At 65.5% G+C, this 112,943-nt stretch carries 106 protein-coding genes (2 of these 106 running past the window's edge); 64 read left to right on the forward strand and 42 right to left on the reverse strand.

Annotated features, from left to right (window positions below):
* The 8 genes from FCT00_RS09155 to FCT00_RS09190 form a co-directional block, all read right to left on the reverse strand.
* Positions 1–32, reverse strand: partial view of a CpaF family protein gene (locus FCT00_RS09155; RefSeq protein WP_138422759.1) — the beginning only. Its footprint begins 1,453 nt before the window's first position; 32 of the gene's 1,485 nt are visible here — the first part of the coding sequence; the start codon lies at positions 30–32; the stop codon falls past the left edge of the window.
* Between the two features lie 10 nt (positions 33–42).
* Positions 43–1,323, reverse strand: a complete 1,281-nt coding sequence (locus FCT00_RS09160) for an AAA family ATPase (RefSeq protein WP_050772005.1) — start codon at positions 1,321–1,323, stop codon at positions 43–45.
* 286 nt (positions 1,324–1,609) lie between these two features.
* Positions 1,610–2,278: an OmpA family protein gene (locus FCT00_RS09165; protein WP_008335335.1), complete on the reverse strand. Its 669-nt coding sequence runs from the start codon at positions 2,276–2,278 to the stop codon at positions 1,610–1,612.
* Between the two features lie 2 nt (positions 2,279–2,280).
* Positions 2,281–3,705 carry a type II and III secretion system protein family protein gene (locus FCT00_RS09170; protein WP_008335334.1) on the reverse strand — a complete coding sequence of 475 codons (1,425 nt, stop codon included), beginning with the start codon at positions 3,703–3,705 and terminating at the stop codon, positions 2,281–2,283.
* A 258-nt stretch (positions 3,706–3,963) separates the two neighbouring features.
* Positions 3,964–4,818: a Flp pilus assembly protein CpaB gene (gene cpaB, locus FCT00_RS09175; protein WP_040885347.1), complete on the reverse strand. Its 855-nt coding sequence runs from the start codon at positions 4,816–4,818 to the stop codon at positions 3,964–3,966.
* Positions 4,819–5,022: 204 nt separating this feature from the next.
* Entirely contained in the window at positions 5,023–5,214 is a 192-nt protein-coding gene (locus FCT00_RS09180) for a Flp family type IVb pilin (protein WP_008335330.1), read from the reverse strand.
* A gap of 33 nt (positions 5,215–5,247) precedes the next feature.
* On the reverse strand, positions 5,248–5,439 hold the full coding sequence (locus FCT00_RS09185) for a Flp family type IVb pilin (RefSeq protein WP_008335329.1): 192 nt from the start codon (positions 5,437–5,439) through the stop codon (positions 5,248–5,250).
* A 37-nt stretch (positions 5,440–5,476) separates the two neighbouring features.
* Positions 5,477–5,668: a hypothetical protein gene (locus tag FCT00_RS09190; protein ID WP_008335328.1), complete on the reverse strand. Its 192-nt coding sequence runs from the start codon at positions 5,666–5,668 to the stop codon at positions 5,477–5,479.
* Positions 5,669–6,011: 343 nt separating this feature from the next.
* On the opposite strand from FCT00_RS09190, the gene FCT00_RS09195 reads away from it, so the two are divergent.
* Both FCT00_RS09195 and FCT00_RS09200 read left to right on the forward strand, forming a co-directional pair.
* Entirely contained in the window at positions 6,012–6,863 is an 852-nt protein-coding gene (locus FCT00_RS09195) for a lytic transglycosylase domain-containing protein (RefSeq protein ID WP_138422760.1), read from the forward strand.
* Positions 6,864–6,867: 4 nt separating this feature from the next.
* Positions 6,868–8,334, forward strand: a complete 1,467-nt coding sequence (locus FCT00_RS09200; protein ID WP_138422761.1) for a UbiA family prenyltransferase — start codon at positions 6,868–6,870, stop codon at positions 8,332–8,334.
* A gap of 28 nt (positions 8,335–8,362) precedes the next feature.
* Here FCT00_RS09200 and FCT00_RS09205 read toward each other — a convergent pair whose 3' ends face one another.
* The 4 genes from FCT00_RS09205 to FCT00_RS09220 form a co-directional block, all read right to left on the reverse strand.
* The gene (locus tag FCT00_RS09205) at positions 8,363–9,100 is read right to left on the reverse strand and encodes an SDR family oxidoreductase (protein ID WP_138422762.1); all 738 of its coding nucleotides are present in this window, start codon (positions 9,098–9,100) and stop codon (positions 8,363–8,365) included.
* A complete protein-coding gene (locus FCT00_RS09210) occupies positions 9,097–10,407 on the reverse strand; it encodes an FAD-binding protein (RefSeq protein ID WP_138422763.1) in 1,311 nt (436 codons plus the stop codon). The genes FCT00_RS09205 and FCT00_RS09210 overlap by 4 nt, the downstream gene beginning before the upstream one ends.
* Entirely contained in the window at positions 10,388–11,383 is a 996-nt protein-coding gene (locus tag FCT00_RS09215) for a lysylphosphatidylglycerol synthase transmembrane domain-containing protein (protein WP_235888975.1), read from the reverse strand. Before FCT00_RS09215 ends, FCT00_RS09210 begins: the two co-directional genes overlap by 20 nt.
* A 234-nt stretch (positions 11,384–11,617) precedes the next feature.
* Positions 11,618–12,451, reverse strand: coding sequence for a bifunctional allantoicase/(S)-ureidoglycine aminohydrolase (locus tag FCT00_RS09220; RefSeq protein ID WP_008335314.1), 834 nt, complete (start codon positions 12,449–12,451; stop codon positions 11,618–11,620).
* Between the two features lie 97 nt (positions 12,452–12,548).
* On the opposite strand from FCT00_RS09220, the gene glpD reads away from it, so the two are divergent.
* Positions 12,549–14,024, forward strand: a complete 1,476-nt coding sequence (glpD, locus tag FCT00_RS09225) for a glycerol-3-phosphate dehydrogenase (RefSeq protein ID WP_138422765.1) — start codon at positions 12,549–12,551, stop codon at positions 14,022–14,024.
* A gap of 85 nt (positions 14,025–14,109) precedes the next feature.
* Positions 14,110–15,579, forward strand: a complete 1,470-nt coding sequence (glpK, locus tag FCT00_RS09230) for a glycerol kinase GlpK (RefSeq protein WP_138422766.1) — start codon at positions 14,110–14,112, stop codon at positions 15,577–15,579.
* On the opposite strand, the gene FCT00_RS09235 is transcribed toward glpK, so the two are convergent.
* Genes FCT00_RS09235 through FCT00_RS09245 form a run of 3 tightly spaced genes read right to left on the reverse strand, consistent with a single transcriptional unit; the run spans position 15,576 to position 20,322 of the window.
* Positions 15,576–18,392: a non-ribosomal peptide synthetase gene (locus FCT00_RS09235; RefSeq protein WP_138422767.1), complete on the reverse strand. Its 2,817-nt coding sequence runs from the start codon at positions 18,390–18,392 to the stop codon at positions 15,576–15,578. The genes glpK and FCT00_RS09235 overlap by 4 nt on opposite strands.
* Before the next feature lie 54 nt (positions 18,393–18,446).
* A complete protein-coding gene (locus FCT00_RS09240; RefSeq protein WP_008335309.1) occupies positions 18,447–19,667 on the reverse strand; it encodes a M20 family metallo-hydrolase in 1,221 nt (406 codons plus the stop codon).
* Complete coding sequence (locus FCT00_RS09245) at positions 19,660–20,322, reverse strand: DUF1028 domain-containing protein (RefSeq protein ID WP_138422768.1); 663 nt, start codon at positions 20,320–20,322, stop codon at positions 19,660–19,662. Before FCT00_RS09245 ends, FCT00_RS09240 begins: the two co-directional genes overlap by 8 nt.
* Positions 20,323–20,441: 119 nt before the next feature.
* On the opposite strand from FCT00_RS09245, the gene FCT00_RS09250 reads away from it, so the two are divergent.
* The 6 genes from FCT00_RS09250 to FCT00_RS09275 all read left to right on the forward strand — a co-directional run bounded on the left by FCT00_RS09250 (position 20,442) and on the right by FCT00_RS09275 (position 27,753).
* Entirely contained in the window at positions 20,442–22,028 is a 1,587-nt protein-coding gene (locus tag FCT00_RS09250) for an ABC transporter substrate-binding protein (protein WP_138422769.1), read from the forward strand.
* Positions 22,029–22,131: 103 nt separating this feature from the next.
* Positions 22,132–23,079: an ABC transporter permease gene (locus FCT00_RS09255; RefSeq protein ID WP_138422770.1), complete on the forward strand. Its 948-nt coding sequence runs from the start codon at positions 22,132–22,134 to the stop codon at positions 23,077–23,079.
* Entirely contained in the window at positions 23,076–24,941 is a 1,866-nt protein-coding gene (locus FCT00_RS09260) for a dipeptide/oligopeptide/nickel ABC transporter permease/ATP-binding protein (protein ID WP_138422771.1), read from the forward strand. The genes FCT00_RS09255 and FCT00_RS09260 overlap by 4 nt, the downstream gene beginning before the upstream one ends.
* Entirely contained in the window at positions 24,938–25,891 is a 954-nt protein-coding gene (locus tag FCT00_RS09265; RefSeq protein WP_138422772.1) for an ABC transporter ATP-binding protein, read from the forward strand. Before FCT00_RS09260 ends, FCT00_RS09265 begins: the two co-directional genes overlap by 4 nt.
* A 7-nt stretch (positions 25,892–25,898) precedes the next feature.
* Positions 25,899–26,630: a FadR/GntR family transcriptional regulator gene (locus FCT00_RS09270; protein ID WP_138422773.1), complete on the forward strand. Its 732-nt coding sequence runs from the start codon at positions 25,899–25,901 to the stop codon at positions 26,628–26,630.
* 55 nt (positions 26,631–26,685) lie between these two features.
* Positions 26,686–27,753, forward strand: a complete 1,068-nt coding sequence (locus FCT00_RS09275) for an AbrB family transcriptional regulator (RefSeq protein ID WP_138422774.1) — start codon at positions 26,686–26,688, stop codon at positions 27,751–27,753.
* On the opposite strand, the gene FCT00_RS09280 is transcribed toward FCT00_RS09275, so the two are convergent.
* Positions 27,754–28,038, reverse strand: a complete 285-nt coding sequence (locus FCT00_RS09280) for a hypothetical protein (protein ID WP_138422775.1) — start codon at positions 28,036–28,038, stop codon at positions 27,754–27,756. It abuts the gene before it with no gap.
* A gap of 174 nt (positions 28,039–28,212) precedes the next feature.
* Here FCT00_RS09280 and FCT00_RS09285 point away from each other — a divergent pair, with 174 nt between their 5' ends.
* Both FCT00_RS09285 and FCT00_RS09290 read left to right on the forward strand, forming a co-directional pair.
* Positions 28,213–29,268: an acyltransferase family protein gene (locus FCT00_RS09285; protein WP_171042954.1), complete on the forward strand. Its 1,056-nt coding sequence runs from the start codon at positions 28,213–28,215 to the stop codon at positions 29,266–29,268.
* Positions 29,269–29,270: 2 nt separating this feature from the next.
* Entirely contained in the window at positions 29,271–29,636 is a 366-nt protein-coding gene (locus FCT00_RS09290) for a thiol-disulfide oxidoreductase DCC family protein (protein ID WP_235888977.1), read from the forward strand.
* A gap of 6 nt (positions 29,637–29,642) precedes the next feature.
* On the opposite strand, the gene FCT00_RS09295 is transcribed toward FCT00_RS09290, so the two are convergent.
* From FCT00_RS09295 to FCT00_RS09315, 5 genes are all read right to left on the reverse strand, one after another.
* Complete coding sequence (locus FCT00_RS09295) at positions 29,643–31,058, reverse strand: hypothetical protein (protein WP_138422778.1); 1,416 nt, start codon at positions 31,056–31,058, stop codon at positions 29,643–29,645.
* A 114-nt stretch (positions 31,059–31,172) separates the two neighbouring features.
* Positions 31,173–31,916, reverse strand: a complete 744-nt coding sequence (locus tag FCT00_RS09300) for a maleate cis-trans isomerase family protein (protein WP_138422779.1) — start codon at positions 31,914–31,916, stop codon at positions 31,173–31,175.
* Positions 31,913–33,070 (reverse strand): M24 family metallopeptidase, encoded by a 1,158-nt coding sequence (locus FCT00_RS09305; protein ID WP_138422780.1) that lies wholly within the window; start codon positions 33,068–33,070, stop codon positions 31,913–31,915. The genes FCT00_RS09300 and FCT00_RS09305 overlap by 4 nt, the downstream gene beginning before the upstream one ends.
* Positions 33,067–34,101, reverse strand: a complete 1,035-nt coding sequence (locus tag FCT00_RS09310) for a pyridoxal-phosphate dependent enzyme (RefSeq protein WP_138422781.1) — start codon at positions 34,099–34,101, stop codon at positions 33,067–33,069. The genes FCT00_RS09305 and FCT00_RS09310 overlap by 4 nt, the downstream gene beginning before the upstream one ends.
* Positions 34,102–35,496 (reverse strand): aminotransferase family protein, encoded by a 1,395-nt coding sequence (locus FCT00_RS09315; protein WP_138422782.1) that lies wholly within the window; start codon positions 35,494–35,496, stop codon positions 34,102–34,104.
* 127 nt (positions 35,497–35,623) lie between these two features.
* Between FCT00_RS09315 and FCT00_RS09320 the strand changes: the two genes are divergently transcribed.
* The 4 genes from FCT00_RS09320 (at position 35,624) to FCT00_RS09335 (ending at position 41,053) form a co-directional block, all read left to right on the forward strand.
* Positions 35,624–36,007: an acyl-CoA thioesterase gene (locus tag FCT00_RS09320; protein ID WP_040885343.1), complete on the forward strand. Its 384-nt coding sequence runs from the start codon at positions 35,624–35,626 to the stop codon at positions 36,005–36,007.
* Positions 36,008–36,095: 88 nt separating this feature from the next.
* The gene (locus tag FCT00_RS09325; RefSeq protein WP_008335267.1) at positions 36,096–37,133 is read left to right on the forward strand and encodes a phosphatase PAP2 family protein; all 1,038 of its coding nucleotides are present in this window, start codon (positions 36,096–36,098) and stop codon (positions 37,131–37,133) included.
* Positions 37,134–37,202: 69 nt separating this feature from the next.
* On the forward strand, positions 37,203–39,737 hold the full coding sequence (locus FCT00_RS09330; RefSeq protein WP_138422783.1) for an ATP-dependent helicase: 2,535 nt from the start codon (positions 37,203–37,205) through the stop codon (positions 39,735–39,737).
* A gap of 413 nt (positions 39,738–40,150) precedes the next feature.
* A complete protein-coding gene (locus FCT00_RS09335; protein ID WP_171042955.1) occupies positions 40,151–41,053 on the forward strand; it encodes a Hint domain-containing protein in 903 nt (300 codons plus the stop codon).
* Positions 41,054–41,430: 377 nt separating this feature from the next.
* On the opposite strand, the gene FCT00_RS09340 is transcribed toward FCT00_RS09335, so the two are convergent.
* A complete protein-coding gene (locus tag FCT00_RS09340) occupies positions 41,431–41,649 on the reverse strand; it encodes a DUF1127 domain-containing protein (RefSeq protein WP_040885351.1) in 219 nt (72 codons plus the stop codon).
* A 275-nt stretch (positions 41,650–41,924) separates the two neighbouring features.
* On the opposite strand from FCT00_RS09340, the gene FCT00_RS09345 reads away from it, so the two are divergent.
* The 9 genes from FCT00_RS09345 to mraY all read left to right on the forward strand — a co-directional run bounded on the left by FCT00_RS09345 (position 41,925) and on the right by mraY (position 51,856).
* Entirely contained in the window at positions 41,925–43,004 is a 1,080-nt protein-coding gene (locus FCT00_RS09345) for an Mrp/NBP35 family ATP-binding protein (protein WP_138422785.1), read from the forward strand.
* A 42-nt stretch (positions 43,005–43,046) separates the two neighbouring features.
* Complete coding sequence (locus tag FCT00_RS09350) at positions 43,047–43,505, forward strand: VOC family protein (RefSeq protein WP_138422786.1); 459 nt, start codon at positions 43,047–43,049, stop codon at positions 43,503–43,505.
* A gap of 649 nt (positions 43,506–44,154) precedes the next feature.
* Positions 44,155–44,652 carry a division/cell wall cluster transcriptional repressor MraZ gene (gene mraZ, locus FCT00_RS09355; protein WP_008327718.1) on the forward strand — a complete coding sequence of 166 codons (498 nt, stop codon included), beginning with the start codon at positions 44,155–44,157 and terminating at the stop codon, positions 44,650–44,652.
* Positions 44,652–45,641, forward strand: a complete 990-nt coding sequence (gene rsmH / locus FCT00_RS09360) for a 16S rRNA (cytosine(1402)-N(4))-methyltransferase RsmH (protein WP_171042976.1) — start codon at positions 44,652–44,654, stop codon at positions 45,639–45,641. Before mraZ ends, rsmH begins: the two co-directional genes overlap by 1 nt.
* 6 nt (positions 45,642–45,647) lie before the next feature.
* A complete protein-coding gene (gene ftsL / locus FCT00_RS09365; protein ID WP_040885354.1) occupies positions 45,648–46,034 on the forward strand; it encodes a cell division protein FtsL in 387 nt (128 codons plus the stop codon).
* A complete protein-coding gene (locus FCT00_RS09370; protein WP_008327721.1) occupies positions 46,031–47,821 on the forward strand; it encodes a peptidoglycan D,D-transpeptidase FtsI family protein in 1,791 nt (596 codons plus the stop codon). The genes ftsL and FCT00_RS09370 overlap by 4 nt, the downstream gene beginning before the upstream one ends.
* Before the next feature lie 19 nt (positions 47,822–47,840).
* On the forward strand, positions 47,841–49,328 hold the full coding sequence (locus FCT00_RS09375; RefSeq protein ID WP_138422788.1) for a UDP-N-acetylmuramoyl-L-alanyl-D-glutamate--2,6-diaminopimelate ligase: 1,488 nt from the start codon (positions 47,841–47,843) through the stop codon (positions 49,326–49,328).
* Positions 49,325–50,749 carry a UDP-N-acetylmuramoyl-tripeptide--D-alanyl-D-alanine ligase gene (locus FCT00_RS09380; protein ID WP_138422789.1) on the forward strand — a complete coding sequence of 475 codons (1,425 nt, stop codon included), beginning with the start codon at positions 49,325–49,327 and terminating at the stop codon, positions 50,747–50,749. Before FCT00_RS09375 ends, FCT00_RS09380 begins: the two co-directional genes overlap by 4 nt.
* Positions 50,750–50,767: 18 nt before the next feature.
* A complete protein-coding gene (mraY, locus tag FCT00_RS09385) occupies positions 50,768–51,856 on the forward strand; it encodes a phospho-N-acetylmuramoyl-pentapeptide-transferase (protein WP_138422790.1) in 1,089 nt (362 codons plus the stop codon).
* Here mraY and FCT00_RS09390 read toward each other — a convergent pair.
* Positions 51,853–53,016, reverse strand: a complete 1,164-nt coding sequence (locus tag FCT00_RS09390) for a Hint domain-containing protein (protein ID WP_138422791.1) — start codon at positions 53,014–53,016, stop codon at positions 51,853–51,855. The two genes, mraY and FCT00_RS09390, sit on opposite strands and share 4 nt — an antisense overlap.
* A gap of 193 nt (positions 53,017–53,209) precedes the next feature.
* Between FCT00_RS09390 and murD the strand changes: the two genes are divergently transcribed.
* The 16 genes from murD (at position 53,210) to recN (ending at position 71,541) form a co-directional block, all read left to right on the forward strand.
* The gene (murD, locus tag FCT00_RS09395) at positions 53,210–54,610 is read left to right on the forward strand and encodes a UDP-N-acetylmuramoyl-L-alanine--D-glutamate ligase (RefSeq protein ID WP_138422792.1); all 1,401 of its coding nucleotides are present in this window, start codon (positions 53,210–53,212) and stop codon (positions 54,608–54,610) included.
* On the forward strand, positions 54,603–55,535 hold the full coding sequence (locus tag FCT00_RS09400; RefSeq protein WP_138422793.1) for a DMT family transporter: 933 nt from the start codon (positions 54,603–54,605) through the stop codon (positions 55,533–55,535). Before murD ends, FCT00_RS09400 begins: the two co-directional genes overlap by 8 nt.
* A gap of 104 nt (positions 55,536–55,639) precedes the next feature.
* Positions 55,640–56,809 (forward strand): putative lipid II flippase FtsW, encoded by a 1,170-nt coding sequence (gene ftsW / locus FCT00_RS09405; RefSeq protein ID WP_008327741.1) that lies wholly within the window; start codon positions 55,640–55,642, stop codon positions 56,807–56,809.
* Complete coding sequence (locus tag FCT00_RS09410) at positions 56,806–57,930, forward strand: UDP-N-acetylglucosamine--N-acetylmuramyl-(pentapeptide) pyrophosphoryl-undecaprenol N-acetylglucosamine transferase (protein ID WP_138422794.1); 1,125 nt, start codon at positions 56,806–56,808, stop codon at positions 57,928–57,930. The genes ftsW and FCT00_RS09410 overlap by 4 nt, the downstream gene beginning before the upstream one ends.
* Before the next feature lie 33 nt (positions 57,931–57,963).
* A complete protein-coding gene (murC, locus tag FCT00_RS09415; protein WP_008327744.1) occupies positions 57,964–59,367 on the forward strand; it encodes a UDP-N-acetylmuramate--L-alanine ligase in 1,404 nt (467 codons plus the stop codon).
* A gap of 76 nt (positions 59,368–59,443) precedes the next feature.
* Complete coding sequence (locus tag FCT00_RS09420) at positions 59,444–60,280, forward strand: aldo/keto reductase (protein WP_138422795.1); 837 nt, start codon at positions 59,444–59,446, stop codon at positions 60,278–60,280.
* Between the two features lie 63 nt (positions 60,281–60,343).
* Positions 60,344–60,796: a GNAT family N-acetyltransferase gene (locus tag FCT00_RS09425; RefSeq protein ID WP_138422796.1), complete on the forward strand. Its 453-nt coding sequence runs from the start codon at positions 60,344–60,346 to the stop codon at positions 60,794–60,796.
* Between the two features lie 39 nt (positions 60,797–60,835).
* Positions 60,836–62,035, forward strand: coding sequence for an APC family permease (locus FCT00_RS09430; RefSeq protein ID WP_138422797.1), 1,200 nt, complete (start codon positions 60,836–60,838; stop codon positions 62,033–62,035).
* A 94-nt stretch (positions 62,036–62,129) separates the two neighbouring features.
* Positions 62,130–62,390 carry a DUF2484 family protein gene (locus tag FCT00_RS09435; RefSeq protein WP_138422798.1) on the forward strand — a complete coding sequence of 87 codons (261 nt, stop codon included), beginning with the start codon at positions 62,130–62,132 and terminating at the stop codon, positions 62,388–62,390.
* Between the two features lie 171 nt (positions 62,391–62,561).
* Positions 62,562–63,491, forward strand: a complete 930-nt coding sequence (murB, locus tag FCT00_RS09440) for a UDP-N-acetylmuramate dehydrogenase (RefSeq protein ID WP_138422799.1) — start codon at positions 62,562–62,564, stop codon at positions 63,489–63,491.
* 45 nt (positions 63,492–63,536) lie between these two features.
* The gene (locus tag FCT00_RS09445) at positions 63,537–64,457 is read left to right on the forward strand and encodes a D-alanine--D-alanine ligase (protein ID WP_138422800.1); all 921 of its coding nucleotides are present in this window, start codon (positions 63,537–63,539) and stop codon (positions 64,455–64,457) included.
* Positions 64,445–65,344 carry a cell division protein FtsQ/DivIB gene (locus tag FCT00_RS09450; RefSeq protein ID WP_138422801.1) on the forward strand — a complete coding sequence of 300 codons (900 nt, stop codon included), beginning with the start codon at positions 64,445–64,447 and terminating at the stop codon, positions 65,342–65,344. Before FCT00_RS09445 ends, FCT00_RS09450 begins: the two co-directional genes overlap by 13 nt.
* Positions 65,345–66,679: a cell division protein FtsA gene (gene ftsA, locus FCT00_RS09455; protein ID WP_008327760.1), complete on the forward strand. Its 1,335-nt coding sequence runs from the start codon at positions 65,345–65,347 to the stop codon at positions 66,677–66,679. It begins immediately after the preceding gene.
* A gap of 381 nt (positions 66,680–67,060) precedes the next feature.
* A complete protein-coding gene (ftsZ, locus tag FCT00_RS09460; RefSeq protein ID WP_008327766.1) occupies positions 67,061–68,725 on the forward strand; it encodes a cell division protein FtsZ in 1,665 nt (554 codons plus the stop codon).
* A gap of 257 nt (positions 68,726–68,982) precedes the next feature.
* Entirely contained in the window at positions 68,983–69,876 is an 894-nt protein-coding gene (locus FCT00_RS09465; protein WP_138422802.1) for an outer membrane protein assembly factor BamD, read from the forward strand.
* A 12-nt stretch (positions 69,877–69,888) separates the two neighbouring features.
* Entirely contained in the window at positions 69,889–71,541 is a 1,653-nt protein-coding gene (gene recN, locus FCT00_RS09470) for a DNA repair protein RecN (RefSeq protein ID WP_138422803.1), read from the forward strand.
* A gap of 81 nt (positions 71,542–71,622) precedes the next feature.
* On the opposite strand, the gene FCT00_RS21440 is transcribed toward recN, so the two are convergent.
* Together FCT00_RS21440 and FCT00_RS09480 are read right to left on the reverse strand one after the other, a co-directional pair.
* A complete protein-coding gene (locus FCT00_RS21440) occupies positions 71,623–71,772 on the reverse strand; it encodes a hypothetical protein (RefSeq protein WP_171042932.1) in 150 nt (49 codons plus the stop codon).
* Positions 71,773–71,840: 68 nt separating this feature from the next.
* Entirely contained in the window at positions 71,841–73,211 is a 1,371-nt protein-coding gene (locus FCT00_RS09480) for an FAD-binding oxidoreductase (RefSeq protein ID WP_138422805.1), read from the reverse strand.
* An 80-nt stretch (positions 73,212–73,291) separates the two neighbouring features.
* Between FCT00_RS09480 and FCT00_RS09485 the strand changes: the two genes are divergently transcribed.
* Entirely contained in the window at positions 73,292–74,974 is a 1,683-nt protein-coding gene (locus tag FCT00_RS09485; RefSeq protein WP_008327773.1) for a chloride channel protein, read from the forward strand.
* An 88-nt stretch (positions 74,975–75,062) separates the two neighbouring features.
* On the opposite strand, the gene FCT00_RS09490 is transcribed toward FCT00_RS09485, so the two are convergent.
* Genes FCT00_RS09490 through cobT form a run of 3 tightly spaced genes read right to left on the reverse strand, consistent with a single transcriptional unit; the run spans position 75,063 to position 79,142 of the window.
* Positions 75,063–75,404, reverse strand: coding sequence for a DUF427 domain-containing protein (locus FCT00_RS09490; protein WP_008327774.1), 342 nt, complete (start codon positions 75,402–75,404; stop codon positions 75,063–75,065).
* Positions 75,405–75,462: 58 nt separating this feature from the next.
* The gene (locus FCT00_RS09495; protein WP_138422806.1) at positions 75,463–77,265 is read right to left on the reverse strand and encodes an aminopeptidase P family protein; all 1,803 of its coding nucleotides are present in this window, start codon (positions 77,263–77,265) and stop codon (positions 75,463–75,465) included.
* Complete coding sequence (gene cobT / locus FCT00_RS09500) at positions 77,265–79,142, reverse strand: cobaltochelatase subunit CobT (RefSeq protein ID WP_008327776.1); 1,878 nt, start codon at positions 79,140–79,142, stop codon at positions 77,265–77,267. The genes FCT00_RS09495 and cobT overlap by 1 nt, the downstream gene beginning before the upstream one ends.
* Before the next feature lie 172 nt (positions 79,143–79,314).
* On the opposite strand from cobT, the gene FCT00_RS09505 reads away from it, so the two are divergent.
* Positions 79,315–79,917, forward strand: a complete 603-nt coding sequence (locus FCT00_RS09505; protein ID WP_008327777.1) for an NADPH-dependent FMN reductase — start codon at positions 79,315–79,317, stop codon at positions 79,915–79,917.
* Between the two features lie 72 nt (positions 79,918–79,989).
* Here the strand turns inward: FCT00_RS09505 and FCT00_RS09510 are convergent, their stop codons facing one another.
* From FCT00_RS09510 to cobS, 3 genes are all read right to left on the reverse strand, one after another.
* Positions 79,990–80,364 (reverse strand): hypothetical protein, encoded by a 375-nt coding sequence (locus FCT00_RS09510; RefSeq protein ID WP_008327778.1) that lies wholly within the window; start codon positions 80,362–80,364, stop codon positions 79,990–79,992.
* A 265-nt stretch (positions 80,365–80,629) separates the two neighbouring features.
* Positions 80,630–81,628, reverse strand: coding sequence for an O-fucosyltransferase family protein (locus FCT00_RS09515; protein WP_138422807.1), 999 nt, complete (start codon positions 81,626–81,628; stop codon positions 80,630–80,632).
* Positions 81,629–81,681: 53 nt separating this feature from the next.
* Positions 81,682–82,668 (reverse strand): cobaltochelatase subunit CobS, encoded by a 987-nt coding sequence (cobS, locus tag FCT00_RS09520; protein WP_008327780.1) that lies wholly within the window; start codon positions 82,666–82,668, stop codon positions 81,682–81,684.
* Positions 82,669–82,806: 138 nt separating this feature from the next.
* Here cobS and FCT00_RS09525 point away from each other — a divergent pair, with 138 nt between their 5' ends.
* The 5 genes from FCT00_RS09525 (at position 82,807) to FCT00_RS09545 (ending at position 86,259) form a co-directional block, all read left to right on the forward strand.
* Positions 82,807–83,346 carry a sigma-70 family RNA polymerase sigma factor gene (locus tag FCT00_RS09525; RefSeq protein WP_138422808.1) on the forward strand — a complete coding sequence of 180 codons (540 nt, stop codon included), beginning with the start codon at positions 82,807–82,809 and terminating at the stop codon, positions 83,344–83,346.
* Positions 83,343–84,020, forward strand: coding sequence for an anti-sigma factor (locus FCT00_RS09530; RefSeq protein WP_171042956.1), 678 nt, complete (start codon positions 83,343–83,345; stop codon positions 84,018–84,020). The genes FCT00_RS09525 and FCT00_RS09530 overlap by 4 nt, the downstream gene beginning before the upstream one ends.
* A gap of 216 nt (positions 84,021–84,236) precedes the next feature.
* Positions 84,237–84,791, forward strand: a complete 555-nt coding sequence (locus FCT00_RS09535) for a fasciclin domain-containing protein (RefSeq protein ID WP_138422810.1) — start codon at positions 84,237–84,239, stop codon at positions 84,789–84,791.
* A gap of 90 nt (positions 84,792–84,881) precedes the next feature.
* Complete coding sequence (gene msrB / locus FCT00_RS09540) at positions 84,882–85,349, forward strand: peptide-methionine (R)-S-oxide reductase MsrB (RefSeq protein WP_138422811.1); 468 nt, start codon at positions 84,882–84,884, stop codon at positions 85,347–85,349.
* 148 nt (positions 85,350–85,497) lie between these two features.
* On the forward strand, positions 85,498–86,259 hold the full coding sequence (locus FCT00_RS09545; RefSeq protein ID WP_138422812.1) for an ion transporter: 762 nt from the start codon (positions 85,498–85,500) through the stop codon (positions 86,257–86,259).
* 19 nt (positions 86,260–86,278) lie between these two features.
* Here the strand turns inward: FCT00_RS09545 and FCT00_RS09550 are convergent, their stop codons facing one another.
* Complete coding sequence (locus FCT00_RS09550; RefSeq protein ID WP_008327806.1) at positions 86,279–86,908, reverse strand: J domain-containing protein; 630 nt, start codon at positions 86,906–86,908, stop codon at positions 86,279–86,281.
* 134 nt (positions 86,909–87,042) lie between these two features.
* Here FCT00_RS09550 and FCT00_RS09555 point away from each other — a divergent pair, with 134 nt between their 5' ends.
* Entirely contained in the window at positions 87,043–87,300 is a 258-nt protein-coding gene (locus FCT00_RS09555; protein ID WP_138422813.1) for a BolA family protein, read from the forward strand.
* On the opposite strand, the gene FCT00_RS09560 is transcribed toward FCT00_RS09555, so the two are convergent.
* Together FCT00_RS09560 and FCT00_RS09565 are read right to left on the reverse strand one after the other, a co-directional pair.
* Positions 87,301–87,735, reverse strand: a complete 435-nt coding sequence (locus tag FCT00_RS09560) for a DUF4177 domain-containing protein (protein WP_138422814.1) — start codon at positions 87,733–87,735, stop codon at positions 87,301–87,303. It lies immediately after the preceding gene.
* A gap of 92 nt (positions 87,736–87,827) precedes the next feature.
* The gene (locus tag FCT00_RS09565; protein WP_138422815.1) at positions 87,828–88,304 is read right to left on the reverse strand and encodes a thioesterase family protein; all 477 of its coding nucleotides are present in this window, start codon (positions 88,302–88,304) and stop codon (positions 87,828–87,830) included.
* A 281-nt stretch (positions 88,305–88,585) separates the two neighbouring features.
* Between FCT00_RS09565 and FCT00_RS09570 the strand changes: the two genes are divergently transcribed.
* Both FCT00_RS09570 and FCT00_RS09575 read left to right on the forward strand, forming a co-directional pair.
* On the forward strand, positions 88,586–90,097 hold the full coding sequence (locus tag FCT00_RS09570; RefSeq protein ID WP_138423294.1) for an acetyl-CoA hydrolase/transferase family protein: 1,512 nt from the start codon (positions 88,586–88,588) through the stop codon (positions 90,095–90,097).
* A 55-nt stretch (positions 90,098–90,152) separates the two neighbouring features.
* Positions 90,153–90,482: a zinc ribbon domain-containing protein YjdM gene (locus tag FCT00_RS09575; RefSeq protein WP_138422816.1), complete on the forward strand. Its 330-nt coding sequence runs from the start codon at positions 90,153–90,155 to the stop codon at positions 90,480–90,482.
* Positions 90,483–90,630: 148 nt separating this feature from the next.
* Here the strand turns inward: FCT00_RS09575 and FCT00_RS09580 are convergent, their stop codons facing one another.
* Positions 90,631–91,632 (reverse strand): AraC family transcriptional regulator, encoded by a 1,002-nt coding sequence (locus FCT00_RS09580; RefSeq protein ID WP_138422817.1) that lies wholly within the window; start codon positions 91,630–91,632, stop codon positions 90,631–90,633.
* 88 nt (positions 91,633–91,720) lie between these two features.
* Here FCT00_RS09580 and FCT00_RS09585 point away from each other — a divergent pair, with 88 nt between their 5' ends.
* From FCT00_RS09585 to FCT00_RS09600, 4 genes are all read left to right on the forward strand, one after another.
* Positions 91,721–92,446, forward strand: coding sequence for an alpha/beta hydrolase (locus FCT00_RS09585; protein ID WP_138422818.1), 726 nt, complete (start codon positions 91,721–91,723; stop codon positions 92,444–92,446).
* A 153-nt stretch (positions 92,447–92,599) separates the two neighbouring features.
* The gene (locus FCT00_RS09590; RefSeq protein WP_138422819.1) at positions 92,600–93,640 is read left to right on the forward strand and encodes an aldo/keto reductase; all 1,041 of its coding nucleotides are present in this window, start codon (positions 92,600–92,602) and stop codon (positions 93,638–93,640) included.
* Positions 93,641–93,754: 114 nt separating this feature from the next.
* Entirely contained in the window at positions 93,755–94,339 is a 585-nt protein-coding gene (locus tag FCT00_RS09595) for a cell wall hydrolase (RefSeq protein ID WP_008327815.1), read from the forward strand.
* Positions 94,299–95,363, forward strand: a complete 1,065-nt coding sequence (locus FCT00_RS09600; RefSeq protein WP_138422820.1) for a glutathione S-transferase C-terminal domain-containing protein — start codon at positions 94,299–94,301, stop codon at positions 95,361–95,363. The genes FCT00_RS09595 and FCT00_RS09600 overlap by 41 nt, the downstream gene beginning before the upstream one ends.
* On the opposite strand, the gene FCT00_RS09605 is transcribed toward FCT00_RS09600, so the two are convergent.
* On the reverse strand, positions 95,360–96,616 hold the full coding sequence (locus FCT00_RS09605; RefSeq protein WP_235888979.1) for an MFS transporter: 1,257 nt from the start codon (positions 96,614–96,616) through the stop codon (positions 95,360–95,362). The genes FCT00_RS09600 and FCT00_RS09605 overlap by 4 nt on opposite strands.
* Positions 96,617–96,760: 144 nt before the next feature.
* Between FCT00_RS09605 and FCT00_RS09610 the strand changes: the two genes are divergently transcribed.
* Together FCT00_RS09610 and FCT00_RS09615 are read left to right on the forward strand one after the other, a co-directional pair.
* Entirely contained in the window at positions 96,761–97,420 is a 660-nt protein-coding gene (locus FCT00_RS09610) for a SatD family protein (RefSeq protein WP_138422821.1), read from the forward strand.
* Positions 97,417–97,854, forward strand: coding sequence for a hypothetical protein (locus FCT00_RS09615; protein ID WP_138422822.1), 438 nt, complete (start codon positions 97,417–97,419; stop codon positions 97,852–97,854). Before FCT00_RS09610 ends, FCT00_RS09615 begins: the two co-directional genes overlap by 4 nt.
* A gap of 7 nt (positions 97,855–97,861) precedes the next feature.
* Here FCT00_RS09615 and gatB read toward each other — a convergent pair whose 3' ends face one another.
* A complete protein-coding gene (gatB, locus tag FCT00_RS09620; RefSeq protein ID WP_138422823.1) occupies positions 97,862–99,379 on the reverse strand; it encodes an Asp-tRNA(Asn)/Glu-tRNA(Gln) amidotransferase subunit GatB in 1,518 nt (505 codons plus the stop codon).
* A 340-nt stretch (positions 99,380–99,719) separates the two neighbouring features.
* Between gatB and FCT00_RS09625 the strand changes: the two genes are divergently transcribed.
* Positions 99,720–100,325 carry a transglycosylase SLT domain-containing protein gene (locus tag FCT00_RS09625; protein ID WP_138422824.1) on the forward strand — a complete coding sequence of 202 codons (606 nt, stop codon included), beginning with the start codon at positions 99,720–99,722 and terminating at the stop codon, positions 100,323–100,325.
* Positions 100,326–100,496: 171 nt separating this feature from the next.
* Positions 100,497–101,234 (forward strand): dienelactone hydrolase family protein, encoded by a 738-nt coding sequence (locus tag FCT00_RS09630; RefSeq protein WP_138422825.1) that lies wholly within the window; start codon positions 100,497–100,499, stop codon positions 101,232–101,234.
* 66 nt (positions 101,235–101,300) lie between these two features.
* Here FCT00_RS09630 and FCT00_RS09635 read toward each other — a convergent pair whose 3' ends face one another.
* Genes FCT00_RS09635 through pepN form a run of 3 tightly spaced genes read right to left on the reverse strand, consistent with a single transcriptional unit; the run spans position 101,301 to position 105,596 of the window.
* Positions 101,301–102,017 (reverse strand): gamma-glutamylcyclotransferase, encoded by a 717-nt coding sequence (locus FCT00_RS09635; protein ID WP_138422826.1) that lies wholly within the window; start codon positions 102,015–102,017, stop codon positions 101,301–101,303.
* A complete protein-coding gene (locus FCT00_RS09640; protein ID WP_138422827.1) occupies positions 102,014–103,033 on the reverse strand; it encodes a hypothetical protein in 1,020 nt (339 codons plus the stop codon). The genes FCT00_RS09635 and FCT00_RS09640 overlap by 4 nt, the downstream gene beginning before the upstream one ends.
* A 10-nt stretch (positions 103,034–103,043) precedes the next feature.
* Entirely contained in the window at positions 103,044–105,596 is a 2,553-nt protein-coding gene (gene pepN, locus FCT00_RS09645) for an aminopeptidase N (RefSeq protein ID WP_138422828.1), read from the reverse strand.
* A gap of 113 nt (positions 105,597–105,709) precedes the next feature.
* Here pepN and FCT00_RS21600 point away from each other — a divergent pair, with 113 nt between their 5' ends.
* From FCT00_RS21600 to FCT00_RS09660, 3 genes are all read left to right on the forward strand, one after another.
* Positions 105,710–105,907, forward strand: a complete 198-nt coding sequence (locus tag FCT00_RS21600) for a hypothetical protein (protein ID WP_008327836.1) — start codon at positions 105,710–105,712, stop codon at positions 105,905–105,907.
* Between the two features lie 103 nt (positions 105,908–106,010).
* Positions 106,011–106,202 carry a hypothetical protein gene (locus tag FCT00_RS09655; RefSeq protein ID WP_138422829.1) on the forward strand — a complete coding sequence of 64 codons (192 nt, stop codon included), beginning with the start codon at positions 106,011–106,013 and terminating at the stop codon, positions 106,200–106,202.
* 170 nt (positions 106,203–106,372) lie between these two features.
* A complete protein-coding gene (locus FCT00_RS09660; RefSeq protein ID WP_138422830.1) occupies positions 106,373–108,526 on the forward strand; it encodes a malate synthase G in 2,154 nt (717 codons plus the stop codon).
* A gap of 151 nt (positions 108,527–108,677) precedes the next feature.
* On the opposite strand, the gene FCT00_RS09665 is transcribed toward FCT00_RS09660, so the two are convergent.
* The gene (locus tag FCT00_RS09665) at positions 108,678–109,073 is read right to left on the reverse strand and encodes a (R)-mandelonitrile lyase (protein WP_138422831.1); all 396 of its coding nucleotides are present in this window, start codon (positions 109,071–109,073) and stop codon (positions 108,678–108,680) included.
* A 135-nt stretch (positions 109,074–109,208) separates the two neighbouring features.
* Here FCT00_RS09665 and FCT00_RS09670 point away from each other — a divergent pair, with 135 nt between their 5' ends.
* A complete protein-coding gene (locus FCT00_RS09670) occupies positions 109,209–110,264 on the forward strand; it encodes an alpha/beta hydrolase (protein WP_138422832.1) in 1,056 nt (351 codons plus the stop codon).
* A 102-nt stretch (positions 110,265–110,366) separates the two neighbouring features.
* A complete protein-coding gene (locus FCT00_RS09675) occupies positions 110,367–111,146 on the forward strand; it encodes a gamma-glutamyl-gamma-aminobutyrate hydrolase family protein (RefSeq protein WP_138422833.1) in 780 nt (259 codons plus the stop codon).
* 93 nt (positions 111,147–111,239) lie between these two features.
* On the opposite strand, the gene FCT00_RS09680 is transcribed toward FCT00_RS09675, so the two are convergent.
* Positions 111,240–112,943, reverse strand: partial view of a Hint domain-containing protein gene (locus tag FCT00_RS09680; RefSeq protein ID WP_138422834.1) — the 3' portion only. 723 nt of this gene lie beyond the right edge of the window; 1,704 of the gene's 2,427 nt are visible here — the last part of the coding sequence; the start codon falls outside the window, past its right edge; the stop codon is at positions 111,240–111,242.

A 112,943-nucleotide genomic window follows, 5' to 3' on the forward strand; every position in this document is an offset into this window, starting at 1 on the left:
GGACCACCGGGCTTTTTGTATTTCGAAAACACCTAACGGCTCCTATTTCCTGGCCCGCTTCTTCTTGCCCTTCTTGCCGGAGGCTTCCTCCTCCTCCTGGCTCAGGGCATGAAGCTGCTCTGCGAGTTTCTGGATTTCCTTGCGCAACGGGTTCTTGAGCGCGGCTTCGGCCAGCGGCACGCCGTGATCGCCCGCCTGAACGATGGGCTTGCCGCCGTCGGGCATCAGCAGATCGATCTGGATGTCGAGGCTTTCGGCCATGCGCTTGACCCGGCTTTTACCGTTCAAGTCCGTGAATTTGGGGGCGCGGTTCAGGATATAGCGCAGCTTGTCGACCGGCAGATCCTCGGATTTGAGCGCGCGGATCATCCGCAGGGTGTTCTGCGCCGAGCGCATGTCGAGTTCGACGGTCGCGAAGTAGATATGCGCGGCCTGCAACACGGTTTCGGTCCACTGGACGACGGCGGTCGGCATGTCGACGATCACGTAGTCGAAATTCGACCGGGCCTTGTCGATCAGCGCCTGGACGTCCGAGGACGAGATCAGGTCCAGCGGCAGCATTTCGGCGGGCGCGGTGAAAACGTGCAGATGTTCGTTGAACGTCAGCAGCGCGGCCATGAAGCTTTCGTCGTCGGCGGTTTCCATGTCCGACAGAAATTCGTAGATCACCTCGCGCCGGGGCAGGTCGAGATAGGTCGACACGCTGCCGAATTGCAGGTCGAGGTCGATCAGGCAGACGCGCGGGCTGTCGGCCTTGGCGATGGTCGCCAGTTCCCAGGCGAGGTTGACCGCGACGGTCGTGGCGCCGGTGCCCCCGGCCATGCCGTGCACCGCGATCAGCACGCCTTCGCGGTTGGTGCCGGACGGTTGCGGGGTGTTCGGGGCGGCCGCCTGAAGGACAGGCGCAGGATCCGGTGCGCGCAGACGCTCGATCGCATCCTTGAGCGCGCCGTCGGGCAGGGGGTAGGGAATGAATTCCTCGGCCCCGACCTTGAGAAGCTGGTGCAGCGCGATCGGGCTGACCTCTTCGGCCACGACGATCGCCTTGATGTTGCGGGCGGCGGCCTGACGGATCACCTCGGCGATCTGGGCGAGGTTCGCCTCGTCCTCGTCGTCCATCGCGATGGCGATGAATTCAAGGCTGTCGCTGTCGGGCTGTTCGAAGAAGGCCAGCGCATCCGAGATCGACAGGTCGCCCCAGGCTTCGCCCAGTTCGGTTTCCATGTCCTCGATAAGAAGATCGAACGCCTGCACGTCGCGCGAGATCGTGCAGGCGACGATCGGTGCCGGCTCCTGATCTAGCACTGCTGCGCTCCCACTCATGCCTCGTTCCTTTCCGATCCGGCCGCCCTCGCAACAGGTGCGCGGTTCATCCGCGCGACCCCGGGCGACCGCCACACGACTCGGTCGTGCGGACTACTCGCAAGTCCTGAATTTCACTTCCAAGTTGGGCGAGATTTTGTCGGAACTCGCGAAATTATGCGGTGTTTTGAGACGATGCCGCGGCAGATGCGGCGGCTGTTTCGCAGGCGGTAACGGCGAAACAATAAGGGCCGGAACGTATCCGGCCCTGTAACAGCTTGGTTGGATTGCCTTTTTTAGGCCGCGTTCAGCCGCCGCTGGCCGCGGCGTTGAGTTCGCCCAGCCCGCCACGCTCTGGCGGAAGCTCGGTCGCCGACTCGACATACTCGCGGAACACCACTTCCGCGTATTTACCGTTCAGGATCAGGGGGTTGTCCTGTACGAAGCCGGACACCTCGGTCACCGTGCGCCGGTTGCGGCGTTCGCGGTTCTCGGTCGCGACCAGAGGCTGCGTTTCGCCATAGGTGACGACCGCCTCGACCCGCGACCGGCTGATGCCCTGGCTCGCGAAGTAATTCACGACCGCTTGGGCCCGGCGCAGACCGAGCTGGCGGTTGTAGGCGTTGGAGCCGACCTTGTCGGTATGCCCGTAGACCCGGAAGTGCACTTCGGGGAACTGTCTGATGAAGCTCGCTTGCCGGGCGAGGATCTGGCGCGCCTGACCGTCGAGCACGGCCGAGTTGAACTCGAAGTTGACCGTATCGGGCACCTCGCGGTTGAACCGTTCGGCCAGATCGACGACGTAGCTCTTCTGTCCGGTCTGGATCAGGTAGTTGTTCTCGGTCGCGCTGCCGAATTCGGCGCGGGCGGGGATCGCTCCGGCTTCGCCGAGATAGGTCTTGTCCGTGGCGCAGCCCGCCATGAGGGCGAGGGCTGATGTCGTCGCGACGATCTTTGCACCTGTGCGGATAGCCATGCTCAATCCTCCATCACGTAGCCGTAGGAGCCGGTGAAATCCTGCCGCGCCACTTCGCCCGCCGCGCCCGTCGTCGGGCGGTTCGGGGCGGCGGTGTTGCCACGCAGGAACAGGTCGGCCTCGGACGGGGGTCTGACACGGTCGGTGGGCAGGGCCAGCGCCTCGCCCCGGGTCGGGGTCACGAGGTGCGGGGTCACGATGATGACCAGCTCCGACTGGCTGCGTTCGTAATCCGCCGAGCGGAAGAGGGCGCCGAGGATCGGCACGTCGCCCAGCCATGGCACCTGACCGTTCAGGTCGCGGAAATCGTCCTGCAACAGGCCCGCGATGGCAAAGCTCTGACCGTCGCGCATCTCGACCGTGGTCGAGGTTTCGCGCCGCTTGAAGGCGTTCACGCTGATCGCGCCGTCGCCGTAGGTGACCGAGTTGTCGAGACCCGAGACCGAGGCGGTCATCTGGAGGTTGATGATGTCCTGATCCACCACACGCGGGGTGAAAGTCAGCTCGACACCGAACGGTTTGTAGTCGATGACCACCGCGCCGTTTTCCTGAACCGAGGGGATCGGGTATTCGCCACCGGCGAGAAAGCTCGCCTCCTGCCCGGACAGGGCGGTGAGGTTCGGTTCGGCCAGCGTGCGGACCATGCCTTTGTTTTCAAGGGCTTCGAGCATCACCGCGAATTGCAGGGCGCCCGCGTTGAACCCGAAGGTGAACGCCCCGGTGCGGTCGTTCCCGGTCGAGATCAGATCGCCCGCCGAAGCGGCGTCCAGATTGGCCTGGTTGCCCAGGGCTCCGGTGCCGATCGAGCCGCCAAGGCCGTTGATGTTGGTGCCGAAGCCCAGCGACGAGGACAGCGATTTGGTGACGGAGCGCTGCATCTCGGCGAAGCGCACCTTGAGCATAACCTGCTGGGTGCCGCCGACCGACAGAAGGTTCGACACCTTGTCGGGCGCATAGCGTTCGGCCAGATCGAGCGCGCGGTCGAGCGCGGCGATCGAGGTCACGGTGCCCGACAGCACGATCCCGTCGTTGGCGGTGCGCACTTCGATGGGTTCGCCCGGCAGGATCTGGCGCAGACGCTCCTTGAATTCGGAAAGGTCGGGCGTGACCTGCACTTCGACGTTGGAAATGAGCGTGCCGTCGGGGGCGAGCAGGGTCAGCGTGGTGCGCCCCTGCGATTTGCCCAGCACATAGATCGTGCGATCCGACAGGGTCGAAATGTCGGCGATCCCCGGGTTCGCGATCGAAATTTCGGCGAAGGGTTGGTCGCTTTCGACGACCACGGCGCGGTTCATGGGGACGTTCAGCGTTTCGGCCACACCCCCGTCCATCACGCGCAACGTCTGGGCCATGCCGGGAAGCGGCACGGTGATCCATGACAGCGCCAGACCCGTGAGGGCGGCCTTCACATATCTATCAAGTCCCATGTGATCCTGCCTCTCCGATCACGTCTCTGCTGCTCTTCCCCGGTCGCAAGCGGGCGCCGGTTGTCTTTGTATTGGCCCAATTTTCGGGTCCGCCTGTATCGGGCACGCGTCCGGTTTGTCCGGCTCTTTCGGCCCATATTGCCGCCACCATGCGACAGTTTTCAGTTTATTGCAAGAATCAAGGGGTTGGCGCCTGTCCTTGCTGTGGGCGGCCCGCAACATGGCGGATCGCCCGACTGCCGTGCGCCGTGGGGCCGATCAGTTCGTCGGGCAGGGCACCGGCACTTCCACCGTCTCGGCGCCCTTGCGGGTGCGGATGGTGCAGACCTTTTCGCGCACCGGCGCTTCGACCTCGGCGGTTTCGATGCCCAGAAGCGTGTTCTGGTCGATCTCGACCGCCTCGGCCACGGTATCGTCCTGTGCGCCGACCAGCGACAGGGCCATGCGGCCCGTGGCCTGCGCCTGGGCGAGGGCGGCCACCTGTTCCGGTGTCGCCTCGATCGTGACGGTGCGCGCCACTGTGGGCGCGGTGCGGTCGGTGTCGGCCATCTGGTCGATCGCGATGATCCGGATGTTGGTCTGGATCAGCTTGGTGACCTCCTGGCTCGTGACGCTGTCCGACGAGCCGCGCCCGGTCCAGTAGATGTCGACCTTGTCACCGGGGCGCAGAAAACCCGACACGCCCGAAGCGACGTCGACCCGGATCGCGAAGGCCCGCATACCCGAGGCGAGGCGCGCGGCCACCCCGGCGTCGGCCCCGGCCTCGGTCACCTTGACCGCCAGCAGGGCCTCGTCCTTCTCCATCGCGCGCAACACGGTGCGATAGCGTTTCTCGCCCTGCGGGAAGAGCTCCTCTTCCGTCTTGAACGCACCTTCCGGGATCGCATCGACCGGGAAGCGCGTCAGGCGGATGTTCTCGTCGGTGATCCGGTCGCCATAGGCCACGGATTCCTTGACCACGTAGATTTCGGCGGTCTGGACCATCTGGGCACGGGCCGCACGTTCCTGTTCGAGCGCGGCCTGATAGTTCCCGATATAGTCGCGTGCCATGTAGACGGCGAAGCCCGCAAGCCCCACGCCCACGATCAGAACCAGTCCAAATACTGCTCGCATATCGTTACCTTTCCCTCGTGCGCCGGCAGGCCGGCAGTCAGGTTTCCATTACCCTTGTGCCGCCAGAATGCGGCGAAAATCTGGACAAACCGTGAAGTGCCGAAGATTTCTTTCAATTCGTCGACAATCAAACGTCCCCCCAGAACGGGGAAAGGGCCGCATCGAGGATGCGGCCCAATTCCGGAGGTCTTCGGATCGTGACGCTTAGTGCGTCATGATGGTCATCGCGGACAGCGACGACGAAACCTTGTCGGCCAGCGAGGTGGTGCCGCCGGAGACCGAGGTCAGAACGGCGATGCCGAGGCCCACGATGGCGGCGGTGAGGACAACCCAGTCCACGGTCACGGCGCCATCTTCGTCTTTCTTGAAGCGGTTGAAGAAGTTCACGAGTTTCATGTTTCTGCTCTCCAGTAGAGTTCGTTGCGACGCTTAGTGCGTCATGATGGTCATCGCGGACAGCGACGACGAAACTTTGTCGGCCAGCGACGTGGTGCCGCCCGAGACCGAGGTGAGAACGGCGATGCCCAGGCCAACGATGGCGGCGGTCAGCACGACCCAGTCCACGGTGACGGCGCCGTCTTCGTCTTTCTTGAAGCGGTTGAAGAAGTTGATGAGTTTCATTGCGGTATCTCCTGATTGAGTTAGGTCGGTGTGACGCTTAGTGCGTCATGATGGTCATGGCCGAGAGGCTCGAGGACACTTTGTCGGCGAGCGAGGTCGTGCCGCCGGAAACCGACGTCAGAACCGCGATGCCGAGGCCCACGATGGCGGCCGTGAGAACGACCCAGTCAACAGTCACCGCACCGTCTTCTTCAGCGCGGAATTTCTTGGCAAGCTTGAACAGTTTCATCTTTTGTCCCTCCGAAAAGTTTTCAGCTCAGTTTCACTCACACCTTGCAGAAACCTTCGAACCGCCTGTGAACCGATCCTCTGCCCTGCTTGGCATGGTTGGAATTTGACCCTTGATTTGGGCATGATTTTGGCAGGGTTGGTACGATTTTGGACGGGTTGGGAAATTTCGTTAATTTCCGATTAACACTTTGAAATGTAGCGATAAAAAATCCGAATTATTTTCCGATCACCAGGTTTTCCGGGCCGTTTCATTGCGAAAGGTAAGAAAAACTGGCCCTTCGAGTCCGAATTTGCGAAGATACCTCAAAAGAAAAGAACGAGGCAGTGCAGGTTTTCGCGACATGCGGACCGTAACGATCAAGACGATCGGTGTTCTGGGGCTTCTGTTGACCCCATTCTCGGCGTTCGGGCAGGATGCCGATTTCACCTTCAAACGCGTGCCTGTGCCACAGGCGGGGACCACCCGGCGCATCACGGTGCAGATCGATCCCGCCGAACAGGCCCGCGCGCGGGCGGCTTTGGAACAGCGGGCCGCGGAACGCGCGGCCGAGGAAGCGGCGAAGGCCGAGGCCGACGCGCAGACCGCCGAAGCGGACGACACGCCCAAAAGCGGGTACGAGTGGTTCTGGGCCAGCGTGTCCCCCGCTCTGGACGAGGCGGGGCCCGCCAACGTCATGAAGGCGCTCGAAACCCTGACGGCTCGGGCCGATCTTCAGGCCCCGCGCCTTCAGACGCTTCAGGACATCGCCAAGGCCTATGGCCCCGACATCCTGCTGGCCACCATCGGCACCGACATTTCGCCCGCGCTGGTGGTCGCCCTGATCTCGGTCGAAAGTTCCGGCAGCACGACGGCGGAAAGCGAGAAGGGGGCGATGGGCCTCATGCAACTCATCCCGGCGACCGCCGAGCGGTTCGGCGTGACCGATGCCACCGATCCTTCGCAGAACATTAAGGGTGGCGTGAAATACCTGGGCTGGCTGATGAAGCATTTCGGGCGCGACCCGATCCTCACGCTGGCCGGATACAACGCTGGCGAGAACGCGGTGACGAAACACGGCGGCGTGCCGCCCTATGCCGAAACGCGGGCCTACGTGCCAAAGGTGCTGGCGGCCTGGCAGGTGGCGCGCGGCCTGTGCCTGACCCCGCCCGAATTGATGACCGACGGCTGCGTATTCGCCGTGAACGGAGTTTGACCGAATGGATGATACCGGGACCTTCATGAAAACCGAGACCAAACCGCTCGTGCTCGACGTCGACGGCACGTTTCTGAAGACCGATCTTCTGTTCGAAACCTTCTGGGCCGGTCTGGGGCAGGCCCCGATCGCGACGATCCACGCGGTGTTCGCGCATCTGACCGACCCGGCGTGGCTCAAGGCCCGCCTCGTGGACCTGACCGAGATCCGCACCGACCTCATGCCGGTGAACGAAGGCGTCGCCGACGCGGTTGCGGCGGCCAAGGCCGAGGGGCGGGAGGTCGTGCTAGCCTCGGCTTCGAACGAGGCGCTGGTGAAACGCCTCGCCGCCGACCATGGCCTGTCGCCGCGCGTCTTCGCGTCGAGCGAGACCCAAAACCTCAAGGGCCGCCGCAAGGCCGCCGCGCTGGTCGAGGCTTACGGAGAGGCCGGGTTCGACTACGCGGGCAACGACACGGTAGACCGTGAGGTCTGGTCGCACGCGAACGCGGCCTTGGTGGTGGGCGACACCGCATCGGCGAAACTGCTCGAAGGGCAGGGCAAACCTGTCACGCGGATCGCGGGCGGCTGGTCGCCGCGCGGCGTGCTCAAGGCGCTGCGCCCGCATCAGTGGGTCAAGAACGTCCTGCTGTTCGTGCCGGTCCTCGCCGCCCATGATTTCACGCTGTCCACGTTGATCTCGGTCTTGTTCGGGATGCTGGCGTTTTCCTTCGCCGCAAGCTCGATCTACGTGGTGAACGATCTGCTCGACCTCGAGGCCGACCGGCTGCACGTCAAGAAAAAGCACCGCCCCTTCGCCTCGGGCGCGGTCCCGATTTCGGTCGGCATGGCCGCAGGTGCCGGGGTGGGGGCGGCGGCGCTCGTCGTCGCCGCGATCCTGTCACCCGCTTTTCTCGCCGTCATCGTGGGCTACATGATCCTATCTCTGGCCTATTCGCTGAAACTCAAACGCCTGCGCTGGATCGACATCGCGGTGCTCGCGGGGCTCTACACGATCCGGGTGGTCGCGGGTGCCTATGCCTCGGGGGTCGAGGTGTCGGGTTATCTGCTCGCCTTCATCTTCCCGGCCTTCCTGACGCTCGGCTGCGTCAAACGCCTGACCGAAGTGACGCTCGCCCATGGGGACGAGCGGCTGCCGGGGCGCGGTTACGGCAAGCCGGATCGGCCCGATCTTTTGAACGTCGCCATCCTCGGCATGGTCGGCGCGCTGGTCAGTTTCTTCCTTTACAGCTTCACCGATCAGGCCGTGGCGCTCTATCCGACGCAATGGCTGGTCTGGGCCGCGCTGATCCCGATTGCGTGGTGGCTGATCCGCATGGTGCGGCTGGGCTATTACGGCAAGCAGGACCACGACCCCATCGTGTTCGCGATGAAGGACAAGCGCGGTCTGGGCATCCTGATGATCGCCATCGCCTTGCTGTTTCAGGCCGCGGGCCTGTGGGAACAGTGGGTGAGCGCGGCCCTCAACTGACCGCGTGACGGGCTGCGGCGCGGTGCGATCAGATCGACAGTTTCTTGAAGATCGGCTCGGGCACCGACTTGATGATCGTCATGATGATGCGCCAGAAGAACGGGGTGTAGATCGTGTTCTTTTTCTTCTCGACGGCCTTGAGGATGTCGGCAGCCACATCCACCGGATCGGCGACAAGGAACATGCCCTCGATCCCCCATGTCATCGCGGTATCCACGAAGCCCGGTTTCACGGTGACCACATGGCCGCCCGCGCGGTTCAGCCGATTGCGCAGCCCGGCGAGGTAGGTGTGGAAACCCGCCTTGGCCGAACCGTAGACGTAGTTCGACAACCGCCCCCGGTCGCCTGCGACCGACCCGACGCCCACGACGGTCCCGCCCGCGCGCGCCTCGATCACCGGGGCGAGCATCTGTAGGAACCGGGCGGGGCCGGTGAAACTGTCCTGCACCGTGCCGTCGATCAGGCTGGGGTCTTTGTCGACCTCCGACTGCTCCGGCATCGACCCCACGAAAACGGCGGCGTGGATCAGCCCTTCCTCGCCCTCGGCGGCCACGATGATCGGGGCGAAGGTCGCCGCGTCCCGCGCGTCGAACTTCACCGCCTGCGCCTTGGCCGCGCCGCGTGCCTCAAGATCGGCGGCGGACCCCTTGAGGTCCTCCATGTCGCGGCCTGCGAGGTATACGGTCGCCCCGCGCTCGGCCACCGCCCGCCCGAAGGCGCGCGCCATCGACGACGTCGCGCCGAGGATGATCCATGTCTCGTTCATGTCGCGCTCCTCAGTTCGAGCCGTCGCACCATATCGTTGACAAGCGCCCCGTTTGGGTCCGCCTTGGCCGCCTGTTGCGCCCACTCCGCCCTTTCGGGATACATGCCCCTTATCATCTCGCCCGAGGCAAGGCTGTCCTTGGCAAGATAAAGCCGCCCCCTGGCCTCCGCCGTCATCGCCTCCAACTCGGCGATCAGCTTTTTGGCCTTGGCCCGGTTCGGGAAATCGATGGCGAGCGTGTAGCCCTCCATCGGGAACGACAGCATCCCGGCGCGCCCCGGCCCCATGCGTTTCAGCACGACGAGGGGGGACGCGAGACCGGATCGGCTGATCTTCATCATCATGTCGCGCAGCACGTCGGTCTTGTCGGTGGGCACGACGCATTGAAACTGGTGGAATCCCGCCTTGCCGTAAAGCTTGGTGACGCCGTGGACCTTGTCCAAGGGAAAGAAGAAATCCTCCATCGGCTTGTCCGATGTCTTGCCCGCCTCGGGAATACGCCGCAGATACCCTTCGTTGAAGGCCCGCGCGAACAACCCGTTCGAGAACAGGCCGACATTGAACGGCACCGATTTGGGCTTGGCGCGCGAGGGCAGGCGCATGTCGCTCAACTCTGCCTCTTCCAGTATGCCGCGCCCCATCCTTGCGCCGCGGGCCTGCGCGTCGATCCAGCTTACGGCGTAAGAGGCGGTCGAGGCCTCGAGCGCGTCGATCTGTTCGTCCCAGTCGTTCAGCCGCCGTTCGGTCACCCGCATCGCGGTGCCGGGGCAGGGCTTCATCTGGATCTTGGCCGACAGGATCACGCCGGTCTGACCGATCCCGCCCATCGTGGCGCGGAACTGCGCCTTGTTATGGCCGGGGGACACCGTCACCCGCTTGCCGTTCGCAAACAGCGCGACCGAGATCACATGCTCGCCGAAACTGCCGGCGACATGGTGGTTCTTGCCATGCACATCGTTGGCGATGGCGCCGCCCAGCGTGCAGAACCCGGTGCCGGGCACGACCGCGGGCGTCCAGCCGCGCGTGGCGAACAGGCGCATGAGCTCGCCCAGCCGGATACCGGCTTCGGCCTCGACCACGCCGGTGTCCGGGTCGAACCCCAGCACCTTGTCCATGCGCGTCATGTCGATCGCGCGTCCCCCGTCGTTCAGCGGGGAATCCCCGTAAGAGCGACGATTGCCGAAGGCCGGCGCGGGCGCCTCCTCCATGATCCGGGCGAGGGTCGAGGCGCGTTCGGGCCGCGCGATCTCGCCATGTGCCGTGTGGACCCGGCCCCAGCCGGAATAGTCAGCGGTTTTCCAGAGCATTCTGCGCCTTCTTCGAATGTTTTTCGGCCACGGGGAACAGGATCAGGCCGATCCCGATGGCGAACCAGAGTGTCGTCACGCGGATGATCGCGGTGGCGGGCAGGCTGGTCTCCAGCCCCACGCCTTCGAGGGTGAGGAGCGCGACCATCGCCGCCTCGGCCCCGCCGACACCGCCGGGCGCGCCGGTCAGCCCGCCCGCGAGCGAGGCGAAGACGAAGATCGCGATGGCCTTGGACACGCCGATGTCGGCGCCCATCCAGACGAGGAGGAGGTGGAAGGCATAGCCCTCCGCGAACCAGCCGACGAGCCCGATCAGCAAGGCAAGCGCGGTGAGGCCGGGGGCTGAGAACACCTGCAACGACCGCGCCGCACGCCGCACCTTGGCGAAAAGCCGGGGCAGGCGACCGAGCCAGCGATGCCCGAACGTGGCGATCTTTTCCAGCAGCACGGGCCGTGTCACGACCAGCGCGCCGATCAGGGCCAGCACGGTCACGGGAATGCCGCCCGCGATCCCGGTCGTGGAAAAGGCCAGCGCGATCCCGAGGATCAGGCCCATCGCGGCGAGGTCCGAGGCGCGGTCGACCAGCACCAGCGGTGCGGTCCGCTCGAAACTCCAGCCCGTTTCGCGCCCGATCCAACGCATACGGACCAGTTCACCGACTCGGCCGGGTGTTACGCTCATCGCGAAGCCGCCGAGGAAATGGATGAAGTTCGCGACGATCCCAAGACCGAGGCCGAGTTTGGCCGCGAACAGGTGCCAGCGTAGTCCGCGCAGCAGGTAGTTGGCCAAGGACAGGCCCAGCAGAACCGCGAATTGCCACAGGCTCAACTTGGCCAGTTGCGCCTTGGTTTCTTCCCAGCCGGTCGCGGCCGCCGCACCGATCAGGCCCGCGACCACCAGCGCGAACAGCGCCAGAAGCAGCGCGGTATCGCGCCACCGTTTCTGCGGTCGCTCGGTTCGGCGTATCGGTCCCATGCCTGCGGAATTCGTGCTCGTCATCGTCATTGGACGCTGGTTAGCGACAGATTAGGGCGACAATATGATGGCGTTTCCGATTTGGCGACAATTCCCGACGAAAATCCCGGATCCCCTTCTTCGGTCTGAAAATACCTCGGGAGAGCGCGAGAGGGCAGCGCCCTCTCGCCCACCGCGCAGATCCGGCTTTGCCGGAGCGGCGCAAAACCTGCGCGGGCACCAGCCCGCACCGCCTTACAGACCCAAAGGCATGTGGCGGTTCACGTCCTTGTAAAGCAGGTAGCGGAACGGTTCCGGCCCGCCCGCGTAGCAGGCCTGCGGGCAAAAGGCGCGCAGCCAGATGTAATCGCCCGCCTCGACCTCGACCCAGTCCTGATTCAGCCGGTAGACGCCCTTGCCCTGCAAGATGAACAGCCCGTGCTCCATCACGTGGGTTTCCATGAAGGGGATCACCGCGCCGGGTTCGAAGGTCACGATGGTCACGTGCATGTCGTGGCGCACGTCCAGCGGGTCGACGAAACGGGTGGTCGACCACTTGCCCTCGGTGCCCGGCATCGGGTGGGGGGCGTGGTCGCGTTCGTTGGTGACGAAGACCTCCGGCATGTCGATGCCTTCGACCTTGTCATATCGTTTGCGGATCCAGTGGAAGAACGCGGGCATGTCGCCCTGGTTCTCGATCGACCAGTCGGTGCCGGGAGGCAGATAGGCATAGCCGCCCGGACCCATGCGGTGAATGTCCTCGCCGATCTTAAGCCAAAGCTCGCCCTTGGTGACGAACAGCACCGCTTCGGCCTCGGGGTTCACTTCCGGCTGGCCGGAGCCGCCGCCCGCGCCGACCTCCATCACGTAATGCGAAAAGCTCTCGGAAAACCCGGTCATGGGCCGCGAAATCACCCAGACCTTCGTGTTGCCCCAATAGGGCAGCGCGATCAGCACGATATCGGTCATCGTGCCCCGCGGAATCACGGCATAGGCGTCGGTGAAGACGGCCTTCCCGGTGCTCGCGGTCATCAGGTCAGATTGCGGGGGGAGACCCCCCGGCGGCGTTGCGTAGGTGCGCGTGGTCATTGGTTTCCTCGGTGACCCGACGTCTATACGCGGGGATTTGATCGTAGCCAAGGGGGCCGCGCTTTGCAGGTGCAGCATGATGGGCTAGGGTCGGGGCATGAGTGAGACAGTCGATCTATTCGTCATCGGTGGCGGCGTGAACGGCGTGGGCATCGCCCGCGATGCCGCCGGGCGCGGCCTGCGCGTGACGCTCGCTGAAATGAACGATCTGGCGAGCGCGACCTCGTCGGCCTCGTCCAAGCTGATCCACGGCGGCCTGCGCTACCTCGAATTCTACGAATTCCGTCTGGTGCGCGAAAGCTTGCAGGAGCGCGAGAAACTGCTGGCCGCGATGCCGCATATCGCCTGGCCCATGCGCTTCGTGCTGCCGCATCATTCCGGGCTCAGGCCCGATTGGATGCTGCGCTCGGGCCTGTTTCTGTATGATCGGCTCGGGGGCCGCGGTCTGCCGGGCACCAAGCGGGTCGACCTGCGGGGGCATCCGGCGGGCGCGCTGCTCAAGCCGTCGTTCCGCACCGGGTTCGAATATTCCGACGCATGGGTGGACGATGCCCGCCTTGTCGCACTCAATGCGCGCGACACGGTGATGCGCGGCGGTCGCATCCTCACGCGGGCCAAGGTCGTCGCGACCGCGCGCCATGCCTCGCATTGGGAAGTGAACGTCGAACGCGACGGGCGGATCGAAACCCACCGCGCGCGCAAGCTGGTGAACGCCGCCGGGCCTTGGGCCGGGGATCTGAGCGAAAAGACCGGCGACGCGCACAGGCTGCGGCTCGTGCGCGGGTCGCATATCGTCGTGCCGCGCCTGCCGGGCCATGACCAGCCGTATATCCTTCAGGGCGGGGATGGGCGCATCGTCTTCGTCATTCCCTACGAGGACGATTTCACGCTGATCGGCACGACCGAGGCCGAACATGACGGCAGCCCGGGCGAGGCCGAATGCTCGCCGGCCGAAGCGCAATACCTCGTCGATTTCGTGAACGACTACCTCGCCACGCCTGTGTCGACCGATCAGGTGGTCTGGACCTATTCCGGGGTGCGCCCGCTGATCGACAGCGAAGGGTCGGCGCGGTCGGCCAGCCGCGACTACCAGCTGGCCTATGACGACAGCGCGGCACCGCTTCTGACGGTGTTGGGCGGCAAGCTCACGACCTACCGCAAACTCGCCGAATCCGCGCTCGAAACGCTGGGCTATACGGGCCGCTGGACGGCGCGGGCACCGCTGCCCGGCGGCGCATACAACCGCAAATCCGGCCCGCGCATGGTGGGCACCTGGATGCAGCGTCACCCGTTCCTGACCGAGGCCTGGGCGCGACGTCTGCTCAGGTCTTACGGCACCGAAGCCGAGACGATCCTGGGGTCGGCGACTGAGGCTTCCGATCTGGGGCGCGATTTCGGCGCGACGTTGACCGAGGCCGAGGTGCGCCATCTCATGCGTCACGAATTCGCGGTGACGGCGGAGGACGTGTTGTGGCGGCGCACGAAGCTGGGGCTCAGGGTCGATGCGGAACAGGTCGCCGCGCTCGAGGCTTTCATGTCCGAGGCACGGGCAGAACGGGCGGCGGCGGAATAGGGCGTTCAGACGCTGAATTCGCCCGGAACGCCTGCAAGGAAGTCCGGGCTGCGCGGCGGTTTCGTCGCAGGACGAGGGAGGACGCATGACACATATTCTCGCGCTCGATCAGGGCACCACAAGCTCGCGCGCCATCGCCTTCGACGGCGAGATGCGGCCCGTGGCCAGCGCCCAGCGGGAGTTCGATCAGCATTTCCCGCGCTCCGGCTGGGTCGAACACGAACCCGAGGACATCTGGGACACCACGCTCGCCACCGCGCGCGAGGTCGCACAGGATGTGGGCGAGATCGCGGCCATCGGGATCACCAACCAGCGCGAGACGGTGGTGGTCTGGGACCGCGAAACCGGCAAGGCGATCCACCGGGCGATCGTGTGGCAGGACCGCCGCACGTCGGACCTGTGCCATGACCTGCGCGGTGGCGATTTCGAGGAGTTGGTACGTACACGTACCGGATTGCTCGTTGACCCCTATTTTTCGTCCACCAAGGTCAAATGGCTGCTGGATGAGGTCGAGGGTGCGCGCGCAGCGGCCGAGGCCGGAAAACTGGCGTTCGGCACGGTGGATACCTTTCTCATCTGGCGTCTGACCGAGGGGCGGGTGCACGCGACCGACGCGACGAACGCCGCGCGCACGATGCTCTACGACATCCACAAGGGGGCGTGGGACGCGGACATCTGCGAGGCGCTGGGCATCCCGATGTCGATGCTCCCCGACGTGCGCGACAGCGACGGCGATTTCGGTGAGACCACGCTGTTGGGCGGCACGATCCCGATCCGGGGGGTGGCGGGCGATCAGCAGGCGGCCACCATCGGACAGGCCTGCTTCACGCCGGGCATGATAAAATCGACCTACGGCACGGGGTGTTTCGGGCTGCTGAACACCGGGGAAACGGCCGTCGCATCGGAGAACCGCCTGCTGACCACCATCGCCTATCAGATGGGGGGGCAGGTGACCTATGCGCTCGAAGGGTCGATCTTCGTCGCGGGCGCGGTCGTGCAATGGCTGCGCGATGGGCTGGGCATTCTCGGGCAGGCCTCCGACGCCGGTCCGCTCGCGCGAAAGGCCGATCCGGGGCAGGACGTGATCCTCGTGCCCGCCTTCACCGGGCTCGGCGCGCCCTATTGGGATGCCGAATGTCGCGGTGCGGTCTATGGCCTTACCCGCAATTCCGGCCCCGCCGAGTTCGCCAAGGCGGCGCTGGAAAGCGTTGGCTTTCAAACCCGCGACCTGCTCGACGCGATGGAGGCCGACATGGGCAAACCCATCGAAGGCGTTCTGCGGGTCGATGGCGGCATGTCGGCCTCGCGGTTCGCGATGCAGTTTCTGGCCGACATCACCGGCGCGCCTGTCGACCGGCCCCCGGTGCTGGAAACGACCGCGATGGGTGCCGCGTGGCTCGCGGGGCAGGCGATCGGGATCTACCCGGACGCCGAAACTTTCGCGTCAGGCTGGTCCGCCGAAATGCGGTTCGATCCGAAAATGGACCCCGAACTGCGCGCTGATCGCTATGCGGCGTGGAAAGACGCGGTGCGCCGGACGTTGACGCGGGGCTAGTCGGTCTTGCCGGGCGGTGCGCCCCGCAACGTGACCTTGCGCGAAACGCCGCCGCGCCCGAGGTCGCAGAACCGCCCGTATCCGTCGTCGACCATCGTCAGCGTGACCTTCAGTGGCGCTTTCAGTTTCTCGTCCGGCCAACGCAGCCGGACCTGACCCGAAAAGCTTTCGCCCGGCCCGATGGGGCGGTCGAAGGTGATCCGGTCCCGGTTCCAACTGTGGGCGTAAATCTCGCCCGCAGCGGTGTAGGACGGTGTCAGGGACAGACCGCTTTCGGACGTAGGCGACCAGACTTTGCGACTGCGATTGGTGACGGTCACGTCGACCACGGTGTCCTCGGTCAAAGACAGCGTGTCGGGCAGTTTGGCCCGCACGCGGGCACGGTAGCGTTTGCGCCGCTCCCGCAGGCTGATCGGTTCGGGTGGGTCGGGCACGGGCAGATCCTTTGCCCCGGTGACATAGGGGATCGTCGCACCCTCGACCTCTTTCATCCGGTCGCCGCGCAGCACCCAGTCGTGATCGCCGGAGAGATAGACGTAGTCGGCCCCCGCCGGATGCCAGTCGCCAAAGCTGCGGGCCGGGTCGAAATAGCGCGGCGGATGCGAGAATTGCAGGCGATCCGTCCAGATGTGGAACACCGGGAAATCCGTGGGGCGTTTGAACAGCTTGTCCATCGCAAGGAAGAATTTCACCTTGATGCCCCGGCGCTTGAGGTCCGGCATCATCAGTTCGACCATGTTGGCCCCGCCGCAGAAGCCCCCGACGATGATCTCTTCGCCGGGTTCGATCAGCGCCTCGATCTCGTCGCAGTAGATTTTCGCCATCGGTTTGAGATAGCCCCGATACCGCTCCCCCCGGAATTGCCACGAGGTGCGCATCGCGTAGATCGGATTGTGCTTGGTGATCGTGCGCCCGAAGGTGTTGATCGTCATCTCGTCATGGGTGCCGATGAAAACCTTGGGCGCCGTCTGCACCGTGTTGCGCGCGATGATGAGGCCCATGGGTCCGACCCGCTCGCCACGCCACCCCGAGGTCGCCTCGCGCACATGGCGCAGAAGCTTGCCTTCGCCCCTGCGCGGCGGCACCGGCAGCTCGGCCAGCACCTTGACCAACGGGCCGAAGCGCGGGGCTTCGAACAGGATGTTGGGCGGGATCGGTCGGCCGAGGCGCTTTTCCAGCGTGGCAAGGAAATCCATCGCCGACAGGCTGTCGCCGCCATCGTCGAAGAAATCGGCCTCGTCATGCGGCGGCCGCACCGAAAGCGTTTCGGCCCAGATCGCCTCGACCGTCGCGGCGAGGCCGGTGCGCGGGGCGCGATCCTCGGCCGTCTCGCGCGCCATGCCCGCGACCGCGCGACGGTCGACCTTGCCCGAGGGCAGGCGCGGCATGTCGGTCAGTCGCGCGATCCGGCGCGGCATTTCGAATTCGGCCAGCACGCGTGCGAGCGATGTCAGGATGTCGTCCTCCGACAACGCGTCGTCGGCCACGACCGCCAGACCGACCTGTTCCCCGAGGCTCGGATGGGGCAGGGCGAAGGCGACGGCATCGCTGACGCCCTCGATGGCCTTGGCGGCCCGCTCCACCGGAACCGGGCTTATCTTTTCGCCGCCCCGGTTGATGATCTCTTTCACTCGCCCGGTGAGGAACAGGTAACCCTCCGTGTCGATCCGGCCCAGATCGCCGGTGCGCAGCCAGTTGCCATGGCGTGGCGTTTCCGTGTCGCCATCGTATCCCGCCATGACCGTTGCGCCGCGCACGCAGACCTCGCCCTCGCGACCCGTCGGCAGGATCGCGCCGTGGGCGTCGATGATCGCGATATCGGGGCCCGCGACGGGGCCGACAGACAGCGGTTTGCGCGTGCCCGGTGGCAGCGGGTTGGCGGTGATCTGGCCGGCGGTTTCGGTCATGCCATACATCTGGATCACCGGCAGGCCGAGCCGGTCTTCGGCCTTTTGCCGCAGGTCTTCGGGCAGGTCTGCGGACACCATGCGGATGAACCGGAGCGTCGTGCCAAGCCCCCGCGCGTCGTCGTCGGACAGGTCGTCCATCAGGTGAGCGAGGGCGGTCGGCACCAGTTGCAGCCACGTGCCGCCCGCCTGCGCCGCGTCGGTGAGGGCCGTGGCCGACAGGTCACGGGCCAGCACCACCTCGCCCCCCGCCATGAGCGGGGCGGCGAGCAGATCGACGACCGCACCGATATGGAACATGGGCAGGGCATGGATGGCCCGGTCCGAGGGGCCGAGGCCGAGATGGGCGATGATATTGCGGGCCGAGGCGACCATCTGGCCCGCCGTCAGCGGCACCCGTTTCGGCAGGCCCGTGCTGCCCGACGTTTGCAGGACGAGGCCGGGTTTGCGTGCCGACCGCGCCGGTCCTGCCGCCTCGCCGGTCAGGGCGGGGCCGCCGCCATCCCAGTCATGGAACGCGACGCCCTCGGGCAGCAGTCTGGCGAGCGCGCGCCCGGCTTCACCGCCCGCGATCACCGCATCCGCCCCCGCCGCCGCGATCTGTTCGGCAAGCTGGGCGGGCTGCGCGCCGGGGTTCAGCGGCATCAGGTTCACGGCATCGACGAGGGACAGAAGCAAAACGGCGGTGCCCGCTTCGTTCGGCAGAAGGGTCGCGACGCGGTGGGACGGGCCGATACCTTTCGCAGCCAGCGCACGCCGCCAAGCCGAGACCGCGTCCATGACGTCCTGCCGGGTCCAGACCTCCCCATCGGCGGCGTGGAGCGCAGGCCGCGTGGGATCGTCTTCGAACGCCGCGAATACCGCACCGCTCAAGGTCAGGTCCTGTGGCTGTCTTTCGCCGTCCATACCGCACTCCCGCTCCCTTCCGACATAGCCCAGACCGGTGCGGATGGGAAAGGGTCAGGTCGGCCTGTGGTTGGCAAGGAAATGCGCCATCGCCTCGACGGCGAGACCCATGTCGGCGGGGCTGGCGAATTCGTCGGGCACATGGCTGACGCCGCCCCGGCAGCGCAGAAACAGCATCGCGATGGGGCAGAGGTCGGCCATGGCCGAGGCGTCGTGCGTGGCGCCCGAGGCCAGTTCGACCCCGGCACCGCCCGCCGCCATCACCGCATCCGTCAGCCCCGAGCGCATGTCCGGGTCACAGGGTTGCGCGGTCTGGCGGTAGGTCTTGCGCATGTCGAGGCTCAGGCCCCAGCGCGCTGCGATCTCATGCGCCTTGCGGGTCAGAAGCTGTCCGGCCGCTTCGCGCTGGGCATCGTCGGGCGACCGGATTTCCAGCGTGAGCCGCGCTTCGTTCGGCACCGCGTTGACCACGTTGGGCGCGATGTCCAACTGGCCGACCGTCACCCGCAAATCCGCCTCTTCCCGGCCAAGGTGATGGGCGAGCGAGATCAGGTCCGCCGCCCCGACGAGCGCATCGGCGCGCGATTTCATCGGCAGGGTGCCCGCATGTCCGGTTTCACCGTAGAAGGCCACCGCGTGCCGCTCGATCCCGCAGATCGCGGTGACGACACCCAACGCCTCGCCGCTTTGTTCCAGCACGGGGCCCTGTTCGATATGGGCTTCCAGATAGCCGACCGCCTGTTCGGGGTCGCGGGCCAGCGCGCCGATGCCGTCGGGGTCGAGGTCGAAACACTCCATCGCGGTCCAGAGCGTGGTGCCCGCGCGATCCTCAAGCGTCAGGACATCGGGGTCGAAACGGCCCGCCAGCGCGCGTGGGCCGATGAGTGCGGTGGGAAACCGCACGCCCTCTTCATCCGCGAAGGCGAGGACTTCGACGGCGAAGGGCAGGGTGCGTCCGGTCTCGGCAAGGTTCTGAACGGCAAGGCAGGCCAGCGCGACGCCCATGATCCCGTCATAGGCGCCGCCGTGGCGCACGCTATCCTGATGCGAGCCCATATAGAACGTGCCGGGCCCGTCGCCCTCACGCCGACCGATCAGCGTTCCGGCGGCGTCGAGGGTGGGGGTCAGGCCGGCGGCCTCCATCCACCCCCTGATCTCGGCCAGCGCGGCGCGGTGCTCGGGGGTGAAGGGCAGGCGCGTGACCCCCGGTCCGGGTTCCGAACAGGCGGCGATCCGGCCCAGACGTTCGGCGGCGAGTGCACCCCAATCAGTCAAGGGTCCGCTCCGGGTCGTTCAACGTGGGCACCTGCCGCGCCCAGAACGCGTAGTCGCCCGAGGTGGCCCGCGCATGCAGCTCCCTGAGCGCGGGGAGGGGGTCTTCCGAGTGATCGATCCTGAGCGTCAGCGGTGCGCGATCCCGCCCCACGATCAGAAGAGCCGCCGAGAAAAGCCCGCGCGCGTCGCTGCCCGCGTCCTGCGCGGCGAAGAGCGCGGCGATCAGGCGCTCGGCAAGGGCGCCGGATGTGCCGAGGTAGGCATCCACCATCGCGGGCACCACGGCGTGCGAGGCCAGCAGGTTGCCCGCCGCCACCCCGCCATCGAATACCTGATCGTCGATCTTGGGGGAGTTGGAGGCACCCGAGAACACCGCGCCCGGCCCGCTGACGCCAAGGGCCGAAAGCTGACGGAACTCCCGTCCGCGATCCTCGGTCGTAATCCGGCTGACCACATCCCGCGCGCTTTCGCCCGCCTTCATCCCGTCCAGCGCGGCCTCGCCCCAGAGCGTCGAGGGCGACGCGCCCTGACTTGCCGATAGTCCGACCCCCGCACGTCCGCGCAACACCCAGCCCCCGACGCAGAGCGATCCGGTTGCGGCCGCGCCGCCGATAAGGCCGGAGTCGGGATCGCGGGCGAGAATGGAAAAGGTCATGTGATCTCCCTGTCACCGAACAATTATCATGAAAAATTGACCGATGCAATTTATCATGATAATTTGAGTCGCAATAACGAAAGAAAATTCCGTCCAACAGCCAACATGGGAGCCTTCTTATGACCCTTCTGACCTGGACCCGCCGGGGCCTTTTTGCCGCGGCCGCCAGCGCGGCGCTTGCCACCGGGATGGGCCTCGCGCCCGCGCCGCTCGCCGCCCAGACGCCGCCCGGCGTCCTGATCGTCGGCCAGATCGCCGAGCCAAAGGCGCTCGACCCCGCCGCCGTCACCGCGCAGAACGATTTCCGCATCGTCGTGAACATCTACGAGGGGCTGGTGCAGTACAAGTCCGGCACGCTCGAGGTCGAGCCGAGCCTCGCCGAAAGCTGGGAGGTGTCGGAGGACGGCACCGAATACACCTTCATGCTGCGGGAAGGCGTCAGTTTCCATGACGGCACGCCGTTCAATGCCGAGGCGGTGAAATTCAACTTCGACCGGATGCTGGACGAAGAGCACCCCTATCACGACACCGGGCCGTTCCCGCTCGCCTTCTTCTTCTCGGCGGTCGAGAATGTGGAGGTGGTCGATGATCTGACGGTGAAGTTCACCCTGAACGAACCCTATGCGCCGTTCCTGTCGAACCTCGCCTATCCGACCGGCTTGCTGGTGTCGCCCACGGCGGTCGCGGACAGCGGCGCCGATTACGGGCGCAACCCGGTCGGCACCGGGCCGTTCCAGTTCGTCGAGTGGAAATCGAACGAGCGTGTGGTGGTCGAAAAGTATCCCGATTACTGGGGGGAGCCCGCAGGCACCGATGCCGTTGTCTTCCGCCCGATCACCGATGCCAACACCCGCGTGGCCGAGATGCTGTCGGGCGGGATCGACGTGATGGTCGAAGTGCCGCCCACCGCCTTGTCGGAATTCCAGAACGACGACTACAACATCGTCGAACAGGCCGGGCCGCACGTCTGGTTCCTGATCCTGAACGCCAAGGAAGGGCCTTTCGCCACCAAGGAGGTGCGGCAGGCCGCCAACTACGCGATCAACAAGGAAGCTCTGGTGAACGACGTGCTCGAAGGCACCGCCGACGTCGCCGCCGGTCCGACGCCGCCCGCCTTCGCATGGGCTTATAACGACGAGCTGGACCCCTATCCCTACGACCCCGACAAAGCAAAGGCGCTTCTGGAAGAGAGCGGGGTGGAGGATCTGTCGCTCACCTTCTACGTGACCGAAGGCGGTTCGGGGATGCTCGACCCGATCCCGATGGGCACCGCCATTCAGGCCGACCTCAACGCCGTGGGCTTCGACGTGAAGATCGAGACCTACGAGTGGAACACCTTCCTGGGCGAAGTGAACCCGGGGCTGGAGGGCAAGGCGGACATGGCCGAGATGGCGTGGATGACGAACGATCCCGACACGCTCCCGTTCCTCGCGCTGCGCACCGAGGCGTTCCCGGATCAGGGCGGGTTCAATTCCGGTTACTATTCGAACCCCGAAGTCGACGATCTGCTCGCACAGGCGCGCGTCGCCACCGATCAGGAGGAGCGCGCGGCGCTCTACAAGGAAATGCAGGCCATTGTGCAGGACGATGCCCCTTGGGTTTTCGTCGCGAACTGGAAACAGAACGCGGTCACCTCGAACCGCGTCGAGAACTTGATCCTCGAGCCGTCCTTTCTCTTGCAGCTCGAAGATGTGGTGAAGAACTGATCTTCACCTGAACAGGGCGGGACCGATCCTCCCCGGTCCCGCCCGACCCTTTCGCCACACCTCAGACACATGGCCCGCGCTGGGCGCATGAGCGGAGGCCGCCATGGGCAGCTATATCCTCAAGCGACTGATTTCGGCGATCCCGGTGCTGCTTGGCATCACGATCATCGTGTTTCTCATCATGGCCATGATCCCCGGCGACCCGGCCACCGCCATTCTGGGCAGCTATGCGACGCCCGAAAACGTGGCCAAGATCAACCGTGACCTCGGGTTGGATAAGCCCTTGGTGTCACGGTATTTCATCTGGCTCGGCAATATGCTGACGGGCGACTTCGGACGCTCGTTCAGCCTGAACCGCCCGGTGATCGACGAAATTCTCGAACGCTTCAACGCGACGCTCATTCTGGCCGGGACGGCCTGGGTGCTCTGTTCGCTTCTGGGCATCCTCGCCGGTGTCGTCTCGGCCTCGCGCCAATACGGCTTCGCGGACAAGGCGATCACCTTCGTCGTGCTGATCGGCATTTCCGTGCCCAGTTTCTTCCTCGGCATGATGATGATCCTGACCTTCGCGGTGAACCTGCGCTGGCTGCCCGCCTCCGGCATGTTCGCGATCTACGGCGGGGGCGATCTGCCCGACCTTCTGCGTCACCTCGTCATGCCCGCCATCGCGCTGGCCGTCGTCGCCACTGGCGTCGTCGCGCGCCTCAGCCGGTCGGCCATGCTCGAAGTGCTCAGGCAGGACTACATCCGAACGGCACGCGCCAAGGGGGTCGGCGAGCGGCGGGTGCTTTACGGTCACGCCCTGCGCGCCGCGATGGTCAGTATCATCCCCGTGCTTGGCATTCAGGCGGGCTTCGTCCTGTCCGGTTCGGTCTTCATCGAGATCGTGTTCCAGTGGCCCGGCGTGGGACGGATGCTGGTGGACGCGATCCTGACCCGTGACATCCTTCTGGTGCAGGGCGGCGTCGTCTTCGTCGCGGCGTGCTACGTCTTTTTCAACATCTGCGTGGACGTGGCCCAGTCCATCCTCGACCCGAGGATCAAGACATGACGTTTCTGAAGCTTCTCTTTCGCAACCGTCTGGCCGCGCTCGGCGCGGTGGTGCTGGGGATCATCCTGCTCTTGGTCATCGTGACGCCGATCCTGCCGCTTCAGGACCCGGACGTGACCAACACCGCCGACCGTTTCATGACCCCGTTCTCGGACGGGCACCTTCTGGGCACCGACCATCTGGGGCGCGATCTGCTGTCGCGTCTGCTTTACGGCACGCGCGTGTCCTTGGCCGTGGGCATCTTCGCCGCCCTGATCGCGGGCACCATCGGTTCGGCCATCGGGATCGTCGCGGGCTATTTCGGCGGGCGCACCGACAACATCATCATGCGCGGCGTCGATATGCTGATGGCGTTCCCCTATATCCTGTTGGCGCTCGCGATCGTCGCCGCCCTCGGCCCCGGTCTGTTCAACGCGCTGATCGCGGTGGCCGCCGTGAACATCCCGTTCTTCGCGCGCAACATCCGCGGCGTGACCGTTTCGCTCGCCGGGCGGGAGTTCATCGACGCCGCGCGCTTGGCCGGTATGGGGCACACGCGCATCATCCTGACCGAGCTTTTGCCGAACGTGCTGTCGACCATCGTGATCGCCATGTCCACGACCGTGGGCTGGATGATCCTCGAGACCGCCGGGCTGTCGTTCCTCGGTCTCGGCAGCCAGCCGCCGCAGGCCGATCTCGGCTCGATGTTGGGCGAGGCGCGCTCGCAGCTTATCACCGATCCGCATACCTCGATCATCCCCGGCATCATGATTTTCCTGATCGTCATGTCGATCAACCTGTTGGGCGACGGGGTGCGCGATGCGCTCGACCCCCGCCTTCGCTCCGGCGCGCTCACGCGGCCGCGCGCGCAGACGCTCGTGAACCGGGGCGGCGACGTGCCCGCCGACGACCGGAAGGGCATCCTGAACCTGCAACGCCTGTCCACCCAGTTCCACATCGGGCCGCGCGTCTACAAGGCGGTGAACGAGGTGTCGCTCCATGTGAACCCCGGCGAATGTCTGGGCGTGATCGGCGAATCCGGCTCCGGCAAGTCGGTCACCGCGCTTTCGGTCATGGGGCTGGTCCCGTCGCCGCCGGGTGTCGTGACGGGCGGGGCGGTGCGCTATGAGGGCGAAGACCTGCTCGACATGCCGTTCGAGAAGCTGCGCCAGAAGCGCGGGGACAATGTCGCCTATATCTTTCAAGACCCGCTTTCCACGCTGCACCCGCTCTACCGTGTGGGCGACCAATTGAAAGAGGCGATCAGCGTGCACCACAAGGTGTCGGACAAGGAGCTGGACCGCCGCGCGGTCGAGTTGCTGAAATCCGTGCGCATTCCGAACCCGGAAAGCCGGATCAGGAACTACCCGCATGAAATGTCGGGCGGAATGCGCCAGCGGGTCGGCATCGCCATGGCGCTCGCTAACGATCCCGAGGTCATCATCGCGGACGAACCGACAACCGCGCTCGACGTGACCGTGCAGGCGCAGATCCTGTCGCTGCTGGACGATCTCAGGCGGGAACGCGGCCTTGCCATCGTGTTTATCACGCACGACTTCGGCGTGGTCGCGCAGCTGTGCGACCGGGTGGCGGTGATGTATGGCGGCCGGATCGTCGAAGAGGGGACGACCACCAACATCCTCGACAAACCCGCCCATCCCTATACCGCGCGGCTCATGGCCTGCGTGCCGGAACTGGGTGGCGGCAAACGCGAACTGGCCGCGATCCCGGGCCTGCCGCCCATCGTGTCGGACCTGCCGCCGGGCTGCGCCTTCGCACCGCGTTGTGACAAGGCGACGGAAGCCTGCACGCAAGGCGAAATCGCGCTCGAAGGTGGCACCCACAAGGTGCGCTGCATCCATCCTGAGGAGGAGGTCGCATGACCGCTGCACTCAAAGTCGACAACCTTGCCAAGACGTTTTCCATCTCCGGCGGCCTGTTCGGCGGGCAGCACCCCGGCGTGCGCGCGATCCGGCCCATGTCGTTCGAGGTGCAGACCGGCGAAACCCTTGGCATCGTGGGGGAATCCGGCTGCGGCAAGTCCACGCTCGCCCGGATGCTGGTGGGGCTGCTGGAGCCGACCGAGGGGACGATCGAGATCGAAGGCAAGGCATTGGACAATGCCGACCCGGCGGCGTTCGGGCGGCTCATCCAGTATATGTTTCAGGATCCGGTGTCGTCGCTGAACCCGCGCAAGACGATCAAGCAGATCATGGAAGCGCCGCTGAAACGCCTGCACGGGATGAACAAGGCCGAGCGCGATGCGCGGATCGACGAGATTTTCGACAGCGTCAATCTGCGCCCCGAATTCCTTGAACGCTATCCGCACGAATTTTCCGGCGGTCAGGCACAGCGCATCGGCATCGCGCGGGCACTGGCGGCAAGCCCCCGGATCATCATTCTGGACGAACCCGTCTCGGCGCTCGACGTGTCGGTGCAGGCGCAGGTTCTGAACCTCATGCGCCGCCTCAAGAGCGAGTTCAACCTGACCTACCTATTCATTTCGCACGATCTCGCCGTGGTCGAGGCGGTGTCGGACCGGATCGTCGTGCTTTACTTCGGCGCGGTGGTCGAGATCGGGCGGGCGGAAGAGGTGTTCTCGAACCCGCGCCACCCCTATACCAAGCTGCTCGCCGACAGCGCGCCGGTCGTGGGCCGCCCGCTCACCGCGCCCGAACAGAAGGACAGCGAACTGCCCGACCCGCTGAACCCGCCGCCGGGCTGCGCCTTCGCCACCCGCTGCCCGCGCGCGACCGAGATTTGCCGCGAACGAGACCCCGCGCTAGAACAAGTCGGAGATGACCAGTTTGCCGCCTGCTTCCACCCCCTCTAAGGACGCCGTGCGCCTGAGCCGCCCGGCGCAGGTGGCCGAGGCGATCAAGACCTTCATCGTGAAGGAAGGGTTGCAGCCCGGAGATCGGCTGCCCTCCGAGCCGGAACTGATCGAGCGGTTCGGCATGGCCAAGGGCACGATCCGCGAAGCCCTCCGCCTGCTGGATGCGCAGGGTCTTGTGAAGTCGCGCACCGGGCCGGGTGGCGGCACCTTCGTTCACGAGCCTTCGCCGGAACGGGCCGAGGCGCTGCTTGCGAACTATTTCTACTTCAAGGATCTGACGATTTCGGACATCTACCAGATCCGCCGGGTGCTCGAACCCGAGCTTGTGGCCGATCTGGCGGGCAATCTGAACCCCTGTGTTCTTGGCGAACTGCGCACCATCCTCGCCTCGTATTCCGAACCCGCGACGACGGATGACGAAGAACGGGACCAGCACATCGCGACGCTGCGGTTCCACAAGCTTCTGGCCGATCAAAGCGCCAACCCGCTCCTGTCGTTCCTCATCGGCTTCATGCTGTCGATCCTGACCGACATCACGGTCTATCGAAAGCTCTACACGCCGATCAACCACGACCTGTGGTCGCGCGGCGTCGATTATCAGACCCGCCTGCTCGACGCGCTGGATCAGGGCGACGGCAAGGCCGCGCGCGCGATCATGAAGGCGCATATGCAGACCGCAGGCCCGCTCATGGAAGGGCAGGAGGCCTATTCGCTGAAACGGTTCCTGACCGACTGATCCGCCCGGCCAAACTTGCATTGCGCCTGCCGGATATGGGCCTATACCTCACGCCATGCGTATCCCTTCGCTCCGGCATAACCTGGTCACTTCGGGCCTTCTTGCGCTGGGCGGAGCGGCGGGTTTCCTGTTTCAGTGGATCGGAACGCCGCTGCCTTTCATGCTGGGCAGTCTCATCATGGCCGCCGCCGGAGCGATGACCTTCGGTGACAGGTTTCCCCAAGGCTACAGCTATCCGCTCCCGTTCCGGCAATTGTTCGTCGGTGTCATCGGCGTGATGATCGGGGCGCAGGTGTCGCCCGACCTTCTGACGCTCGCGCCGAAGCTTCTGGTCAGCATTCCGGCGATCCTGCTTTTCGTCGTCCTCGCACACAGCGCGAACTACCTGATCTTCCGCAAGGTCGGGAAGCTGGACCGGGCGACGGCCTATTACTCCGGCTCACCGGGCGGTCTGCTGGAGTCCATCGCCTTCGGCGAGGATGCGGGGGCCGACATCCGCGTCCTGACCATCCTGCAATTCCTTCGGATCATCGTGGTCGTCGCGGTGCTACCCTTCGCGATCTCCATCTACGAAGGGGAGCCGGTCGGCTCCGCCGCGGGCCTCACCACATCCGCCGATCCCGCGATCTGGCTCGACGTGGTGCTCGTCATGCTGTTCTCCGTCGCGGGCGTCTGGCTGGGCGGCAAAGTCAAACTTCCGGCCTCGCAACTTGCCGGGCCGCTGTTCCTTGTCGGTGTGGCGACGGCGACCGGCATCGTCGATCTCAACATTCCGGGCTGGCTGGTCGCCTCGGCGCAGGTCGTCGTCGGCATCAGCCTTGGCCTGCGGTTCGTCGGCATCACGCGCCGGATGATGATCTCCGGCCTCGGCCTCTCGCTTCTGTCCGGCGCGTCGATGCTGGGGATCGGCGCGATCCTTTCCCTGATCGTCGCGCGGCTCACCGATTTCAGCCTCGAGACGCTCATCATCAGCTTCGCCCCCGGCGGCGTCACCGAGATGAGCCTGATCGCGCTGTCGCTGGCGGCCAATCCGACCTTCGTGACGCTCCATCACCTCGTGCGGATCGTGGCGACGGTGGTGGAACTGGCCGTCGTGCGAAAGATGAACTGGTTCGCGCCCTGATTACTTGTTGGCGTCGATCCAGCGGCTCATCAGCCCCGCATCGCGAAAACACTCGTCCGGGATCGCCCGGCGTTTGATCCGCGCCAGTTTCTCGGCAAAGGCGACCTGACGCGACGTGGCGACGCCCTGCGTGGCGCTGCGCTGGCGGTTGCGGTCGATCCAGCTCGACAAGGCCTGCCGCGTTTCAAGGCTGGAACGCGGGATCGGCATGTCCAGCTTGCGCGCGATGGCACGGGCATAGCCCAACTGTTTGTCGGTCGGGGGCAGGGGATTGGTCTCATACATGGCACGTTCTCCCATCAGATGAGAACAAATATAGAACATGAGTGTTCTATTTCAAAGAACAAACGCGTCAACAGGCCGTGATGTTGCACAATTTGTGGGGGAGGCCCGGAATTTCGCCACAACATTGTCCGATTTGGCGCCTAACCACGGGGCATGTCGACGGACCGAACATCGGTGCCACGCACCCCCCGGCTGCTCGCCCCGTTCGAAGGGTTTCGCGGGCTGGCGGCGCTGTCCGTGTGCCTTTACCACCTTCATCACGTGCCGGGGCTGTCCCCGCTCACCGCGCGCCTGCCGGGGTTCTTCGGCTCCGGCTGGGTGTTCGTGGATGTGTTTTTCGTGCTGTCCGGCTGGGTGATTTCCCATGTCTATGCCGACCGGATCGCAGAGGGGAGCGCCACGTTGCGCGCGTTCTTCGCGGCCCGCGTGGCCCGGCTCTGGCCGCTGCACATGGTCGTGCTTCTGGTCTGGTTCGCAATCGCGCCCGTGCTCTTCGATGCGGCGGGGGCGGGTGCCTATGCGGATTGTCTGCCCCAGCTCGCGACATTGAGCTTCACATGGGGGCCGCTGGCCTGCGCGGCGCCGGTGCCGCCGGCCTGGTCGATCAGCGCCGAAATTGTCGCTTATCTCGCGTTTCCGCTTCTAATCGCTGCCGGATTGCTGCGCTCGATGCGCGGTGCGCTCGTGCTGATCGCGGTCGGGGTCGGCGGCTATCTGGCGATGCAGGCCCTCTGGGGCGGCTTCCACGTCTATAACGGGCGCGCACCGCTGCGTGCGCTGTCGGGGTTCTTCATCGGGGCCGGTCTCTGGCGGTGCCTGCGCGGCGCCCCCTTGGCCGACGGCACCGCGACGCGATTTCAGTGGATCGCCGCAGCGGGTCTGATCGGCGGTATCGCCCTGAACCTGCCGCCGTTCTTTCTGCTCGGCGCGAGCGTGCTTTTGATCGTCGGCGTCGCTGCGGGGCACGGGCCGTTGGCGCGGCTTTTGTCCACTCGCCCGCTCCTGTCCCTCGGACGGTTGAGTTTCGGGCTTTACCTTTGGCACTGGTTTGCGATCATGGCGCTGGCCAGACTGGGCGATGCGGCAACGCTGCCCTTGGCCCTGATCGCGGTCTTGGTCGTTTGTGTCGTCGCCGACCTGTCCTACCGCGCGGTCGAAATGCCGGCCCGGCACGCATTGCGGCGGGGCCTGTCCGGAAGCGGCGCACCCAAACGCGCCATGGTGGAGTGACCATGCAGATCGTCTACGACGGAGACTGCCCTTTCTGTTCGCGCTATGTCGCGATGGTGCGTCTGCGCGAGGCGGCCGGACCCGTCGAACTGATCGACGCACGCAGCGACCACCCGGCGGCGCGCCGCGTGACGCAGGCGGGCTTCGATCTGGACGAGGGCATGGCGCTGATCGACGGCGACACGATCCACTTCGGGGACGAGGTGGTGCATCGGCTGGCGCTCATGAGCACGGGGTCCGGCGCGTTCAACAAGCTGAACGCCCGCATCTTCCGCTCGCCGCGCGTGGCGCGGATGCTCTATCCGGTGATGAAAGCGGGCCGGAACGCGACGCTCACCCTGATGGGGCGGCGCAAAATCGGGGGCTGACCCCGATCAGTGCGAACAGACCTTGGGGCGGGTCCAGTCGACCGGCTTGAAGGTCAGGAACTTCCGCGCCGCGATGCCGTGCGACAGGTAGGTGTTCGTCCAGCCCGATGCGGTCGAGACGGGACCATCCGTCGTCGCAACCGTCACCTTTAGCCCCGGGGTCAGCGCCAGCATCCGGTCCAGCTCATAGCGCACAAGGTCATATCCCGGTGCGATGTAGCGCGCGTCGAACTGCGGGCTGTTGGACGCGACCGGGGTCACGAGGTCGGACTGATAGGACGCGCCGAAGGGCAGAACCCCGTGGAACAGATGATTGGTCTCGCCCCCCTCGGTGTGAAGGTTCGAGAACATGGCCACCGAGCTTTCGGTCTTGAGACCCAGATAGGGGCTCCACCCGTTCGCGAAATAAAGGATGGGGATGAGCACGAGCCAGCCTGCGCGATACCCCTGTTTGCGCCCGCCGTCGCGCGGCATGAACAGGATCAGGAATGCATAGAACCCCAGCGCGTAGACGGCGAAGAACGGCATGAAGGCGCGGTCTTCGGGGATCAGGCGGTCGGGGGCGAAGAGCGCACCCATCGCGGCCACGTATGCCAGCACGAACAGCACCAGCGCCCCGCGCCCGATTTTCAGCGCGGTGTCCGGGCTGCCGGTCCAGCGGGCCAGCGCGTCATGGGCGTTGGTGAACACCTCTTTCGGCAGGAAAAGCGCATAGAGCACCAGAACGATGGTCGAGAAATCCTTGTAATAGGCATATCCGGTGAAACCGATGATGATGTGGAAAGGCACGCCGATCAGGATGCCGATGGTCTTCAGACGCGGAATGAACAGGGCGACCATGGCGATGCCTTCGATGACGAATGTCGCGTAGATCGCGCCATAGTGCCCGAACCCCCAGTCGCCCAGCCCGACACCCGTGGTCAGCGCCTTGTACAGCACGACCGCGCAGCTCACCGCCGGGTCGAGGAAGGCGATGTTGATCTTGTGGTAGATGCCGAAGAAATACATCGCCGGAAGGATCAGCCGCCCCGCCGAGGCGATGCGGTGAAAGAACGCCTCGCGCCCGTCCGGCCCGGTGGGGCGCAGGTAGAAGAGCGCACCCAGAACGACGAGCGAGAACGCGAACGAGGTCGTCTGGTTGTTCGACGCCACGGGAGAGTTGAGGATGTAGGTCACGCTCCACGCGAAGGCGTTGATCGCGAGAATGCCCCACAGGCGCGGCATGACGATGCCTGCGACGCTCAACCCCATGAACACCGCGTGGACCGCGGCGGGCAGGGGCGTGCCGCCCATCGTCAGGCCCCAGATCTGGAAGAAATAGATCGACGACAGCAGCGTGACGAGGCCAAGCCGGTCCATCGGCTGCACGGCGATGCGCAGAAGCGTGAACGGTTTGACCTGACCTGCGCCGACTTGTTCCATCTCAGCCCCAATGCCACTTGAAAGAACCACTGTTTCCACGTCGGCATAAATGGAAAATGCGGTGAAATGTGGGCGGGACTGTCCGGGTTTTGCGACGAAAGCGCGGGTTTCGGATCAGAGCCGCGCCAGCCGACCCGGTGTGCCGGGGGCCAGTGCCACATCTGACAGCCGCGCCATGTGCCACGCAAGGACGAGGTTCGACGACAGGACGGGCATGGAAAGCCGGGTTTCGAGGTCGTCGATGATCCCGAGCGTGCGAAGGTTCGTGCAGGACATGAACAGCGCGTCGACGCCGCCGGGTTCGACCAGCCGTTCGGCGGCGGCGATGATCGAGGCCGGCGCGATCCGGGCGACCTTGGCTTCGGTCGACACGTTGAAACTTCCGAACAGCGGTGTCTCGACACCCCCTTCGGCCAGCACGTTGCAGATCCGATCCGACACTTCCGCAAGGTAGGGCGACAGAAAGGCGATCCGCCGGACTCCAAGCGCCGCGCAGGCGGCGAGAAGCGCCGAGACGGGTTCGGTGACGGCCCGCGTCTGTGCCCCGCCCGAGACGAGGGCGGCCACCTGCGCGCGCCCGATCTGGGCCGTGCCGGACGTGCAGCCATAGCCGATCGCGCCGAAGCGGGTCCACGGGCAGAGAAGCTCGGCACTCGCCCCCAGATCGCCCTCCATCGCCGCCAGCGTCTCGGGCGTCACGTCCGCGCCCGACCGGATGCGGGTGAATTGCAGCTCGACCTCCGGCCCGAACAGCCTGCGGAAATCCTGCTCCACGGTTTCGTCGGATTGCAGGACGATCAGGCCCAGCTGGGTCGGAAATACCTCGACCGGCTCGTAGGGGAAGACCCGGAAACTCATGGGTCGACCTGTGGTATCGCGTGGCCGACCGGCATGGTCAGCCAGTCCGCGCCATCTTCGGTGACGACGATGTTTTCCTCGTGAACCATGATGCCCGTCTGCGTTTCGACCACGGGTTCCAGCGTCAGCACCATGCCGGGGACGAGCGGCGTGTGGTCGGCGGGGATGAGCGATGGCGGTTCGGTGAGTTGCATCCCAAGCCCGTGGCCCAACCGGCCCTTCACGGCGGTGTCGCCGCCGGTCAGGATCAGGTTCATCGCGGCATAGACCTCGGCGGGTGTCGCGCCCGGTCGGACCGCCTCGAACCCGGCATGGGTCGCGTCGATCAGGCGGGCATGGTCGCTTTGCACGTCGTCCGATGGCGCGCCGATCGAGAAATTCCTGTCGAAGTCGCAGAAATACCCGTCCCACACCGCGCCCGTGTCGAGCATCAAGACGCAGCCCTCTTCGAAGGGTGCGTTGGTGGCGGGCGAGATCACGTCGCCATAGCCGCCCGGCGCGGCTGCGCCAGCCAGGTAGGGCACCCAATCCGCGCCTTCGTCGAGCAGGAGCGACTGGAACGAACGAAAGACGGTGGACAGGGGAATGCCCGCACCGGCGATGTCGTTCACCCGCGCGAATGCGGCCTCGGCGATCCCGCAGCTCCACCTGATCTTGGCGATCTCGGCCTTGGATTTGACCATCCGCGCCGAACGAAGGATCGCGGCATCGTCACCGAACACCCGGTCGGGCAGGCGGTCGCGCAGCGTCGTCCAATCCTGAAGCGGCATACGCAGATGCGTTTCCGGGCCGGACGGCACGCCGATCTTGCCGCGCTTCGGGGCGACCTCGGCCAATGTGTCGGCCAGCAGGGAAACGCCGTCGTCGGCATAATCCGGCGAAACCCAGGTCCGGATGTCGTCGATCCAGGTTTGCCGCATCAGATGCGCGCCGATCTCCGGGATCACCGCGATGGGTTTACCGGAGGCCGGGACCACGAGGAACCAGGGGCGGGTCGGGCTTTCCCAGAACCGCGTGAGAAATCCGGTGAGGTATCGCACCTCGGGTTCGGTGGTCAGAAGCAGCGCCGAAAGGTCGTGTTCGGCCATGCGCGACTGGATATTCGTCAGCCGTTCGGAATACTCGGTCTCAGGGAAGCCGCGCGGGTGGGTCATGCTGTTTCCGACAGGATGGTAAGTATACTGGCTTTCTGGGTGATACCGACCTCATCCGGCAGGCCCGCGACCAGCGCGGCAAGACCAGCCGCGCCGGACGGGGTCGAGGGCAGTCCCGCCGCGTCGGCCCGGTCGCACCCGGCCTGCGCCTCGCTTTCGCTGATCGTCACGAACCAGTCCGCGTCGCGGGTAAGGCCCTTCAACGCGATGAGCGAGGGCATCTTGCAGTCGAGCCGCCCCATGATCGACACCGGCCCTTGGCTTTCGGTGGGCGCGCCCGCCTCGACGGAGCCGATCAGCGCCGGGGCGGCCTCAGGCTCGACGACCACAATCACCGGGTCGTCGCCCCAGATGCGCCGCGCATGTGCCGCCGCCGCGCCCGCCAGACCGCCGACACCGGCCTGTAGCAGGATGTGGCTGGGCGGCTCCGGCAATTGGCTGGCGGCCTCGGCCATGAGGATCAGGTAACCCTCCATCAGCGTTCTGGGTATTTCGGTGTAGCCCGGCCATGAGCTGTCCGACAGAAGCGTAAGGCCCTCGTCCGCCGCCTCGGCCTCGGCCGTCGCCATGCTTTCCTCATAGGTCGCCCCGGCGCGCCGCACCTCGGCGCCCTCGGCGCGAAGCCGGTCCGCGAAGCTTTCGGGCACGGTGTCCGCCAGATAGATGCGTGACGTCGCGCCGAACGCGGCGGCCCCGGCGGCCACCGACAGCCCGTGGTTTCCCGCGCTGGCGGCCACGTATGTGCGCCCCGCGGCCCGCCCCTCGGCGGCATCACAGGCGATGACATGCGCGGCGCCCAACGCCTTGAAGCTGCCCAGCCCCATGCGCGCGCGTTCGTCCTTGACGAAGACGCGCGCCACACCGGCCGCATCGGCAAGGTCCGCGCTTGGCAGAAGCGGCGTTATCCGGTGGCGCGGGCAGCGGGCCACACGGGCCAGGGCCGGGTCGGCATCGTCCAGCGGAAAGGGAATGTCGGCGAGGGCAGGGTGATCCAGCCCCGCGCCGCGAAAGGGGTTTCGAACCGCCCGCACCTAGCCGAAGACGGCGGTCAGGGCACCGTCCATCGCTTCCGTGATCGCGTCGATGTCGGCGGGCGTGGCGATCAGGGCGGGCGAGAAGCACAGGACGTTGTTCAGGCCCGGAACAGACCGATTGGACGCCCCGATGATGACACCGCGCTCGGCGCAGCCCGCGACGACCTTGCCGATGTCGGCCTCGCTCACCGGCTCTTTCGTGCCCCGATCCCGTACCAGTTCGAGGCCCTGAAACAGGCCCAGTCCGCGCACGTCGCCGATCACTTCGTGCTTCACTTCGAGAGCTTTGAGGTTGGCCATCAGCCGCTCGCCCATCTTTTCGGCGTTCTCAACCAGCCCTTCGTCCTCGATGATCCGCATGTTTTCCAGCGCCGCCGCCGGGCCGCCGGTGCAGCCCCCGAAGGTCGAGATGTCGCGGAAATGGTCGAGCGGATCGGAAGGGTCGGACTTGAACAGGTCGAACACCTTTTCGGTGGCCACGCAGCAGGCGATGGCGGCGTAACCCGAGGCCACGCCCTTGGCCATCGTCACGAAATCCGGTTCGATCCCGTAGTGCTGGTAGCCGAACCATTTGCCGGTCCGGCCCATGCCGCAGACCACCTCGTCGATATGCAGGAGCACGTCGTATTTGCGGCAAATCTCCTGCACCCGGTCCCAGTAGCCGGGGGGCGGGGTGATGACGCCGCCGCCCGCCGTGATCGGCTCGAGGCAGAGCGCCCCCACGGTGTCTGGGCCTTCGCGCAGGATCACCTCTTCGATCGCGTCGGCGGCCTTACGTCCGTATGCCTCACCCGACAGATCCCCCCATCCCTGATCGGCGGCGCGGTATTCCATGCAATGCGGCACGCGCACGAAGTCGGGCGTGAGCGGTCCGTATTGCATCACACGCTCGTCCTGACCGCCCGCGCTCATCGTGCCGATGGTGCCGCCGTGATAGTCGCGGTCACGGTAGAGAATCTTGGTCTTCTTGCCGCCATAGCGTTTGTGCGCGATCTGGCGCACCATCTTGAACGCCTTCTCGTTCGCCTCGGAACCGGAGTTGCAGTAGTAGACCCGGCTCATCCCCGGCATTTTTTCGATCAGCTTTTCGGCGAAGATCGCGCCGGGAATGGTCCCGGCGGCGCCTGCGAAATAGTTCATTTTCACAAGCTGTTCGCGCACGGCATCGGCGATGGTTTCACGCCCGTAGCCCACGTTCACGGTCCAGACCGCACCCGACACGGCGTCGATGAACTCGCGCCCGTGCTGGTCCCAGACGCGAATGCCCTTGCCTTCGACGATGATGCGCGGCTCGCCCGTCTCGAACGGTTTGTGCTGGACGAGGTGGTGCCAGACATGCGCCTTGTCGGCCTCGACCACATGGGAAATGTCGTTGTCGGTATAGCCGTCCACGGGGACCTCCTGTCGGGTTTTGTCTTTTTGATCAAAAAAACCCTATGAGCGGCGCCGAGCGATGTAAATGGACGACTTGCCCTGCGGGCCTGCCGCTATAGGGTGGCCTCCACAAAAGGAGATCGCCATGTCCGAGATCATGCCCGAGGGCCACGCCGTTCTGCGCACCGTCGCCATGCCCGCCGACGTCAACAGCGCGGGCGACATCTTCGGCGGCTGGGTTCTGAGCCAGATGGACATCGCGGGCGGCATCATCGCGGGCGAGCGGGCGTCGGGCCGGGTCGCGACCGTGGCCGTCGAGGCCATGAAGTTCATCCGCCCGGTCAAGATCGGTGACATTCTGTGCATCTATGGCGAAGTAGCGCGGGTCGGCACTACATCGGTCGCGGTGCGGCTGGACGCCTGGGTCGTGCGCGGGCAGGGCAAGACGAACGAGAAGGTGACCGAGGGCATCTTCACCTTCGTCGCGCTCGATCACGAGGGAAACAAGCGACCGATTGACAACAGTTGAGATCGCTTTGCGCCTTGGCGCGCGCGAACAATTGCACGGGCGGCAGAGGTTGCACAGAGTGCGGCCAACGAACGCCACAGGAATTGTCATGTTCTTTCGTCCGCTGCGCCTGTTCGGCGTCTGTCTTCCGAAACTGATCTTCGCTCTGGCCTTCGTCGCGCTCTGGATCGCGCAGCCGGCACGGTCGCAGAACGTGTTCCACTTCGGAAACCACATTCCCAGCTTTCACGGCGGCTACTACATCAACGGTATCCCGTCCTCGGCGTTCATCGACACGGGGGAAAACCGGTTCCAGAAAGCCGGGCGCACCTTCGGCCAGTCCATCGGCGGGGTCGAAGGGGTGGCGAACGATCTGGCCGACATCGGCCTGTTTCCCTTCCGCGAGCCGCTTCTGTTCGGGGCGGCGGCGCTGGGCGTCGGTGTGCTGGCGGCGAACGACTATGCCATCACGTCCTATTACAAGGACAACGTCGAACCGCTGTTCGCGGGCTTCAACCTGCCGCCCATCGTGCCGCGCACACGTACGAGCCCTCTGCGGTTCCTGTCCGTCGAAGATCAGTATCTGGTCGCAGGGATCGGCGCGACCTATGCCTACGGCATCGCCTTCAACGACGAACGCGCGCAGGTGGCGGCGCTTCTTTCGACCAAAGCCGTCGCCTATTCTTATCTCGTGTCGCAGGTGCTTTTGAAACCCGTGTTCGGGCGGGTGCGCCCGTCGCGCGATCTGTCGTCCTACGGCGGGCCGGTCGACGTCATCGACCGCAGCGGGCGCAGTCCGAACCCCTATAACTGGGGCAACGCCGTGCCCGTGTCGCTGACGCCCTCGAACTTCGGCACCTCGTTCCCCAGCTTCCACTACACCGCCTATTTCTCGGTCGCGCGGGTCTATTCCGGGGTCTACGACAATTCATGGGTGCCCTATGTCGTGGCGGGGGCGCTGCTGGCCTCGAACATTCGCAGCCACAACCACTGGGTCAGCGACATGGCGGCGGGCGCCCTGATCGGCACGGTGATCGGCCAGTCGATCCTGAACAACTACGCCGAACGGCGCGGCGGGCTGAACACGACCTTCACGCCGATCGTGTCCTCGTCCGGGATCGGTGCGCAGTTCTCCATGACCTTCTGACCGCCTGCGCGGGAAGAACATACCCTGAACACCTTTTCCTCGCCCTGCGGCTGAGATAGGCTCACGGCCATGAGCAGCCATGACGACTCCCCAGCTATGTCCGGACCCCGCCCAAGCCTGAGCCAGATGGCCATAGCCGCGCGCCCGTCGCCCTATCTGGACGAGCTGAACCCGGCGCAGCGCGAGGCGGTTGAGGCGCTCGACGGGCCCGTCCTCATGCTCGCGGGCGCGGGGACCGGCAAGACCAAGGCGCTGACCGCGCGGATCGCGCATCTACTGAACACGCACACCGCGCGCCCGAACGAAATCCTCGCCGTGACCTTCACCAACAAGGCCGCGCGCGAGATGAAGGACCGGGTGGGCCGCCATCTGGGCGAGGCGGTCGAGGGGATGCCGTGGCTCGGCACCTTCCACGCGATCTGCGTGAAGCTTCTGCGCCGCCATGCCGAGCTTGTGGGGCTGAAGTCGAACTTCACCATTCTGGATACGGACGACCAGATCCGGCTGATGAAGCAACTCATCGCCGCCGAGAACATCGACGAGAAACGCTGGCCCGCGCGGCTTCTGGCCGGGATCATTGACAACTGGAAGAACCGGGCGATCACGCCGGACAAGATCCCGGCGGCGGACCATGCGCTGTTCAACAACCGGGGCGGCGAGCTTTACGCCGCCTATCAGGCCCGGCTGAAGACGCTGAACGCCGTCGATTTCGGCGACCTGCTGCTCCACATGGTCACGATCTTTCGTGAGCATGAGGACGTGCTGGCGCAGTATCAAAGGTGGTTTCGATACATCCTCGTCGACGAGTATCAGGACACGAACGTCGCGCAGTATCTGTGGCTTCGGCTCTTGGCGCAGGGACATCGGAACATCTGCTGCGTGGGCGACGACGACCAGTCGATCTATGGCTGGCGCGGGGCCGAAGTGGGCAACATCCTGCGGTTCGAAAAGGATTTCCCCGGCGCCAAGGTGATCCGGCTGGAGCAGAACTACCGCTCGACCGAGCACATTCTGGAAGCCGCCAACGCCGTGATCGCGGGCAATGCCGAGCGGTTGGGCAAGGAGCTGTTCACCGAAGAAGGGCAGGGCGACAAGGTGCGCCTGATCGGCCATTGGGACGGCGAGGAAGAAGCGCGCTGGATCGGGGACGAGGTCGAGGCGATGCAGTCTGGGTCGAGCCGATACTCGCGAACTAGGCATAATGCACGTTCCACTAGTGAGGCTCAGGAAACTGAACGGTTATCTAAGCGTGGTTCGACTCAGAAAGTCAGAGAAGACGACATTCACCAAGTGAATTTGGATCGCGCTCAGACCTTGACTGATGCTGGGCGTGACAACTTGCCGTTGCCGAACAACTATTCACTTGATGAAATCGCGATCCTCGTGCGCGCCTCGCACCAGATGCGCGCCTTCGAGGATCGGTTCCTCACCATCGGTCTGCCCTACCGGGTCATCGGCGGCCCGCGCTTTTACGAGCGGATGGAGATCCGCGATGCGATGGCCTATTTCCGGCTCGCGGTGTCGCCCGACGACGATCTGGCGTTCGAGAGGATCGTGAATACCCCGCGCCGGGGCTTGGGCGACAAGGCGGTGCAGACGATCCAGCGCATCGCGCGCAGCCGCAACATTCCGCTGGTCGATGCGGCTGGCGTCTGCGTCGAGCAGGGCGAGATCAAGGGCAAGGGCGGCAAGGGGCTTGCCGACCTCGTGTCCGGCATCTTCCGCTGGCATAGTCAGGTGCGTGACGAGGCCGACACCCACGTCGAACTGGCCGAGATGATCCTGGAGGAATCCGGCTACACCGAGATGTGGCAGAACGACAAGACGCCCGAAGCGCCGGGCCGGCTCGAAAACCTCAAGGAACTGGTCAAGGCGCTGGAGGAATTCGACAATCTTCAGGGCTTTCTCGAACACGTCGCGCTCATCATGGACAATTCGTCGGGCGAGGAGGAAGAAAAGGTCACGATCATGACGCTCCACGCCGCGAAGGGGTTGGAATACCCCGCCGTGTTCCTGCCGGGGTGGGAGGACGGGCTGTTCCCGTCGCAACGCTCGATGGATGAGACCGGCCTCAAGGGGCTGGAGGAAGAGCGGCGCCTGGCCTATGTCGGCATCACTCGGGCCGAGGAACTGTGCACGATTTCCTTCGCCGCGAACCGCCGCGTCTTCGGGCAATGGCAAAGCCAGATGCCCTCGCGTTTCATCGACGAACTGCCCGAAGATCATGTCGAGGTGCTGACGCCACCGGGCCTGTACGGCGGCGGCTACGGCGCGACGGCGAGCTTCGGCTCCGGCTCGTCGCTGGAAGAAAAGGCAGCGCGTGCAGATGCTTACAACTCGCCGGGCTGGAAGCGGATGCAGGCGCGCGGGGCCGAGCGTCACATGCACTCGCCCAATGAATCCCGCAATCTGACGATCAACGCGACCGCCGTGTCGTCCTTTACGCAAGGCGACCGGGTGTTCCACCAGAAATTCGGCTACGGCTACGTCATGGGGATCGAGGGCGACAAGCTCGACATCGAATTCGAGCACGCCGGATCGAAAAAGGTCGTCGCGAAATTCATCGTTCCGGCCGATCGCGCGGGCGACGACGTCCCGTTCTGAGAATCGCGCCACGCGCCCCCGGCGACCGTCAGGCTTTCCACCGTTAGGACTTGTGACAAAGCGGCCGAAATGCGGCCCTTTCGCCCCATTCCAAGACCGAGGGTACGGTTTTCGTCACCCTTCACGGCTTTTGTGACGACTTCGACGCATATGGTCAGGTTTGCCTTACCAAAAAGCCGCCCGCGACCCTTTTCAGTCCCAGATTCTCCCAAACCTACCGGTAATCCATACCCACGCACGGCATCGGGGGATGCGTCGTGTGGGATCGAGAACGATTATCAAAAGGGGCGCCAGAAGGCGTCGAGCTGCCAATGGCCACGATTAGGGCTGTCAACACAGAGATTGCGAAAGCAACCGGCTCGAACATTAATTCGAGCGGGGACGAGTCGGATTTCGACCTTCCCCTCACCGATATGACCGATCTGGTCATCTACACGCCGCTTCTGGATTTCGACCCTTACCTGTTCGAACTGGGCGAGACGCATACGCTGACCTGGAACGACGGCGACGGTGCACATACGATGTACAACGCCGAGGTCGTGCGCTCGGACCTGAAGTGGGGCACCGCCAATCAGGGTGCCGTGGTCTTTGAAGGCACCGACACCGACGGCAATGCGACGCAGGTCCTCTGGACCCCCGACCTGAACGTGCACGAGTGGTATGCAAACACGCAGGCGGACGGCAAGCATCCGATGTTCTGGAACACGGATCAGCACCCTTCGACCTATGGCTATGTCTGTTTCGCCGCCGAAACCCGGATCAAAACCGATCGCGGGCTGGTCCGTATCGACGAAATCGCGGTGGGCGACCGGGTCGCGACCCTCGACCACGGTTATCAAGAGGTGCGCTGGGTCGGTCACAGCCGCACGCGCGCCACGGGCGACGCGGCGCCGATCAAGTTCGAAGCCGGGGCGATGGGCCCGCACCAGACGCTTCGCCTGTCGCCCAACCACCGTGTCGTGCTGCGCGATCAGAAGATGAAGCAGGCCCTCGGTCGCGCCCAGGTGCTCGTCGCCGCCAAGGCTCTGGACGGTCGTCCGGGCATCAGCCGGGACGAGGGCGGCATGGTCGATTATTACAACCTGCTTTTCGACCAGCATGAGGTGATCTTCGCCGAAGGGCTGGCCTGCGAGTCGCTCTATCTCGGTCAGGAAACGCGCAAAATTCTGGATGCGGGCGAAACCGATCCCCGCGCGCAATACCCGGATCTCGACACGGTTCGTGGCATCCAGCACACGAAATCCGCCCGTCCGTTCATGGATGTGGGCCATGCCCGTGCCTATTTCGGCGCGCTCGACGCCTGCGAACCGGCCTGATCGGAAAAGACACCTCCGGAAAAAAGAAACGGTGACGCTCGGGAGGAGGTGAGCGCCACCGTTCTTTTGGCAATTGGCCTCAGGGAGGAGGAGAGGCCGTTTGCTTCGGTCGGGGTTGCCCCCGTATGTGTGCCCGTCAACCTCAGGGAGGAGGAAGAGGTCTTCAGGCTACGGTTGCCCCAGGGAGGAGGAGAGGGGCGTCCGATCTGTTAGCCGGTGGCACCCGGGAGGAGGTGGGCGCCACCGGCGATCCAGAACTTCCCGGGAGGAGGTGGGAAGGTCCGTATTGGGGACCCGGGCGCGTCAGGGAGGAGGAAGACGCTGGCCGGGTCATCGGGGAAACCTCAGGGAGGAGGAAGAGGTTCCCTCGAAACTCGTTATTTCTTTCCGTAGGCCGCTTCGCGGGCCAGGAACGGGATTTCGGCGCGGCTGATGCCGAGGTCTGCGAGGTCGCGACCGTCGAGCGCCTGAAGTTCGTTCAGCGTGGTGCGATACACCTTGCGCTGGGCGCGGGCTTCGCCGAAGGCTTTGAAAAGCGAGGACACGCGGTCGAGAAGGCCGTGGTCAGCGTGGCGGATGTCAGTTGCGTATGCCATTGTCGTCGTCTCTTTCTTTCGTCTGCGCCGCTGCTCCGGCGCCGTCTGTCTGGCGAAGCTGTATGCCTCGCTGCGTTGAGTTGAACTTGGGGTATTTGCTGCACCTGCACAATCCGGCGAATGGTCAATGCCGCTATGCAGCAATTGCATACGTAAGACTGACCTACTCAGTTAACCCTAGGTAAAGATGGGGGGATTACGGGCCGGGCAGGGGTGCCCCCTTGAGAAACAGGGCAGAATGGGCATCTATGCCCCGACTGTATAAGGAGAAAATGATGGCGCTCACACGTGATCGGGTGATGTCGGTCCTTGCCACCGTTTCCATGCCGGACAAGGGCGATCTGGCGTCCCGGGACATGATCCGGGCCCTCACCATCGATGGCGGGCACGTCAGTTTCATCATCGAAGCGCCCAGTCCCGAAGCGGCGGGGGCGATGGAACCCCAGCGCAAGGCGGCGGAATCGGCCATCGCCGCGCTCGACGGGGTCGAGAAGGTGACCGTGATTCTCACCGCCCATGGCGGGGCGCGGCCGCAGCCCAAGAAAGAAGCGCCGAACCTGCGCGTCGGCGGCCACCCGACCCCGCAGGCCGGGCCTCAGGCGATTGCGGGCGTCAAGCGCGTGATCGCCGTGGCGTCGGGCAAGGGGGGCGTCGGCAAATCCACCGTTTCGTCGAACCTCGCCGTCGCGCTTGCCGCGGCCGGGCGAAAGGTCGGCTTGCTGGACGCGGATATTCTCGGCCCCTCGCAGGCGCTCATGATGGGTGTGACGGAAAAGCCGACGTCGTCGGATGGCAAACAACTTGACCCGCTGGTCGCCCACGGGGTCAAGGTCATGTCGGTCGGTGCCATCGTCGATCCCGATCAGGCGGTCGTCTGGCGCGGCCCCATGCTGATGGGCACGCTTCAGCAATTCGCGTTTCAGGTGAACTGGGGCGATCTCGACGTTCTGATCGTCGATTTGCCGCCCGGCACCGGCGACGTGCAACTGACGCTCGCGCAGAAGGTGGTGATGACCGGGGCGCTCGTCGTTTCGACGCCGCAGGACGTGGCGCTTCTGGACGCGCACAAGGCCATCGACATGTTCGGCAAGGTGAGCGTTCCGGTTCTGGGGCTGATCGAGAACATGTCCTCCTACGTCTGTCCGAACTGCGGGCACGAGGCGCATCTGTTCGGCGAAGGCGGGGTCGCGAAAGAGGCGCAGAAGATCGGTGCGCCGCTTCTGGCCCAGCTCCCGCTGTCGCTCGATGTGCGGCTGGCCGGGGATGCGGGCAAGCCCGTCGCCCTGACCGAGGGCGCGGTGGGCGAGGCCTATCGCGCCTTGGCGGCGGACCTGATCCAGCGCGGAATCGGTTGACCGGACAGGTCGGGGCGGGTTCCCTGTCTGCGGGAGGCGCGCATGTCGAAAGTCCGGACCTGCCTTTGGTATGACGGCAACGGCCACGAGGCCGCGGCCTTTTATGTCTCGCTCATTCCCGGCTCCGATGTGACGGGCGAAATGGGTCGCACGCAATCCGGCGCGCCGCTCATGGTGAATTTCCATCTCGCGGGCGTTCCCTATCAGGCGCTGAACGGCGGTCCGACCTTCACGGCCAGCCCGGCGGCGTCGATCGCGGTCACCACCGAAGATCAGGACGAAACCGACCGCCTCTGGGCCGCGCTCACGGCGGATGGCGGGGCGGAAAGCCGCTGCGCCTGGTGCGTGGACAGGTTCGGCATCAGTTGGCAGATCGTGCCCAAGGATCTTCCACGCTATGTCGGTGGCCCCGACCCCGAAGGCGCGCGCCGCGCCACCGAGGCGATGATGGGCATGACCAAGATCGACATCGCCGCACTCAGGGCCGCCTACGAGGGCTGACTGGCCCGGCCATGGTATTTCATGGTCCCGATGCTGAAATCGGCAGGTCAGACGGGATTTCATGGTACTCACGCCAAATCACCGACGCGGGATGTTCGATTTTTGCAATTTTTGGCCGATTCACCCTTGATTCGAGGCTGAATACTCGGCATCAGACTGCCGGTTCCCGGGATTTCGTGGTGCGGGACGGGGAAAAACCCGAAAAAATCTCAAAAAAATCGTCCTGACTACATTTGGTGTTCGCGCTTTCGTGAACTCGCTAAATCCGGGGTTTTGTTCTCTCTTTGATCTACGAAATCTTGCGTTTCGCGGGTCCGCGAAACAACATCTGGTGGAGTGGTTCCATAAAAAGGGGTTGTTTCCCATGTAATCCCATGGCATCCCTAAATCATCGAAGAGACGGGAACATAACGGGGCGACAAAGAACCCCTGAAACATCTCCCAAGTCAGGTTTCATACAGGCACCCCGCCTCTTCGGAATTGAGAGATCCGACGCGTACGCGAGCAGACATCCCCCCAGGTGGCGCACGCGATCGGGCGAACCCAGAGATGGGACGAGGGCGGCGGATTGGGCAGTGGCAGCAGCTCAATCCGTCGTTTTCGTTTCTGGCGGACGAAGACGGCGAAGGGCAGATAGGAGCCGCGGACAGTGGCCGAAGTGTTTCTGAACGGTGGGCGTCACAAGGTTGACGCGAAAGGGCGGGTCTCGATCCCGTCCGGTTTCCGTTCGGTCCTGTCCGACTGCGATCCCAACTGGACCGAAGGTCTTCCCCCTCAGTTCTATATCGTTTTCGGTGACACGCGCCGCGATTACCTCGAATGTTTCACGGTCGAGGCGATGGACGAGGTCATCACCAAGATCAAGGCGATGCCGCGCGGGTCGAAGAACCGCAAGATCCTTGAATTCGTCTACTTCCAGGGCTCGCAGAAGATGTCGGTCGACGACACGGGCCGGATCGTTCTGTCGCAGAAGCTGCGCGACCGGATCGGCCTGACCGGCGAAGCCGAGTTCGTGGCCGCGGGCGACACCTTCCAGATCTGGCATCCCGACAAGTTCGCCGAGTTCGCCGAGGATCAGACCTCGGCGCTCGAAGAGCTGCCGCCCGACATGGATGTGGCCGAGCTTCTCGATGGGATCGATCTATGATGGTCGCTGCCGCCGCCAGACCCAGCCCGCATATCCCGGTCCTCCTCAGACCTCTGCTCGAAACGGTCGCGCCGGTGTCGGGTGTCTGGATCGACGGCACGTTCGGGGCGGGGAGTTATGCGCGCGGGCTGGTCGAGGCGGGCGCGGAGACCGTCATCGGCATCGACCGCGACCCGCTGGCGCATGAGATGGCCGAAGGCTGGCTGGCGGACTACGACGGTCGTATCCGGCTGGAGCGGGGCACGTTTTCGGACATGGACGAGATCGCGGGCGACCAGGTCGACGGTGTCGTGCTCGACCTTGGCGTCTCCTCGATGCAACTCGACCTCGCCGAGCGCGGATTTTCCTTCATGCGCGACGGGCCGCTCGACATGCGCATGAGCCAGGAGGGGCCGACCGCCGCGGACCTCGTGAACGAGGCGTCGGAAGAAGAACTCGCCGACATTCTCTATCATTACGGGGAAGAGCGCGCCTCGCGCCGCATTGCCCGTCAGATCGTTCGCGCGCGCGAGGCGGAAAGCTTCAAGACCACCGCGCAACTTGCGGAAACTGTTGAGAAATGTCTGCCACGTCCGAAGCCCGGTCAAAGCCATCCGGCGACCCGCAGCTTTCAGGCGATCCGCATCGCGGTGAACGACGAATTCGGGCAACTGGCAGAGGGGCTGGAGGCTGCCGAGCGCGCGTTGAAGCCCGGTGGCAAGCTGGCCGTCGTCACCTTTCATTCGCTCGAGGACCGGGTCGTGAAACGCTTCCTTCAACTCGCCGCCTCCACGGGTGGGGGCGGTTCGCGTTACGCGCCCGCCGCCGAGGATCACACCCCGCGCTTCGACCTGACGCCGCGCCGCGCCATCGCGCCGGATGAGGAGGAGTTGGCCGAAAACCCCCGCGCGCGCTCGTCGCGGCTGCGTGTCGCGACCCGCACCGACGCGCCCGCCGAGCGCACCGACCGTTCCAAACTGGGCCTTCCTGCGCCCGCGTTCCGAGGCTGAGACATGATGCGTTCCGCTTTCTACGTCCTTGCCACACTGGCCGTCATGGGTCTGGGCTACTGGGCCTATGTCGAGAACTACAAGACCCAGCACGCGCTGGACGAGGTCGAAGACCTGCAACGCGAGATCGGGCAGATGCGCGAAAAGCTGGTCGTTCTGCGGGCCGAATGGGCCTATCTCAACCGGCCCGACCGCCTGCGCGATCTGGCCGAGATGAACTATGACCGCCTTGGGCTTCTGCCCCTGATGCCGGAGCAGTTCGGCAAGGTCGACCAGATCGCCTATCCGCAGGAAGACGCGTTCCCCTTCCTGTCCTCGGACGACTCGATCGACGTGCAGGGCAACCTCGTCGGCACCATCGATCCCTCGCCCGAGGGGGAGGATTTCCCATGACCCGCGTGCCGCTGCGCCCCTTGGCGCGCATCCTCGAAGCCCGCGCGCACGGCGGCGATCCCGATGCCATCGAGCGCGAGAACAAGCAGCGTCGGCATGAGGAAATGCGCGACCGGGCCCGTCTGCGGGCCGAGGGCCGCCTTTTGGTGCTGGCCGCGATGTTCTTTTGCGCCTTCGTGACCGTTGGGGTGCGGATGGGGATGCTTTCGTCTTCGGTCCCGTCCGAACCGCGCGCCTATGCGCCGGGCGCCCAGATTTCCCAGACCCGCGCCGATATCGTCGACCGGCAGGGCCGGCTGATGGCGACGAATTTCGTCACCCACGCGCTTTATGCCGAGCCGCCCAATATGGTCGAGCCCGCGCACGCGGCGGCGGAACTGGCCAGAATTTTTCCCGATCTGGAAGAGGACAAGCTGCTCGCGCTTTTCACCGGCCCGCGCAAATTCCTGTGGATCAAGCCGCAGATCAGCCCGGAGCAGAAGCAGGCGGTGCACGACATCGGCGAGCCGGGGCTGTTGTTCGGCCCGCGCGAAATGCGTCTCTACCCGAACGGCCCGGTCGCCGCGCATGTCATGGGCGGCGCACGCTACGGCGAACAGGCGGTGCAGGCCGCCGAACTGATCGGGGTCGCGGGCATCGAAAGCGCGTTCAACGATCGTCTGTCCGATCCGGCCCGCGCGGGCGAGCCGCTGATGCTGACGCTCGACCTGACCATTCAGGCGGCGGTGGAGCGCGTGCTGGCGGGCGGCATGACCGTGATGAACGCAAAGGGCGCGGCGGCGATCCTGATGGATGCCCACACCGGCGAGATCATCTCGCTCGCCTCGCTGCCCGATTTCGACCCGAACGACCGCCCCAGTCCGCTGACGACGGGATTCGACCCGTCGGAAAGCCCGCTTTTCAACCGGGCGGTGCAGGGCGTTTATGAACTCGGCTCGACCTTCAAGATCTTCGCGGCCGCTCAGGCGCTCGAGATGGGGCTGGTGAACCCGAACACCATGATAAACACGCGGGGGCCGATCAGGTGGGGCAAGCACCGGATCAACGATTTCCATGACTACGGCGCTGAACTGACGGTCAGCGACGTGATCGTGCGCAGCTCGAACATCGGAACGGCGCGGCTTGCCCAGCAGATCGGGGCCGCGAACCAGCGCGAATTCCTCGACCGACTGGGCTTCACCAAGCCGACCGCGATCCAGTTGACCGAAGCCTCGGGGAGCCAGCCCTTGCTGCCCTCGAACTGGTCGGAACTGTCGACCATGACGATCTCCTACGGTCACGGCCTGTCGGCCTCGCCGCTTCACCTTGCCACCGCCTATGCCTCGCTTCTGAACGGCGGCACGCGCGTCACGCCGACGCTGGTGCGCACCGGGCCGGTCGCGCCCGGCCCGCGCGTGGTGAGCGAACGGACATCGGCGGTCGCGCGCGACATGCTGCGGCAGGTGGTGGCGTCCGACCACGGCACGGCGTCCTTCGCCGAGGTCGCGGGCTATCAGGTCGGCGGCAAGACCGGGACCGCCGACAAGCCCAAGCCGCGCGGGGGCTATTACGACGACAAGGTCATCGCGACCTTCGCCAGCGTGTTTCCCACGAACGATCCGAAATACATCCTGATCGTCACGCTGGACGAGCCGGTGGTGACGATCCTGAACGAGGCGCGGCGCACGGCGGGCTTCACCGCCGTTCCGGTCGCCGCCGAGATCATACGCCGCGTCGCGCCGCTTCTGGGTCTCAAGCCCGAGATTGAACAGCCCGGCCCGTTGGGTGTAACACTCACGGCGAACTGACGCCGCATCCGGGGGGATCATGGCACCGCAGAAAACGCTACCGCTCTCGGCACTCGGTCTTCGGGCCAAGGGTGGGCAGGACGTTGAAATCACAGGGCTTTCCGTAGACAGCCGGACCGTCAAGCCGGGGCATCTCTTTGCCGCGCTGCCGGGGTCCAAGCTGCACGGCGGGGAATTCATCCAATACGCTCTGCGCATGGAAGCCGCCGCGATCCTGACCGACCGGGAAGGCGCGCGGATCGCCGCCGACGAACTGGCCGCTTCCAAGGCCGCGCTTATCGTGACCGAAGACCCGCGCGCCGCGTTGGCCTATGCCGCGGCCCTCTGGTTCGGGGCGCAGCCCGAGGTGATGGTCGCCGTCACCGGCACCAACGGCAAGACGTCGGTCGCGAGCTTCACGCGTCAGATCTGGACGGAACTGGGCCTGATGGCCGCCAACATCGGCACCACCGGGGTCGAGGGCGCTTTTGCCGCGCCGTCGCCCCACACCACGCCGGAACCGATCACGCTGCACCGCCTGCTGGCCGAGATGTCGCAGGCGGGCGTGACACATGCCGCGATGGAGGCATCCTCCCACGGGCTCGACCAGCGACGGCTCGAAGGCGTGCATCTGGCCGCAGCAGGGTTCACGAACTTCACGCAGGATCACCTCGACTACCACGCCAGTTTCGATGACTACTTCCGCGCCAAGGCCCGGCTGTTCAACCGGGTGCTGCCCGATGATGGTGTGGCGGTGCTGAACGTCGACGACCCGCGCGGTCGCGAGTTGGAAGAGATCGCGCAGGAGCGCGGGCAGGAGGTCATTTCCATCGGTCGGACCGAGGATTGCACCCTGCAATTGACCTCGCAACGCTATCACATGACCGGCCAGCAGATCCGCTTTCTCTACAACGGGCGCCCGCAGACCGTGCAGCTTGACCTGATCGGGGGGTTTCAGGCGGAAAACGTGCTTGTCGCCGCCGGCCTCGCCATCGCATCGGGCAGCGACCCGGATGAGGTGTTCGCCACTTTCCCGGCGCTCACCACGGTCCGGGGCCGGATGCAACTGGCCGCCAAGCGGGACAACGGTGCCGCGATCTTCGTCGATTACGCGCATACGCCCGACGCGCTCGCTACCGCGCTCGAAGCCCTGCGCCCGCATGTCATGGGCAAGCTCGTGGTCGTGTTCGGCGCGGGCGGCGACCGGGACACGACGAAGCGCAAGCTGATGGGCAAGGCGGCGGCGGATTATGCCGATGTGGTGATCGTCACCGACGACAATCCCCGCACCGAAGACCCCGCCGCGATCCGGGCGATGGTGCTGGAGGGTTGCCCCGACGCCAACGAATACGGCGACCGGGCCGAGGCGATCCTGCGCGGTGTCGACATGCTCGACCCCGGCGACGCGCTTCTGATCGCGGGCAAGGGGCATGAGACCGGGCAGATCGTCGGTGACGACGTGTTGCCCTTCGACGATGCCGAACAGGCCAGCGTGGCCGTCGCGGCGCTGGAAGGGCGTCTCGCATGAACCTGTGGGCCGCCGCCGAGGCGGCTGCCGCCACCGGGGGCAATGCCACGACCGACTGGACCGTGTCTGGGGTTTCGATCGACACCCGGACCTTGCAGCCCGGCGACCTGTTCGTGGCGCTGGCTGACGTGCGCGACGGGCATGACTTCGTGAAGGATGCACTCGCCAAGGGGGCAGGGGCCGCCATGGTCTCGCGCATCCCCGAGGGCGTGCGCAGCACCGATCCTCTGCTGGTGGTGGACGACGTTCTGCCTGCACTCGAACGTCTGGGCGCAGCCGGGCGGGCGCGCACGCAGGCGCGGGTGGTGGCGATCACCGGATCGGTCGGCAAGACCTCGACCAAGGAAATGCTGGCCACCGTTCTCGACCGGCAGGCGCGATGCCACGCGGCCGAAGCGAGCTACAACAACCATTGGGGCGTGCCCCTGACGTTGGCCCGGATGCCGCGCGAGACGGATTTCGCCGTGATCGAGATCGGGATGAACCATCCGGGCGAGATTGCGCCGTTGACCCGCCTGGCCCGCCCGCATGTCGCGCTCATCACCACCGTCGCCGCCGTCCACCTTGAAGCGTTCGAGAATGTCGAAGGCATCGCGCGGGAAAAGGCCGCGATCTTCGAGGGGCTGGAGCCTGCGGGCGTCGCGATCCTGCCGGGGGAGATCGACACCACCACGATCCTTCTGGCCGAGGCCGACAAACGCGCGGGCCGGGTCGAGACCTTCGGGCTGGGCGCGGCCAATACGCTGCAACTCACCCATCTCGACCTGACAGACACCGCGACCGTGGCCCAGATCGAGGTGGGCGAGGTCACGCATCTGGTGCGTCTCGCCACGCCGGGGCGCCACTTCGCGATGAACGCGGTGGCGGTGCTTGGCGCGGTGCGTGCACTGGGAGGCGACGTGACGCTGGCCGCCCGCGACCTGACCTTCTGGACCCCGCCCGCCGGGCGCGGCACCCGTGAATTCGTCCAACTCGACCCGGTCGAGCGCGAAGGCGTCACCCTGATCGACGATGCCTTCAACGCGAACCCCACGTCGATGGCCGCCGCGCTCGAGGTTCTGGCCGCCACCAAGCCCGCCCACGGACACGGTCGCATCGCGCGCGGTCGGCGGGTCGCCGTGCTGGGCGACATGCTGGAACTGGGGCCGGACGAGGCCGCGCTTCACGCGGGCCTAGCCGACCTCGACCACCTCGACGCCATTGACCAAGTGCATTGCGCCGGGCCGCTGATGCATCACCTCTGGGCGGCGCTGCCTGCAGAAAAACAGGGGCGCTGGTCTGAAAAGGCCGAGGATCTGGCCGCCGAAGCCCACAACCTGATCGATGCCGGCGATGTTCTGCTGGTCAAGGGCTCGAAGGGCAGCCGCGTCTCGCGCGTGGTTGACGCCATCCGAAAACTGGGCCATCCGCAAGACGCTTAAGAACAAGGGACGCGAGACATGCTTTACTGGTTGGCCGAACTGTCCGACGGTGGCGACTTTTTCAACCTGTTTCGCTACATCACGTTTCGCGCGGGCGCGGCGTTCTTCACGGCGCTGATCTTCGGCTTCCTGTTCGGTCGCCCGCTTATCAACCTGTTGAAGCGGCGCCAGAAAAACGGGCAACCGATCCGCGCGGACGGGCCAGAGGGGCATGTGCTGACCAAGGCCGGGACGCCCACGATGGGCGGGGCGCTCATCCTTGGCGCGATCACGGTCTCGACGCTGCTCTGGGCGCGGCTCGACAATGGTTTCGTTCTTGTCGTGCTCGGCGTGACGCTGAGTTACGGGCTGATCGGGTTCGCCGACGACTATTCCAAGATCGCCAAGAACGACAATTATTCGGGCCTGTCGGGCAAGCTGCGCCTGACGCTCGAAGGGATCATCGCGCTGGCGGCCTCCTACGTCATCATGACGCTGCATCCGGCGGAACTGACCGGCCAGCTTGCCTTTCCGGTGTTCAAGGATCTGCTTCTGAACCTCGGCCTGTTCTTCCTGCCGGTGGCGGCCTTCGTCATGGTCGGGGCCGCGAATGCCGTGAACCTGACCGACGGTCTGGACGGGCTGGCGATCATGCCGGTGATGATCGCGGCGGGCACGCTGGGGGCCATCGCCTATGCCGTGGGCCGGGTCGACTTCACCGAGTATCTGGACGTGCACTACGTGCCCGGCACCGGGGAGTTGCTGGTCTTTGCGGCGGGGCTGATCGGCGGCGGACTGGGCTTTCTGTGGTACAACGCGCCACCTGCGGCGGTGTTCATGGGCGACACCGGATCGCTCGCGCTCGGTGGCGCGCTTGGGGCCATCGCCGTGTCGATGAAGCACGAACTGGTGCTGGGCATCGTCGGCGGTCTGTTCGTGGTCGAGGCGCTGTCGGTCATCATTCAGGTGCTCTATTTCAAGCGCACAGGGAAACGGGTGTTCCTGATGGCGCCGATCCATCACCATTTCGAAAAACGCGGCTGGGCCGAACCTCAGATCGTGATCCGGTTCTGGATCATCTCGCTGATCCTCGCGCTGGTGGGGTTGGCGACGCTGAAGCTGCGCTAGGAGACCAGACGCAGGGGCGGGGCGGTTCGCATCGCGTCCGCGTGCGGCTCGACCAATCCGGTATCGACCAGGGGCTTCAGGTTCTTCTGATGCCGCCGGATCAGTTCCTTGACGAGCGGACCCTTTTCGATGATCGGGCGCGCGGGCCGTGACAGCCCGTCTCCAAGGGGGAGAAGCGCGTCCTGCGCGGTCTGCCCCAACACATCACGCGCCTCGGCTTCGATCAGAAGTGTTTCGGCATAGGCCCCATCGGCGCGGACGATTTCGTGCGTTCCGAGGAAGAGGTGGCAATAGGTCACCTCCGGCAGGCCCTTGAGCCGGTCCACGCCCGGAAGCCCGACGAGTTTCTTGGCCGGGACGAGGATTTCGGTGCAGCCGAACATGCGACCAGCGATGCGCGAGGCCACGAACATCCGGTGATGCGGCGACACGATCAGGTCGCGCTCGGGCATTCCGGTGCCGAACGCGCCGCGTTTGAACCGCACGGGCGCATTGCGTTTGCGCCGCATGGCGTTGTCGAGCGGGAGCGTCTTGTGCCCGACCCAGAGGACGGGACGTGGGCCACGATCCAGCGTGAAGACCAGATCGCCCACCTCGATGGTTTCGACGGGGCGCGGGCCGGTGGGCGTGTCGATGGACGTGCCGGCCGCGAAGCACACCGCGACGTTGTTGTTCTGATCGAGGTCGATCTTGACGTCGTCGCCCGCCGGGTCCCAGTCGAGCCCTCGGGTCTGGACCGACGTGATGCCCGGCATATCCCCGGCACCGTCGTCGAACGCCATGAAATAACGGTCGCTGCCACCGCCCAAGGGCGTGGCCACGATGAACGCGACCTGCGAAGTGCCGTCGTCGCCGACGAGGTTTCGCGTCGCGCCACCGTCATAGGTAACGGTGACCGGGTTCGACGTGCTCGAAGGCGTAACGATCTGGATAGAATACTCGACGCCATCGATGAACAGTCGTCCGGCATCGGCGTCCTGCGTTTCGTTGATCTCCGTGATCTGGGTGGCGGAGTTGTTGTTTTCGTCGTCGGTATAGGTCGCGTTGTCGACGTAACCGATGATGTCGCCGTCTCCGCCCGGCGCCGTGGTGAAGGTCCGGTTTTCGCCGAGGCTCGACAACTCGACGAGATCGTAAAGCGGCGTATTGCTCGCACCCATTCGCCACTCCGCAGCACTGGAAACACAAAATACGGCTTTGAGTGTTGCGAAAAAGATTGGTTCCCAGACGGCTGAAATGTGGAATTTCCGGGAACATCGTTGCGAATTTTCGTGAAAACCTGCTCGGCGGTCGGGGCCACTGGTCAACCCTCACGGGCCGCGTTACCAAGATCGCGTCACGAAGGAGCGTTCCATGATCCCCGTCCACGGATACGAAGGCGAAAAGGTCGCCGTGCTGGGCCTTGGCCGATCCGGGCTCGCCACCGCGCGGGCGCTGGAAGCCGGGGGGGCGATCCCGTTGTGTTGGGACGACGGGGCCGAGGCGCGGGCGCGGGCCGAAGCGGCCGGGCTGACCCTGCACGATCTCGGCCGCCGCGAGGCGTTCGAGGGTGTCGCCGCGCTCATCACCAGCCCCGGTATCCCGCATCTCTATCCCGAGACGAACAAACACATCGCGCGGGCCTACAAGGCGGGCATCCCGGTCGATAACGACATCGGGCTGTTCTTCCGCTCGCTCGGGTCGGGCGCCTGGGACGAGATGGACCAGCCGCCGCGCGTGGTCGCTGTCACCGGATCGAACGGGAAATCCACGACCTCGGCGCTGATCCACCACATCCTGAAGGTGGCCGGGAAGCCCGCGCAGCTTGCGGGCAACATCGGGCGCGGGGTGCTCGACATCGAACCGCCGATCGACGGCGAGGTGATCGTGCTGGAGCTGTCCAGCTATCAGACCGATCTTGCACGCGCCCTGACCCCCGACGTGGCGGTGTTCACGAACCTGTCGCCGGACCATCTTGACCGTCATGGGGGACCGGGGGGCTATTTCGCCGCCAAACGCCGCCTGTTCGCCGAGGGCGGACCGGATCGCGCGGTCGTCGGCGTGGACGAGCCCGAGGGGCTGTTCCTCGCCGGTCAACTGGCGATGGGGCCGGGCGACGACCGGGTGATCCGCGTGTCGGTCGACGAGAAGCTCACCGGGCCGGGCTGGCTGGTCTATGCCCGCAAGGGGTTCCTGTCCGAGACGCGCAAGGGCAAGCAGGTCGGGTCCATCGACCTGCGCAGCATCGCGAGCCTGCCGGGCACGCATAACCATCAGAATGCCTGCTGTGCCTATGCCGTCTGCCGCACGCTGGGCCTGTCGCCCAAGGTCATCGAACAGGCGTTCCACTCCTTCGCGGGCCTGCCGCACCGTTCGCAACTGGTGGCCGAGGCAGCGGGCGTGCGCTACGTGAACGACTCCAAGGCGACCAATGTGGATGCCGCCCTGATGGCGCTTCTCGCCTTCAGGAACATTCGTTGGATCGTCGGCGGCCTTCAGAAAGAGGGCGGCCTGTCGGGGCTGGCCGAGGGGCTGCCCAACGTCGCCAAAGCCTATGTCATCGGGCGCGAGGCGGAAGCCTTCGCGCGTGACCTCGGCGCGGTCGAGGCGCAGGTCTGCACGACGATGGAGGCCGCCGTGGCCGCCGCCATGGCCGACGCGCAATCCGGCGACACCGTGCTGCTCGCCCCGGCGGCGGCGAGTTTCGATCAGTACGACAGTTTCGAAAAGCGGGGCGAGGATTTTATCGCCCGCGTGAAAGCCGCGCTTGACTGAAGAACGGCAACGAACCGGCTTCGGGATTTCGCTCAAGATCGGTGCGGTTCTGTGCTTCACGATCATGGGCGCGCTCATCAAGGGCACCGAGGGCCGCGTGCCGACCGGCGAGGTCGTGTTCTTCCGTTCGTTCTTCGCCATTCCGATCATGATCGGCTGGCTGGCCTATGTCGGCCAGTTGCACGAAGGGGTGCGCACGTCGCGGCCTTTCGGGCATATGTGGCGCGGTTTCATCGGCACGACCGCGATGGGCCTGATGTTCACCGCGCTTACGCTCCTGCCGCTGCCCGAGGTGACGGCGCTGCAATACGCGACGCCCTTGTTCATCACCATTCTGGCGGCCATCCTTCTGGGCGAGCGCATCCGGCTCTTTCGCATGTCGGCGGTTCTGATCGGCCTCGTCGGGGTGCTGGTCGTGCTCTATCCACGGCTGAGCGGGTTTGGCGCGGCGGGCGGGGCCGAATCCCTCGGCGCGCTCATCATGATCGTATCCGCCGTCGCGGCGGCGCTTGCGCAGGTGCAGGTGCGCCGTTTGGTGGCGACCGAGCGTCCGGCCACGGTCGCGCTGTATTTCTCGTTCTCATCGACCCTCTACGCGCTTCTGACGCTGCCGTTCGGCTGGGTCATTCCCGGCGGCATGGATGCCGCGCTGCTCATCCTGACCGGGCTTGTCGGCGGGGTCGGGCAGGGGATGCTGTCGTCGTCCTACCGCTATGCCCCCGCCAGCGTGATCGCCCCCTTCGACTATGCCTCGATCTTCTTCGCCACGGCCCTTGGCATGATCTTCTTCGACGAGGTGCCCACGCGCACGACGCTGCTCGGGGCCGCCATCGTGATCGCGGCGGGCATCCTCATCATCTGGCGCGAACGCAAGCTGGGCATGAACCGCGCGGCATCTCGTCGGGCCAAGCAGCCGCCATTTTGAGCGGTTCGCGCGCGCGCCGGACCTATGCAGCACAGGCTTTTGGCGCTAGAGTGACGGCAGACCCGGAAAACCGGGCACCTTGAGGCAGTATCGGGCGGTTCATCATGACCGAGATGGTTTATGGCGTCGCACCACGTCAGGCGAAGGATCCGATCCTTCCCCGCTGGTGGCGTACGATCGACAAATGGTCGGTTTCTTGCATTCTCTTGCTGTTCGCGATCGGCATTCTGCTGGGCCTCGCGGCCTCGCCGCCGCTGGCACAGCGCAACGGGCTGGACCCGTTCTATTACGTCGAACGACAGCTCATGTTCGGCTTCCTCGCCTTCATCGTGATGTTCGCGACCACCATGATGTCGCCGCAGATGGTGCGGCGGCTGGGTGTGCTCGGGTTTCTCGCGGCCTTCGCCGCCATCGTGGCGCTGCCGTTCTTCGGCACCGATTTCGGCAAGGGCGCGGTGCGCTGGTATTCGCTGGGCTTCGCCTCGTTCCAGCCGTCGGAATTCATGAAGCCGGTCTATGTCGTGGTGATCGCATGGCTCATGTCGGCCAGTCAGGAAATTCAGGGCCCGCCGGGCAAGACCATGTCGCTGGTCCTGACGCTCGTCATTGTGGGCTTTCTGGCGATGCAGCCTGACTTCGGTCAGTCCGCGCTGATCCTGTTCGGCTGGGGGGTCATGTATTTCCTCGCCGGTGCGCCCTACATCCTGATCGTCGGGGCGGCTGCCGTGGTGGTCGCCGCAGGCTTCGTGTTCTACGAAAACTCGCAGCACTTCGCGCGCCGGATCGACGGGTTCCTCAACCCCGAGGTCGATCCGACCACCCAGCTTGGCTATGCCACCAACGCGATCCGCGAAGGCGGTTTCTTCGGTGTCGGCGTGGGTGAGGGGCAGGTGAAATGGTCGCTGCCCGACGCGCATACCGATTTCATCATCGCCGTCGCCGCAGAGGAATACGGCCTCGTCCTCGTCATGCTCATCATCGCGCTCTATGCCACCGTCGTCGTGCGCTCGTTCCTGCGTCTCATCAACGAACGCGACCCCTTCATCCGGCTCGCGGGCACCGGTCTGGCGGCCATGTTCGGCGTTCAGGCGCTCATCAACATGGGTGTGGCCGTCCGCCTCTTGCCCGCAAAGGGCATGACGCTACCTTTCGTGAGCTACGGGGGCTCGTCGCTGATCGCGACGGGGATCGCCGCAGGGATGCTGATCGCATTCACGCGGACCCGCCCCCAGGGCAAGATCGAAGACTTCCTCAGGCAGAGAGGCCACGGATGACGGACAAGACACCGCTGCTGGTGATCGCAGCGGGCGGGACGGGCGGACATATGTTCCCCGCGCAGGCACTGGCCGAGACCATGCTGGCGCGCGGGTGGCGTGTGAAACTTTCAACGGATGCACGGGGCGCGCGCTACGCGGGCGGATTCCCCGATGCGGTGCAGATCGAAGAGCGTGCCTCGGCCACCTTCGCACGCGGCGGCGCCCTGGCGAAACTCGCCGTGCCGTTCCGCGTCGCAGGCGGCATTCTGCGGGCTTTGGTACGTACACTTACGGATCGGCCCGATGTGGTGGTCGGATTCGGCGGATACCCCAGTATTCCTGCACTTGCGGCGGCTACGGTTCTTCGTGTGCCGCGCATGATTCACGAGCAGAACGGGGTGATGGGCAAGGTCAACGCGATCTTCTCGAAACGCGTGAACGTGCTCGCCTGCGGAACCTGGCCGACCCGGCCGATCCCCGAGGGCGTCGAAGCCGTCCATGTCGGGAACCCGGTGCGCGGGGCGGTGCTGGAACGCGCGGGGGCGGGCTATATCCCGCCCGGCGATTACCCGATGTCTGTGCTGGTCATCGGCGGCTCGCAAGGTGCGCGCGCGCTGTCGGACAACGTGCCCGCCGCGCTCGCCGCGCTCCCCGATCATATCCGCGAACAACTCACTGTTTCGCATCAGGCGCGCGACGAGGACGAGGCGCGGGTGCGCGACTTCTACGACGCGCAGGGGATCCGCGCCGATGTGCAGCCGTTCTTTTCCGACGTTCCGCGCCGGATCGCGGAAAGCCAGCTTGTCATCAGCCGCTCCGGCGCCTCCTCGGTCGCCGACATTTCGGTCATCGGACGCCCCGCGATCCTGATCCCCTATCCGTTCGCCACCGGCGACCACCAGACCGCCAACGCGCAGGGTCTGGTCGACGCGGGCGGCGCGATCCGCATCCCGGAAAGCAAGCTGGAACCCGCCATGTTGTCGGAACAGGTGGCCAGTGTGCTGGACAATCCCGAGGCGGCCATGCAGATGGCGCGGGCCAGTCTGTCGACGGGCAAACCCGAGGCTGCCGAAAGCCTCGCGCGGTTGGTGGAACTGCTGGCTGACGGACAGGGTTCTGTCCGGAAACAGGCGGCCTGAACGCCGCCGCGCACAACGAGAAAGGGACAGGCGATGAACGCAGCGGCGACGAAACTCCCCACCGAGATGGGGGCGATCCACTTCGTCGGGATCGGCGGAATCGGCATGTCGGGCATCGCCGAAGTGCTTCTGAACCACGGCTACCGGGTGCAGGGCTCCGACCTGAAAGCCTCGCCGATCACCGAACGCCTCGCCTCGCTGGGTGCCGAGATTTTCATCGGTCAGCGTGCCGAGAACCTCGAAAACGCCGAGGTCGTCGTGATTTCCTCCGCGATCAAGCCGGGCAACCCGGAACTCGACACCGCGCGCGCCCGTGGTCTGCCTGTCGTGCGCCGGGCCGAGATGCTCGCCGAACTCATGCGGCTCAAGTCGAACATCGCGGTGGCGGGCACCCACGGCAAGACGACGACCACGACGCTGGTCGCGGAGCTGCTGGTGGCGGGCGGCATCGACCCGACCGTCATCAACGGCGGCATCATCCACGCCTACGGCTCGAACGCCCGGATGGGGCAGGGCGAATGGATGGTGGTCGAGGCGGACGAAAGCGACGGCACCTTCAACCGCCTGCCCGCGACCATCGCCATCGTCACGAACATCGACCCCGAACATATGGATCACTGGGGCACCGAAGAGGCGCTGCACAAGGGGTTTTACGACTTCGTGTCGAACATCCCGTTCTACGGTCTCGCCGTGTGCTGCACCGACGACGCCGACGTGCAGACGCTGGTGGGCAAGATCACCGACCGGCGCGTCGTGACCTTCGGCTTCAACGCGCAGGCGGACGTGCGGGCGGTCAACCTGACCTATGACGCCGGGATCGCGCATTTCGACATCGTGCTGCCCGACGGGCGGATCGACGGTTGCACCCTGCCGATGCCGGGCGATCACAACGTGTCCAATGCGCTCGCCGCCGTCGCGGTGTCGCGTCACCTCGGCATGAAATTCGCCGAAATCCGCGAGGCGCTTGCCAAGTTCGGGGGCGTCAACCGCCGCTTTACACGCGTCGGCATGTGGAACGACGTGCCGATCATCGACGACTACGGCCACCACCCGGTCGAAATCGCCGCCGTTCTGAAAGCCGCGCGCCAAGCCGTGAAGGGCCGGGTGATCGCCGTGCACCAGCCGCACCGATATTCGCGCCTGCACAGCCTGTTCGACGACTTCTGCACCTGTTTCAACGAGGCCGACGTGGTCGGCATTTCCGAAGTCTATGCGGCGGGCGAAGATCCGATCCCCGGCGCGACCCGTGACGATCTGGTCCGGGGCCTCACCGCCCACGGCCACCGCCATGCCTATGCGGTCGACACCGAAGAAGACCTCGCCGCCCTCGTGCGAGCCGAGGCCGAGCCGGGCGATATCGTCGTCTGCTTGGGGGCCGGGACGATCAGCACATGGGCACGGGGGCTGGAGGCCAAGCTTACGAAGGTTCCCGCCTAGCCCCTGTGCGGCGGCGCGGCCCCGGTCCGCCCCCCGCAATGACAGCATACGACCCCCACAATCTTCGGAGTTTCGCATGACCCGTATCGACCCAGCCCCCACCGTCACGCTCGCCAACGGTGTCGAGATGCCGCAACTGGGCCTCGGCACGTGGCCGATGACCGATGACGAAGCCGCGAAAGCCGTCGCGACGGCCATCGAGACGGGTTACCGCCTGATCGACACGGCCGAGAATTACAAGAACGAAACCGGCGTCGGGCAGGGCATCCGCGATGCGGGCGTCGCGCGCGACGAGGTCTTCCTCACCACCAAGATGAACAAGCAATGGCACAGCGTCGACGGGGCGCGGCGGGCCTGCGAGGCGAGCCTCGAACGGCTCGGTCTGGACTACATCGACCTGTTCCTGATCCACTGGCCGAACCCGGACCAAGGCACATATGTCGAGGCTTTCGAGGGGCTGACAAGGCTTCTCGAAGCGGGCCTCGTGCGTGCCATCGGCACCTCGAACTTCCTGCCGCATCACCTGAACGACCTGTTCGCGGCGGGCTTCGTGCCGCATGTGAACCAGATCCAGCTCGACCCCTATCACCTGCGTCCCGACATCACGGCGATCCATGCCGAAAAGGGAATCGTGACCGAAAGCTGGTCGCCCATCGGTCGCGCGGGCGAGATGCTCGCGGACCCCGCGATCACCCGGATCGCCGAGGCGCATGGCAAGACACCGGCCCAGATCGTGCTGCGCTGGCAGGTCCAATCGGGTTTCGTTCCGGCCCCGAAGTCGGCGGACCCTGAGCGGCAGGCCCAGAACCTCGACGTTTTCGGCTTCGCCCTGACCGACTCGGACATGGCGGCTTTGAACGGGCTCGACCGCCCCGACCCGGACATGCTGGACGCCAACAGCTTCGGGCATTGACCGCCAGACCTTGACCCGGCTTTGCGAAAAGCGGACCCTGCGCGCCACATCAGGGAGGATGCCATGACGATCGAGGCCAAGCCCCGCGTGCGGGAACTGTCGCGCTACGATTTTCCCGACCTGCACGAGCTTCTGACGCATTACAGCGGCGGCAAACCCGTGCCGGACGGGGCCGAGGGCGAGGCGATCCTTTATGAAATCCTCGCCATGCCGGGGACCTCGCTGTTCGGTGCGGAATGCGAAGGGCGGATCGTATCGACCGCGATGCTGTCGATCCTGCCGAATCTGACCTTCGGCGGCCGTCCCCTTGCGCGGATCGAGAACGTGGTGACGCTTCCCGATTTCCGCGCCCGTGGTTTCGCCGCCGCCGTCATGCAAAAGGCCATCGACAAGGCCAAGTCCAAGAACTGCGCGGATATATCGCTGCTTTCGCCCAAGTCCCTGAATGCCGAAGGTTTTTATCGCAAGCTGGGCTTCAAGGACGACACAATCGGCCTGCATCTGTCCATCGGCTGACTTGCCCCCGAAAGACGCTGGCGGCATCGTCGTCTGGCGATGACGGACACGACGGACACTCTTCCCAAACGATTGGGCACCGGTCTTCTGACGGCCTACGGGGTCGGCATCATGGTCGGCGCCGGCATCTACGTGCTGGTCGGCCATGCGGCGGGCGAGGCCGGGGTCTGGGCGCCGCTCGCGTTTCTGCTGGCCGGGATCGTCGCCGTGCCTTCGGCGCTGTCCTTCGCCGAGCTGTCGTCGCGCATTCCCGAAGCCGCGGGCGACAGCGCCTATGTCGAGCATGGTCTGCGCGCTCATTGGCTCGCCGTGCTGGTCGGCCTCATCAACATCGCCGCCGGGATCATCGGCGGCGCGGCGGTCCTGCGCGGCGGGGTCGGATACCTCACCGCGCTCGTGCCGGTCGATCCGCTCATGGCCATCGTCGCGCTCGGCGGGCTGCTCACGCTGATCGCCGTGCTCGGCGTGGTCGAAAGCCTGTCCTTCGCCGCGATCCTGACGACGGTCGAGGTTGGGGGCCTCGCATTGGTCGTCTGGGCCGGGTTCACAGCGGCCCCGACATCGGACTGGGCCGCGCCGACGGCGATCCATCTGCCGGGGGTCATGGCTGCGTCGATCTTCGCGTTTTTCGCCTTTCTCGGCTTCGACGACCTCGTGAATATGGCCGAAGAGGCGCGTGAGCCTGCGCGCCAGATGCCGCGCGCGATCCTGTGGTCGCTCGCGATCACTTCGGTGCTCTACGCGCTCGTCACGCTCGCCGCCGTCCGCGCCGTCCCGCTCGAGGCCCTTTCGGGGTCCGAGCGCCCCCTTGCACTGGTCTGGACCGCCGCAACCGGGCAGCACGCCGCCTTTTTGTCCTCCATCGCGGTCGCTGCGGCGCTGAACGGTGTGCTGGCCCAAGTGGTCATGGCGTCGCGCGTGTTCTTCGGTCTCGGGCGACGCTCGCGTGGCCTCGCGATCTTTCACCGGGCCAATCCTCGGTTCGGCACCCCGGTTCTTGCCACCATCGTCACGGGCGCGGCCACCATCGCGGCGGCGGCCATGCTGCCGGTCGCGCTTCTTGCCGAATACACGACCCTCGCGCTGCTCGTCGTCTTCACCATCGTGAACGCCGCCCTGATCGGGGTGAAGCGGCAGAAAACCCCGTCACCGTTCTCGGTGCCGGTGATCGTGCCGTGGCTTGGCATCCTCGGCGCGCTCGCGCTTTTCGTGGCCAACGTGCAGGCGTTTCTGCCCTGAGCGGGGGCCGAAACATTGGCCCGCTCTCGCCCCAGTTTTGCCCGGTTCCGCGAACAGACTGCCCGGATCGCATGAATTCGACTGGAGCCCTGCCATGACCGTTTCCCTGATCGCCGGATGCCTCTGGGTGCTCGCCGCCTCGCTGATCGCGTTCCTGCCGATCCGGCAGCAGATCATCCCCGGTACGATCCTCGGCCTGTCCGCCTTCGCGCTTCTGGGCTGGATCGGCTACCAGAACGGCTGGATCTGGACGGCGGTGGGGATCTTGGCTTTCGTCTCGCTGTTTCGCAACGGGTTCAAGGCGATCCCGGCCATGATGCGCGGCGAAAAGCTGGAAATCCCCGACCACATCTGACCGGGGCGAGACCCGCCCCATTCGTCGTGTCAGAAGCCTCGGGAGTGGGGGGATCGTCATTTTCGCGCCATTGATCCGAGCGGCTATGGCGCTGCCCCCACACGGGGCGGATTGCGCCAAAGCGCAATGCGAAACCTTGCCCCGGCCTGATCCCCGCGCTACCCGGTGGCCATGACACGCACGCTTCCCGAAACCCGCGGCACCCTGACCGAAAACCGCGACCTCGCCTCGCTCACATGGATGCGCGTGGGCGGACCTGCGGATTGGCTGTTCCAGCCAGCGGACGAAGACGACCTCGCCGCCTTTCTGCGCGATCTCGACCCGTCCGTTCCGGTGTTTCCCATGGGCGTCGGCTCGAACCTGATCGTCCGCGATGGCGGGATTCGCGGCGTGGTGGTGCGCCTTGGCCGCGGTTTCAACGGGATCGACATCCAGGGCACCACGGTGATCGCAGGCGCCGCCGCGCTCGACGCGCATGTGGCGCGCAAGTCGGCCGAGGCGGGCGTCGACCTGACCTTCCTGCGCACGATCCCCGGCACGATCGGCGGTGCGGTGCGCATGAACGCGGGATGTTACGGCAGCTATACGGCGGACGTGTTCCAGTCGGCGCGCGCCGTCACCCGGTCTGGCGAGGTCGTGACGCTCACGTCCGAGGATCTGAACTTCCGCTACCGCCAGAGCGACGTGCCCGAGGGCATGATCCTGACCTCGGCCACGCTTCGCGGCGGCGAGTGCGCGCCGGACGAGCTTGCCGCGCGGATGGAGGCGCAGCTTGCCAAACGCGACGAAACCCAGCCGACCAAGGACCGCACCGCAGGCTCCACATTCCGCAATCCGGCGGGCTTTTCCTCGACGGGCCGCGAAGACGACACGCACGAGTTGAAGGCGTGGAAGGTGATCGACGACGCCGGGATGCGCGGGGCCGTGATCGGCGGTGCGCAAATGAACATGAAACACTCGAATTTCCTGACCAACACCGGCGGGGCCACCGCGCAGGACCTTGAATCTTTGGGAGAAGAGGTTCGGAAAAAGGTTTACGTAACCAGCGGCCTGACGCTAGAGTGGGAAATCATGCGGGTCGGAGAACCCGCTTCTAAATAAAAGCAGATCAGAACGGTCGCAAAAGACCGTCACGAGAGGCAGACCTTGGGCAGTGCGAGCAGGCAAAGCCCCAAAGTCGTGGTATTGAAGGGTGGTCCTTCCGCAGAGCGGGAGGTGTCGCTCAGTTCAGGGCGTGAATGTGCCGCCGCGCTGCGGGGTGAAGGATACGAGGTGGTCGAGCTGGATGCCGGCCCCGACCTTTGCGCGCGCCTGTCCGAGATCGCCCCCGACGTCGCTTTCAACGCCCTGCATGGCCAGTTCGGCGAAGATGGCCGCGTTCAGGGCCTGCTCGAATGGCTCCGGATTCCCTACACCCATTCCGGCGTCCTGTCCTCGGCGCTCGCGATGGACAAGGAACGCTCGAAAGAGGTGTTCAGCCAGGCCGGGCTGCCCATCGCCGAAAGCCGTCTGGCCAGCAAGGACGAGATCGAGGGGCGTCACGTGATGGAGCCGCCCTACGTGGTGAAGCCCTATAACGAAGGGTCGTCCGTGGGGGTCTATATCGTGGCCGAGGGGGCGAACACGCCGCCGAAACTGGCCGTCGACATGCCCGACACGCTGATGGTGGAAAAATACGTGCCCGGTCGCGAACTGACCGTCACCGTCATGGGCGACCGCGCGCTGGCCGTGACCGAGATCGTGACCGACGGCTGGTATGACTACGACGCCAAATACAAGCCCGGCGGGTCGCGCCATGAGGTGCCGGCCAAGTTGCCCGACCAGATCACGGCGGCCTGTCTGGACTATGCCGTGCGCGCCCATGACGCGCTGGGATGTCGTGGCGTGTCGCGGTCCGATTTCCGTTGGGATGAGGACAAGGGGCTCGACGGTCTGATCCTGCTCGAACAGAACACCCAGCCGGGGATGACGCCCACGTCGCTGACGCCCGAACAGGCGGCGACCGTGGGGATCACCTTCGGCGCGCTCGTGCGCTGGATGGTGGAGGACGCCTCATGCAATCGCTGATCGCGAACCGGGGCGCCCCGCACACGCAATCGATGAAACGTGATCCGGCGCCGTCGCGCTGGGCCTATCGCATTCATCGCATCTGGCTGACCCCGGTCTACCGCGCGATGCTGCGGGTCGGTCTGCCGAGCTTCATCCTGCTGTTCGCGGCGGGCTGGTACATCTCGAACCCCACCAACCGCTTCGCCATCGTCGAGACCGTCAGCGAAATCCGTCGTTCGGTCGAAACGCGCCCCGAGTTCGCGGTGAAGCTCATGGCGGTCGAGGGGGCCTCGCCCGTGCTCGACCACGCGATCCGCGACATCGTGGCGGTCGAGTTCCCGGTGTCCTCTTTCGACCTCGATCTCGAAGCCCTTCAGGCCCAGATCTCCGCTTTCGACGTGGTGCAGGACGTGGCCCTGCGCATTCGTCCCGGCGGGGTGCTCGAGGTGGCCGTGACCGAGCGGACGCCGGTCATCATATGGCGCCATGCGAGCGGGATCGACATGCTGGACGCCACCGGCCACCGCGTCGCCTCGCTCAAGGATCGCGGGTCGCGCCCCGATCTGCCGCTTATCGTCGGTCCCGGCGCGGGCGCGGCGGTCGCCGAGGCGCGGGGCATCCTTGAGGCGGCAGGCCCTATCGCGCCCCGCCTGCGCGGCCTCGTCCGGGTGGGCGAACGGCGCTGGGACCTCGTGCTCGAACCCGATCAGCGCATCATGCTGCCGGAAATCGCCCCCATCGCCGCGCTGGAACAGGTGCTCGCGCTCGACGAAGCGCAGGACGTTCTGGCGCGTGACCTGACCCATATCGACATGCGCAACCCCGCGCGTCCGACGCTTCGCATGACCCAGCCAGCGGTCGAGGAGCTTCGGCGCATCCGGAGCCTCGACAACGGAGAACGATAAATGACGGAGCTCTACGAACAGCAGCGTGCCATGCGCGCCATGCGAAAGACCGCGATGCAGCGCGGCGTGATCGCGATCCTCGACATCGGGACGTCAAAGATCGGGTGTCTTGTGCTCAGGTTCGACGGCAACGACAGGGTCGCGGCGAACGACGGGGTCGGATCGCTGGCCGGACAGTCGGGCTTCCGCGTGATCGGCGCCGCCACGACCCGCTCGCGCGGGGTCCGCTTCGGCGAGATCGACGCGATGCAGGAAACCGAACGCGCGATCCGCACCGCCATTCAGGCCGCGCAGAAGATGGCCAACATGCGGGTCGACCACGTGATCGTCACCTTCTCGGGCGCCAATCCCCGCAGCTACGGCGTGGCGGGCGAGGTGGACGTGGCGGGCACCGCCGTCACCGAGGACGATATCGCCCGCGTCATGGCCTCCTGCGATGTGCCGGATTTCGGCGAGGGGCGGGAAGTGATCCATGCCCAGCCGGTGAACTTCGCGCTCGACCACCGCTCGGGCCTCTCCGACCCGCGCGAACAGGTCGGCAAGACGCTCGCCGTCGACATGCACCTGCTGACCATCGATGCGGCCACCGTGCGCAACGTGGCCTATTGCATCAAACGCTGCGATCTGGAGCTCGCCGGGCTGGCCTCGTCCAGCTACACCGCCGGCCTCGCTTCGCTGGTCGAGGACGAGCAGGAGCTTGGGGCGGCCTGCATCGATATGGGCGGCGGGTCGACCGGGGTGTCGATCTTCATGAAGAAACACATGATCTACGCCGACAGCGTGCGGCTGGGCGGCGATCACGTGACCTCGGACATCTCCAAGGGGCTTCAGATCCCGATGGCCACCGCCGAGCGGATCAAGACCTTTTACGGCGGCGTCTTCGCGACCGGCATGGACGACCGCGAGATGATCGAGATCGGCGGCGACACCGGCGATTGGGAACATGACCGGCGCACCGTGAGCCGGTCCGAACTCATCGGCATCATGAAACCGCGGGTCGAGGAAATTCTCGAAGAGGTGCGTGCGCGTCTGGATGCCGCCGGGTTCGATCATCTGCCCAGCCAGCAGATCGTGCTGACGGGCGGGGCGAGCCAGATCCCCGGCCTCGACACCCTCGCACCGCGTATCCTGGGCCAGCAGGTGCGCATCGGGCGCCCGCTCAGGGTGCAGGGGTTGCCGCAGGCCGCGACCGGCGCGGCCTTCGCCAGCGCCGTGGGCCTGTGCCTGTTCGCGGCCTCGCCGCAGGACGAATGGTGGGATTTCGACATTCCCGCCGAAAGCTATCCGGCCCGCTCGCTCCGCTGGGCGGTCAAATGGTTCAAGGACAACTGGTGAGGAGGCCGGACCCCCACGCAAGCCCCTGAGGGTCAGGCGAGTTACCGCCGCCTTCCACGGAATCCCCTTGATTGCCGCGCCCACCAATGGTGCAGTCGCACGAGCGGTGGGGCGTGGACCGGGGGTGAGTCCGTCGACAAGACACCAGATATGCCCCGAGACGCGAAATCTCGCCGCTAAAGCCCGGTAATCCACCGGATTTAGGGGCTTTTTTGTGTTTTTTGCGTGACCTGTGTCATGGATACGGTTAAGCTGATGGGAAATAGGCAGATAACCGGCACAGATCGGAAAGAGCCCGGCCAAAACCGGGACTGAACTGGACAGGCCAACGGATAAGACAGGTCTCAGGACGACAAGTCGAAAAGGACAGGCGGAAAGATCATGACATTGAACCTCACCATGCCGGGTCAGGACGACCTCAAGCCCCGCATCACCGTATTTGGCGTCGGTGGCGCTGGCGGCAATGCGGTCAACAACATGATCGACAAGGCGCTGGAAGGGGTCGAATTCGTCGTGGCGAATACCGACGCGCAGGCGCTGGCACAGTCGAAATCGCAGGCCCGCATCCAGATGGGTGTGAAGGTCACCGAGGGTCTTGGCGCAGGCGCGCGGGCCACGGTCGGCGCAGCGGCGGCGGAAGAGTCGATCGAACAGATCGTCGATCACCTCGCAGGCGCGCATATGTGCTTCATCACCGCCGGGATGGGCGGCGGCACCGGCACCGGGGCGGCCCCGATCATCGCGCAGGCCGCGCGTGAGCTTGGCGTTCTGACCGTCGGCGTCGTGACCAAACCGTTCCAGTTCGAAGGCGCCAAGCGGATGCGCCAGGCCGAGGACGGCGTGGATGCGCTGCAAAAGATGGTCGACACGCTCATCATCATCCCGAACCAGAACCTGTTCCGCCTCGCCAACGAAAAGACCACGTTCACCGAAGCCTTCTCGATGGCCGACGACGTGCTTTATCAAGGCGTCAAGGGCGTGACCGACCTCATGGTGCGTCCGGGTCTCATCAACCTCGACTTCGCCGACGTGCGCGCGGTGATGGACGAGATGGGCAAGGCCATGATGGGCACCGGCGAAGCCGAGGGCGACGATCGCGCCATTCAGGCCGCCGAAAAGGCTATAGCGAACCCGCTGCTCGACGAGATCAGCCTCAAGGGTGCCCGGGGCGTTCTCATCAACATCACCGGCGGCTACGATCTGACGCTCTTCGAACTCGACGAAGCGGCGAACCGCATTCGCGAAGAGGTGGACCCGGACGCCAACATCATCGTCGGCTCCACGCTGGACACGGACATGGAAGGCCAGATGCGCGTTTCCGTGGTCGCCACCGGCATCGACGCCACCGAATCCCACGCCGACATTCCGCTGCCGCGCCGCTCGCTGGCCGAGCCGCTGCATTCCCCGGCCGAGGTCGAGCATTCCTTCGGGCACGACGCGCCCAGCTTCCAGCACGGCCAGCCGGAAACCGCCGCCGATCAGGGGTATGAGCAGGACTACTCCAGCGAATATTCGACCGACGGCAACGAACCGCAGGCGTCGTTCTTCGATGAAGAGATCGACCCGACCGCCGCAGCCGCGGAAGAGCAGGTCGAGAACATCTTCCCGGCCGAAGAGGCTGGCGACGATGTGCCGGCCCCCGTGTTCCAATCCTCGCAGCGCGCCGAACCGGCTCCGCAGCCCGCGCCGCAGCCGCGCCCGCAGGCCCGTCCGCAGGAAGGCGTGTCGCAGTTCGTGGCCCCCAAGTCGCCGCAGCCGGGCCAGCCTTCGGCCGATACGCTCGCACGGCTCGAAGCGGCCGTGACCCGCTCGCGCAGCGGCGAAGGCCGGGCCGCACCGCAGCCGCCGCAGGGTGGTGGGGGCGATCGCCCGCGCTTCGGGATCAACTCGCTCATCAACCGGATGACCGGGGGCGCCGAGCAAGCCTCGCAACAGGAACCGCGCCATGAGCCGCAGGCCCGCCCGGCGCGTGAGCCCGAGCAGCAGGCCGACCCGGATCAGGAACGGGTGGAAATCCCCGCCTTCCTGCGCCGTCAGGCCAACTGAGCATCAGGATACCTCGCAAAGGGGCCGGCCTTCGGGTCGGCCTTTTTCTTTTCATGGCTTAAGGTTGAGGGCGCAGCTTCACGCAACACCTGAACCCGGATACAATATCTGGAGACCCTGTGGATAACTTTGACCACATCGGGTGTTTTTCGCCGCCAAACCATTTTGCCCGGAAAATTTATGTGCTAGGAAAAGTCCCAACGCGAGACCGGGATCTGCAATCCGGTGAATCAGTTGCGATGGGGTAGGCGGGGGATATGCACGAACAGCGACAGGGCAGGACGGTGGCACGGCTCATCAAGGGCGCGACCACACTGGCGCTGGTTGTCACGCTGGCCGGTTGTTCGGGCACGGGCCTGGGCACGGCGTTCAGCAACCTCTTCGGGGACGACCGCGAAACGAAACCGATCGAGGATTACACGGCCGAGCAGATCTATGCCCGCGCCGAATACGATCTCGAAAACAACGATTACGACGAAGCCGCCAAGTGGTTCGGCGAAGTCGAGCGGGTTTACCCTTACACCCAGCTCGCCAAGCGCGCCCTCATCATGCAGGCCTTCGCGCACCATAAGGATGGCGAATACGAACTGGCCCGCGCCGCCGCGCAGCGGTTCGTCGACTTCTATCCGGGGGATGAGGACGCAGGGTATGCGACCTATCTTCTCGCCCTCAGCTACTACGACCAGATCGAAGACGTGGGTCGCGATCAGGGCCTGACCTATCAGGCGCTGCAAGCCCTGCGCGACGTGATCGAGCTGTATCCGGACACGGAATACGCGCGCTCTGCGATCCTCAAGTTCGACCTTGCCTATGACCACCTCGCCGCGAAAGAGATGGAAATCGGCCGCTACTACCTCAAGCGCAAGCATTACGCCGCTGCCGTGAACCGGTTCCGCGTGGTGGTGGAGCAGTTCCAGACCACGACCCAGACGCCTGAGGCGCTGCACCGACTGGTGGAAAGCTACGTTTCGCTCGGCCTGTCGGACGAGGCGGAAACGGCGGGCGCGATCCTCGGCTACAACTACCAGTCGACCGAATGGTATCAGGACAGCTACAACCTGCTGACCAAGAACGGGCTGAAACCGCAGTCCAAGGGCAACAACTGGCTCTCCGCGATCTACCGCCAGATGGTCAGGGGTGAGTGGCTCTAGCCCCAACCGCCTATGCTCGTCAGCCTCGACATCCGGGACATGCTTATCATCGACCGGCTGGAGCTTGAGTTCCGGCCGGGGCTGAACGTGTTGACCGGCGAAACCGGCGCGGGCAAATCCATCCTTCTCGACAGTCTCGGCTTCGTGCTCGGCTGGCGCGGGCGTGCCGATCTGGTGCGGCAGGGCGCGGACGAGGGCGAGGTGACGGCGGTGTTCGCCCTGCCCGACGATCACGCGGCCCACGCGGTGCTGGACGAGGCGGGGATTCCGCGCTCTGACGAGTTGATCCTGCGGCGGGTGAACCGCACGGGCGGCACGAAAAGCGCGTGGATCAACGACCGCCGCGCCTCTGGCGACGTTCTGCGGGCGCTGTCCGATACGTTGGTGGAACTTCACGGTCAGCAGGACGACAAGGGCCTGCTCAACCCGCGCACCCACCGGCTTCTGCTCGACCAGTTCGGCGGGCTCGACGCGCAGGTGGCCGAGGTCCGGGCCGCGTGGCGGGCGTTGTCGGACGCGGGCAAGGCTTTGTCGGCGTCCGAGGCCCGGTTGGCGGCAGCGCGGGAGGAAGAGGACTTTCTGCGCCACGCGGCGGGCGAGCTCGAGGCGCTTGACCCGCAACCCGGCGAGGATGCGGACCTCGACGCGCGTCGCCGCATGATGCAGGCAGGCCAGCGGATCGGCGAGGACGTGACACGCGCCGCCGAGGCGCTCGGGCCGGGCGAGGGGGCCGAGGGCCGCATGGGCGACGCGCTGCGCTGGCTCGAAGGGGTGGCCGACAAGGCGGGCGAGGCGCTCGATCCCGCGATCGAGGCGCTGAACCGCGCGCTCGTGGAACTGGGCGAGGCGACGCAGGGGGTGGAACAGGCGCTCGACGCGCTCGCCTTCGATCCCGGTGAATTGGAGCGGGTCGAAGAACGGCTGTTCGCGATCCGGGCGCTCGCGCGCAAACACGCGGTCGCGCCGGACGATCTTGGGGCCTTCGCGGGCGAGATCCGCGACAAGCTGGCCGCGCTGGACAAGGGCGAGGGCGACATAGCCGACCTGCGCAAGGCGCTGTCCGTCGCCCGCGCGGCCTATGACACGGCCGCAGGGGCGCTCAGCGACGCACGGGCCGAGGCCGCGACACGTCTGGATGCCGCCATGTCGGCTGAACTCGCGCCGCTCAAGATGGAACGCGCGGTGTTCACGACCGAGATGTCGGAGACGGACCCCGGCCCTGAGGGGCGCGATGCCGTGACCTTCACGGTCGCGACCAACCCCGGCGCGCCGTCCGGCCCGCTGAACAAGATCGCATCCGGTGGCGAATTGAGCCGCTTTCTGCTGGCGCTGAAGGTGTGCCTCACGAAAGAGGCCGAGGGGCTGACCATGATCTTCGATGAGATCGACAGGGGCGTCGGCGGGGCCACGGCCGATGCGGTCGGACGGCGGTTGAAACGCCTTGCCGACGAGGGCGGTCAGGTGCTTGTCGTGACCCATTCCCCGCAGGTCGCGGCCCTTGGTGCCCATCACTGGCGGGTGGCGAAGGCCGTCGAGGACGATGTGACGCTCTCGCGGGTCACGCCGCTGGATGCAGGCGATCGTGTGGATGAAATCGCGCGCATGATCTCGGGCGATGTCATCACCGAAGAGGCGCGCGCCGCTGCCAAGAGCCTTTTGGGCTGAAATGTTCGATTACTGATCTGAAGCTTTCACATTTCGAACTTTTCCGGCTGTGGATGTTCGAAAATTGCAATCTTCCTTTCACTAGCGATTGCGCCGAGTGACCCAGTGCCAGATCGGTTTGACGTCGAACCACGCCACGGCCGCGCCCAAGGGGATCATCCAGAACCCCAGAACGGGTAGAAAGCCGAAGACGCCGCCGATCATCAGAAGCACGCCGAACAACAGGCGCACGCCGGGCGGCAAACGGCGATGCGCCCAGTCGAGCGTGCCGTCCCAAATCCACTTGATGCGGTCGGTCGTCAGCCGCGAACCACCTTGCCCGGGTTCAGGATGCCCTTCGGGTCCAGCGCGGTCTTGATGTCTGTCATCACGTCCCATGCGTCGCCGTGCTGCGCCTCCATATACGCAAGCTTGCCCATCCCGATCCCGTGCTCGCCGGTCACGGTCCCGCCAAGGCGTAGCGCCCGTTCGTTCATCCGGGCGGCCAGCGTCTTGGCCGCTTCCAGTTCGGCGGGTTGGGCCGGGTCAACGAGCAGGATGGCATGGAAGTTCCCGTCCCCGACATGGCCCAGGATCGGCCCGTCGATGATCGAAGCGGCGATATCGGCCTGCGTTTCCTCGACCGCCTGCGCAAGATGCGAGATCGGCACGCAGACATCGGTGACGACGGCGGTCGCCCCGGGTTTCAGGCCCAGACAGGCCCAATAGGCATGGTGACGCATCGTCCAGAGCGCCGAGCGATCCTCGGGCTTGGTCGCGACCTCGACCCCCGAGGCCCCGAAATCCGCGACGATTTCGCCGAACCGTTCGGCGTCCTCGGCGACACTTGCCTGCGAGCCGTGGAATTCGACGAACAGATGCGGCGTCTCGCGCACCTCGCTGCCGGAATAGGCGTTCACGGCACGCACGGCATCGGCATCCAGAAACTCGATCCGGGCCATCGGCAGACCCATCTGGATCACCGCCACGACCGCCTCGACCGCATCGCTCATCCGGTCGAAAGCGCAGATGCCCGCCGAAATCGCCTCCGGTTGCCCGTTCAGACGCAGGGTGAGCTCGGTGATGATCCCCAGCGTCCCTTCGGAGCCCAGAAACAGGCCCGTCAGGTCATAGCCGGACGATGATTTGCGCGCCCGCGTGCCGGTTCGGATCACGCGTCCGTCCGCCAGCACGACCTCGAGCGCGAGCACGTTGTCGCGCATGGTTCCGTAGCGCACGGTGGTGGTGCCGGAGGCCCGCGTGGCGGCCATGCCCCCGACGCTCGCATTGGCGCCGGGATCGACCGAGAAGAACAGGCCCGTGGCGCGCAACTCGCGGTTCAGATCCTCACGGGTCAGGCCCGGTTGCACGACTACGTCCATGTCGCCCTGATTGATCGTCAGGATGTCCGCCATCCGTGAAAAATCCAACGTCACGCCGCCCCGGATCGCGCTCGTATGCCCTTCGAGAGAGGTGCCGGCGCCATAGGCGATCACCGGCACGCCATAAGCATGGCAGATCGACAGGATGCGCGACACGTCCTCGGTGGATTGCGGATAGGCGACGGCATCGGGCGGGGCGAGCGCGAAATGCGTCTCGGAGCCGCCATGAGCGTCCAGATCGGACTTGGACCGGCTCAAGCGATCCCCTAGAACGGTCGCAAGCTCGGAAAATGCGGCATCGAAGGCCATGCCCTTACCCCCATTGAAGTCCGGCCCAAGTTATAGAAACGCCCAAATGAAAAAAAGGCGGGGGCGAGGATGGAAACACAGTGTCGTTGAGAAAAGCGGTAAAGCGGCAATTCTCCGCCGCCAATGATTACCGCGCCCGCTCACTCGCACTGATCCGCGAAAAGGGGCCGGGGCAGGCGCAGTTCTGGGTCATCGCGCTCATCATCGGGATCGCGGCCGGGTTCGCCGCCCTGTTCTTCCGTCTCGGCATCGAACGACTGCAGGCATTCCTTTACGGCACCGATGACGTGGCGCATCTGCACAGTTTCGCGGAAACCCTGCCGTGGTTTCTGATCCTCGTCCTGCCCGCCGCCGGGGGCTTGATCGTTGGCTTCATCCTGAACTGGACGACCAACGACGGGCGCGTGCGCTCGGTCGCGGACGTGATCGAGGGTGCGGCCATGTGGGAAGGGCGGGTCGAGAAACGCGCGGGCCTCGGCTCGGCCCTCGCCTCGTTCATCACGCTCTCGGCGGGCGGGTCGTCCGGGCGCGAAGGGCCTGTCGTTCACCTTGCCGCCGTCATGGCCACCTGGGTTTCGGTCCGGATCGAGGCGAGCGGGGTCACGGCCCGCGAGATCCTCGGATGTGCGGTCGCCGCGGCGGTTTCGGCCAGCTTCAACGCGCCCATCGCGGGGGCGCTCTTCGCGCTGGAGGTCGTGCTGCGCCACTTCGCCGTCCATGCCTTCGCGCCCATCGCCATCGCGTCGGTGGCGGGGACGGTCATCAACCGGCTCGAATTCGGCGGCGTGACCGAGTTCGTCCTGCCGCAAAAGGGCGGGCTGGCGTTCTACGTCGAATTGCCCGCGTTCCTGCTGCTGGGCGTGGTGGCCGGTGTGGTCGCGGTCGCCCTGATGCGCGCGATTTTCCTGTCCGACGACTTCGGCAATTGGCTTCAGAAACGCATCAACCTGCCGCGTGTTCTGCGCCCGGCCATCGCGGGGTTGATGCTGGGGGGGATCGCCATCGCGTTCCCGCACATCATCGGTGTGGGGTACGAGACGACGTCGCGCGCCCTGACGGGGGAACTGGTCCTGCACGAAGCCGTGGTCTTTACCGTGCTCAAGGTGGTGGCTGTGTCGATCACGATGGCGGGGCGCATGGGCGGCGGGGTGTTCTCTCCGGCGCTGATGGTGGGGGCGCTGACCGGCCTTGCCTATGGATTGATCGCGACGGCCGTGTTCCCCGAAGTGTCGGGAAGCGAAACGCTTTACGCGCTCGCCGGGATGGGGGCGGTCGCGGCGGCGGTTCTGGGCGCTCCGATCTCGACCACGCTCATCGTGTTCGAATTGACGGGCGACTGGCAGACCGGGCTGGCCGTCATGGTCGCGGTGTCGATCTCGACCGCGATTTCGACCCGGCTCGTCGATATGTCGTTCTTCCTCACGCAACTGGCACGACGGGGCGTGAAACTCGCCGCCGGGCCGGAGGCGTGGCTCTTGGCGACGCTTCGGGTGGCGAGCGTGATGCGCAAGAAGGAAGATCCACGCGCGGCGGGCGAGGATGCCTGTTGGGAGCTGATCGAGGACGGGGTTTATATCGACGGTAACGCGACGCTCGACGCGGCGATGCCGATTTTCGAGAAGACCGGCACGCCCTTCATCCCCGTCGTGACCATCACGGGCGAAGGCGAGGGGCCGGAACTCTGGGGTGCACTGCATCATGTGGACGCGCTGAAGGCGTTCAACAAGAAGCTGTCGGACGCGGCGATCGAAGAACATTCGTGAGCGCGGCCCTCGGGTCGCCCACTCGAGCAGGCGTTCGGGCGCGCGTATCCGTCCGGCGCGGGGGGCTCAGGCCCTCACCGCATAAAGCTCAGAGTTCCTCGACGGTGACCCGGTCGGTGTAGAAGGCGAGGTAGCCCTTGATCTGGGCCATGTCGTCCTTCGGGTCCTCGTAGGACCATGCCGCGTCCTTAATGACGGTCGATTTCGTCGGGATCGAATAATAGGACGCGTCGCCCTTCCACGGGCAATGCGTCTTGGTGTCCGACGCGTCGAGGAAGGACATGGCGATGTCTTCGCGCGGGAAGTAGATCACCGGGGCATAGTCGCCCTCGATCAGTTCGAGCGCGTTCTGGGTTTCGCCCAGCACGGCGCCGCCGGCACGCACAACCCACTTCCCGGTGGCTTTGCGGATCTTGATGTGGTCGGCCATGCGCGTCTCCCTGTCCCTGCCGGGCGGAGCCTAGCAGGTTTTGCATGAATGTTCTGTGTCAAAGTGGCGCACAGGCCTTGGTCAGCCAAAGGTGCGCGGGGGCCGAAACGCGGCCCGAGAGTTTTTCGAGGCAGGTCTTGTGATAGGCGTCGAGCCAGGCGCGTTCGCCCGCGTCCAGCATGTCTGTCAGGATCAGGCGGCGGTCGATGGGCACAAAGGTCAACGTTTCGAAGGCGAGGAAATCGCGGTCGTCGCCGCCGGGCAGCGGCTGGGCTTCGGTGACCGCGATCAGGTTTTCGATGCGGATGCCGAAGGCCCCGTCGCGATAATAGCCCGGCTCGTTCGACAGGATCATCCCCGGCTCGAACGGCACGTCCGAGACGCGCGACAGCCGCTGCGGGCCTTCGTGGACCGAGAGATAAGACCCGACGCCATGCCCGGTGCCGTGGTTGAAATCCTGATGCGCGAGCCAAAGCGAATAGCGCGCCAGCGCATCCAGATGTGCGCCCGCCACGCCGCGCGGGAATCGCGCACGGGAAATCGCGATCATGCCCTTGAGAACACGGGTGAAAGCCGCGCGCTCGTCGTCCCCCACGTCGCCCACGGGCAGGGTGCGGGTGATGTCGGTCGTGCCGTCCACATATTGCGCGCCGCTGTCGAGCACGACGAGGTCGCCGGTTTCCAGCGTCCGGTTCGACTCCCGCGTCACGCGGTAATGCATGACCGCGCCGTTCGGCCCGGACCCGCAGATCGTATCGAACGAGATGTCGCGCAATTCGTTGGACGCCCGGCGCTGGGTTTCCAGTTCGGTCACGAGGTCGATTTCGGTCAGCCCACCAAGCGGCGCGGTGGCGTCATACCACGTCAGGAACTCGACCAAAGCGGCGGCATCGCGCAGATGGGCCGCGCGGGCGCCCTCGAGCTCGGCCGGGTTCTTGCGGGCCTTGGGAAGGGCGCAGGGGTCCTGACCCCAATCCACCGCGATGCCTTCGGCGTCGAGAATGCGCGACACGGCGATGGGCGCGGTCGCCTTGTCGACCCGCACCGGTCCGATGAGGTCGCAAAGCGCCTCGGCGAATTCCGCGATATCCGTGAACGCCACTTCGTCGCCGAAGGGCGCGATCCCGTCCAGCGGGCGGGTGGGTTCGGTGAAGACAAGGCAGCGCCCCTCGTCGGTGACGATGGCGAAAGCCTGCATCACGGGCACGCGCGGAATGTCAGCGCCGCGGATGTTCAGAAGCCAGCAGATCGAATCCGGTGCGCTCAGAACCGCGGCCTGCTGGCTCTCGGATTTCAGCGTCTCGACCACGGCGGCGATTTTTTCGACGGTGGTCTTGCCCGCGAACTCGATCGGTTGATCGAAGATCGGTTCGGCGGGCGGGGCCGGACGATCCTCCCATATCCGGTCGACGAGGTTGTCGGTCTGGACCAGTTCGATGCCTTTGCCGCGCAGCGCCTTTTCGATGGCCTCGATTTCGCCCGCCGTGTGCAGCCACGGGTCGAACCCGACCCTGGCCCCTTTGTCCAGCCGCTCGGCAAGCCAGACGCCCGGCTTCACTTCGGGCCAGTCGACGGGGGTGTAGGCGGCAAGATCGACCTGTCCGCGCACCTGATTGCGGTATCGCCCGTCGACGAAGACGCCCGCCTGATCGCCAAGCGCGATGCAGAACCCGGCCGAGCCGGTGAACCCGGTCAGCCACGCGAGCCGCGCGTCGCAATCGGCCACGTATTCGCCCTGATAGGCGTCGGCGCGCGGGACGAAGAACCCGTCCAGCCCGTCGGCGGCCATCTCGGCGCGCAGCCGCTCCAGCCGGGCCGCGCCCTTGGTCGGGTCTGACGAGGTCTCGAAGGTCTGAAACATCAGGAGGCTTTCCGAATGCCCATGATCCGCGCACGGGCGCGGGGGTCGCTGTCGAAGAGCGCGGCGAGCTGTTCGGTCATCGCCCCGGCGAGTTGTTCGACATCGGTGATGGTCACCGCCCGGTCGTAATAACGCGTCACGTCATGGCCGATCCCGATGGCGAGCAGTTCGACGAATTTCTTCTTCTCAACCATCGCGATCACGTCGCGCAGGTGCTTTTCAAGGTAATTGGCGGGGTTCACCGAAAGCGTCGAGTCGTCCACGGGCGCACCGTCCGAGATCACCATGAGGATCTTGCGCGCCTCGGGGCGCCCCACCAGCCGCTTGTGCGCCCATTCCAGCGCCTCTCCGTCGATGTTCTCTTTCAGCAGGCCCTCTTTCATCATGAGGCCAAGGTTCGTGCGGGTGCGCCGCATCGGCGCGTCGGCGGATTTGTAGATGATGTGGCGCAGGTCGTTGAGACGTCCGGGGGCCTGCGGGCGCCCGTCGGCCAGCCATTTTTCCCGGCTCTGGCCGCCCTTCCACGCGCGGGTGGTGAAGCCGAGAATCTCGACCTTCACGTCACAGCGTTCCAGCGTGCGGGCGAGCACGTCGGCACAGATCGCGGCGATGGAGATCGGGCGACCGCGCATCGAGCCGGAGTTGTCCAGAAGCAGCGTCACGACCGTGTCGCGGAACTCCATGTCCTTTTCGATCTTGAACGACAGCGGCGTCGTGGGGTTCGCGACGACGCGGGCAAGGCGCCCGGCGTCCAGCACGCCCTCTTCCTTGTCGAATTCCCACGACCGGTTCTGCTGGGCCTGAAGCCTGCGTTGCAGCTTGTTGGCCAGCCGTCCGACCGCGCCTTTCAGCGGTTCGAGTTGCTGGTCGAGATAGGCGCGCAGGCGTTCCAGTTCGGCAGGTTCGGCCAGATCCTCGGCCGAGATTTCCTCGTCATGGTCCGAGAAGAACACCTTGTAGTTCGGGTCGGCTTCGGAGGCCGGGGGCGGGGGCGGCGGTTCGTGCGGGGCGTCGGCATCGGGCAGTTCGGCCTCGTCGCCCATTTCCTCGTCCGACAGCTCGTCCATCGAGACCTGAGCCTGACTTTCGTCCTGCTGCTGTTCCTGCTCCTGTTCGGGCGTCGCACCGGACTCGTCCTCTTCCGTGCTTTCGTCCTGCCCTTCTTCCTGATCCTGCTGGTCTTCGTCCTCCTCGGCCTGATCGTCCGAGTCGTCGTCCATGTTGTCGTCGGGGTCATCGCCCAACTGATCGCCGTAGCCCAGATCGTCGATCACCTGTCGCGTGAATTTGGCGAATGTCGACTGATCGTTCAGCTTGTCCTGAAGGTCTTCGAACGTGTCGCCGGCCTGACCTTCGATGAAGTCGCGCCAGAGGTCGAGCACGTTGGACGCGCCCAGCGGCAGATCGCGGCCCGTGGCGGCGTTGCGCACGAAATACCCGGCGGCTTCGGCCAGCGGCGCGTCGGTCTGCTGCGTGATCCCCACGTAGCCGCGTTTCATCGCGTCATCTGCGATCTTGTGGTCGATATTCGACGCAGTGCCGGGCATGACGCGCGCGCCCATCGCCTCGCATCGGGCGGTTTCCATCGCCTCGTAGATCGCGCGGGCCATGTCGCCCGATGGCGCATATCGGGCGTGAGTCGCGGTGTCGTGGAACTTGTGACGCATGGCGAGCGCATCGGCGGTGCCCCGCGCCAGCAGAACCTCGTCGCGCGACATGCGGCGGGTGACCTGCGGCAGGCGCATCGTATCGCCCGACGTGCCCGACGGGTCGACCGAATAGGTCACCTGAAGATCATGGTCGTCCGCCATCACCTTGGTCGCCTCGGCGAGGGCCTTTTTGAACGGGTCGGCGGGGTTGTCGGAACTCTTGGCCATGGCAGAGTTAAATCACCGGGTCAGGGCGGGGGCAAGCCGTGACGCGCCGTGCGATGCGATTGCCTGACGTCGCACAGAGTCTGCGCATTTGCGCACCAATCCACCGATTGAAAGGGGGTCACTGTGCGATCAGATTGAGGTCAGAACAGACATCATCCTCTGGAGAGAGATCATGACCAAACCCCGTATCGCCCTCATCATCGGTTCGACGCGCGAGACGCGTTTCGCCGACAAACCCGCCGCTTGGCTTCTGGAAAAGGCTCAGGCCCGCACCGATATCGACGTCGAACTCGTTGACCTGCGTGACTATGATCTGCCGCTCTTCAACGAGGTCGCGTCGAACATGTGGGCGCCGTCGCAAGACCCGAACGTCCTGAAATGGCAGAAGAAAATCGCTGAATTCGACGGCTACATCTTCCTCGTCGCCGAATACAACCACTCGATCACCGGCGCGCTGAAGAACGCACTCGATCAGGCCTACGTCGAATGGGTGCACAAGCCGATGGCCGCGATGGGCTATGGTGGCGTCGGCGCGGCGCGCGCGGTCGAGCATCTGCGCGGCATCGGTGTCGAGCTTCAGATGGCGCCGATCCGGCACGCCGTGCACCTTGGCGGTGGTGAGCTGATGAAGGTTCACCCGATGGGTCAAGACGGTCCGATGTCCGAGGTGGACGAGGTGCTCGCGCCCTCCGCGACCGCGATGCTCGACGATCTGGTGTGGTGGGCGAATGCCACCATGGCAGCCCGCGCCGAAGATCAGGCGAAAGCGGCCTGAGGTCAGGCATCCTGACGAGAACGACCTAAGACCCGCCCGTCGTGGCGGGTCTTTCGCATCCGGCGCAGGGCCCTAGGACAGGATCAGCGCCCGACAACTCCCGATCTCGACCGCCGCCCGCTCCGTCGCCCAAGCCGCATCCGCGCTGTCGGCGTTGAAATGCGCTCGGGTCAGAAGGACGTTCTGGGCATGTTTCGCCTCGATCCGCGTGGCAAGCGCCAAACGACGGTCTTCCGGTGGCACCACCGCTTCGAGAAGCGAGATCATGGCGGCGCGTTCCGCCTGCGTCCGGTCCGCTGCGGGATCGCCGAGGAGCCATTGAAACTCCATCTGTGCAGAGAACCGCCCGGTGCAGGAGGCGAACTGCCGAACCAGATCGCTGGTGCCGGCGGTCAGGGCCGAAGGGAGCAGCAGGGTCGCAAGACCGGCCTGCAAGATTGTTTTCATTCTGCTCATGTTTTGAGCTTTCCAGAAAATATGTGCCAATCAAGCACGCATTTCTGAAAGAATGATAAATTTGCCGCGCGCGCCTGACGTTACGAACGCAACGCGACTCATAAGGATTTGGTTTCGGTAGATTTCTTTTGATCGAATGGTCAAAGTCCTGTTGCGCACAGGACACGCAGAAACCGGCGGGGCGGCGGGACAGCCGCGTGATCTATGCCAAGCCGATCACTCCCTGCCGCCGTCCGCGCGCGAAAGGGCAGGCGGGTCAGCCCTTTGCGGCCTGCTTTTGCTGGGCCAGCTCGGCGCGCATCCGTTCCTTGTATTTGCCCATGATCGGCTCATAGACAAAGGTGCTCGGCATGTCCGGTGCGGCACAGAGAACGTAGTTCGACACGTTGGAATTGCCGTGCACGAAGTGGCGCGCGCGGGCGAGCAGCATGGCTTCGACCAGCACGTCGAGGCCCAGTTTGAACGGCGAGTAAACCGCGCCTTCGTTCTCGGGATGGCTTTCGTGCATCTCCCCGAAACGCGACCGTGTCGAGGGATAGGTCACGACGCGCTTGCCGAATTCCTGCCGCACGCGGTCGATCACGTCCTGCGAGTCGGAGCAGGCAAAGACCAGCGCGCGCCGGTTCTGCCGAAGCGCCCGGCGCACGGCCTTGAAGTAGAACTTGTAAGGGATCGGCTCACCGGGTTGGAGCAGGTCGCGCATCACATCGGCGCCACCGTGCAGACGCCCCGGCCCGCGCAGGTGCAGGCCCACGAAGGGCCGGTTCAGGAATGCCGTCTGGAAATCGTCGGCCATGGCGCGGACATAGGCTTTCGGACGGATGAACTTGGTCAGGATGCTGTGACCCAGATGCCGGTCCTTGGGCAGATCCTGCGACTCGGCGATTCCGCGAAAGATGCGCGGCGAAAAGATGTGCTCGGTCGAGGTGACGGTGCCCGGATACAGCGAATTGATGCCGGTGAGCTTCCCGATCGGCCCCGCATAGTCGGTCATCGGCGGCTCGAAGAAATACTCCCACGGGTCGCCCCGCATCTCGGGGTCTTTGTAGACGCTCTCGGGCCAGCGCACGACCACATCGTGGCCATCCTGTTCGGCGAGGTGCAGCAGGTGCCCGGCGGTCGAGACCGCCCGGAACATGCCGCCCTTGGTCATGACCAACCGGATCGGCAGCTTTTTGGTGTCGGGTGTGTCGTCCGGCTTCGGCGAGGCGGGCGTGGCGACCGCTTGGGTCGTTTCAGGCACTCCGTCGGTCACTCTTCCATCCTCAACTCACCCGGAACTGGCAGGCCCCAATATGGGCCGCCCGGTCAGACGATCGCCACGTTGGCGGCGCTTTCCGGCAATTCCTCGTCAAAACACCGCTGGTAGAACTCGGCCACCGTCTGCCGCTCAAGCTCGTCGCATTTGTTGAGGAACGTCAGGCGGAAGGCATAGCCCACATCGCGGAAAATCTCGGCGTTCTGCGCCCAGTTGATGACGGTCCGGGGGCTCATCACCGTGGAGAGATCGCCATTCATGAACGCCGTGCGCGTCAGGTCCGCGACGGTTACCATCTGGCCCACCTGCTTGCGGCCCTTTTCGGTGTTGTAATGCGGGGCCTTGGCCAGAACGATGGCCGCCTCGGCGTCGTGGCGCAGGTAGTTCAGGGTCGCGACCAGCGACCAGCGGTCCATCTGCGCCTGGTTGATCTGCTGGACCCCGTGATAAAGCCCGGTCGTGTCGCCCAAGCCTACGGTGTTCGACGTGGCGAACAGGCGGAAGAACTTGTTCGGCGTGATGATCTCGTTCTGGTCGAGCAGCGTCAGCTTGCCGTCGTGCTCCAGAACGCGCTGGATCACGAACATCACGTCGGCGCGGCCCGCGTCGTATTCGTCGAACACGATGGCGACGGGGTTGCGCAGCGCCCAGGGCAGGATGCCCTCGTGGAACTCGGTGACCTGCTTGCCGTCCTTCAGCTTGATCGCATCCTTGCCGATCAGGTCGATCCGGCTGATGTGGCTGTCGAGGTTCACGCGCACCGTCGGCCAGTTCAGCCGCGCGGCGACCTGTTCGATATGCGTCGATTTGCCCGTGCCGTGATAGCCTTGGATCATCACACGGCGGTTGTGCGAGAAGCCCGCGAGGATCGCGAGCGTCGTGTCGGGATCGAACTTGTAGGTCGAATCCAGCTCCGGCACCCGGTCGGACCGGTCGGCGAAGGCCCTGACCTTCATGTCGGTGTCGATGCCGAACACCTCGCGCACCGAAACATCTTCGGTCGGTTTCGCGTTGATGTCAGTGGTTCCGTCAGCCATCGGAGGTCCTTTGCCCGGTCATTTCGTCTGAAGCGGCACCATAAAGGAATGACGGGCGAGGAAAAGGGGCCGAACGCCCCATTTGATTGCGTGGAGGGGGAATTTGCGTAAGGTAGTTTCCAGAGTAGAAGGGGCAGCATGGCGACACGCGACGAGATAGATACATGGATCGCGCGTTGTGCCCTTGGTGATCGGGCCGCTTTCCAAAATCTCTATGACCATACTTCGGCGAAACTTTTCGGCGTCACCTTGCGTGTGTTGAAGGACAGGGGCGAAGCCGAAGACGCGCTGCAAGAGATCTACGTCAAGGTCTGGAAGGGCGCGAAACGCTACGCCACAGGGGGTGCAAGCCCCATGACCTGGCTTATCACGATCGCGCGGAACCACGCGATCGACCGGCTGCGCGCGCGCAAGAGCACCGAGGGTGACGATGCGCTCGCCTTCATGCCGGACAAGGGGCCGGGGCCTGAGGCACAGGCTGTCGCCGCGTCCGAAGCGCGACGGGTCGAGGCGTGTTTCGACACGCTCGAGCCGGACCGCGCGAACGCTGTGCGCCGCGCCTATCTCGACGGCGACTCCTACGCGGATCTCGCCCGGCACTTCGACGTGCCGTTGAACACGATGCGAACGTGGCTGCGCCGCAGCCTGATAAAACTGAGGGAATGTCTCGAAGGATGACCGAGACCGAACTGCCAGAAGACGACCGCGCCCTAGCCGGTGAATACGTGCTCGGGTTGATGTCGATGGACGAGGCCGCCGCCTTCAAGGCGCGGCTCACGCGTGAGCCACGGCTCGCCGCGCTCGTCCTGTCGTGGCAGGAGGATTTCGCGGGCCTCGCCGACGAGGTCGAAGCGGTGCCGCCGCCCGCGAAGGTCTGGCGCGGGATCGACAGACGGCTTTTCGCCGGGGCGCTCGGTCCGCGATGGATGCTCGCGGGTATTCCCGGGCTTCTCGCCGCCGCGCTGGCGGTCATGCTGGTGTTCTTCCCGGTGGTGACCGGGGTGCAGCCGCCTGCGAACCCGGTCTATCACATCGATTTGGCGGGCGATGACGGCACGCTCATCTTCGCCGCCGGCTATGACGGCGAGACGAACGAATTGTTCGTCCGGCCCGAAAGCGGCGCGCCCGATGCGGGCACCGTGCGCGAGCTGTGGCTGATCGCGGGGGACAATGCGCCCGTCTCGATGGGTGTGCTGCCCGATGCCGCACCCGCGCGCCTTCCAGTGTCTCAGGACATCGCCGCGCAACTCGATGGTGCGGTGCTGGCCATCTCGGTCGAGCCGCCGGGGGGCTCGCCCACGGGGGCGCCCACGGGTCCGGTGATCGCGACCGGCGCGGTCGAAACGCTCTGACGTCGCCGCACCGACACGGAACAGGGGGCCACCGGCCCCCTTTTTCGTTTGGGCGGCGCGCCACGAACGCCCTGAACACCGGGGAAAACCGGGCGTTTCGGAAAAAATCGACAAAAAAATTTCTGGACCCTGAAACTCTCTCCCGCGCCGTTCCGTGGCTTTCAGTAATCCCGGCCAACACGGACCGGGACACACTGACACATAGGGAGAAAACACATGCTTCGTACCAAGATCCTGACCGCGACGGCCGCACTTGCCGTGACCGCCGGTGGCGCCTTCGCCGCCGAGAACCCGATGGTGGGCGGCGCGCCGATGTTCGCGGACAAGACCATCGTCGAGAACGCGGTGAATTCGGCGGATCACACGACGCTCGTCGCTGCCGTTCAGGCCGCCGGCCTTGTCGAAACGCTGTCCGGCCCCGGTCCGTTCACCGTGTTCGCGCCGACCAACGCCGCCTTCGAGAACCTTCAGGCGGGCACGGTCGAGAACCTTCTCAAGCCCGAGAACAAGGACATGCTGACCAAGGTGCTGACCTGCCACGTGGTCGCGGCCGATGCGATGGCCGATGCGATCAAGGGCATGGTCGATGACGATGGCGGCATCCACCCGGTTCCGACCGTCGGCGGCTGCACCCTGCAAGCCACCTATGACGGCGACACGATCATGCTCGAAGACGAGCGCGGCCGCACGGCGACCGTCACCATCGCCGATGTCGACCAGTCGAACGGCGTCATCCATGTGATCGACGAAGTTCTTCTGCCCGCGATGTAATCCGGGGGCATCGAGCAGAGGGCAGGGGGCGCATGGCAGCAGTTGCGCCCCCTGCCTGCCCAAGACGCGCACAACCATTGGCGAGGACCCATGAAACGCCGCTCATTCCTGTCAACCGCACTGGCCGTGATGGCCGCCCCGGCACTCGCCGGCAAGGCGGGCGTGACCTACGAGGTAACGCGCAGCGAGGACGAATGGCGCGCCATGCTCACCGACGCCGAGTTTCGCGTGATGCGCGAGGAAGGGACGGAACGCGCCTTCACCTCGCCGCTGAACGACGAGAGCCGCGCGGGCATCTTCCACTGCAAAGGTTGTGACCAGCCGCTTTATTCGTCCGAGACGAAGTTCGAGAGCGGCACGGGCTGGCCGAGCTTTTACGACAACCTGCCGGGCGCGATCGGCACCAAGGACGACCGCAAGCTGTTTGCGGTTCGGACCGAGTGCCACTGTTCACGCTGCGGGTCGCATCTGGGGCACATCTTCGACGATGGGCCGGAACCGACCGGCAAGCGGCATTGTCTGAATGGCGTCAGCCTGACATTCGCCCCGTCCTCGTGACGGGCCTGAAACGGGCCGTGCCGACCCAGTTGGCGCGGTCCCAGCGGCGGGCCGATATGTCTGTCCCGTCCCCCGGTCCGCCGCACCCGACCCCCGACCTTGCCACCGCCCGCCTGCGCTGATTTGATCGGTGCGGAAAGGGGCGTCAATGCAGGCCAGACTTCGCGAACTTTACGAGGGCACGAGCGACCGCGCGCACCGGTTCCGCTATGGCCTGCTGGCGTTCGACATCGCGACGATCCTGTTCGTGATCGTGACGTCGTTTTTCGACCATGGCCGCATCATCGAGACCATCGACATGGCGATCGGCGTCGTCATCCTAGCCGACTTCGTGGCCCATGTGATCGCGGCCCGAAACAAGTGGCAGCATTTCCGCCGTATATCGACCTGGACCGATATCGTGGCGATGGTCAGCTTCCTCGCCCCCATCGCGGGAGAAGGCTTCGGATTCCTGCGCATCCTGCGCACGCTCAGGCTTCTGCACACCTACCAACTCACCGCCCGCCTGCGGCAGGACTTCGCGTTCTTCAAGGAACACGAACAGGTGCTTCTGGCGACCGTGAACCTGATCGTGTTCCTGTTCGTGATGACGGGCCTGATCTATGCCACGCAATATCCCCAGAACCCGCAGATCGGAAATTACGCCGACGCACTCTACTTCACCGTCACGACCCTGACGACGACGGGCTTCGGTGACATCACGCTCGACGGCACGGCCGGGCGGATGCTTGCCGTGCTGGTGATGATCGTGGGGATCACGCTGTTCCTGCGCCTAGCCACGGCCCTGTTCCGGCCTGCCAAAGTGCGGTGCGAATGTTCCAACTGCGGTCTGCTCCTGCATGACCCCGACGCGGTGCATTGCAAGCACTGCGGCGAGGTCGTGCATATCGAAACGGAGGGGGTGTTGTAGCCAGCCCCCGCGCCGGACCTTATTTGAAGTTGCGGCTTTCCTTGATCTGGTCCCAGGCCCAGACGACTTCCTGCAACTGTTCTTCCTGGCTGCGGTCGCCCCCGTTCATGTCGGGGTGAAGCACCTTGATGAGGGCCTTGTAGGCTTTGCGCACCTCGGCCTTGGTCCAGTTGTCCTTGGCATCGAGAATCTCGATCGCACGGCGTTCCGTGGGTGGCAGACGCCGCGTGCCGCTCGCCGCCTTGCCGGGGTTCTGGGTCGCGTTGGCCCCCAGCACCTGATGCGGGTCGTCCACGCCCAAGCGCGACCAGGCGCGCTGTTCGGCAGCCGAGCGGAAGGATTGCGTCTCACGCTCCCACACCCGGTCCTTGTTGGCCTGTTCGTCCATTTCCTCTTCGGTCGCGCCGTTGAAGAAATTCCATTTCAGATTGTACTCGCGCACGTGGTCCTTGCAGAACCACAGGTATTCGTCGAGGTGATCGGGGCTGCGCGGGGCACGGTACTGACCCTGTTCCTCGCATCCCGGATGCTCGCACACGCGCGTCGAGGTTTCGAACGCACCAGACATGCCACGCTTGCCGCGCGTCTTCTTTTTCTTCGAGGCCGACACCGAAATGTCAAAACCGAAAGGATCGCTGCTCTTATCCATGAACCCACTCTTTTCGACTCGGACAAGGGAGTTTAGATGATTTTCGTCTCATGAGAAGGGACCAGCGGCAAAAAGGCGGTGGTCCGCTGGAAAACTTGTCTGACGATGTCGTGTTTACGACGGTAGGAGGGATCATGGCGCGCGAAGATGAAATCCGAACGGCGCTCGAGGCGGCGTTCCAGCCCCGCACGCTCGAGGTCATCAACGAAAGCCACCGCCATGCGGGCCACGCCGGTGACGACGGATCGGGCGAAAGCCATTTCCGGGTGAAGATCGAGGCCGATACCTTCGCCGACCAGTCGCGCGTGGCGCGTCACCGCGCGGTGCACGCCGCGCTGGGGCCCGATCTGATGGCCAAGATCCATGCGCTGGCGCTCGAGATTTCCGGCTAGTCAGGCAGCGGAGATCGGTGGGGTCGCGTCCTTCTTGTCCTCGGACGTCTCTGAACTGTCCTCGACCTTTTCGATCTTGTCGATGAGGGCCGCACCCTCGGCGGCTTCGGCCACCGTGTTGGCTTCGGTCGCGGACGGGAGACGCGGAATCGCTTCGCCCGACATCTCGTCCAGCCGGCGCCCGATACCCGCCGCCTCGGCGCTGACGGCGCGACGGAACACCAGCATGTTCTGAAACACCGTGGCGCGACCCGTGATCCCGGCGCGTTCTTCGGACGGCAGGGTGTCGGTGCGTAGGTATTCCCAGCCGTCGGCGGCCATTTCGTTCATGCATTCGGCGAGCGCATGGGCGAACCGTGCCTCGGCGCCCTTTATCCCTCTGGCTTTCTTGCCTTTTCTGGGGGCGGGGACGACGTTGTATTCATAGCGTTGCAAGGCATGTCTCCACTGAACCTGCGCCCACGTAGCAGATTCGGAACGGGAAAGTCCAAGCGAGGTTCCGCGCCTACGCGGTTTGCGGCGGAAAACTACCCTTTCCGCTTGATCCCGATGCCGCGGCCGGCACGTTCCGGCCAGGGGTCGGCGCTGTGCTTTTCGTGAAACTTTTCAAGGCGTTCGTAGACGTCAGTCGGCATCGGTGCCACCTTCGGCCCGCTCATGTCGATATGCAGCCCCAACGCCTCGCCGGTGGCCGCGATCCAGCCGTCTTCGTGGTGGATTTCCTGATAGGTGTGAAAGCGTTTCTCGTCGAAGTCGAGCAGCCAGCTATGGACCCGCACGCGGGCGTCGAGGTGCAATTCGCGCAGGTAGCAGATGTGGAATTCGGCCGTATAGGTCGTGAAATTCCGGTCGCTCAGATACTCGGGACCGAAGCCGATCTCGGGATAGAAATCATCCGCCGCATTGTCGAACAACACGTTGTAGAACGCCATGTTGAGGTGACCGTTATAGTCGATCCACTCCGGCTTGATGGTCTTGATCTCGGATATATGCGGCGTGCCCATGCGTCCCTCCTGTCCCGGTTTCAGGTGAGCCTAGGGGGCCGGGGTCTGAGCGCAAGCGGAACATGGGGTCGGTGCTGGCAGCGGGGGCGGCGGGTGACTTGTGGGCTGTGTCCGGGCCGTTCGACCTTTGGCGCCCCGGTGATGTCTCCTTTCGTGACGAAACGTAAACTGCACCATGCACAGGCCGGCATTTGATTCAGGTCACGGCCCCGCTGCATGGTTCGGGGCAGGCTGCGCGAGACCTTTGGTAAGCGCGAACAAGGAGAATACCCGTGACGGCGATGGAACGGATCAGGCATGCGGGCCTGAAGGACAGGGTCATGTCTGCGGACGAGGCGGCGGCGCTCATACGCCCCGGCGATACGGTGGGGATGTCGGGTTTCACCGGCTCGGGCTATCCCAAGGCGATCCCCCCCGCGCTCGCAGCCCGGATCGACGCGGCCCACGCGGCGGGAGAGGCGTTTCGCATCAAGCTGTGGACCGGGGCGAGCACGGGGCCGGAACTCGACGGCGCGCTCAGTCGGGCCGATGCCGTCGAATACCGGCTGCCCTACAACTCGGACCCCGTGGGGCGCGAAAAGATCAACCGGGGCGAGATCGACTATCTCGACATGCACCTCAGTCACGTCGCGCCAATGGTGTGGGAGGGGTTCTTCGGCAAGCTGGACGTCGCGGTGATCGAGGTGACCGGGATCAAGCCGGACGGCTCGCTCATCCCCGCGACCAGCGTGGGCAACAACAAGACCTGGATCGAATGTGCGGACAAGGTGATCCTCGAAGTGAACGCGTGGCACGACATGCGGCTCGAGGGGATGCACGACATCTATTACGGCACGGCGCTGCCGCCCAACCGGGTGCCGATCCCGATGACCCATGCGGACGACCGGATCGGGCAGACCACGTTTAAATGCGACCCGGCGAAGGTGGCGGGCATCGTCCTGACCGATCTGCCGGACCGCAACACGCCGTTCACGCCGATCGACGACGGCTCGCGCGCCATCGCCGGGCTGATCGTCGACTTTCTGGAGCACGAGGTGAAGGCGGGCCGGATGGGTCCGGGGCTGCTCCCCCTGCAATCCGGGGTCGGCAACGTGGCCAACGCGGTGCTCGACGGGCTCAGGATGAGCCGTTTCGAAGGGCTGCGCGCCTATACCGAGGTGCTTCAGGACGGGATGCTGGACCTTTTGGACAGTGGCAAGCTTTTGAGTTGTTCGACCACCGCGCTGTCGCTCAGCCCGGAGGGGGCCAAGCGGTTCTGGGCGGGTCTCGACGAATACCGCGACAAGGTGATCCTGCGCACGACCGAGATTTCCAACCACCCCGAGGTCATCCGGCGGCTGGGCGTCATCAGCATGAACGGGATGATCGAGGCGGATATCTACGGCAACATCAACTCGACACTGGTGATGGGCAGCCGGATCATGAACGGCATCGGCGGGAGCGGGGATTTCGCGCGCAACGCCTACCTGTCGTTCTTCCTCAGCCCTTCGACCGCAAAAGGCGGCAAAATCTCGACCATCGTGCCGCAGGCGAGCCATGTGGACCACATCACGCAGGACGTGCAGGTGATCGTGACCGAACAGGGGCTCGCGGACCTGAGGGGGCTTTCGCCCAAGAAGCGCGCCGAGGCGATCATCGCGAATTGCGCGCATCCCGACTACCGCGACGGCTTGCAGGATTACTACGACCGGGCGCGGGCCGGGGCCTATGGGTTGCAGACCCCGCAGCTTCCGTCCGAAAGCCTGAGCTGGCACCAGCGGTTCATCGAGACCGGGGACATGCGACCGGGGTGAACCGAATGGTCCAATTCGCACTGGCGCCGGGTCGGCGGGCAGGGTAGGCGGGCGCATGACCGATCACCTGCCCCCGTGCCCCGACTGCGCCTCGACCTTCACCTATGAGATGGACGCGCTGCTCGTCTGCCCCGAATGCGGCCACGAATGGACGCCCGAGGCCGAAGCGGTGGTGCGCGACAGCGTGGGCAACGTGCTGGCGGATGGCGACACCGTGACGGTCATCAAGGACTTGAAGGTCAAAGGGTCGTCCTCGGTCGTGAAGGTCGGGACAAAGGTGCGCGGCATCCGGCTGGTGGCGGGCGATCACGACATCGACTGCAAGGTGCCGGGGATCGGGCAGATGGGGCTCAAGTCCGCCTTCGTGAAGAAAGTGTCCGACTGAGCGAGCGGAGCGGGCGGCGGGGCCGCCCGCGCGTCATAAGCTTCAAATCGCGTGCGATTTGAAGCGGTGAGGGGGCCAGCCCCCTAGGCCTCATTTGCCCGCAAATGAAGCCCACCCCCGAGGTTTCCGGAAACGAAGAAGAGACGGGTCAGTGGCGGGTCGTCTGCGCTTTGCGCCAGGCGCCGGGGCTGGTGCCCATGCGGGTCGCGAAGAGGCGGCCGAAATGGGACGGGTCGCGAAAGCCCGCGTCGGCGGCAAGCGTCGCGATCGGCAGGTGGGCGCGGGCCGGATCGGCGAGCAGGCGGCGCGCGGTGGCGAGCCGGGTGTCGGTGAGCAGGTCCGAAAACGTATCGCCGGTCTGCGCGAGAGCGCGCTGGATCGCGCGGGGGGTGAGGGCTGTGGCATCGGCGCAGGCGGCGAGGTCGAAATCGGGGTCGCAGGCGCGGCGGCGCAGGGCGGTGAGGATGCGGGCGCGGTGCGTGGCGGCGCGGGTGGCCGGGGCAGCATCGTCCGGTGTCATGGCCTCGACGGTCAGGTCGAGCAGGATCGATTGCAGCCGTTCGGCGCGCGCGGGCGCGCCTTGCGTGAGGGCCGCAAGCAGGGCGGCCGCGCTGTCCGCCGCCAGGGCGCCGAGGGCGGGGTTCAGCGACAGGGCCTTTGGCCGCCCGTCGAAGCGCGTGCGGCGCTCGGACAACCGGGCGTCCAGCGCCGATTTCGGCACCATGAGCGAGGCGACGGCGAGATCGGGGGCCTCGTCATGACGCAGCTCCATCGCCTCGGAGGTGAACAGACCGAGATCGCCGCGCTGGAGCGCGATTTCGCCCCCGTTCTGGCGGATGCGGCAGACGCCGGTGAGTTGCAGGTTGAGGTAGTAACATTCGGCGGGCGAAGCGGCGAGTTCCCGCGCGCCCTTGGTCACCGTGTGGGCGCTGGCGCGGACATGGTTCAGAACGGCGCCGCCCACGTCGTGCGAGGCGATGGCGAAGCGGAAGCCCGCGTGCCGGTCGCGCCCGAGTTCGGCGGCGAGCGGCATGAAGGCCGCGCAGACCCCTTCGCGGTAATAGGCGAAGGCGTCGCTCGCACCGACGTCGCGCCAGTCCCACCGGCGCGGTCCGTCGCCTGTGGCACAGGTTTCGTCGCGTGTGTCCATGGTCGTGGTTCCTCCTCCCACGTAGGGTCATGCTGCGCCGAACGGGGCTGCGACGCAAGCGCGGCCCGGATCATCAAGGGAGGACGATATGGCGGTTTATGTTTTGGTTCACGGGGCCTGGCACACGGGCGATCTGCTGGAGCCGGTGGCGGCCCCGATCCGTGCGGCGGGGCACGAGGTGCATCTGCCGACGATCGCCGGGAACCTGCCCGGAGGGTCCAAGGACGTGGGGCTGGACGCGGCGATCGGGTCGATCGTGGCCTATCTCGACGACCACGACCTGCGCGATGTCGTGCTTTTGGGTCACAGCTATGGCGGGATGGTCATCACCGGGGTGGCGGACCGGGTGCCCGAGCGGCTTCGGCGGCTGGTCTACTGGAACGCCTTCGTGCCGAACGACGGTGAATGCCTGAACGACATGGTGCCGCCGCATTACGTGGCGCTGTTCGATGGGGTGTCGCAGGCCAGCGCGGACAACACCGTGATGCTGCCCTTTCCGATCTGGCGCGAAGCGTTCATCAACGATGCGGATCTCGCGCGGGCGGAAGAAACCTTCGCGATGCTGAACCCGCATCCCTATGCCACCTTCACCGACGCGATTTCGCTTTCGAAGAACCCGGCCGAGATGGAGATCGGCAAGTCCTACGTGCTCTGCGTCGAGGATACGGCGCTGCCGCATTCGATGCCGTGGCACCCGCGTCTGTCGGAAAAGCTGGGACTGTTCCGGCTGGTGACCACCGGCGGCTCGCACGAGGCCTGTTTCACCGACCCCGAGGGGCTGGCGGACGCGATCCTGCGGGCCGGACGGGACTGATCCGAGCGGCGGGGGCGCGGGGGCCGGACCTCCCGCGCCCCCACGATACGAGAGGTCCGAAGGCGGCAGCCCGGTTTGGCGGGCCGGACGGCGTTGCAATTCCGGGGCCGGGGCGTGCAAGGTTGGGGCGTTCCATCCGTGAAAGGAAACCCCATGCGGTATCGCCGGCTCGGCCACAGCGGCCTCTTCGTTTCCGAGCTGTGTCTCGGCACCATGACCTTTGGCGGGTCCAACGATATGTGGGGCCAGATCGGACAGCTCGGTCAGGACGAGGCCGATGCGCTGGTCAGGACCGCGCATGAAGCGGGGGTGAATTTCTATGACACCGCCAATGTCTATGCCGGGGGCCGGTCCGAAGAAATCCTCGGGCAGGCGATCCGCAACCTCGGCGTGCCGCGCGATGAGGTGGTGATCGCCACCAAGGTGCATGGTCAGATGGGCGAAGGGCCGAATGCGCGCGGAGCGTCGCGGGGCCATATCCTCGATCAGGTCAAGGCGAGCCTCGGACGGCTTCAGATGGACCATATCGACCTTTACCAGTTGCATGGCGTCGATCCGGCGACCCCGGTCGAGGAGACGCTGGAGGCGCTGGATATGCTCGTGCGCCATGGGCATGTGCGTTATGTCGGCTTGTCGAATTGGGCGGCCTGGCAGATCGCGCAGGCCGTGGGGGTGGCCGAGGCGCGCAGGCTCGCGCCCATCGTGTCGCTTCAGGCCTATTACACGCTGGCCGGGCGCGATCTGGAACGGGAAATCGTGCCCGCGCTTCAGGCGATGAACGTGGGGCTCATGGTGTGGAGCCCGCTGGCGGGCGGGTTCCTGTCGGGCAAGTTCGACCGGGACGGCAAGACGGCGGAAGGTCGGCGGGCCAGTTTCGACTTTCCCCCCATCGACAAGGACCGCGCCTATGACGCGATCGAGGTCATGCGCGGGATCGCCGAGGCCAAGGGCTGCACCGTCGCGCAGGTCGCGCTTGCGTGGCTGTTGCATCAGCCGGTGGTGACCAGCGTTCTGGTCGGGGCCAAGCGGGTGGAGCAGTTGACCGACAACCTTGGCGCGGTGGATGTCGAGCTGAGCGGCGACGATTTGGATGCGCTGGGCAAGGTGACGGAGCTGCCGATGGAATACCCGCACTGGATGATCGCGCAGCAGTCGGCCTATCGTCGGGGCCTCATCGAGGACGAATACCGATAGGCGGGATCGTGCCCGGCGGGGTGACCGCGCCGCGTGAAAGGCATCGCAGCCTTGATTTTCAGGCCCCCGGATGGGTATTCTTCGCGCCAAAGGGACAGTGACGAAGGTTTCTCCATGCGTGTGATCCGGTGGACGGGAACGGTGGCGTTGGTGGTCGCGGCGGCGACCGTTTCGGGATGCGCCAAGCGCAACACCACGTCTTTCAGCACGAAAGACCACGAATGCATGGCGCGCGCGATGTATTTCGAGTCGAACCGGTCGAGCCGGGACGGCATGGTGGCGGTCGGCAGCGTGGTGATGAACCGGGTCGCGTCTGACGCGTTCCCGAACGATGTCTGCGGCGTGGTCGGCCAGCGGGGCCAGTTCGCGCCGGGGGTGATGACCAAGAAGATGACCGAGGAAGCCTCGGTCGCGCGGGTGTCCGAGGCGGCCTCATCCGTGCTTGGCGGCGAACGGCACCCCAATGTCGCCAACGCCCGCTTCTTCCACGCGCAGTATTACCGCGCGAACTACAACAACATGCATTACGTCGCCTCGGCGGGCGGGAACGCGTTTTACGAAAAACGTGACCCATCGCTGGTGACGCAGCCCACGCCTCTCGCCAATGTCGAGGGGCTGACGGGCGGCGGCGAAACCTATGTCGCGATGAACGCCCCGCGTGAGCGCAAGGGCCTTCTGGGTCGCCTGTTCGGGCGGTAGGCGCGTCATCTCGGGCGGCAGGATCACGGACAATTCGGTCGAAGAGGACCAGTCGGGCGCTGCCGAGCGCCGGGCCGGGGGCGAATTCGTGCGCGGGGTCAGCGGATTTCGCCACGCCATCGGCGATGCGGCGTTTCCGGCCGAACCCGGTCGCTATCATCTGTTCGTCGCGCTCAACTGCCCGTGGTGTCACCGGGTCGTGCTGGCGCGCAGCGTTCTGGGGCTGATGGCCGCGATCAGCATGGACGTGGCCTTTCCCAACCGGACCGAGGAGGATGATCCTGACGGCGGTGGCCTGTGGGAGTTCGCGCCGCGCCGGGTGGCGAGCCTGACGGGGGCGACGCTGCCGGAATGCACGGCCGAGACCGGGACCGGGCGGGGTCTGCGGCTGGCCAAGGACATCTACCGCGCCGAAGGGTCCGAGGAGCAGTCGCTGCCGCTGCTCTACGACAAGCGGGCGGGCCGGATCGTGAACAACGAGAGCGCCGAGATCCTGCGCATGTTGAACGCGCAGGCCGGGCCGCTCGGCGCATCGGATGCGCCGGACCTCTATCCCAAGGGTCTGGCGGATGAGATCGACGGGCTGAATGCCGACATATACGCCGCGATCAACAACGGGGCCTACAAGGCCGGGTTTTCGTCGGATCAAGCGGTCTATGCCGAGGCGTTCAGGGCTTATTTCGACATGCTGGCGACGCTCGACGCGCGGCTGTCGGACGGGCGTGCATTCCTGACGGGTGACCGGTTCACCGAGGCCGATCTGCGGCTTTTCCCGACGCTGTTCCGGCACGATCCGGTCTATTATCTGCGAATGAAACTGAACGGTGCGCGCATCCTCGACTACCCGCATCTGTGGCGCTGGCTGTGCCGGGTTCATGCACTTCCGGGCGTGGCCGAGGCCGGGTCGCTCACCCATTGCCGTCAGGGCTATTTCGGTCGCTCGTGGAACCGCACCGTGCCGCTTGGGCCGTTCGCGCCGATGCCCTATCCCGAGGCCTACGCGCACCCGGAGCTCGCCCGTTAACTGCGGGTGTCGAGGATGCGGCCGGGCATGATGAGGACCAGCGCGATGGCGAGGATCTTGAGCGCGCAGGGCAAAAGCGCGTAGCTCATGTTAAGTGCGGCGAGCGCGTCGGCGCTGTTCGTCTCACCCGGCTCGTAGCCCGCGCTTTGCAGGAACGGCAGAACGACCCCGGCGGCGATGGCGAGCGTGGCCTTGGTCGAGAAGTTCCACAGCCCGAAGGCCTGACCCGCCTGCCGCCCCGCGCGTTGCAGGTTGGCGGCGAAGAGCGCGGACAGGATCACCATGTCCGCGCCCAGCGCGACACCGGAGGCCAGACAGATGAGCGCGAAGGCCGCCGTCGCGCCTTCGGGCAACAGGAACGCGCCGATGAAACTGACGATGGCCAGCGTCATGGACACGGGCAGCACCCGGCGCGCGCCGAGGCGTTGCGTGATGCGGCTCCAGAACGGGGCGCTGACGCCTGCGGCCACGAAGAAGAGGATAAGGAAAGGGCCGGCCATGGCGGGCAGCGCCAGCCGATCCTCGACGAAGAACAGGAACAGGGTCGAGGTGACGGCGACGGGCAGGTTGTTGACGAAGGCGAGCGCGAGGAGCCAACCTGCGCCCGACCCGATGATACCGGACCAGTCGAGGCGCATGTTTTTTGGTTGTGCCTTGGCCCAAAGCGGGGCCGAGACGAGAAGGGCGGCGAGGGCGAGGAGCGCGATGGCGATGCCGAAAGGGGCATAGCCCTGATCGGCGTCCGAGAATCCCGCGAGCAGCGTCGGGCCCGCCGCGCCGAGCGTGACGCCGATCAGCACCCCCATTTCGCGCACGCCCGACAGGTTGAGTTGCTCGTTCGGGGTGGCGTTCGCGGCGAAGGTCGCGCTCTGGCCGTAAAGCAGGATGGTGCCGAGGCTGTAGCCGGTGAATGTCACCAGGAGGCCCGCCACCAGCCAAAGCGCCACGGGGCCGATGGGCGCGATGGCGAAGACCATGAGGCTGCCGACCGAAAGGGCGATCAGCCCCGCGCTCGCCAGCCGTGCGATGCGGTGCGAATAGCGGTCGGTCATCCAGCCCAGAAGCGGGTCTTGGAGGAAGTCGACCATGCGGATCGCAAGCAGGATGGTGCCGACCTGCCCGAGGGTCAGGCCCAGGCGCGACGCCGCGAAGCTGGGCAGATGGATGTAGATCGGGATCGACGCCGTGGCGAGCGCCATGGCGAGAAAACCGACGCGCCAGTAATCGCGGGTGGGGGAGAGGGTGCGGGCCAAGGATCTGCTCTCGTCGTTGCGTGTGGCTGTTACGGTGAACCGCTGGGGATGGATCGGTCGGGCGGCGCGGCCCGCGCGTGGTCCGAAACCGGGTCAATTTCATTATTGACCCAAAATTGGTTACATTGCAGAATTGACCCAATTATGGAAAACGACGCCGACATATATGCCGTGGTGATGGGCGATCTGGTGCGCAGCGAAGCCGCGCCCGCACCGGAGGCGCTTCACGCCGCCTTCAACGCGGCCGTCGAGGCCGCGAATGCGCGGGCCAAGAACGCCATCGTATCGCCTCTGACCATCACGCTCGGGGACGAATTTCAGGGGCTACTCGGGTCGCTGGCCGAAGCCGCGCGGCTGGCGCGCCACCTGCGCTTCACGCTCATGGCCAAGGGGATCGACTGTCGTTTCGTCATAGGGCAGGCGCGGATCGAGACTCCGGTGAACCGCGAAAAGGCGTGGAACATGATGGGGCCGGGGCTGGCACGGGCACGCGAAACGCTGGACGAGAAGAAACCGGGGCTGACCTATCGCTTCACGCTGTTGGAGGACGCGATGACCGAACGGTTGCTGGAGGCCATCGGCGCGGGCCTTGCCGTCATCGAACGCGACTGGACCGACCGGCAGCGCGAAGACATCGAGGCGCTGCTCGACGGGCAAACGGTCGAGGTAATCGCCGGGCGGCGTGGCGTGACGGTGCATTCGGTCTATAAGGTGCGCAGCGCGGGCGACTATGACGCCTACACGATGCAATGGGCGGCGGTCGAGGCCGCGCTGGACGCCATCGACGGGGAGGGCACGGCATGATCGACATCCTGCACGGGGCGGCCTATTCGCTTGTCGCGCTGGTCCTGTTGAGCTGGGGCGGAAACCTTGCCTGTCGCTGGCTTCTGAGACTGACGGGGCTGAAACCCGTGGCGACGGAGGCGCCCGCGACACCGGAGGGCGAGGCCGACACGGCCCGCGCAGGCCGGGTGATCGGGTCGCTCGAACGGCTCATCATGGCGGGCGGCGTGCTGATCCAGCGGTGGGAAATCCTAGCCGCCGTGATCGCGCTGAAATCCGTGTCCCGGTTCAAGGAACTGAACGACAAGACCTTCGCGGAATACTTCCTCGTCGGCTCGCTGTGCAGCCTGTTCTGGACGATCCTCGTCGCGGTGGCATGGCTCGGCTACGACGCGACGCTGGGCGTCGGTCTGCGTGCGAAGCTATTGATCTTGCTCGGAATTTCGGCGGGCTAGGCTGGGGTCACAGCCCCAGCTTCGCCGCCACGATCTCGTTCACAGCCTTGGGGTTGGCCTTGCCGCCCGTGGCTTTCATCACCTGACCAACGAACCAGCCTGCGAGTTTCGGGTTCTGCTTGGCCTTTTCGACCTGATCGGGGTTGGCCGCGATCACCTCGTCCACCGCCGTTTCGATGGCGCCGGTGTCGGTGACCTGCTTCATGCCTTCGGTTTCCACGATCTCTTCCGGGTCGCGATCCTGCGTATAGGCGATCTCGAACACGTCCTTGCCGATCTTGCCGGAAATGTCGCCCTTCTTGATGAGCGCGACGATCTGGCCAAGGCGGGCCGGGCTGATCGGGCTGTCGGCGATGTCGCGGTCGTCTTTCTTCAAGCGACCGAACAGCTCGTTGATGACCCAGTTCGCCGCGCCCTTGCCGTCACCGGCGGTCGCGACGACTTCTTCGAAGAAGCTTGCGTTGGTGGTGTCCGCCGTCAGCACGCCCGCATCGTATTCGGACAGGCCGAAGTCCTTGACGAACCGCGCCTTTTTCTCGTCCGGCAGTTCGGGAAGCGTGGCTTTGATCCCGTCGACCCAAGCCTGCTCGATCTCGAGCGGCAGAAGGTCGGGGCAGGGGAAGTAGCGGTAATCATGCGCCTCTTCCTTGGACCGCATAGAGCGGGTTTCGTTCTTGTCGGGATCGTACAGCCGCGTTTCCTGCACAACCTCGCCCCCGTCCTCGACAATGGCGATCTGGCGGCGCGCCTCATAATCGATGGCGGCCTGAATGAAGCGCATGGAGTTCATGTTCTTGATCTCGCAGCGCGTGCCGAGATGGCTGAAGTCCTGCGTTTCCATGTATTTTTCATACTGACCGGGGCGGCAGACCGACACGTTCACGTCGGCCCGCAGATTGCCGTTCTGCATGTTGCCGTCGCAGGTGCCCAAATAGCGCAGGATCTGGCGCAGCTTGGTGACATAGGCCGCCGCCTCTTCCGGGCCGCGGATGTCGGGGCGGCTGACGATCTCCATCAGCGCGACGCCGGTGCGGTTCAGGTCCACGAAGGACATCGAGGGGTCCATGTCGTGAATCGACTTGCCCGCGTCCTGTTCCAGATGGATGCGCTCGATGCGCACGCGGCGGGCGATGCCCGGCCCCATGTCCACGATGATTTCGCCCTCGCCCACGATCGGGTGGTAAAGCTGCGAAATCTGGTAGCCCTGCGGCAGGTCGGGATAGAAGTAGTTCTTGCGGTCGAAGGTGGAGAACAGGTTGATCTCGGCCTTGAGGCCCAGACCCGTGCGCACCGCCTGTTCGACGCAGAATTCGTTGATGACCGGCAGCATCCCCGGCATGGCGGCATCCACGAAGGCGACGTTGGCGTTGGGTTCCGCGCCGAATTGCGTTGAGGCGCCCGAGAACAGCTTGGCCTTGGACGACACCTGCGCGTGCACCTCCATCCCGATGACGAGTTCCCAGTCCTCGCGCGCACCGGCGATGACGGTGGGTTTCGGGGTCTCGAAGGCAAGATGGTCGAGCATTGCAGGCTCCTAAATCGGTCTATCGACGCCTTCTAGGACAGGGGCGTGGCGGAGACAAGTTCGGCTTGCCGCAGCGCCGGTAAAGGGGGGCGGCGCGCACCGAGACTCGGAGAGAATCGGGGGTCTGCGCGGTTCGCCGCGCTCGCGCAAAGGTAAACCGTCCGTGAAATCGAAGGGGTCAGTTTAGGGGGCGATTGTGGCGAAATCCCCATATCTGGGGGTCTTCCACAAGTGGAGCGGCGGGATTCTGCCCATTTCCCGTGCAGTCATGGAACCCGGATTGCTGGAACCGCCCAAATCGCGTTTCTCGCGGGAGCCGAAACAATGGACGGAAAGTTACATGGGACTGAAGACCGTACTCATGGGAGGGCTGGCCGCACTCGCACTCACGGGTTGCGCCGAAATGAACATCGAAGAAGTGTTCTCGTCGAAGAGCAACGCCGATGTCGAACTGACGATGCGCTGGGACCATTCGCCGAATGGTGCTGCGTGGACCGCGACCACCATGAATGCGTTGGATAGCCATGGCACCAACCTGACCGCGATCATTCCGGGTGACATCGACACCTGGTGCCCTGGATACCGCACCGCGAACCTAGACGGACGCAAGGCGTTCTGGACCGGGCTTCTGTCGACGCTGGCCAAGCATGAAAGCACCTGGCGCCAGTCCGCCGTCGGTGGCGGCGGTCGCTGGTTCGGTCTGGTGCAGATCGCACCGTCGACCGCGCGGCTCTACGGCTGCGAGGCCCGGTCGGGCGAGGCGCTGAAGGACGGCAACCTGAACCTGTCCTGCGCCGTGCGTATCATGAACAAGACCGTGGCCCGCGACGGTGTGGTGAGCGCCGGTATGCGCGGCGTGGCCGCCGACTGGGGCCCGTTCCACACCCGCGTCAAACGCGAAGACATGATAAACTGGACCCGCGCTCAGAACTATTGCGCGAGCTGATCCCCGAATAATCGGGCAGTGAAGTCGGGCGCTCACCTGAAACGGGTGGGCGCCCTTTTCGTTCGGATTGCTGCCTGCGGGCGTTTCGACCGTCCGCGCGGCCCCGGAAGTGATCCATATCGCGCGCCCCGCGCGTATGCCCCGCAGAAAACTCAAATATGTGGAGGACATATGCGTTTCGTTTCACTCACACTCGCCGCCGCCATGCTGGCCGCGCCCGCCGTTGCCGAAGATGTCGAATACACGGTCGATGGTGAGACCTTCACCGGTTATTTCGCCGCCGCCGAGGCGCCCAAGGGCCTCGTCCTGATCGTCCACGATTGGGACGGCATGACCGATTACGAACGGCAGCGCGCCGACATGCTGGCCGAGATGGGCTACGACGCCTTCGCGCTGGATATGTTCGGCAACGACACCCCGACCGAGACGATGGATCACCGCATCGCGGCCACGGGCGCGCTGTATCAGGACCGCGACCGGATGCGCAGCTTGATCGAGGCGGGCGTGGCGCAGGCCCGCGCGCAGTCGGATGCGCAGGGCATGGTCGTCGCCGGCTATTGCTTCGGGGGTGCCGTGACGCTTGAAATGGCGCGCAGCGACATGGCGGACATGGCGAACGGGTTCGCCACGTTCCACGGCGGTCTCGGCACGCCCGAGGGCCAGTCGTGGGATGGCGACGAGCCGCCGATCATGGTGTTCCACGGCGGCGCCGATACGTCGATCACGATGGAAGACGTCGCGGGCTTCGCGACCGAGATGGAGGCCGCGGGCAACACCTATACGATCGAGGTCCACTCGAACGCGCCGCACGCGTTCACCGTATTCGGCTCCGACCGCTATCAGGAACGCGCCGACACGGCGTCGTGGGAGGCGTTCAAAGGCTTCCTGTCCGAAAGCGTTTCGGGCTGACAAGGCACGCCTCGTCGCGTTGCGAAGTGCACGGCCGCCCCGACGGGTGGTCGTGCATTTTCATGTTCAGCCGCCGCGTAGCGCCGTGACGCGGGCGAACAGGTCGTCGACATAGGGATCGGACACGTTCAGCGCCGACAAATGCGTGTGCATGTTGTCGAGATAGGCGAAGTTGGTGCCCAGAAGACCCTCGGCGACGGCGATCATGCGGGCCTGCTCGTCCAGCGGGATACCGGGGCGGATATTCTCTGCCGCGTGGTCGGCGACGAACGACAGGGCCTCGACCGGGCCGTGATCGGTGGACATCATCGACCAGGTCGGCACGTAGCCCTCCGCGATCATCTCACGCCGGAACAGCACGAAGGTCTCGTGCTCGATCCGGTCACGTTCGATCCGAAAGACCAGCCCGTCACAGCCCGCGCCCGCATCGATGCCCAGCATCAGGCCGGGTTGTTCGGGCGAGCCGCGCCCGCCGTCATCCCACATGCAGAAGGTGCGCGCGAAGTCCGGCGCATGGGCGCGGCGCACTTCGGCAAAGATCATCGCCGGGTCCCACATCAGCGAGCCGTAGGCGAAGACCCAGATGTCGTCGTCCAGATGCCCCTCCAGCACCGCCCGACGGTTCGCTTCGCGCAGGTCATCAGGCGTACGCCAGTTGGGGTCGCCGCCCGTGGCCAGAACGTGCCTGTGGATCTCGTCCACGTCGAGGTCGCGAAAGAACGATTCCTCCGCCGGACGGATCTGGTCGCGCAGACCGGGGTGGTGACGGAACGGGTCGGTCATGGGCCGGGAAGCTCCCCGAACCCGGCAGTGCTGCCGTCGGGATTGACCAGCGTCAGGCGGCCCGGATCGCCCCAGAGCGCGGCGGCATGGCAGAACAGCGAATGCCCCCCGACGATGCGCGTCGCGCGCCCGAGGATCGTCAGATCGACCAGCAACCGGGTCAGCCGGGCCGTGCGCACGTCGTCGTTTTCGCTTTCGCTCAGAAACTCGCGATGCGCTCGGTCGGGCAGGTCGTCGGGCGACAGGGCCGTGCCGCCGGTCAGGTCGGCCAGCCTTTGCGCGGTCTCGAAATTGTCGCTCAGACAGACCGTCTGGCCGATCCCGGCGGCGCTGGCCCGGTCGCGGGCGAGGGCGGCCACCGTTTCGAGGTAGGCGGCGAAGGCCGCGTCGGTGCCTTCGGTCCGCCCGTGCAGATGTTCGCCATTGCCGTGGCGCAGGTGCACGGCGACATAGGCGTCATGCGGCACGGCGGCTTTGGCGAGTTCGACGATGCGCGGATGCGGGGCGAAGATCGGCGCGATGCGGGGCAGGGACCGGGTCGGTTCCCGCTCCGGCACGACCGAATCCACATAAAGAAGGGCATAGGGGGCGAGCGCCCTTGGCGTCATCGCGTCATCGTCCCATCGGTCGATGAAATCCGCTGTCTTGAGGTCCGGAAACTCGCGCCCGGGGCGCTGGATCGCGTCCTTGCGCCCGACGATGGCGGCGGAGGCCGGCGGATGCGCGTCTCCGGCCAGGGCCGCGTGGATCGGCGCATGGCCGAGCGAAACGTCGAAATCGTCGGACCAGGCCGGGACGAGGTAATTCGAGAAAAAGTCGGCCCCGTCGTCGCCCTTGTCGAACACGGTCCCTTTCGCCGTCACGACAAAGCGCGCGCCGTTCTGCCGGGCGAGCGCGCCGTAGACCGCCGACGAAAACAGCAGATGCCCGATCCCGACCGCCGAGACGGGCCGGTAGATGACCACCTTGTCCGGTTTGTCCGGCTGTGCGGTCCGGCCGAACAGGGACCGGAGCATCCGCATCGCGTCAGGCCCCCCGGATCCGGCTTATCATCTCGGTCGTGTCCCGGCTGAGGCCGGGCGTGGCGAGAATACGGTCGAGCTGATCCGCGATCAGGCTCTGGCGGTCGCCATCGTACCGCTTCCACGTCTCGAACGCGCCGGACATGCGGGCGGTGATCTGCGGATTGATCGGGTCGAGCTTGATGAGCCAGTCGGCAAGCAGGCGGTAGCCCGACCCGTCCTTCTGGTGAAAGCCCGCCGGATGACCCGCGAAGGCACCGAAGACCGAGCGGAAGCGGTTCGGGTTCTTCATGGTGAAGGCCGGGTCTTGCGTCAGTCTGGTCACGGTCTCGGCCGCCTTGTCGGGGTCGGCATGGGCCACCTGAAGCATGAACCACTTGTCCATGACGAGCGCGTCGTCCTGCCACTTGTCGCGGAACGTGGCCAGCGCCGCGTCGGCCTTGCCCGCATTCAGGAGGCAGGCCAGTGCGCCCAGCGAAAGGGTCATGTTGTCCGCCCGGTCGAACAGCGCCTGTGCCGCCTTGCCGCCGTCGAGACGGGTGAGCATTTGCAGGATGCCATGCCCCAGCGCCCGCTTGCCCGCCTGTTCATGGGTCGGTGCGAAAGGTTCGGTCACCGTCATTTCCGACATGAGCCGGGGCAGCATATCCTGAAAGTATTCGGCGCGCGATTGCTTGAGCGTTTCGGTCGCGTCGTGGATCACGTCCGGGTCCGGGGTGACGCCGGAATCGAACAACGTCTGCGCCATGTCGTCCGCGCTCGGAATGGCGAGGGCGAGGGCGCGGAAGTCGGGGTCGGTGTGATCCTCGCGCAGGACCGAGGCGAGGGCGTCGAAATAGATCGCCTGCGGTGCGTCCTTGCCGGTGATGAGGGCCGTGAGTACTTCCTTGGCGAGCGAACGTCCCGCTTCCCACCGGTTGAACTCGTCCGTGTCGTTGGCGAGCAGGAAGGCGCGTTCCTGCGCGCTCGTCTCGCGCTCGAGGATCACGGGGGCCGAGAAGCCGCGCAGGATCGAGGGCACGGGTTTGGCGGCGAGACCGTCGAAGGTGAAGGTCTGGGTGCCTTGGGTCATCTCAAGCACCTGCGTCCCGACCACTTCGTCCCCGTTCGGGCCTATGAGACCGACCGCGATGGGGATGACGAAGGGTTCCTTCACCTCCTGACCGGGTGTGGGCGGGGTCGTTTGCGTGAAGGTCAGTTGATAGGTGCCGTTGTTCCAATCCTCGCTGACCCGCAGACGCGGCGTGCCCGCCTGCTTGTACCAGCGTTTGAACTGGCCGAGATCGCGCCCGGTCGCATCCTGAAACACCGTGAGCCAGTCGTCGATGGTGCAGGCCTGCCCGTCGTGGCGGTCGAAATAGAGGTCGAGCGCCTTTTTGTAGCCCTCGTCGCCCACGAGCGTCTTGAGCATCCGAATGACCTCGGCCCCCTTTTCGTAGATCGTCGAGGTGTAGAAGTTGTTGATTTCGACGAAGCTGTCGGGCTGGACCTGATGGGCGAGCGGTCCGTTGTCCTCACGGAACTGCCGCCCGCGCAGAGACAGCACGTCGGAGATCCGGCAGACGGACGGGGACCGCATGTCGGCCGAGAACGATTGATCCCGGAACACCGTCAGCCCTTCTTTCAGCGAGAGCTGGAACCAGTCGCGGCAGGTGATGCGGTTGCCGGTCCAGTTGTGGAAATACTCATGCGCGATGATCGCCTCGATCCGCTCGAAATTCGCGTCCGTGGAGGTTTCGGGCGAACACAGCACGGCGGAGGTGTTGAAGATGTTCAGCCCCTTGTTCTCCATCGCGCCCATGTTGAAGTCTGACACCGCGACGATCTGGAAAATGTCGAGGTCGTATTCGCGGCCATAGACATCCTCGTCCCACTTCATCGACTTCTTGAGCGCCTCCATCCCGAAGGCCGTCTTGCCCTCATCCCCCGGACGGACCCAGAGCTTCAGGTCGACGTGCTTGCCCGACATGGTGGTGAAGCTGTCCTCACGCGCGACCAGATCGCCCGCGACCAGTGCGAAGAGATAGGCCGGCTTGGGCCACGGATCGGTCCATTCCGTCCAGCCGTCGCCGGACCCGGTCGGGTTGCCGTTCGACAGCATCACCGGTTCGTCGCCTTCGATGCGCACCTTGAACGGGGCCATGACGTCGGGACGGTCGGGATACCACGTGATCTTGCGGAACCCCTCGGCCTCGCACTGGGTGCAATACATGCCGTTGGACATGTAAAGCCCCTCGAGCGCGGTGTTGGCGGCGGGGGCGATTTCGACCTCGGCCTCCCACGTAAAAGGCGCGTCCGGCACGTCGACCTCGATGCCGCCCTCGACCTCGCGCAGCGTGACCGGGGTTCCGTCGATGCTTGAACTTATGTGCGTAAGCTCCTCGCCATGCAGGAAAAACCGCTTCGACACCGCGTCCGGGTTGGGGCGGAACGCGATGCGGGAGATCACGCGCGTGGCGTTCGGGGACAGCCGGAACGTCAGGTCGACCTGATCCACCAGATAGGTCGGCGGGGTGTAGTCGGTCAGGTAGATCGTCTGCGGGCTCGCGTCTTTCATGGCTCACCTTTTCGGGAGGATTTGAACAGTTTGCGTCGGGGCGACGTTAGTCCTCCAAGAGGCGGGTCACAACCACGTGCCGCCATGAGCCCATTGTCCCGGAGGACAAGACCATGCCGATGCAAAGTGTCAGACCGGAAAGTGATGCACCGCATAGCCCGGCGGACCGCCTCAAACCCATGCTCTACGCAAGTGCGCTCGTGATCGGTGGAGCGGTCGCGACCTATGCCTGGCTCGAAGCCAGCGACACCGATCTGATCGTGTTGCCGGAGGAAAGCCTGAATGCTGGGACGCGGTCCCTTACGCCCTAGGCCGCTTGCACGATCAGAGCGTTAACCAGTGCGCGGACTGGTCCGCCGGACAAGGGCCGTGACGGACGCTGGCCGCCTTACCAGAAATAATGGAGAACTTCAGATGTCTGCACCCGATACCAGCCTCGAACGCGAAGAACGCCGCCACGCGCCGGCCCTTGTCGGCATCGCGCTCGCGGTTCTGATCGGTCTCATCATGGGGGCCGCGATCACCTATGCGACCATCGACCGCGCCGATGCGCCCGCGGCGGCAAGCGAGGAGACGACCGACGCGACGGGCACGCCCGTGGAATAACGGGCGCAGCACGCGAGCGACCCGTCGCCCCGGCCCGAGGCTTCCCCTTGGCCGGGGCGACGCCTTTTTTTCAAGCCTTTTCCGACCGCTTGTTGCCTATAGGAAACTTTTTTCCTATTGGTGGCAAAGGGCTATGGCCCAACCCCGAACTCAATTCGTCAGGAGGCGCCATGGAACGGCGGGTGCAGCAATTCGGTCTGAAAATCGCACCGGAAATCGCGTTGTTCGTCGAGGCGCGGGCCTTGCCGGGCACCGGGGTCAAGGTCGACGACTTCTGGCGCGGATTCGCCAAGATCGTCGAGGATCTGACGCCGAAGAACCGGGCGTTTCTGGACAAGCGGGAACAGCTTCAGGGCAAAATCGACGCTTGGCACGTGGCCCACAGAGGTGAAGCCTTCGATCCGCAGGCCTACCGCGCCTTTCTGGAAGAGATCGGCTATCTGCTGCCCGAAGGCGATGATTTCCGGGTCGAAACCGCCAATGTGGACCCCGAGATCGCGACGATCGCCGGGCCGCAGCTCGTGGTGCCGATCACCAATGCGCGCTATGCCCTGAACGCGGCCAATGCGCGCTGGGGGTCGCTTTACGACGCGCTTTACGGCACCGACGCGCTGGGCGACCTGCCCACGGGCAAAGGCTATGACCCCGAACGTGGTGCACGGGTGATCGCATGGGTCAAGGCGCATCTGGACGATGTGGCACCGCTCGCGGGCGGATCGTGGGCCGATGTCACGTCGCTCGAAGTGAAGAACCGGATGCTTCTCGTGAACGGGGCCATGGGCGAGACCGGCCTGGCCGATCCGGCCCAGTTCGTCGGATTTTCGAGCGAGTTGTGCGACCTTCAGGTGATCCTGCGCGTGAACGGGATGCATCTGGAAATCCTCGTCGATCCCACGTCGGACGTGGGCAGGCAGGACCCGGCTGGGATTTCCGACATCTGGCTGGAAAGCGCCATGTCCGCGATCATGGATTGCGAGGACTCGGTCGCCTGCGTCGATGCCGAGGACAAGGCGCTGGCCTATGACAACTGGCTGGGCCTGATGAAAGGCACGCTGAAGGAGGAGGTGACCAAGGGCGGCGAAACCTTCACCCGCGCGCTCAACCCCGACAGCAGCTACACCACGCCCGATGGGGGAACGCTGACGCTGAAGGGGCGGGCGCTGATGCTCGTGCGCAACGTCGGCCATCTGATGACGAACCCGGCCATTCTGGATGCGAACGGGGACGAGATTTTCGAGGGCATCATGGACGCCATGATGACGACCCTCGCCTCGATGCACGATCTGGAGCGTAAGGCGAATTCGTCCCACGGATCGTTCTACGTGGTGAAGCCCAAGATGCACGGGCCGGAAGAGGTGGCTTTCGCGGACGAACTGTTCACCCGCGTCGAAGAGGTGCTCGGCCTGCCGCGATACACCGTGAAGCTGGGCATCATGGACGAGGAACGGCGCACGAGCGTGAACCTCAGGGCCTGTATCCGCGCCGCGAAACACCGCGTGGCCTTCATCAACACCGGCTTTCTCGACCGGACCGGGGACGAAATCCACACCGCGATGGAAGCGGGCCCGATGATCCGCAAGGGCGAGATGAAGAACACCGACTGGATCCGGGCCTATGAGGAACGCAACGTCGATATCGGGCTGGCCTGCGGGTTGAAGGGCAAGGCGCAGATCGGCAAGGGCATGTGGGCCATGCCGGACCGGATGGCGGACATGCTGGAGGCCAAGATCGGCCATCCGAAAGCGGGCGCCAACTGCGCCTGGGTGCCGTCGCCCACCGCCGCGACCCTGCACGCCACGCATTACCACAAAGTAAATGTGGCCGCCGTGCAGGACGAGATCGCGGCGGGCGGTGCGCGCGGCACGCTGGACGAGCTGCTGACCATTCCGGTGGCGGACGGACAGAACTGGTCGGACGAGGACATTCGCAAAGAGATCGAGAACAACGCGCAGGGCATTCTGGGCTACGTGGTGCGCTGGATCGATCAGGGTGTCGGCTGCTCCAAGGTGCCCGATATCCACGACGTCGGCCTGATGGAGGACCGTGCGACCTGCCGGATCTCGTCGCAGGCGTTGGCGAACTGGCTGCATCACGGCGTGGTCAGTCAGGGCGAAGTGATGGCGGCGATGCGCAAGATGGCCGGTGTCGTGGATCGTCAGAACGCGGGCGATCCGCTTTATCGCCCGATGGCGCCGGATTTCGACGGGATCGCGTTTCAGGCGGCCTGCGACCTCGTCTTCAAGGGGCGCATCCAGCCCTCCGGCTATACCGAGCCGGTGCTGCACCGCAGACGGCGGGAGTTGAAGGCGTCGCTGACCGGCTGAGGCGATCTGGCGGAGTGCGAGGCGCAGGCGCCTCGCACGCTTTGCAAGCCGCGCCTTTGGGCGCGGCGGTCGGGGGCGCTGCCCCCAAGGTCATGTTTGCCGGGCAAACATGACCACCCCCGAGGTATTTGGAGACCAGAGAAGGACCCGGTCAGCCCGCGTAGTCGGCGTCGCTGACATGTTCGAGCCAGGTCACGGCACTCCCTCCGACGGTTTCCTGCACCGCGATATGGCTCATCCCCGTGTCGGGGCCGGCGCCGTGCCAGTGCTTTTCCCCCGGCTCGAAGCGGACGACATCGCCGGGGCGGATGATTTCCACGGGACCGCCCGCGCGCTGTGCGCGCCCGACACCTTGCGTGACGACGATGGTCTGGCCCGCCGGGTGGGTGTGCCACGCGGTGCGCGCGCCCGGTTCGAAGGTGACGAGCGTGCCGCCGGCGCGGCCCGGGTCTTCGGCGGTGAAGAGCGGGTCCATGCGCACGCGGCCGGTAAACCAGTCGGCGGGACCGATGCGGGACGGGGTTTCGCCTGCGCGGGTGATTTTCATGGGGGCCTCCGTTGCGTTCGCGAGGAGCGTGCCGCGCCGCGCGCCGGCAGGCAACCGCCGTCCTACGTGTTTTTGCGGAGTTGCGGATCGCGCCGCCGCGCAGGACTGTGTCGCCACAGCAGGAGGAGAGACGCCATGACCCAGATCCCGACAATCACCGAGGCGCGCCGCGTGGCGAGCGACCGTTTGGAGACCCGCGTGCTCTTCGCCGGGCCCGAGGATGGCGTGCCGGTGATCTTCGTGCACGGGAACCTGTCGGCGGCGACGTGGTGGGAAGAGACCATGCTGCGTCTGCCCGAGGGTTACCGCGCCATCGCCCCGGACCTGCGGGCCTATGGCGAGGCGGACCCGGCGGCCAAGGTGGATGCGACGCGGGGGATGCGCGATTTCGCGGACGATCTCGCGGCGCTGATGGATGCGCTCGGGGTGACGGGCGCGCATATGGTGGGCCATAGCCTGGGCGGTGCGGTGCTCTGGCAGATGCTGGCCGATCATCCGGGGCGCGTGCTGTCGCTCACCCAGGTCTGCCCCGGCGCACCGCAGGGCTTCGGTGGCTGCAAGCTGGACGGCACACCCTGTTTCCCCGACAACGCAGGCTCGGGCGGCGGGGCGGTGAACCCGGACCTGATCGCGCTGATGAAGGCGCAGGACCGGGGCGACGAGACGCCGAACCACATGCGCAACGTGCTCAACGCCTTCGTGTGGAAGCCGCCTTTCGTGCCGGAGCGGATCGAGGACATCCTCACCTCGGCACTGGCGCAGCATGTGGGCGAGGCCGACTATCCGGGCGACATGGTGACGTCGGACAATTGGCCGGGCGTCGCGCCGGGCAAGCTGGGGCCGATCAACGCGCTGGCCCCGATCCATCAGGCCGATCCGTTGGGCTTCACCACGTCGGGGGCGACGGTGCCGATCCTGTGGCTGCGGGGCGCGGACGATCAGGTGGTCGCGGACGGGTCGCTCTTCGATCTCGGCACGCTGGGCAGCGTCGGCGCGGTGCCGGGCTGGCCGGGGGCCGATGTGTTCCCGCCGCAGCCGATGATCGCGCAGACCGAGGCGGCGCTCGCGGCCTATGAGGCGGGCGGCGGTCGGGTGGAGCGTGTCGTGCTCGCGGATTGCGGGCATTCGCCCTATCTCGAACAGCCCGCGGCCTTCGATGCGGCGTTCCACGACTTCCTCGCCAGCATGTGACGCGGGCGGCGTGCACAGCCGCTCTGCGGCGGCGCGGCGATCCGCCTCTTTTCCTGCTGGGTCCAAAAGGCTAGGTTTGCATCAAACGCGAACAGGACCAACATGACCCGGCCCAAGATCGGCATCATCGGCAACCAAGGCCTTTTGAACGAGAGCTTCCCCATTCACCTTGGGGGGATCATGAATTCGACGGCGGTGGCCGAGGTTTCGGGGGGCATACCGCTCCTCATTCCGGCCGATCCGGCGCTGGTCAGCGTCGAGGAATTGCTGGAGACCTTCGACGGCTTCCTGCTGACCGGCGGGCGTCCGAACGTGCACCCCGAGGAATACGGCGAGGAAGAGACCGCCGCGCATGGCGCGTTCGACCGCAATCGCGATGCGATCACCCTGCCGCTCGTGCGGGCCTGCGTCGAGGCGGGGCAGCCGTTTCTGGGTGTCTGTCGCGGGTTTCAGGAGGTCAACGTGGCCATGGGTGGCTCGCTCTACCCGGAGATCCGCGATCTTCCGGGCCGGATGAACCACCGGATGCCCCCGGACGGCACGCTGGAAGAGAAGTTCGCGATCCGCCATGCCGTCACCTTCACCGAGGGCGGTGTGTTTCATCAGTTGATGGGTGCGGCGAAGGTCATGACGAACACGCTGCACGGGCAGGGCATCAAGACGCCCGGCGCGCGGGTGGTGATCGACGGCCATGCCGACGACGGCACGCCGGAAGCGATCTACATCAAGGATGCGCCCGGCTTCACGCTCGCCGTGCAATGGCACCCGGAATACAACGCGGCCAACGATCCGGTCTCGCGCCCGCTGTTCGAGGCGTTCGGCTTGGCCGCGCGCGCCTGGGCGGATGGCAAGCGGCCGCAGCCGGTGCTGAAAGCGGTCTGACGCGGGACCAGGGCTTTTCGTTTCGTGATCTTGATCCGGCATTCGCACGCGCTGCGGCGCGCGGGCAACCGATTTTGACGGCGGGCGTGTTGCCTAGGCCGCCAGAAGCCGCGCCTCGAAGCGTTTGAGAACGCGGCGCGCGGTCTTGCCGTAAACCGCCGGATCGGCGCGCAGGTCGGGGAAGAGGGTCAGAAGCTCCTCGCGCGCCTCGGCGGCGAGGGCGTCCAGACCCAGCGCGCCGGGGTGGAAGCTTTCGGACGGGGCGCCGTTGCCCCAGAGCACCTCGTGCCTGTCCAGCATGATGTGGAAATAGGTGACCGTGGGCACCTCGACCTGCCGGATCAGGCGCTGGTCGACAAGGTGTTTGGCGGGAACCATAACCTCCGGCGTGTCGAAATAGAGGTTCGCGCGGCTGCCGGAATAGACCATGCGATGCTGGGGGGAGACCATCAGGGGCGCGACGTTGCCGAAGGCGCCGCGTTCAAAGCGGATCGGGGCGAAGGTGCCGGTGCCGGGCACCGTGCGGCGCCCGATCCAGCGGATCGGCTGCGGGCCGCGATCGCGGGTCAGGACCAGATCGCCGGGTCTGAGATGTTCGACCGAGCAGGGGCCGGAGGGCGTGTCGATGGCGGTGCCGCCGGTGAAGCAGATGATGAGGTTCTCGATGTTCGAGAATGTCACCGTGGTGCCGTCGGACAGCGTGGCCGAGCCGCTTTCCGCGTCGGTGTAGCTGATCGTGCCCCAGTCGATCAGCCCGGCGAAGTTGAGCGTGTCGCCGCCGGTTTCGCCGTCTTCGCTGCCGATGATGTCAATGACCGCGCCCGGCCCGCCGAATGCGTTGGCGGCGTCCAGCCAGATCATGTCGTCGCCCGCGCCACCGGTGACCGTATCGCCCGCACCGGCCCAGATCGTGTCGTCGCCCGCGCCGCCGAAAAGGATGTCCGACCCTTCGTCGCCCCAGATCACGTCGTCACCCGCTTCGCCGTGGATCGTGTCGTCGCCGAGCCCCCCGAAGATGTTGTCGGCGGCGCCGGAGGCGGGGATGGTGTCGAAGCTCACGTCGGTGATGTTGATGCCGTGCGTGCCGGTCAGGGCGTTGACGTAGATGACCTCGAACCACGCCACCGGCCCGTCGATCTCGACCAGCACCGAGCCTTGGGCGTCCTGCGAATTGTCGAGCGTGCCGCCCGCGGTGACGGTATTGCCGGAAACGCTGTCGTTGCCCGCCGCCGTCAGGGTCACGGCGACCGGATCGCCATTTTCGTCATAGGCGTTCACGGTCAGCACGTCGATGTGGTTGCCCGCGTAGCTGTCGATGTCGTTCAGGCGGAAGGCGACGTTCTGCACCTCGTCCGACATGCCGGAGCCGGGGACGGCGGCGAAGTCGATGGTGACGGTTCCCGTGGGTCCGTCGCCATTGCCGTAGACATAGGCCGATGAATTGGGGGCGAAGGGCTCGCCCCCGGCCACGTAGTTGGTCTCGGCGGTCGCGACTTCGAACACGGCGTTGTTGCCATCGGCCGAGAACGAGACGTTCACATCCATGGTGCCGGTGGTCTGGGTGAAGCCGCCCGCGATGCTGGCGCCATCCGCGCCCTGCGCGGACCAGTTCAGGTCTTCCGTGACGCCGACGGGGCCGTTGTCGCCATAGATCGTGTCGTCGCCATCTTCGCCGAGGATGTTATCGGTCCCGTCACCGCCGTAGATCGTGTCGTCGCCGTCGCCCGCGAAGATGTTGTCGTCGCCGTCGAAGCCGTAGATCAGGTCTTCGTTGCCCGCGGGCCCGGTGCCGTCGCC

This window comes from Maritimibacter alexandrii (genome assembly GCF_005871115.1).
Taxonomy (GTDB): domain Bacteria; phylum Pseudomonadota; class Alphaproteobacteria; order Rhodobacterales; family Rhodobacteraceae; genus Maritimibacter; species Maritimibacter alkaliphilus.

What these genes read in the sequence shown, in the direction of transcription:
- FCT00_RS09160 (WP_050772005.1), bottom strand. Translation starts at nt 1,323, where the DNA reads ATGAGTGGGAGCGCAGCAGTGCTAGATCAGGAGCCGGCACCGATCGTC.
- FCT00_RS09165 (WP_008335335.1), bottom strand. Translation starts at nt 2,278, where the DNA reads ATGGCTATCCGCACAGGTGCAAAGATCGTCGCGACGACATCAGCCCTC.
- FCT00_RS09170 (WP_008335334.1), bottom strand. Translation starts at nt 3,705, where the DNA reads ATGGGACTTGATAGATATGTGAAGGCCGCCCTCACGGGTCTGGCGCTG.
- cpaB (WP_040885347.1), bottom strand. Translation starts at nt 4,818, where the DNA reads ATGCGAGCAGTATTTGGACTGGTTCTGATCGTGGGCGTGGGGCTTGCG.
- FCT00_RS09180 (WP_008335330.1), bottom strand. Translation starts at nt 5,214, where the DNA reads ATGAAACTCGTGAACTTCTTCAACCGCTTCAAGAAAGACGAAGATGGC.
- FCT00_RS09185 (WP_008335329.1), bottom strand. Translation starts at nt 5,439, where the DNA reads ATGAAACTCATCAACTTCTTCAACCGCTTCAAGAAAGACGAAGACGGC.
- FCT00_RS09190 (WP_008335328.1), bottom strand. Translation starts at nt 5,668, where the DNA reads ATGAAACTGTTCAAGCTTGCCAAGAAATTCCGCGCTGAAGAAGACGGT.
- FCT00_RS09195 (WP_138422760.1), top strand. Translation starts at nt 6,012, where the DNA reads ATGCGGACCGTAACGATCAAGACGATCGGTGTTCTGGGGCTTCTGTTG.
- FCT00_RS09200 (WP_138422761.1), top strand. Translation starts at nt 6,868, where the DNA reads ATGGATGATACCGGGACCTTCATGAAAACCGAGACCAAACCGCTCGTG.
- FCT00_RS09205 (WP_138422762.1), bottom strand. Translation starts at nt 9,100, where the DNA reads ATGAACGAGACATGGATCATCCTCGGCGCGACGTCGTCGATGGCGCGC.
- FCT00_RS09210 (WP_138422763.1), bottom strand. Translation starts at nt 10,407, where the DNA reads ATGCTCTGGAAAACCGCTGACTATTCCGGCTGGGGCCGGGTCCACACG.
- FCT00_RS09215 (WP_235888975.1), bottom strand. Translation starts at nt 11,383, where the DNA reads ATGGGACCGATACGCCGAACCGAGCGACCGCAGAAACGGTGGCGCGAT.
- FCT00_RS09220 (WP_008335314.1), bottom strand. Translation starts at nt 12,451, where the DNA reads ATGACCACGCGCACCTACGCAACGCCGCCGGGGGGTCTCCCCCCGCAA.
- glpD (WP_138422765.1), top strand. Translation starts at nt 12,549, where the DNA reads ATGAGTGAGACAGTCGATCTATTCGTCATCGGTGGCGGCGTGAACGGC.
- glpK (WP_138422766.1), top strand. Translation starts at nt 14,110, where the DNA reads ATGACACATATTCTCGCGCTCGATCAGGGCACCACAAGCTCGCGCGCC.
- FCT00_RS09235 (WP_138422767.1), bottom strand. Translation starts at nt 18,392, where the DNA reads ATGGACGGCGAAAGACAGCCACAGGACCTGACCTTGAGCGGTGCGGTA.
- FCT00_RS09245 (WP_138422768.1), bottom strand. Translation starts at nt 20,322, where the DNA reads ATGACCTTTTCCATTCTCGCCCGCGATCCCGACTCCGGCCTTATCGGC.
- FCT00_RS09250 (WP_138422769.1), top strand. Translation starts at nt 20,442, where the DNA reads ATGACCCTTCTGACCTGGACCCGCCGGGGCCTTTTTGCCGCGGCCGCC.
- FCT00_RS09255 (WP_138422770.1), top strand. Translation starts at nt 22,132, where the DNA reads ATGGGCAGCTATATCCTCAAGCGACTGATTTCGGCGATCCCGGTGCTG.
- FCT00_RS09260 (WP_138422771.1), top strand. Translation starts at nt 23,076, where the DNA reads ATGACGTTTCTGAAGCTTCTCTTTCGCAACCGTCTGGCCGCGCTCGGC.
- FCT00_RS09265 (WP_138422772.1), top strand. Translation starts at nt 24,938, where the DNA reads ATGACCGCTGCACTCAAAGTCGACAACCTTGCCAAGACGTTTTCCATC.
- FCT00_RS09275 (WP_138422774.1), top strand. Translation starts at nt 26,686, where the DNA reads ATGCGTATCCCTTCGCTCCGGCATAACCTGGTCACTTCGGGCCTTCTT.
- FCT00_RS09280 (WP_138422775.1), bottom strand. Translation starts at nt 28,038, where the DNA reads ATGTATGAGACCAATCCCCTGCCCCCGACCGACAAACAGTTGGGCTAT.
- FCT00_RS09290 (WP_235888977.1), top strand. Translation starts at nt 29,271, where the DNA reads ATGCAGATCGTCTACGACGGAGACTGCCCTTTCTGTTCGCGCTATGTC.
- FCT00_RS09295 (WP_138422778.1), bottom strand. Translation starts at nt 31,058, where the DNA reads ATGGAACAAGTCGGCGCAGGTCAGGTCAAACCGTTCACGCTTCTGCGC.
- FCT00_RS09300 (WP_138422779.1), bottom strand. Translation starts at nt 31,916, where the DNA reads ATGAGTTTCCGGGTCTTCCCCTACGAGCCGGTCGAGGTATTTCCGACC.
- FCT00_RS09305 (WP_138422780.1), bottom strand. Translation starts at nt 33,070, where the DNA reads ATGACCCACCCGCGCGGCTTCCCTGAGACCGAGTATTCCGAACGGCTG.
- FCT00_RS09320 (WP_040885343.1), top strand. Translation starts at nt 35,624, where the DNA reads ATGTCCGAGATCATGCCCGAGGGCCACGCCGTTCTGCGCACCGTCGCC.
- FCT00_RS09325 (WP_008335267.1), top strand. Translation starts at nt 36,096, where the DNA reads ATGTTCTTTCGTCCGCTGCGCCTGTTCGGCGTCTGTCTTCCGAAACTG.
- FCT00_RS09330 (WP_138422783.1), top strand. Translation starts at nt 37,203, where the DNA reads ATGAGCAGCCATGACGACTCCCCAGCTATGTCCGGACCCCGCCCAAGC.
- FCT00_RS09335 (WP_171042955.1), top strand. Translation starts at nt 40,151, where the DNA reads ATGACCGATCTGGTCATCTACACGCCGCTTCTGGATTTCGACCCTTAC.
- FCT00_RS09340 (WP_040885351.1), bottom strand. Translation starts at nt 41,649, where the DNA reads ATGGCATACGCAACTGACATCCGCCACGCTGACCACGGCCTTCTCGAC.
- FCT00_RS09345 (WP_138422785.1), top strand. Translation starts at nt 41,925, where the DNA reads ATGGCGCTCACACGTGATCGGGTGATGTCGGTCCTTGCCACCGTTTCC.
- FCT00_RS09350 (WP_138422786.1), top strand. Translation starts at nt 43,047, where the DNA reads ATGTCGAAAGTCCGGACCTGCCTTTGGTATGACGGCAACGGCCACGAG.
- rsmH (WP_171042976.1), top strand. Translation starts at nt 44,652, where the DNA reads ATGGTCGCTGCCGCCGCCAGACCCAGCCCGCATATCCCGGTCCTCCTC.
- ftsL (WP_040885354.1), top strand. Translation starts at nt 45,648, where the DNA reads ATGCGTTCCGCTTTCTACGTCCTTGCCACACTGGCCGTCATGGGTCTG.
- FCT00_RS09370 (WP_008327721.1), top strand. Translation starts at nt 46,031, where the DNA reads ATGACCCGCGTGCCGCTGCGCCCCTTGGCGCGCATCCTCGAAGCCCGC.
- FCT00_RS09375 (WP_138422788.1), top strand. Translation starts at nt 47,841, where the DNA reads ATGGCACCGCAGAAAACGCTACCGCTCTCGGCACTCGGTCTTCGGGCC.
- FCT00_RS09380 (WP_138422789.1), top strand. Translation starts at nt 49,325, where the DNA reads ATGAACCTGTGGGCCGCCGCCGAGGCGGCTGCCGCCACCGGGGGCAAT.
- mraY (WP_138422790.1), top strand. Translation starts at nt 50,768, where the DNA reads ATGCTTTACTGGTTGGCCGAACTGTCCGACGGTGGCGACTTTTTCAAC.
- FCT00_RS09390 (WP_138422791.1), bottom strand. Translation starts at nt 53,016, where the DNA reads ATGGGTGCGAGCAATACGCCGCTTTACGATCTCGTCGAGTTGTCGAGC.
- murD (WP_138422792.1), top strand. Translation starts at nt 53,210, where the DNA reads ATGATCCCCGTCCACGGATACGAAGGCGAAAAGGTCGCCGTGCTGGGC.
- ftsW (WP_008327741.1), top strand. Translation starts at nt 55,640, where the DNA reads ATGACCGAGATGGTTTATGGCGTCGCACCACGTCAGGCGAAGGATCCG.
- FCT00_RS09410 (WP_138422794.1), top strand. Translation starts at nt 56,806, where the DNA reads ATGACGGACAAGACACCGCTGCTGGTGATCGCAGCGGGCGGGACGGGC.
- murC (WP_008327744.1), top strand. Translation starts at nt 57,964, where the DNA reads ATGAACGCAGCGGCGACGAAACTCCCCACCGAGATGGGGGCGATCCAC.
- FCT00_RS09420 (WP_138422795.1), top strand. Translation starts at nt 59,444, where the DNA reads ATGACCCGTATCGACCCAGCCCCCACCGTCACGCTCGCCAACGGTGTC.
- FCT00_RS09425 (WP_138422796.1), top strand. Translation starts at nt 60,344, where the DNA reads ATGACGATCGAGGCCAAGCCCCGCGTGCGGGAACTGTCGCGCTACGAT.
- FCT00_RS09430 (WP_138422797.1), top strand. Translation starts at nt 60,836, where the DNA reads ATGACGGACACGACGGACACTCTTCCCAAACGATTGGGCACCGGTCTT.
- FCT00_RS09435 (WP_138422798.1), top strand. Translation starts at nt 62,130, where the DNA reads ATGACCGTTTCCCTGATCGCCGGATGCCTCTGGGTGCTCGCCGCCTCG.
- murB (WP_138422799.1), top strand. Translation starts at nt 62,562, where the DNA reads ATGACACGCACGCTTCCCGAAACCCGCGGCACCCTGACCGAAAACCGC.
- FCT00_RS09450 (WP_138422801.1), top strand. Translation starts at nt 64,445, where the DNA reads ATGCAATCGCTGATCGCGAACCGGGGCGCCCCGCACACGCAATCGATG.
- ftsA (WP_008327760.1), top strand. Translation starts at nt 65,345, where the DNA reads ATGACGGAGCTCTACGAACAGCAGCGTGCCATGCGCGCCATGCGAAAG.
- ftsZ (WP_008327766.1), top strand. Translation starts at nt 67,061, where the DNA reads ATGACATTGAACCTCACCATGCCGGGTCAGGACGACCTCAAGCCCCGC.
- FCT00_RS09465 (WP_138422802.1), top strand. Translation starts at nt 68,983, where the DNA reads ATGCACGAACAGCGACAGGGCAGGACGGTGGCACGGCTCATCAAGGGC.
- recN (WP_138422803.1), top strand. Translation starts at nt 69,889, where the DNA reads ATGCTCGTCAGCCTCGACATCCGGGACATGCTTATCATCGACCGGCTG.
- FCT00_RS09480 (WP_138422805.1), bottom strand. Translation starts at nt 73,211, where the DNA reads ATGGCCTTCGATGCCGCATTTTCCGAGCTTGCGACCGTTCTAGGGGAT.
- FCT00_RS09490 (WP_008327774.1), bottom strand. Translation starts at nt 75,404, where the DNA reads ATGGCCGACCACATCAAGATCCGCAAAGCCACCGGGAAGTGGGTTGTG.
- FCT00_RS09495 (WP_138422806.1), bottom strand. Translation starts at nt 77,265, where the DNA reads ATGTTTCAGACCTTCGAGACCTCGTCAGACCCGACCAAGGGCGCGGCC.
- cobT (WP_008327776.1), bottom strand. Translation starts at nt 79,142, where the DNA reads ATGGCCAAGAGTTCCGACAACCCCGCCGACCCGTTCAAAAAGGCCCTC.
- FCT00_RS09505 (WP_008327777.1), top strand. Translation starts at nt 79,315, where the DNA reads ATGACCAAACCCCGTATCGCCCTCATCATCGGTTCGACGCGCGAGACG.
- FCT00_RS09510 (WP_008327778.1), bottom strand. Translation starts at nt 80,364, where the DNA reads ATGAAAACAATCTTGCAGGCCGGTCTTGCGACCCTGCTGCTCCCTTCG.
- cobS (WP_008327780.1), bottom strand. Translation starts at nt 82,668, where the DNA reads ATGGCTGACGGAACCACTGACATCAACGCGAAACCGACCGAAGATGTT.
- FCT00_RS09525 (WP_138422808.1), top strand. Translation starts at nt 82,807, where the DNA reads ATGGCGACACGCGACGAGATAGATACATGGATCGCGCGTTGTGCCCTT.
- FCT00_RS09530 (WP_171042956.1), top strand. Translation starts at nt 83,343, where the DNA reads ATGACCGAGACCGAACTGCCAGAAGACGACCGCGCCCTAGCCGGTGAA.
- FCT00_RS09535 (WP_138422810.1), top strand. Translation starts at nt 84,237, where the DNA reads ATGCTTCGTACCAAGATCCTGACCGCGACGGCCGCACTTGCCGTGACC.
- msrB (WP_138422811.1), top strand. Translation starts at nt 84,882, where the DNA reads ATGAAACGCCGCTCATTCCTGTCAACCGCACTGGCCGTGATGGCCGCC.
- FCT00_RS09545 (WP_138422812.1), top strand. Translation starts at nt 85,498, where the DNA reads ATGCAGGCCAGACTTCGCGAACTTTACGAGGGCACGAGCGACCGCGCG.
- FCT00_RS09550 (WP_008327806.1), bottom strand. Translation starts at nt 86,908, where the DNA reads ATGGATAAGAGCAGCGATCCTTTCGGTTTTGACATTTCGGTGTCGGCC.
- FCT00_RS09555 (WP_138422813.1), top strand. Translation starts at nt 87,043, where the DNA reads ATGGCGCGCGAAGATGAAATCCGAACGGCGCTCGAGGCGGCGTTCCAG.
- FCT00_RS09565 (WP_138422815.1), bottom strand. Translation starts at nt 88,304, where the DNA reads ATGGGCACGCCGCATATATCCGAGATCAAGACCATCAAGCCGGAGTGG.
- FCT00_RS09570 (WP_138423294.1), top strand. Translation starts at nt 88,586, where the DNA reads ATGGAACGGATCAGGCATGCGGGCCTGAAGGACAGGGTCATGTCTGCG.
- FCT00_RS09575 (WP_138422816.1), top strand. Translation starts at nt 90,153, where the DNA reads ATGACCGATCACCTGCCCCCGTGCCCCGACTGCGCCTCGACCTTCACC.
- FCT00_RS09580 (WP_138422817.1), bottom strand. Translation starts at nt 91,632, where the DNA reads ATGGACACACGCGACGAAACCTGTGCCACAGGCGACGGACCGCGCCGG.
- FCT00_RS09585 (WP_138422818.1), top strand. Translation starts at nt 91,721, where the DNA reads ATGGCGGTTTATGTTTTGGTTCACGGGGCCTGGCACACGGGCGATCTG.
- FCT00_RS09590 (WP_138422819.1), top strand. Translation starts at nt 92,600, where the DNA reads ATGCGGTATCGCCGGCTCGGCCACAGCGGCCTCTTCGTTTCCGAGCTG.
- FCT00_RS09595 (WP_008327815.1), top strand. Translation starts at nt 93,755, where the DNA reads ATGCGTGTGATCCGGTGGACGGGAACGGTGGCGTTGGTGGTCGCGGCG.
- FCT00_RS09610 (WP_138422821.1), top strand. Translation starts at nt 96,761, where the DNA reads ATGGAAAACGACGCCGACATATATGCCGTGGTGATGGGCGATCTGGTG.
- FCT00_RS09615 (WP_138422822.1), top strand. Translation starts at nt 97,417, where the DNA reads ATGATCGACATCCTGCACGGGGCGGCCTATTCGCTTGTCGCGCTGGTC.
- gatB (WP_138422823.1), bottom strand. Translation starts at nt 99,379, where the DNA reads ATGCTCGACCATCTTGCCTTCGAGACCCCGAAACCCACCGTCATCGCC.
- FCT00_RS09625 (WP_138422824.1), top strand. Translation starts at nt 99,720, where the DNA reads ATGGGACTGAAGACCGTACTCATGGGAGGGCTGGCCGCACTCGCACTC.
- FCT00_RS09630 (WP_138422825.1), top strand. Translation starts at nt 100,497, where the DNA reads ATGCGTTTCGTTTCACTCACACTCGCCGCCGCCATGCTGGCCGCGCCC.
- FCT00_RS09635 (WP_138422826.1), bottom strand. Translation starts at nt 102,017, where the DNA reads ATGACCGACCCGTTCCGTCACCACCCCGGTCTGCGCGACCAGATCCGT.
- FCT00_RS09640 (WP_138422827.1), bottom strand. Translation starts at nt 103,033, where the DNA reads ATGCTCCGGTCCCTGTTCGGCCGGACCGCACAGCCGGACAAACCGGAC.
- pepN (WP_138422828.1), bottom strand. Translation starts at nt 105,596, where the DNA reads ATGAAAGACGCGAGCCCGCAGACGATCTACCTGACCGACTACACCCCG.
- FCT00_RS21600 (WP_008327836.1), top strand. Translation starts at nt 105,710, where the DNA reads ATGCCGATGCAAAGTGTCAGACCGGAAAGTGATGCACCGCATAGCCCG.
- FCT00_RS09655 (WP_138422829.1), top strand. Translation starts at nt 106,011, where the DNA reads ATGTCTGCACCCGATACCAGCCTCGAACGCGAAGAACGCCGCCACGCG.
- FCT00_RS09660 (WP_138422830.1), top strand. Translation starts at nt 106,373, where the DNA reads ATGGAACGGCGGGTGCAGCAATTCGGTCTGAAAATCGCACCGGAAATC.
- FCT00_RS09665 (WP_138422831.1), bottom strand. Translation starts at nt 109,073, where the DNA reads ATGAAAATCACCCGCGCAGGCGAAACCCCGTCCCGCATCGGTCCCGCC.
- FCT00_RS09670 (WP_138422832.1), top strand. Translation starts at nt 109,209, where the DNA reads ATGACCCAGATCCCGACAATCACCGAGGCGCGCCGCGTGGCGAGCGAC.
- FCT00_RS09675 (WP_138422833.1), top strand. Translation starts at nt 110,367, where the DNA reads ATGACCCGGCCCAAGATCGGCATCATCGGCAACCAAGGCCTTTTGAAC.